Genomic DNA, 115,343 nt, shown 5'->3' on the forward strand with positions numbered 1-115,343 from the left:
CCATGATCTGCATCGCCACCCGGAACTGGCGTTCGAGGAACACCGCACCAGCGCCCGCGTGGCCGAACTGCTGCAGCACTGGGGCTATGCGGTGACCACCGGCGTGGGCGGCACCGGTGTGGTTGGTACGCTGCAGCGTGGCAACGGCACGCGCCGGCTGGGCCTGCGCGCGGACATGGATGCGTTGCCGATCGCCGAGGATTCCGGGCTGGCGTATGCCAGCCAGAACGAAGGCCTGATGCATGCCTGCGGCCACGATGGCCACACCGCCATCCTGCTGTCGGCGGCGCATTACCTGGCCCACCACGGCCGGTTCAGCGGCACCCTGCACCTGGTGTTCCAGCCGGCCGAAGAGACCGGTTCGGGCGCATCGAAGATGATCGACGACGGTCTGTTCGAGCGCTTTCCGGTGGATGCGATCTACGGGCTGCACAACTGGCCGGGCGTGCCGGTGGGGCATTTCGGTTTCGTGGATGGCCCGGCGATGGCATCGGTGGATTGGGCGCGGCTGAAGGTGATCGGCAAGGGCGGCCATGGCGCCGAGCCGCAGGGCAGCGTGGACCCGATCCTGGCCGCAGCGCATATCGTGACCGCGCTGCAGAGCGTGGTGTCGCGTAATGTCGACCCGCGGCAGATGGGCGTGGTGACGGTGGGCTCGATCCACGGTGGCCAGGCGGCCAACGTGATTCCCGATGCGGTGGAACTGACCCTGACCGTGCGCGCCTACCTGCCGGAGGTGCGTGACACCCTGCGGCGGCGGGTGATCGAGATTGCCGAGCAGACCGCTTCGGCATTTGGCGCGCGCGCGGAGATTTCCTTCCCACGTGGCTTCCCCAGCGTGATCAACCACGCCGAGCAGACCGCGCTGGTGCGTGATCTTGCGGTGCGGGCGTTTGGCCGCGAGCAGGTGGTGGCCGACTTCGCACCGCGCACGGCCAGTGAGGATTTCGCCTTCCTGCTGCAGGCGCGGCCGGGCAGCTTCGTCTTCGTCGGCAACGGTGACAGCGCTTCCCTGCACAGCCCGCGCTACGTCTTCAACGATGCAGCCATTGCGCCGGCCGCCAGCCTGTGGGCGCGGCTCGCCGAGCACTATCTGGTGGAGGAGGCGGCATGAGCACGGTCTACGAGAACGAGCGCTTCCTGTACACCGGCGTGGACGATCCGCTGGCACGGCCGCTGTTCGATGGGTTGGAACAGGAGTACGACAGCCGCTACGCCGATGTGCGGCGGCGCATTGGCGGCAGTGCCCGCGAGGAACTGCAGCGCTACCCCGCGCAGGCGTTTGCCGCGCCGGTGGGCGCCTTCGTGCTGCTGCTGCGCGATGGTGTGGCCATTTCCGGTGGCGCCTTCATGCCGCACCGCGATGCCGACACCGCCGAGTTCAAGCGCATCTGGACGCTGCCCGGGCTGCGCCGCCAGGGCATCGCGCGGCGGGTGCTGCAGGAGCTGGAAGAGCAGGCCGCACGCCAGGGCTACCGGCGCGTGTTCCTGACCACCGGCTTCCGCCAGCCCGAGGCCGTGGGTCTGTACCTGAGCCACGGTTACACGGCGCTGTTCGACCTGCACGCCGACCCGGAAACCATTGCGCATCTGCCGTTCGAAAAGTGGTTGCGCGCGCCGCAGCCAAGTGCAGGCGCGGTGGTTGCCGCCCGCCAGGAGGTGCATGCATGAGCACGCCTTCGACCGCGCTGGAAGGACTGGCCACCCGCCCTGCGGCCGCACCGGCATTGAAGATCGTGCCGGCGCGGCACCCGCTGCAGGTTGTGGGCACGCTGCTGGCGTTGGCGCTGATCCTGATCGGCCTGCAGTCTGTGCTGGGCAACCCGCGCTGGGGCTGGGGCACGTTCGCCGAATGGTTCTTCGCCAAGCCGGTGTTGGAAGGACTGGGGCGCACGCTGCTGCTGACCGCACTGGGCACCGGGTTGGGCTTTGCGCTGGGCACGCTGCTGGCGCTGGCGCGGGTATCCGGCTCGCCGCTGCTGGCAGCGGTGTCGTGGGGCTATGTGTGGCTGTTCCGCTCGATTCCGCTGCTGGTGCTGTTGCTGCTGCTGAACAACCTGGGTTACCTGTACAGCACCATTGAACTGGGGGTGCCGTTCACCGGCATCAGCCTGTTCTCGTACCCGACCACGCAGTTGATCGGGGTGTTCACCGCGGCGGTGCTGGGCCTGACCTTGAACCAGGCAGCGTTTTCGGCCGAGGTGATCCGTGGCGGCATTCTGTCGGTGGACCATGGCCAGTATGAAGCGGCGGCCGCACTGGGCCTGCCGCGCGGGCGCCAGGTGCGCCGCATCATCCTGCCGCAGGCAATGCGCTCGATCCTGCCGGCGGCCTTCAACGATGTGATCGGGCTGGCCAAGAGCACCTCGGTGGTGTACGTACTGGCGCTGCCCGAGCTGTTCTACACCGTGCAGGTGATCTATCGCCGCAACCTGGAAGTGGTGCCGCTGCTGATGGTGGCCACGGTCTGGTATCTGGTGATCCTGACCGTGCTGTCGTTGCTGCAGCGGCGGGTGGAGCAGCGCTTTGCGCGTGGCCAGTTGCAGCGCGAGCGCAGCATTTCGCGGGTGTCTTCGGTGCCGCGTGCGCGCGCTGCCGCGCCCGGCGGTAGTGATCGCCCACGCGTGGCCGTGCCGGTGGAAGCCGGGCAGGGCGCGGCAGTGACCCTGCACGGCGTGGGCAAGGTGTTCGACGAGCAGGTGGTGCTGGACGATGTGAGCCTGGACCTGCGCGCGGGCAGCGTGACGGTGCTGATCGGTCCCTCGGGTGCAGGCAAATCCACGTTGCTGCGGCTGATCAACCATCTGGAGCGCGCCGACAGCGGCTATGTGAGCGTGGCCGGGCAGCTGATCGGCTACCGCCGCGAGGGTGACACCTTGTACGAACTGCCCGAACGGGAGATCCGTCGCCGCCGCGCCGAGGTGGGCATGGTGTTCCAGGGCTTCAACCTGTTCCCGCACCTGACCGCGCTGGAGAACATCATGGAAGCGCCGATCGCGGTGCGCGGCGTGCCGCGCGTGCAGGCCGAGCAGCAGGCGCGTGCGCTGCTGCAGCGGGTGGGGCTGGCCGACAAGGCCGATGCATTCCCCCGGCAGTTGTCCGGCGGCCAGCAGCAGCGCATTGCGATTGCGCGCGCGCTGGCGCTGCAGCCGAAGGTGCTGCTGTTCGATGAACCGACTTCGGCGCTGGACCCGGAGCTGGTGGCCGAAGTGCTGAGCGTGATCGAAGAACTGGCGCGCTCGGGGACCACCCTGGTGATCGTGACCCATGAACTGGCCTTTGCCCGCCGCGTGGCCGACCACGTGGTGATGATGGACCAGGGCCGGGTGATCGAGCAGGGCACGCCCGAGGCACTTTTCGAGCGCCCGCGCCAGCAACGCACTGCCGATTTCCTGGCCAAGACCCTGTAACCCTTTCGAGTGAACCCATGAGCCCTGCATCACACCGTCGTCCTTCGCGCAGCACGCTGTTGGTTGTAGGTGTGCTGGTGATCGGCATTGCCGGCATTGTCTATTCGCGCGTGCGCCAGGCACCGGCGCCTGTGCCGGCCGCAAGCGTTACCTTGGCCGGTGCCGACGCGCCGGTGCTGCGCGGCACGCCGGACCCCAAGGCGCAGGCACTGCTGCCGCCCGGCTACCGTTTCGTGACCCCGGGCGTGCTGACCGTGGCCACCCACCCGGCGCAGCTGCCGTTGGCCGACTACGGTGCCGACAGCAAACGGGTGGTTGGCGTGGAGCCGGACATCGCACAGCTGATTGCCGACGGCCTGGGCCTGAAGCTGGTGCTGGTGCCGGTGGCGTGGGCCGACTGGCCGCTGGGGCTGGAATCGGGCAAGTACGATGCGGTGCTGTCGAACGTGACGGTGACCGAAGAGCGCAAGAAGAAGTTCGATTTTTCCAGCTACCGGTTTGATCTGTTGGGCATCTACACACGCATTGACGGGCCGATCCAGAAGATCGAGAAGCCTGCCGATGTGGCGGGGCTGAAAGTGGTAGTGGGCGCCAGCACCAACCAGGACCAGATTCTGCGGCACTGGGACCAGCAGAATATTGCCGCGGGTTTGAAGCCGGTGGAGTACCAGTACTTCGATGATGCGGTGGTGGGCCGGCTGGCGGTGATTACCGGGCGCGCCGATGTGTCGTTTGAACCGAATGCGACCGGTGCCTATTCGGCGCGCGATGGCAAGGTGCGGCGAGTAGGGCTGTTCCCCGGCGGCTGGCCGGATTCGGCGGCGATTTCAGCAACCACGCGCAAGGGCAGTGGGCTGGCCGATGCGATCACCCAGGCGTTGAATACGCAGATTGAAAGCGGCACGTATGCGCAGGCGCTGCGGCGCTGGAACCTGGCTGAGGAAGCCGTGCCGCAGTCGCAGACCAACCCGCCGGGGCTGCCCGGGTTCTGACGCAGGCGCGGTCTGTGCTTTGGTAGGCGTCGACCTTGGTCGGCGCAGTGCGCGAAAGCGAGGGGACTGTGCTTTGGTAGGCGTCGACCTTGGTCGACGCAGGACGTGCCAACCAAGGTTGGCACCTACCAAGGCGGGGCGTGCCAACCAAGGCTGGCACCCACCCGGGTCACGGCCAACGCGCCTCAAGCGTCTTGAAGGGTCTCGCCAGACGCACACCTTCGGCATTGAAGTCACTGACCGGCCGGCCGTCCACGCGCACTTCCTTTGGCGCGGTGCGGCTGGGCCACCACACGCGTACGGGCGTGCCCTTGCGCAGTCCTTTGCCCAGCGACACGGTCAGGTGGCCATCGCGCTGGCGGGCCTGCAGCTGCAGGGTGCCGTAGGCGGTGGGCAGGCGGTCCACGGCCAGGCCTTCACCCGCTACCCAGGAAGAGGGCGCCCCCGGCAGCAGCGACAACGCGTCGTCGTCTTCGCGCATCAGCATGCCGAACAGGGTGCGGCCGTATTCGGCGCCGATCCAGGTGTGCGGCATGTCGCCCAGGTAGCGTGGGAAGCGCAGCCGTGAATGCACCACTTCTGCCAGCACCTGCCACTGCAGCGGCCGGCGATCGTGCAGCAGGCCCTGCAGCAGTTCGTCGGCTGCTTCGGGTTGGCCCAGGTGGACGTAGCTCAGCACGTTGCGGATTTCGTACGGTGTATAGGCATACAGCGCGCCGGGCTGGTTGCGCTTGCGCACATCGTCCAGATAGCGGGCGAAGGTGGTGCGCAGGGCCTCGGCGGGCAGCACGCTCTGCGCGCCGGTGGGGTCCAGTGCGATCGACACACCGGTCGGGTCGCCGTCGCCAAGGTCTGCCGAGGACGGAATGAAGTCGATGCCCTTCCATGCCATGGTCGCGCGGATCGAGGCATGCAGGGCGTCATACAGCGCCTTGTATTGTTCGCGCGCCCACGTTGCGGTTTCGTGGTCGCCCAGCGATTCGGCCAACCACGCGCCGTCATGCCAGCCCTTCAGGCCCCAGTAGTCGTCCCAGTAGCTGTGGGTGGGTGAGGGGTAGCCTTCGTGGCTGATCGACGGGGCAAGAATGCCGGCGAAGCGCTCCGGCGACGGTTGGTTGGCCATGTAGCCCGGCACCAGCGTGCGTTCGCGCAGTTCCTGCAGGAAGCGCAGCGCGGCCTTTACCTTGGGCAGATAGGCGCGCACGCTTTCCGGCCCGCCATCCAGCCGTGCGACATCGGCCACCAGGGTGATGTACTGGCCCTGGCTGTCGTACTCGATGTCCGAGCCGAAGCCGGTGTTCACGCTGCCATCGTCGTTGAGGATGGGGGACACCAGGCCGTTGTCATGCACGCCGTGTTCGCTGTACCAGGCCAGGTAGTCGCGCGCGACCTTGGCTTCGCCCATGCGCAGCAGCACGGCCGAGGTCGCCATGCCATCGCGGATGAAGGAACGGTTGTAGTTGCGTGGGCCGGGCTGCATGGCCGGGCCTGTCTGGTTGATCAGCATGTAGGCGGCCTGTGCGCGCAGCATGTCCACCAGCGAAGGATCCGGCAGGCGCAGGCCCACCTGGCCCAGCCGTGCCTGCCAATCGGCGGAGGCGCGGGTGGCAAGCGTGTCGAAGGCCGTGTCGCCGTCGCGTGGCAGCGATGCCAGGTCCAGGGGCGCTGCCTGCGGCAGCACGCCATTGGCATCAGCGTTGGCGGTGCCCAGCGGGAAGGCCACCACGACGGCTTCGCTGGCACCGGGGGCCAGGCTGATGCGATAGCTCAGCGCCGCCGCGGCCAGGCCGTCGGCATCGCTGGCCTGTTTCGCTGCGGGCAGTTGTCCGCTGGCGATGGCTGCGGTGATCTCGGTGTCGCCCTCGTTGCCGAACGGTGCGCTGCCTGCAGCGTCGACTGCGGTGAGTGAGTGCAGCAAGGTGCGGCCGTTCACGTGTACGGCGTTGCCTGCAACGGCCACCTCGCGGATCGGCGACAGCCCGCCGTTCTGCCACGGCGGGTTCATCTGCATCGGTCGCACCGCGAGGGTCAGCGTGCCTTCGACCGCAGTGGTGCCAGTGTTGTGCAGGCGATGGCGCACGAAGGTGATTGGCTGACCGTCGCGCTCGATGGCGAAGGCCTCGCTGCGCAGTTCCAGCTCCGGCTGCGGCGACCAGGTGGCCGATGGCATTGGCTTCCAGCCATCGCGAAGGGCGTGCTGCACGGGGTGTCCGGCAGCACCGGCGGCGCGACCATCGGCGCTGCGCCAGATCGGTTGAACCAGCGGCGCGCCCTTGTAGGCCTCGATGTTGCCGTATTCGTCGAAGATGGATTTCTGCCGGCCCGCGTGCACGCCCACTGCCGTCCAGTACGTCTGCTGCATGTGCAGCGAGGCAGGGAACAATGCGCGCTGCGCGCCGCTGGCAGCGATCTGGTAGCGCTTCATCGGTGTCATCACGGCCTTCGGGCCGAGCAGGCGGATGCGTTTGATCTGCGGTGCATCACCTTGCACGGTCAGCCGCAGTGCCTGCAGGTCGAGCGGTGCATCGGCTGCCAGCCAACTCTGCTGCTGCGTGGCGGCCTGCGCATCGCGCGCCAGCTCGTGCCAACGACCTTGCGCGTCCTGTGCCTGCAGCCGTGCGCCGCCGTGCACGCTGGCCCAGTCCACCGCCAGCCCGGTGCTGGGCTGCGCGCGGGGCAGGATGATCTCGAGCGTGTGGCTGCCATCCTTGCCAGTGGGTAGGGCCACCGTGTCGCCGCCCTGCCACAGCGCAGCGGTCTGGGTGGCATTCAGACCGGCTACCCGTGCGCTGAGCGCGGTGTCGAGCGGTTCCATTTCGAAGATGGACACACCCCAGTCGGACGTGCGCTGCGGGCTGGCCAGGCGCAGGTAGCGGGCCTGGCGCGGCGCGAAGTACAGGGTCTCGATGCCGCCCAGCGAATCGGCCATGACGTAGGCCGTCTGCCACTGCGTGCCATCGAGCGAGGTCTGCAGCGAATAGGCTTCGGGGTTGGAGACATCCCAGGTGAGGCGCGCGCCTGCCAGCATTGCCGGTTTACCCAGATCGATCTGGAACCAATGGCCGGGGCTGAACGCTCCACCGGTCACCGTCTTCGGATCGTTGTCGATCAGGTGGCTGATCGCCATCGCTGGCACCTGCTGCGATGAAGCGCTGGCCTGCCAATGCGCGCGCGGTGGCAGGTTCTGTGCGCTGACCGCTGCCGCCAGTGCGAGGGTGGGCAGCAGCAGTGCCTGGGCGAGGCGCCGGGGCGGTGGGGGAGTGGTGCAGTGGTCGGCGCAGAGCGTCATTGCGAAGGCCTCACATGAGCACGGCCCGGGAACGGGCAGGGCTACGCTAGCAAGGGATGTAAGCGGTTACATGACGCATCGCAGTATGTGGGCGGGCATGGCGGGGGGAAGGCGTGCCAACCAAGGTTGGCACCTACCGGCGCGGGTTATCGGGGGGATTCCCACCAGCGGGTGCCGGGCGTGGGGGCCTGCATGTCCAGGACTTCGCCCATGATCGGGGTGGCGACGGGGACGTTGTTGGCGGCGGCCAGGGCGGTGATGCGTTCGAACGGTTGCTGCCAGTCGTGCAGGGCCAGGTCGAAGGTGCCGTTGTGGATCGGCAGCAGCCACTTGCCGCGCAGATCCAGGTGCGCCTGCAGGGTCTGTTCGGGCTGCATGTGTACGAAGGCCCAGCGTTCGTCGTAGGCGCCGGTTTCGATCATGGTCAGATCGAACGGGCCGTACTTTTCGCCAATGGCCTTGAAGCCATCGAAGTATCCGGTGTCGCCGCTGAAGAAGATGCGGAAGTCGTCATCCTGGATGACCCACGACGCCCACAGGCTGCGATCGCTGTCGCCCAGGCCACGACCGGAAAAGTGCTGGCCCGGGGTGGCGGTCAGGCGCAGGCCGCCAGCGCTGGTGCTCTGCCACCAGTCCAGTTGTTCCACCTTGGCCGCATCGATGCCCCAGGCGATCAGCTGGTCGCCCACGCCCAGCGGCGCGATGAAGCGCGTGGTCTTGCCGGCGAGCGCCAGCACTGCGGCATGGTCCAGGTGGTCGTAGTGGTTGTGCGACAGGATGACGCCGGCGATGGGCGGCAGTTCGTCGATGCTGATGGGCGGTGCGTGGAAGCGTGCCGGGCCCATCCACTGCACCGGCGAGGCGCGTTCGGAGAATACCGGGTCGGTCAGCCAGTACTGGCCGCGCAGCTTCAGCAGCAGGGTGGAGTGGCCCAGGCGGAACAGGCTGCGATCAGGCGCGCCGTCCAGCGTGGCGCGGTCCAGCGGCTGCACCGGAATGGGCTGCGTGGGCACGGTGCCCTTGGGCTTGTTGAACAGGAAGGTCCACCAGATTTCCAGACCGTCACGCAGGCCCATGGCCGGCTTCGGCAGGACATTACGGAACTTGCCGTCGCGGTACTGCGGCGAGTCGGGGAAGTCGGGCAGGGACCAGGATCTGCAGAACGTATAGGCGGTCACGGCAAGGGTTCCAAGCAGGAGGACAAGGAGCAGGCGCTTCATAGGGGACGTCCGCTGGGTACACTGCACAGTGTAGTTTCCGATGTCAGAAAAGTACACTGGCTGGTGTAAAATGGCGGCGTCCGTTCAGATTCCTGGTACTGCCATGCCCCGTGCCCCGCAACGCCTGACCGACCGCAAACGCGAAGCCATCGTGCGCGCGGCGGTGGAAGAATTCCGCGCGGCGGGCTACGAAGCGACCAGCATGGACGGCATCGCGGAGGTGGCCGGTGTTTCCAAGCGCACGGTCTACAACCATTTCCCCAGCAAGGAAGCGTTGTTCGCGCTCATCCTGGAGGAGCTGTGGGAAAGCAGCGTGGCCAGCGTGGACGTGCCCTACCGCGCCGACCAGCCGCTGCAGGCGCAGTTGCTGCAGTTGCTGGCGAAAAAGCTGGAGCTGCTGGGCGACCCCAACTTCATCGACCTGGCACGGGTGGCGATGGCCGAGATCATCCATTCGCCCGATCGCGCGCAGGCGATCGTCTGCCGCATGGGTGAAAAAGAGGGCGGGGTGAGTGCTTGGGTACGCGCTGCGGTGGCCGATGGTCGCTTGCGCGAGGTCGATCCGGAATTCGCCGACCAGCAGTTGCAGGGCCTGGTGAAGGGTTTTGCATTCTGGCCGCAGGTGACGCTGGGGCAGCCGCCGCTGGCCGCAGCCGAGCGCACGCGGGTGGCCGAATCGGCCGTGGCGATGTTCCTGGGGCACTACGCGACGTGACGTGACGCTGCGCTGTTTTGTCGCAGCTGGCCAAAGATGTGACCGGTCTGCCTGCGCGCTGTAAAGCGTGTCTGCGATAGTGGGTTTGCCCTCCACGCAGTCTGGTGTTCATGTCACTTGCAACGGCGCCGCAGATCGGGGAAGTCCTGCAGCAGTCCTATGGCATCACGCCCACGGCGGTGGTGTCGCGCGCGGTGGGCGCCGATGCCCATGCGGCGGTGTACCGCATTGATGCGCGCAACGCGCAGTGGTGGCTGAAGTGCCGCCGCTACCAGGTGAACCCGGCGGTGTGGGACAGCCTGCACTGGTTGCGTGGCACGCTGGGCATCGAGGAAATCGTGGCGCCGTGGCCGACCCTGGCCGGTGCCGCGTCGGCGCAGCGCTGGGGCCTGCAGTTCACGCTGTTTCCCTATATTGAAGGGCAATCGGGTTTCGAGGCGCCGCTGAGTTCGGCGCAGTGGCAGCAGCTGGGCCGCGTGCTGCGTTGCCTGCACCAGGCGCGGCTGCCGGAGGCGATGGCGAGCGCGCTGCCGCAGGTTGCGCTGGATACCGACGCGCTGCTGACGGTGGGGCAGTGGCTGCAGCAGCCCGGTGCGCTGCCAACCGCCACGGACCGTTGGGGGGAGGCGTTCCTGGCGCTGTGGCAGCAACAGCGTGCGCGCATTGCGCAGCTGCATGCACGCGCCGAGGAACTTCAGCAGGGCCTGCAGGACCAACGCGCAGAACTGCGGGTGTGCCATACCGATCTGCATGCCGGCAATCTGTTGATGGATACGGCGGGCCGGCTGCATCTGATCGACTGGGATGGGCTGGCGCTGGCCCCGCGCGAACGCGATCTGATGTTCGTGGGCGGCGCGGTGGGCGGGCGCTGGGGGCGTGAGCGCCCGCAGGGTTTCGTGGAAGGCTATGGGGAAGACCTGGGCGATGCGCGATGGATTGCCTGGTACCGACATGTGCGCGTGCTGCAGGATCTGATCGAGTTCCAGCAGATGCTGCTGGGGGCGCAGGCGCAGGGACGTGCGGTGCAGCAGCGGCGGCAGGCGCTGCATTTCCTGGGCGAGCAGTTCGCGCCGGGGAATGTAGTGGATGCGGCCGAGCGCGCGTACCGGGTGGCGTGCTGTGTTCTGTAGAGTCGAGCCATGCTCGACTGCGTTCGGCAATGCAGTCGAGCATGGCTCGACTCTACAAAGAGCAGTCGAGCATGGCTCGACTCTACGGGGCGGTGGTGCGCGCGCGGCGGGCCAGTACGGCTTCGCGGTGGGCGATGTAGGCGTTGGCGGCCAGGATGATGCCGGCGCCGATCAGGGTCCAGCGGTCGATGGTTTCGCCAAACAGCAGCCAGCCGAACAGGGTCACCAGCGGTAGCTGCAGGAAGCTGATCGGGGTCAGTGCGGAGACCTCGCCCAGGCGTAGCGCGCGGGTCCACAGCAGCTGGCCCACGGTGCCCATCACGCCGGTGGCCACCAGCCACACCCAGGCCATGCCAGTGGGCCACACCCAGACGAACAACGCCGGGACCAGCGAAAGCGGCACCCAGAACACGTAGGTGTAGAGCACCACCGTATCGGCGCTGTCCACGCGGGTGAGCTGCTTGATCTGGATCGCCACCAGCGAGCTGAGCAGTGCGGCGGCCACGGCCACCAGGCTGCCCGCGGAAAAGCCGGCGGTGCCGGGCCGCACGATCACCAGCACGCCGATGAAGCCGATCACCACTGCCGCCCAACGACGCACGCGCACGATCTCGCCCAGCCACAGCACCGCGGCAATGGTGACGAACAGCGGCGTGGAATAGGACAGCGATACTGCCTGCGCCAGCGGCAGATGGCCCAGCGCCCAGAACGCGCACAGCATCGAGGCCAGGCCGATGGCGCTGCGCACGAAGTAGCGCGGCAGCTGCTGGGTTTTCAGCGGCGCACGGCCCGGGCGCAGCAGCATGGGCAGCAGCGCCAGCAGGCCGAAGGCATTACGGAAGAAGGCTACTTCCTGGGTGGGCACGTAGCGGGTGGCGTAGCGGATTGCCACCGCCATCAGCCCGAACGCCAGGGTGCTGCCCAGCATCAGCAGTGCCGCCCGCAACGGGGCGGCGGCCGGGCCCTGCACGGCGGTGTTCACCACTGGGCGCCGAGCAGGCGCGGTTCCGGTTCAATGGGCACGCCGAACTTTTCCAGCACCGACGCGGAAATGCGCCGGGCCAGGGCCAGCAGTTCTGCACCGCTGGCATTGCCGTGGTTCACCAGCACCAGTGCATGGCTGGCGGCCACGCCGGCATCGCCTTCGCGGAAGCCCTTCCAGCCGCAGGCGTCGATCATCCACGCCGCCGACACCTTGCGCTGGTCCTCGCGCTCGGCCGGGAATACCGGAAGCTCGGGGAAGTGCTGCAGCAGTACCTCGGTCTGTTCCAGCGGCAGCACCGGGTTCTTGAAGAAGCTGCCGGCATTGCCCAGCACATCGGGGTCGGGCAGCTTGCGGCGGCGGATGGCGATGACCGCGTTGGCCACGTCCACTGCGCTGGGCAGTTCCACGCCCTGTGCCTGCAGTTCCTCGCGGATGCCGGCGTAATCCATGCGCAGGTCGTGCAGCAGCGGCAGCTTCAGTTCGATGGCGGTGATCAGGTAGCGGTCGGCCTGCTGCTTGAACACGCTGTCGCGGTAGCCGAAGCCACACTGTTCGTTGTCCAGCCGTACCCATGCCTGGTCCTGGCAATCCCAGGCTTCAACGGCCTGGATGAATTCGCCCACCTGCGCGCCGTAGGCGCCGATGTTCTGGATCGGCGCGGCACCTGCGGTGCCGGGAATCAGCGCCAGGTTTTCCAGCCCGGACAAGCCATTCTGCAGCGACCACATCACCAGGCCGTGCCAGGGCACACCGGCACCGGCGCGGATGACCGCGTGGTCTGCGCGGTGTTCCAGGAAGCTGATATCGCGGTTGCCGAACACCAGCACGGTGCCGGGCAGATTGTCGGCGATCAGCACGTTGCTGCCACTGCCCAGCACCAGCAGCGGGCCGGCGGCAACGCTGGGCAGGGCCAGCACGTCGGGCAGCAGGGCCGGGTCGTGCAGTTCCAGCAGCTGCGCTGCCGTGGCCTGCACATGGAAGGTGTTCAGCGCCTGCAGCGGCGCGTTTTCGGTCAGGGTCCAGCGCAAGGGGGCGGTGCTCACAGCGGTGCCACCGCGCCACGGCTGGGCGCCTCGCGGCGGCGACGGATCGCTTCCACGCAGTCGGCCACCAGGGCCGGGCCCTTGTAGATCAGGCCGCTGTAGCACTGCACCAGCGACGCACCGGCGGCCATCTTGGCCACCGCATCGGCGCCGGACAGGATGCCACCCACGCCGACCAGCGGAATGGATTCGGGCAGGCGCGCGCGCAGGCGGCGCAGCACCAGGGTGGACTGGTCCAGCACCGGCGCACCGGACAGGCCGCCAGCCTCGTTGGCCAGCGGATCGCCGGCCACGCGGCTGCGGTCGATGGTGGTGTTGGTGGCGATTACCCCGTCCACCTGCAGTTCGCCCAGCACGCGCGCGGCGGCATCGATATCGCGCTCGCTCAAGTCCGGCGCCACCTTCACCAGCATCGGCACGCGGCGGCCATGCTGCGCGGCCAGCGCTTCCTGGCGGTCGCGCAGCTGTGCCACCAGTTGGCGCAGCGCGGTTTCTTCCTGCAGCTCGCGCAGCCCGGCGGTGTTGGGCGAAGAAATGTTCACCGTGATGTAGTCGGCCAGCGGATACACCTTGTCCAGGCAGGCGATGTAATCGTCCACGGCCTGTTCGTTGGGAGTGTCCTTGTTCTTGCCGATGTTGATGCCGAGCAGGCCACGGCGGTCACGCGCGCGTTCCACGTTGCGCACCAGCGCATCCACGCCGGCATTGTTGAAGCCCATGCGGTTGATGATGGCGCTGTGCGCGGGCAGGCGGAACAGGCGCGGCTTCGGATTGCCTTCCTGCGGGCGCGGGGTGATGGTGCCGATTTCCACGAAACCAAAGCCGAGCGCGAACAGCGCATCGATGTGCTCGCCATTCTTGTCCAGGCCGGCGGCCAGGCCGACCGGATTGGGGAAGGTCAGCCCGAACACCGTGCTGGGCATCGGCGCGATGCGTGCGGCCAGCAGCGGCGTGGTGCCGGTGCGGTAGGCCAGGTCCAGGGCGGACAGGCCGAGGCCGTGGGCGCGCTCGGCGTCGAGCGAGAACAGGAAGGGGCGGGCAAGCGAATACATGCGGTGGTTTCAGTCCAGCGTGCCGAGGAAGGCTCGGGTTTGATATTCAAAGGCGACCTGGCCGTCCACGGCGTGGGCGGCGAACAGGTCCTGCAAGGCGGCCAGCATGGCATCGTGTCGCGGGTGCCCGGCCTGCGGAGCATACGAGGATGACAGCAGGCGGCCGCGCAGGGCGTCCAGGTCCAGGTGCTGCACGTTGGGCAACTGCACCCAGCCGCGCAGTCCAGGGCCGAACCAGGCCTGCATGGTGGCATCGTCCTGGTAGCGCTCGGCCACAGCGGTGTAGTCGGTGCCGAAGTCCAGCAGCAGTTGCTCGTAGCCGACCAGGAACGGGCTGGCGTCGAGCAGGCGCGAGTTCCAGTACACCAGGGCCAGGCCGCCGGGGCGCAGGATGCGCTGCCACTCGGCGCGCACGGCTACGGTGTCGAACCAGTGGAATGCCTGGGCGGCCGACACCAGATCCACGCTGGCATCGGCCAGGCCGGTGGCTTCGGCACGCCCATCGACGGCGCGGAAGTGCGGGTACTGCGGCGCCAGCCATTGTTCGGCGGCGGCGCGCATGGCGGCATTGGGTTCCACCGCAACCAGCGGATGGCCGGCGGCCAGGAACTGGCGGCTGGAGATGCCGGTGCCGGCGCCGATGTCGGCCACCAGGGCCGCGGTGGGCACGGCCATCGGGCCGTGCAGCCAGTCGATCAGGGCGGCGGGGTAGTCGGGCCGGTAGCGCACGTAGTCGGCCACCCGGCTGCTGAAGCGTTCGGTGCTGTCAGAAGCGCTCATGGCGGTCAGTTCGACATGGCGGCCAGCCAGGCCAGCCCGCCGAAGAAAGCGATGAAGGCCAGGATGCCCAGCAGCACCATGCCCACGCTCAACCAGCCCAGGATCAGCCCGGTCAGGGCCAGGCCATCGCCTTCCAGATCGGTGGGGCGGCGGCGGATTTCGGCGCGGGCCATGTGCCCGGTAATGATGGCCACGATGCTGGCCACGAACGGCAGTACGGTCCAGCCTGCAATGCCCAGCACCAGGCTGAGCACGGCCACGGTGCTGGTCTGTCGGGGTGCCACGCTCATCGGGGTCCTCCTTGGCAGTGTGCACATGATAGTGCCTGCGGGTGGCCAAGCCCAAGGGCGCGGGGGGAACGCTCTGGTAGGCGTCGACCTTGGTCGACGCGGATCGCCAACCAAGGTTGGCAGCTACCGGGGGCGGGGGAAAGCTCTGGTAGGCGTCGACCTTGGTCGACGCGGATCGCCAACCAAGGTTGGCAGCTACCGGGGGCCAGGACTGCCAACCAAGGTTGGCAGCTACCAGGGGCCAGGACTGCCAACCAAGGTTGGCAGCTACCAGGGCCAAGGTCAGCCCATCAACACCTGACCGCCATCGACGTTGAGCACGTGGCCGGTGATCCAGCGCGCCAGCGGCGAGCACAGGAACAGGGCGGCGTTGGCGATCTCCTGCGGCTGGCCGAAGCGGCCGAACGGGATCTTCGCCAGCGTGCCGTGGTACAGCGCGGGGTCTTCCACGCGGCGGCGATCCCACAGGCCGTCGGCGAATTCGATGGAACCGGGGGCGATGGCGTTCACGCGGATGCGGTGCGGGGCCAGCGCCAGGGCCTGCGAGGTGGTGTAGTGCGAAAGCGCGGCCTTGGCGGCGGCATACGGCGCGCCACCGGGGCGCGGTTGCTGCGCGGCGATGGACGACAGGTTCAGGATGCAGGCGTCTGCCGAGGCGCGCAGCCACGGTTGGGCCAGTCGCGAGGCACGCACCGCGGCCATCAGGTCGATCTGCAGGCTGGCTGCCCAGCCGTCTTCATCGTCGGCCATGCCGTAGCCGGTGGCGTTGTTCACCAGCACGTCGATGCCGCCGAGTGTCTCGGCGGCGCCGTGCAGCCAGGCGTCGATCTGATCCAGGATAGCCAGATCGACGGAGGCGGTGTGCAGCGGTGTGCCTTGGGCCTGGGCGTCGGCCTGCAACGCGTCCAGGGCGGTCTGGCCACGCGCGCAGACCGACACCTGGGCACCGGCGCCGGCAAAGGCCAGCGCCAGTTCACGGCCAATGCCCTTGCTGCCGCCAGCGATCAGTACACGGCGGCCGCTGAACTCGAGGGTCGGAGCCCCTGCGGGGATCCGACCCTGGGCCATGGCCGTGACGTCTGCCATCACAGATCGAACTTGATGCCCTGGGCCAGCGGCAGCGAATCGGAGTAGTTGATGGTGTTGGTCTGGCGGCGCATGTAGACCTTCCACGCATCCGAACCGGATTCGCGACCACCGCCGGTGTCCTTCTCGCCACCGAAGGCGCCGCCGATTTCCGCACCGGACGTGCCGATGTTGATGTTGGCGATGCCGCAGTCGCTGCCGGCGGCCGACAGGAACTTCTCGGCAGTCTTCAGGTTGGCGGTGAAGATGGACGAGGACAGGCCCTGCGGCACGCCGTTCTGCATGTCGATGGCTTCATCGATGTTGTCGTACGGCATGACATACAGGATGGGCGCGAAGGTTTCGTGCTGCACCACCGCGTCGCTGTTCTTCAGGCCCGATACGATGGCCGGCAGCACGAAGTTGCCGGCGCGGTCGATCCGGGTGCCACCGGTTTCGATGGTGCCGCCGGAGGCCTTGGCCTGGGCGATGGCATCCAGGAACTGTTGCACGGCGCCTTCGCTGTTCAGCGGGCCCATCAGGTTGGCGGCATCGGTCGGGTCGCCGATCTTGCCTTCCACCTGCTTGTAGGCCTTCACCAAGGTGGCCAGCACATCGGCGTAGATCGAGCGGTGCACGATCAGGCGGCGGGTGGTGGTGCAGCGCTGGCCGGCGGTACCGACCGCACCGAACACGATGCCCGGCACGGCCAGCTTCAGATCGGCGGTTTCGTCGAGGATGATGGCGTTGTTGCCGCCCAGTTCCAGCAGGCAGCGGCCGAGGCGGCGGGCCACCTTTTCATTCACGGTGCGGCCGACCTGGGTGGAGCCGGTGAAGCTGATCAGCGGCACGCGGCGGTCGTCCACCAGGGTTTCGGACAGGGCGGTGCCGGCGTCGTTGATCAGGAAGAAGATGTCCGGGAAACCGGCTTCGCGCAGCGCCTCATTGCAGATGCGCATGGAAGCGATGGCGGTGAGCGGGGTCTTGTTGGACGGCTTCCAGATGCAGATATCACCGCAGATGGCGGCCAGGAAGGCATTCCAGCTCCACACCGCCACCGGGAAGTTGAAGGCCGAGATGATGCCGACCAGGCCCAGCGGGTGGTACTGCTCGTACATGCGGTGGCCGGGGCGCTCGGAATGCATGGTGTAGCCGTACAGCATGCGGCTCTGGCCCACGGCGAAATCGGCGATGTCGATCATCTCCTGCACTTCGCCGTCGCCTTCGGGCTTGCTCTTGCCCATTTCCAGCGCAACCAGCGAACCCAGCGCGTCCTTGTGCTTGCGCAGCGCTTCGCCGCACAGGCGCACGGCCTCGCCACGGCGCGGGGCCGGGGTGGTGCGCCAGACCTTGAAGGCTTCCTGCGCACGGGCGATGACGATTTCGTACTCGGATTCGGTGGTGGCGCGTACCTGCGCGATGGCCTCGCCGGTGGTCGGGTTCACCGGGGTGATCAGCTCACCGCCATTGGCGTTGGACCATTCCCCGTTGCCCAGGTAGGTGCCGGCGTTGATCGCGTCCAGGCCAAGGGATTTGAGCAGCTCGGAAGACATGCAGACTCCTGTATTTCGTTACGTTGTAGGCGCCGCCGCGGGCAGGTGGGGGATGCAGCGGACTGAACCGCCGATGGTAGCAGAGCCGCCCGGATGCCCATGGTGCGGCGCGCCAGCGGGCTGCGAGCCGGGGAGGGGAAACATGAATGCTTGGAGGGCAGGGGGCTTGCCTGTAAACTTGGCGGCTGCATGGCCCCGTAGCTCAGCTGGATAGAGCGTCCCCCTCCTAAGGGGAAGGTCGCCCGTTCGAATCGGGCCGGGGTCACCAGATTCGAAGCACCTTGGCTGTTGCTGCATGGATTGTCTCTGCACAAGCACCTGACGACCGATGTAAGCGAGCAGAACGCGCAGGCCGTTGGGTTCTATCTGCGGATGGGGTTCATCGAGACCGGCCGTTCAGCGTGTGATTCGCAAGGTCGTCCGTATCCCTTGATCCACCTGCGGCACAACGGTTATTTCAGCAGACAGCCCGGGCGCCCGCCTCGTTGTGCAATGGCCCCGGACTGGTCGCCCGAACCGGCGGCATCCAGTTCCTGTTGAACAGTGTCATTGCGGATGCTGTCGATGGCGCGCTGCTGGCTCTCCAGCAATGTTTCACATCGCTGCAGCTCAGACCGCACCAGGTCGATTTTCCCATGTTCGGCCATGGCCGCCGCTCTGATGGCCGCGCCCTCCCGTAAAGGCGCAACCAGTGGCAACCACGTCTTGTAGCGGGCAGGCTTGGTCGCTGTCAGAGCATATGCCTGGCCATGCAGCCACAACGCCGCAGTCTGTGCGCCATTTCCCAGGTTCTTGAACTGCTCGGCGGACGCGGGTCGCCCGGCTTCCCGCTCGTGCGTGGCCAGGAAATCCCACCAGCCAGCGCAGTTGGCATAGATTCTGGCTGATTCAGCTGCTTCGGCAGCAGCGATGGCAATCTCATTCTGCGAAACGTCGGCGGTAGTCGGCGCAGCCGCGTCCTGGCCGAGCATCAATAGCAATCCAAGCAGATTCACGCCGCTCACGAATGTACCCTCGGGGGGACAGCTGAGCCTGAAAGCTATATGACTCGGTGCGGCCGTTCAATCCTACCTGTCCTGAAGCACCCAACCCGCCTGCACGCCCACTGCACACGGCGTCCAGCACGCTGCGGTCATCCCCTCCACGCAAGGATTTCCGCATGAATACCCCCGGTACGCCCAAGCCCTCCTGGAGACAGCGCCACGGCCTGTGGCTGGTGCTGGTCGTGGTGCTGATCATCTTCGGTGTCACCCTGTTCCTGCGCTGGTAACCGCGCCGCCCCACGGAGACGCCCGTGCAGTTGCCCACCCTGCTTGTCACCCTGGCCGGTGAACTGATCCTGGTGCCGGTCACCCTGCTGCCGATCATCAATCCGCTCAGCACGGCGTCGATCTTCGTTTCCACGGTGGGCAACCGCCGCGCCATGGCCAAGAAGCTGGCGCGGCAGATCGCGGTGAACAGTTTCGTGGTGATCGTGCTGGCGATGCTGGTCGGCACCTATGTGCTGTCGTTGTTCGGCATTTCCCTGCCAGTGGTGCGTATCGGTGGCGGCTTGCTGGTGGCTGCCGCCGGTTGGCGCATGCTGGGCGCGCGTACTGACGACCCGCCCAGCCCTGCGCAGGAGCAGGCCGGAGCGATTGCCGATGCGCAACTGGAAGGCAAGAGTTTCTTTCCGCTGACGTTCCCGCTGACCACGGGGCCGGGCACCATTGCCGCGTGCATCACCCTGGGTACGCACGTGGAATCGGTGACGCCGCTGCACCTGCTATCGGGGGTGATCGTGGCGGTGGGCGGGGCGCTGCTGGTGGTGGGCGTGATCTATCTGATCCTGCGCAATTCCATCTTTCTGGTTACGCGGCTTGGCCCGACCGGTGCGGTGGTGATGCAGCAGTTGGTGGCGTTCGTGCTGCTTTGTATCGGCATACAGCTGATGTGGACGGGGTGGGTCGACCTCAATCACCAGACGTTTGCCGGCGCGGCGTAGCGTCGAGGTTGCTCGACGGATGGGGCAGGAGCCAAGGCAGTCGAGCAAGCTCGACTCTACCGGGCCATTGCGGAATCAGTGCTGCTGCAGCAGCTCCACCAGCTGGCGCAGACGGTAGGGCTTGGGCAGGAATTCAACCTGGTCCGGCAGCGGCGGCAGCTGCGAGCGGGCGTAGCCGGAGGACAGGATCATGCGCGCGTGCGGCTGGTCGCGGGCTACGTGCTCGCTCAGTTCGATGCCCGACATGCCGTTGGGCATGCTGATATCGCTGAACACCACGTCAAAACGGGTGCCGCTCTGCAGCAGCGCCACCGCTTCGTGACCGTCGGCCGTGGTTTCCACGTCGATGCCGAAATCGCGCAGGGCCAGGCCGATCATTTCGCGCAGATCGGTCTGGTCCTCCACCATCAATACGCGGATCGGGTCATCGGTCATGGGGGGAATCCTCTATTGCAGGAAGCAGCAGGCTGACCGTCGTGCCAACACCGGGGGTGGTGGCCACGTCGACGAAACCGCCGCTCTGGGTGGTGAAACCGAACACCTGGCTCAGGCCCAGGCCGCTGCCTTTGCCGATGTCCTTGGTGGTGAAGAAGGGCTCGCTGGCGCGCTCGGCGATGTCCGGCGCCATGCCATGGCCCTCGTCGTGGACACGCAGGGTAACGTATGCGCGCTCCACGTGCCCGTCAGCATCGGGGTCCAGGCGCCGTTCCAGCGCGGTGGCCACACGCACCCGGCCTCCGGGTGGGGTGGCTTCGGCGGCGTTGGCCACCAGGTTGGCCAGCGCGGTTTCCAGTTGCCCCCGGTCCAGGCACAGCGGCGGCAGGTCCAGGGTCATGGACGTGTCCAAGCCGATGCCGGGCGGGCAGCTGCGCTGCAGGGCGTCCAATTGACTGCCGATCAAGGCATTGATGTCCACCCGGTCGCGCACCAGGGTCTGCCCGGAACTGAACGCCAGCAGCTGGCGGGTCAGCAGGGCGCCACGGTCGGTCGCCGCCTGGGCGCTGGCCAGCAGCTCCTGCGCGCGCAGGTCCTGGCCGACGCGCAGCGAGACCAGGTCGATGGCATTGCCGATGGTGGTCAACAGGTTGTTGAATTCATGCGACAGGCCGCGGCTGAGCCGGCCGACGGTCTCGAACTGCTGGGTCTGGCGCAGCGCGCGCTGGGCATCGCGCAGCAGGCGCTGGGCCTGCCAGCTTTCGGTGATGTCGCGGGTGATCTTGACGAAGCCCAGCAGTTGGCCCTGCTCGACCACCGGCTCGATCACGATGCTGGCTCGGAACGAGGAGCCGTCCTTGCGCAGCCGCCAGCCCTCGCTGGCATGGTGCCCATCGCGCGCAGCAAGCTGCAGCAGGCGCTGCGGTTCGCCGGCGTCGCGATCCTTGGCCAGGTAGAAGCGCCCGAAATGGGTGCCCACCACTTCCTCGGCCACGAACCCCTTGATGCGCTGCGCGCCCGGGTTCCAGCTGCAGATGATGCCATCGGGATCGAGCAGGTACAGCGCATGGTCATGCACGCTGTCAATCAGCAATCGCAATTGTCGTGAGGGATCCGTCAGTGCGGAATCCGTGAATGCGGCAGCGACCACGTCAATAGAAAAAGCCCCTGTAAGGGCGCAGACCCTAGGCAGCGCAGCGTGAAGGATATGTGCAGGCGCGGCGTGTGCCATTCGTCGTATGCGGCTGAATGCGACACGGGGTATCCTCATCCCCCTTTTACCGACTGGAAACCACCTGCATGCGTCCTGGTGCAACCGCGCGTGACCGCTGGGTCTGGACGGCTTCGGCCGTGCTGCTGGCGGCAACCGCCGCCATGGAACTGGTAGTGCCGCTGGGCTACGCGGTCTGGCTCGCCTACTTCATGGCCGTGGGTGTGACCGTGTTCCAGCGCAGCGCGCGGGTGCCGTTCATGGTGGCGGTGATCGCCTGCGGGTTGCTGGCCATCGGATACAACGTGGCGCCGGCCAGCAGCAATTCCGCGTTCTCGTTCGTGAACCGCAGCATTGGCGGCGTGGCCTTCCTGATGATCGCGCTGATCGTGTCGCGCGCCATCGAGGCCCGGCGCCAGGCCATGCGCGCGCTGTGGCTGCAGGAGGCCGAGAATGCGGTGGCCTTGAGCCTGCGCGGCGACCTGGGCCCGGAACAGATTGCCGAGGCGGCCATGTCCAGCCTGGCCGTGCAGCTGCAGGCCCAGGTGGGCGCGATGTATCGCCTTGAAGGCGGCCGCCTGCAGTTGACCGGCGGTGTGGCTTTGCCCACTGGCATTGCCGGTGCCGTGGGTCTGCAGGAAGGCCTGCTCGGCCAGGTGGCCCGCGATGGCCGGGTGCTGCACCTCAGTGGTGGCGATGCGCAGGCGCTGGAGCTGCAGTCCAGCCTGGGCCGCATTGCCGTGCGCGAGCGCATCCTGGCGCCGGTCAGCAGCGATGGCAGCCTGGTGGGCGTGATCGAACTGGGGCGCGCCAGCCCGGGCCAGCAGGCCGCGCTGGACACCGAACTGCTGCAGCGCTGTGGCGATACCATCGGCATGGCACTGCGCGCCTCGTTGCTGCGTGCGCAGCTGGTGGTGCTGCTGGAGGAATCGCAGCGCCAGGGCGAGGAACTGCAGGCGCAGCAGGAAGAACTGCGCGTGGCCAACGAAGAGCTGGAAGAGCAGAGCCGCAGCTTGATGCAGTCGCAGGGCCACCTGGAGCAGCAGCAGGCCGAGCTGGAACAGAGCAACGTGCAGCTGGAAGAGCGCACCCACGAACTGGAAGCGCAGAAGCAGGCGTTGCTGGTCGCCCAGGGGCAGCTGGTGCGCAACAGCAACGAGCTGGCCGCCACCTCGCGCTACAAGTCCGAGTTCCTGGCCAACATGTCGCACGAGCTGCGCACGCCGCTGAACAGCTCGCTGATCCTGGCCAAGCTGCTGGCCGACAACAAGGACGGCACGCTGACCGAGGAGCAGGTGAAGTACGCGCGCGCCATCCTGTCGTCCAACAACGATCTGCTGGCGCTGATCAACGACATCCTGGATCTGTCGCGCATCGAAGCCGGCCATGTCGAACTGGCCGATGAAGTGGTGGTGGTGGACAGCGTGCTGCAACGCCTGCGCGAAACCTTCGAACCAATGGCCCGGCAGAAGGGCCTGGCCCTGCAGATCGAAGCCGATGCGCTGGCACCGACCCAGCTGGTGGCCGACAGCCAGCGCCTGCAGCAGATCCTGAAGAATCTGCTGGCCAACGCGCTGAAGTTCACCGAGCACGGCAAGGTCAGCCTGCACGTACGCGCTGGCGGCAACGGCCGGGTGCGTTTCGAAGTGGCCGACAGTGGCATCGGCATTGCCCGCGACCAGCTGCAGGCCATCTTCGAGGCGTTCCGCCAGGCCGATGGCAGCACGCGCCGACGTTACGGTGGCACCGGCCTGGGCCTGTCGATCTCGCGCGACCTGGCCGAGCGCATGGGCGGCGATATCCAGGTGGACAGCGAACCGGGACGGGGCAGCTGCTTCATCCTGGAATTGCCGCTGCAGGGCGCCCCTGCGGTGGCCGAATCGGTACCGCACGCGCCTGCCGAAGTGGCACCCGTTGCCGCTGCGCCTGCCGCGGTGCATGCGCCCGCGCCGCAGCTGGGGGTTGCCCATGGCGCGGCCGCGCCGGTGCGCACCGTGGCCGATGATCGTGGCCAGCGCCGCCATGGCGGCCGCCTGATCCTGGCAGTGGAAGACGATGCCACCTTCGCTGAAGCGCTGGTGGTGCTGGCCCACGAACTGGACTTCGACTGCGTGGTGGCGACCACGGCCGAAGAAGCGCTGGCACTGGCCGTCGAACTGCGTCCCAATGGCATCCTGCTGGACATCGGTCTGCCCGATGTATCCGGCCTGAGCGTGCTGGAACGACTGAAGCGCAACCCCGATACCCGCCATATTCCGGTGCACGTAGTGTCGGCGATGGATCGCAGCCAGGTGGCGCGCGAACTGGGCGCGATCGGTTTTGCGATCAAGCCGACCACCCGCGAACGCCTGGTGGCGGCCATCGAGCAGCTGGAACAGACCAGCCAGCGCGACGTGCGCCGCCTGCTGATCGTGGAAGACGACAGCGACCTGCGCCACAACCTGGAACTGCTGCTGGGCCGCGACCAGCTGCAGATCGTGGCCGTGGGCACCCAGGCCGATGCCTTGCAGCAGCTGAGCACGGTCACCTTCGATTGCATGGTGATGGACCTGGCCCTGCCCGACGGCAGTGGCTACGACCTGCTGGAACACATGGCCGGCAACGATGACGTCGGCTTCCCGCCGGTGATCGTCTACACCGGCCGCGCGCTCAGCCGCGAAGACGAGCAGCGCCTGCGCCGCTATTCGAAGAGCATCATCATCAAGGGCGCGCGTTCGCCCGAGCGCCTGCTCGATGAAGTGACCCTGTTCCTGCACAGCGTGGAAGCCAGCCTGCCCAGCGACCAGCAGCGCCTGCTGCGTGAGGCACGCCGTCGCGACACTGTGCTGGACGGGCGCACCGTGCTGCTGGCCGAGGACGATGTGCGCAACATCTTCGCGTTGTCCAGCGTGCTGGAACCGCTGGGCGTGAGCCTGGAAATCGCGCGCAACGGCCAGGAAGCGGTGGACCGCCTGGCCCAGCGCGAGGTCGATCTGGTGCTGATGGACATCATGATGCCGGAAAAGGATGGCCTGACCGCCATGCGCGAAATCCGTGCGCAGCGGCACCTGCAGGACCTGCCGATCATCGCGCTGACCGCCAAGGCCATGCCCGATGACCGCGAGCGCTGCCTGCAGGCCGGCGCGAACGACTACATCGCCAAGCCCATCGACGTGGACAAGCTGGTATCGCTGTGCCGTGTGTGGTGCTCGCGGCAATGAACGAACAGGCACTGTTCGACCTGGAATTGAAGGTGCTGCTGGAAGCGTTGTACCAGCGCTACCACTACGACTTCCGCAGCTACGCCATCTCGTCGCTGCGGCGGCGGGTGCGCCAGGCCATGCAGCGCTACGAATGCGAGCGCCTGGTGGACCTGCAGCACCGCCTGCTGCACGAGCCGGAGCTGTTCGCCCAGGCCATGCAGTTCTTCACCGTGCAGGTTTCGGAGATGTTCCGTGACCCGGCCTATTTCCGCGAACTGCGCGAGCAGGTGGTGCCGGTGCTGCGCACCTGGCCGTCGGTGAAGCTTTGGGTGGCCGGCTGCAGTACGGGCGAGGAGGTGTGGTCGCTGGCCATCCTGCTGCACGAGGAAGGGCTGCTTGAGCGCAGCATCGTCTACGCCACCGATATCAACCCGGAGGCGTTGGCCACCGCCGAGGCCGGCGCCTATGGCATCGACCGCCTGGCGCAGTTCAGCCGCAATTACCTGGCCGCCGGTGGCACTGGTTCACTCTCTGATTACTACGCCACCGCCTACGATGGCGCGGTGTTCGATCGCCAGCTGCGCCGCAATGTGGTGTTTGCCGACCACAGCCTGGCCACTGACACGGTGTTTTCCGAAGTGCACCTGGTGTCCTGCCGCAACGTGCTGATCTACTTCAACCGCGATCTGCAGGACCGTGCGGTGGGGCTGTTCCGCGAAGCGCTGGTGCACCGGGGCTTCCTGGGCCTGGGCAGCAAGGAGTCGCTGCAGTTCGGCATCCACCACGGCGCGTTCGAAGTCTGCTCGCGCGAACACCGCCTGTACCGGAAGGTGGCCTGATGGCCGAGCCTCGTCCGGCGCTGGTGGTGGTGGGCGCTTCGGCGGGTGGCGTGGCGGCGTTGCAGCAGCTGCTGGGCGCGCTGCCGGCCAGCCTGCCGGTGCCGGTGCTGGTGGTGCTGCATCTGCCGCGGGACCGCAGCAGCCGCATTGCCGAGGTGCTGGCGCCGTACTGCGCCGTGGCCCTGCGCGAGGCCGAAGACAAGCAGCCGCTGCAGCCGGGCACGGTGACCTTTGCGCCGCCGGACTACCACCTGCTGGTGGAAGACACCCAGGCGGTGGCGCTGTCGATGGATGAGCCGGTGCTGTTTTCGCGGCCGGCCATCGATCCGCTGTTCGAATCTGCCGCGGCGGTGTTCGGTACGGGTGTGCTGGCGATACTGCTGACCGGGGCCAGCAGTGATGGAAGCGAAGGCGTGGCCGCGGTGCGCAACGCCGGTGGCCGCGCCTGGCTGCAATGCCCCGAGGAGGCCGAAGCATCGATGATGCCGGCCTCCGCCCTGCAGCACGCCGGCGCCGACGCCGTGCTGTCCCTTGAAACATTGTGCTGTCGCCTGAAGGAAGTTTTCGCATGAACCTGCTGCCGCCCGAGCCTGCCCCGACGCAGTCCCCGGTCAACCTGCTGATCGTCGATGACGTGCCGCAGAACCTGGTGGCCATGCAGGCGCTGCTGCGCCGCGACGGGGTGAACCTGCTGCTGGCCGGTTCCGGCGCACAGGCGCTGGAACTGCTGCTGGAGCACGAAGTGGCGCTGGCGCTGCTGGACGTGCACATGCCCGAGATCGACGGCTTCACCCTGGCCGAGCTGATGCGCGGTTCGCAGCGCAGCCGCGACGTGCCGATCATCTTCCTGACCGCCTCGCCCGACGACCCGGTGCGTGCGTTCAAGGGCTATGAAAGCGGCGCGGTGGATTTCCTGCACAAGCCGGTGGCGCCGCAGGTGATCCTGAGCAAGGTGAGTGTGTTCATCGAGCTCTACCAGCAACGCCAGTTGCTGAAGGCACGCAACGAGGCGCTGGAGCGGGCGCTGAAACTCAACGAGACCATGGCTGCGGTGTTGACTCACGACCTGCGCACGCCGTTGTCGGCCATCCTGCTGTGCGCGGACAAGTTGAGCCTGGAGCTGCCGGCCGACAACGCGTCTGCGCAGCAGACGCTGAAGCACCTGGAGGCCAGCACGGTACGCATGGCGCGCATGGTGGAACAGCTGCTGGACTTCTCGCGCATCCGCACCGGCGGCCTGCGCATGGAGGCAGCAGCGTGTGACCTGGCCGAGGTGACCCGTGCCGTGCTGGCCGAGGCCGGCAGCGCGCATGGCAGCGCCCGCCTGCAGTTCGAACAGGATGGCGACAGCGGCCTGCAGGGCGACCTGGATCGGCTGGGCCAGATCGCGGCGAACCTGGTCGGCAATGCGTTGACCCATGGCGGTGATTCGGCGGTGCAGGTGCAGGTCGATGGTCGCGATGCACATACGGTCACCCTGCGCGTGCGCAACGCGGGCCAGATCGATGCCGCGCTGCTGCCGCGCCTGTTCGAACCGTTCAAGGCCAGCTTCCATCCCAGCAAGGGCCTGGGGCTGGGCTTGTATATCGCCGATCAGTTCGTGCGCGCGCATCACGGGCGGCTGACCGCACGCAACGAGGCGGGCCAGGTGGTATTCGAAGCGATCCTGCCGCGTCGCGTGGATGGGCGTGCCATCGCCGTTTCCTGAATTCTTCAGCAAGTTCCGGCGGCGATTGAGACGCATCCGTCCGCAACTGCTACGGTGGGTGTCTCTCTGGTCAAGGACGCCCCATGCCACTGTGCGCCATCGCCTATGTCAGCCAGGCAAAGGCAGATCTTCCGGTTGAACGCATGCACGCGCTGGTGGACGACGCGGCACGCTTCAACAAGATGGCGGGGGTCACCGGCGTGTTGCTCAACGATGGCAAGCGCTTCCTGCAGTACATCGAAGGCCCGCCCGATGGCATCGATTCGGTGTACGAACGCATCCTGCGCGCGGGCAGTCACCACGATCTGATGGAGCTGGCGCGTGGGCATCTGGGCCAGCGGCAGTTTCCCTATTGGTCGATGCGCGTGCTGCCGGTGGAGGCCTCGCTGCTGCGGCAGTTGGCCGCCGGTGACTGGTCCGGTTTCGCGCGTACGCTGGCAGGGGATACTGGCGGCTCGACCGCCATCGATCTGCTGGCGCAGATCGTGCAGCCGTCGCTGTAACACCCGTCCCGGGCGCACCGCTTCACCCGCAGATCACAAGCGCCGCGCTTTCATCGGCCGATCCCCGGGGAATGGAGCACGACATGGCGCGCATGAAGTGGCAGGGCAGGGCGATGCTGGCAATGGCGCTGGCAGCGGCGGTTTCACCGGCACTGGCGTGTACGCGCGCGGTGTACCTGGGGGACAGCGGCGATGTGATCACCGCCCGCTCCATGGACTGGAAGGTGGACGTGGCCACCAACCTGTACGTGCTGCCACGGGGCATTGAAGCAACGGCCAGGCCGGGCCAAAGTCGATTGCCTGGAAGGCGCGCTACGGCAGCGTGGTGGCGACCGGCTACGATGTGTCCACCACCGATGGCATGAACGAAAAGGGCCTGGTGGCCAATCTGCTGTGGCTGGTGGAATCGGAATACCCCAAGAGCCGCGGCAACAAGCCGGGCCTGGCCATATCGCTGTGGGCGCAGTATGTGCTGGACAACTTCGCGACGGTGCAGGAGGCGGTGGCCGCGCTGGAACGCGAGCCGTATTCCATCGTGACAGACAAGGTGCCCGGCGAAGACCGCCAAGCCACGCTGCACCTGTCCCTGTCCGATGCCAGCGGTGACAGCGCCATCGTCGAGTACATCGGCGGACGCCAGGTGATCCACCACGACCGCCGCTACCAGGTGATGACCAACTCGCCCATCTTCGATGAGCAGTTGGCCCTGAACACCTACTGGCAGCAGATCGGCGGCACGGTGATGCTGCCCGGTACCAACCGTTCGGCCGACCGCTTCGCGCGTGCCTCGTTCTACATCAATGCCATTCCCAAGGCCGAAGACCCGGTGGTGGCGCTGGCCAGTGTGTTCAGCGTGATCCGCAATGCATCGGTGCCCTACGGCATCACCACGCCGGGCGAGCCGAACATTTCTTCCACCCGCTGGCGCACGGTGGCCGACCACAAGCGGCGCCTGTATTTCTTCGAGTCGGCGCTCACGCCCAATACGTTCTGGGTGGACCTGAACAAGATCGACTTCGCCGGGCCGGTACTGAAGCTGGACCTGGGCCCGGACCAGCGCAACACCTTTGCCGGCGATGCACTGTCCCATTTCCAGCCCAGCAAGCCGTTCGCGTTCCTGGGCACCGACGGCTAGGGCGCGGCCGGGCCTTTGCTGTCGCTCGGGTAGACGGCCAGGATATCGCAGCCCGGGCGCGCGAAGCGCGGGCCGTAGGAGCGGGCATCGTTCTCGATGCCCGACGGCTGCAGCACGATGCGATCGCGCGGATTGCCGCAGATCAGCCCGTTCTGGAACCCGGACTGGAAATCGACCTCGGTGGCGCCGGCCAGGATCGAGCAGCTGCTGGCCAGTTCAACCGTGTAATAGCGGTGCCCACCGTTGCGGCGTGGGTTGGTTTCCACCACCACGCCTTCGGGGGTTTCGCTCCAGCCGCGCACGTGGCGGGTGGCAAAGCAGACGGCCGATGAGGTCTGGAAGGTGTGTCGTCTGCGATCGTCGGTGCGGCGCGCCGCGCCCTTGGCTTCCACCATGACCGTAGGCAGGGTATCGGCGAACTGGCGGCTGCTTTCACGCGCGGTGAGGGCGAAGCTGCGGTTGTCGATGGGCGTGACCGCGCTCACCGCGCAACGGCGGCCATCGACCACCACCTGTTCGCCCGGTGTGCCGCAGGCCCAGCCCTGTGGTGCTTCCAGACGCAGTGCTTCGGCTTGGTTCACGCCGGTGCAGGCGGTGCTGAAGTCGATGCGAAAGGCGCGGTCGCGGCCATCGCGCACGGCAATGGATCCGGCAGCATCCTGTTCAACCTGCTGCACGCTGCGGGCATCCACGCAGTGCGCCGCGGGTGGCGTGCGCGCTTCCTGTGCGCGCAGGGAAGACGGCGGCGGGCTGGCCAGAAGCAGCGCCAGGGCGATCGGCAGCAGACGTTCCTTCATCGTGCGATCCCGGTGGGTGTGGATGGCGCCGACCATAGCATGGGCTGATGGCAGTATTGCCGCCGCCTGGCGGCACGCGCACACTGCGCCGATGGGCGCGATCTTCCACCTGCGGCACTACGGCCAGGCCACCGGTCTGGACCGGCACGACTACGCGCAGTGGGTGCTGCCGCTGCAGGGCGAACTGCAGTTCGAAATGGAAGGCCATGGCGGCCGGCTGGACCTGCTGCAGGGCGCCTTCGTGGCCGCCGGCGAGGCGCATGACCAGATGGCGCAAGGGCCGAACGGTTTCGTGATCGTCGATTGCGGCCCGGGCGTGTTGGACGATGCAACCCAGGAGCACCTGTGCCGGCAACGCTGGCTGCACCTGCCGCAGCGCCTGCGCCAGCGCCTGGCCCATGTGCAGGCGGGGCAGGCGGTGCCGGAACTGCTGCCGGACCTGTTGCATGCGTTCGCCCCGGCCGGCAGTGGTGCGCGGCTGCAGGGCCTGTGCGCGGCGGTGCAGCGCGAACCTGGCCAGCCGTGGCCGGTGGCGCGCATGGCGGGGTTTGTCGGGGTGAGTGAAAGTCGCCTGCATGCGCTGTTCCTGGGTGAATTCGGGGTCAGCCCGCAGGCTTGGCTGAGTGCCAACCGGTTGCGCTGGGCCAAGCACCAGCTGTTGACCAGTACCGCGCCGATCAGCCAGATCGCGCTGGCCGCCGGTTATTCGGAACAGAGCGCGCTGACCCGTGCGCTGCGCCGGGAAACCGGGATGACCCCGGCAGCGTGGCGGCGGGGCGAAACGCCCTGACCAGGGCGGTCAATCGCTTTGGTAGCGTCGAGCTTGCTCGACGGCCCTTGCTGGAACGCCGTCGAGCAAGCTCGACGCTACGAAGAGCGGGGGCAACAGCCGCCGGGCGGGGCAAGCGCGGTCGCGACGGGGTGGGGCAGTAGCCTCGGTCAAGACGCGCACCGCAGCGCCGCCTACACTGCGCGGCCTGTCCTTCCCCCGACGATGTGTTCATGCGCAACAACCCGATGGCCCTGGGCATCGCCAATGGCGTTGCTGCCGGCGCGCTGTGGGGCGTGGTCTTCCTCGCTCCGGCCGTGCTGCTTTCGTTCAATGCGCTGCAGCTGTCGGCCGGCCGCTATCTGGTCTACGGCCTGATTGCGCTGGTGCTGCTGCTGCCGCGCTGGAAGCGGCTGGCACCGAAACTGGGCCGCGCCGAATGGCGGGGCCTGCTGTGGCTCAGCCTGGCCGGCAACCTGGTGTACTTCCTGCTGCTGGCTACCGCCGTGCAGTGGGCCGGTGGTGCGGCGGCCTCGCTCATCGTCGGGCTGATCCCGGTGGTGGTGACCCTGGTGGGTGTGCGCGAGCAGGGTGCGGTGCCGCTGAAGCAGTTGTTGCCGGCGCTGGGGCTGTGCGTGCTCGGGGTCATCCTGGTGGGCTGGGAGGCGCTGATGTCCGAACACCTGGCCACGCCGTGGCGGCAGCGCGTGCTGGGCCTGGTATGTGCGTTTGGTGCGCTGTTCTCGTGGGCCGTGTATTCGGTGGGCAACAGCCGCTGGCTGGCGCGGCGGCCCGATCTTTCCAGCCATGACTGGTCCATGCTGACTGGTGTGACCACCGGCGGCCTGGCCCTGTTGCTGGTGCCGATGGCGTTCACTGGCCAGAGCGCGGCGCACAGCCCGGCGCAGTGGACGCTGTTCTGGAGCATCAGTGCCGGCGTGGCGGTGTTTGCTTCGCTGATCGGCAATGCCTTCTGGAACCGCGCCAGCCGTCTGCTGCCGCTCACCCTGACCGGGCAGATGATCGTGTTCGAAACGCTGTTCGCGCTGCTGTACGCGTTCGCCTGGCAATGGCGCTGGCCAACCCTGCTGGAGGCGCTGGCCATCGTCTGCCTGGTGGCCGGGGTGCTGCTGTGTGCACACGCACACCGGGCCCCGCGCGCGATCGCCGAACATGTCGGCTGATTGCGCGCCGTGCGCGACCTGATCGTCGCTTCGTCACAGATGCAACCAAATGGCGGCACGTTGGCAGATGATCGCTGCAGGAGAATTTTGCGCTGCAACACTTGACAGCGCCCCGGCGCACGGTGTTTTCTGTGCGCCATGGTTCTCGATGCCGCCCTCGCCAGCCTGATCGCCCCCGCTACTGCGGGCCGCTCGACTGCGCCGGTCGCCATTACCACCATTACCACCACCACCGTCACCACTGCCCTGGTGCGGCCCGTCGTCTCGTGTAACTCCCGAAAACCACGGCCCCGCACCATCCAGGTGGCGGGGAAACTCGACACCTGCATGCGACGGGGCCTCCCAATGAGGTCTGCATGTCCGCCAACGCCCCCGCCCATTCCGCTGCCCACCTCGATCTGGCCGCGCCGTCTACTGTCGTGCACAAGTTCGGCGGCACGTCGGTGGCCGATGCCGAGCGCTATCGCCACGTAGCCGGCCTGCTGCTGGCCCGCCCTGAAGCACTGCAGGTCACCGTGGTGTCGGCCATGAAGGGCGTGACCGATGCGCTGATCGAACTGGCCCAGCTGGCCGCGCGCGGCGACGCCGGCTGGCGCGATGCCTGGCATGCGGTGCGTGCGCGGCACCGCGGCGCGGCCGTGGCGCTGCTGGGCGAGCAGGTGGGCGAGACGGTGGAATGGATCGACGCGCGCTTTGACCAATTGGCCGATGTGCTGGCCGCACTGGCGGTGATCGGCGAACTGCCGCGCGAGGTGCTGGACCGCGTGCAGGGCCTGGGCGAAGTGTTTTCCGCGCAGCTGCTGGGCAGCCACCTGCGGGCGCTGGGCGAGGACTGCGCGGTGCTGGATGCGCGCGACGTGCTGGTGGTCGGGCACGGCGAACTGGGCGTGGACGTGGACTGGGAGGCCAGCGCCGACCGGCTGGCCAACTGGCGCCTGCAGCACCCGCAGGCGCGGGTGGTGGCCACCGGTTTCGTGGCACGTGACCGCCAGGATCGCATCACCACGCTGGGCCGCAACGGCAGCGACTATTCCGGCGCGATCTTCGCCGCCTTGTTCAACGCCGATGAGCTGCATATCTGGACCGATGTGGACGGCGTGCTGTCGGCCGACCCACGGCTGGTGCCCGAGGCGGTGCAGCTGGAAGCGCTGAGCTACGACGAAGCCTGCGAACTGGCTTACTTCGGCGCCAAGGTGGTGCACCCGCAGACGATGTCGCCGGCAATCCGCCTGGGCATGCCGATCATCATCCGCAACACCTTCCAGCCCCTGCATCCGGGCACGCGCATCAGTGCCGAGCGCTCGCCGCGTGGGCCGGTGAAGGGGCTGACGCTCAGCCCCGGCCTGGCCCTGTTGAACCTGGAAGGCACCGGCCTGATGGGCGTGCCGGGTACCGCCGAACGGGTGTTCTCTGCACTGCGCCAGGCCCATGTATCGGTGGTGATGATCTCGCAGGGGTCGTCGGAACATTCGATCTGCTGCGTGGTGCGCGGCGCCGAGGCCGCGCGTGGCCGCGAGGCGCTGCTGCAGGCGTTTGCCCACGAACTGTCGGTGGGGCAGGTGCAGCGGGTGCAGGTGAGCGACGAAGTGAGCGTGCTGGCCGCGGTGGGTGACGGCATGGCCGGCCAGCCGGGCGTGGCCGCGCGCCTGTTCGAAGCGCTGGGCCGCGCCCAGGTGAACATCCTGGCCATCGCCCAGGGCTCGTCCGAGCGCAATATCTCCGTGGCCGTGTCCAGCGCCGATGCGCCGCGTGCGTTGCGCGCTGCGCATGCAGGATTCTGGCTGTCGCCGCAGACCTTCGCGGTGGGCGTGATCGGTCCGGGTAACGTGGGTGCGGCCTTGCTGGACCAGCTGTTGGCCGCGCGGCCGCAGCTGCTGTCCAAGGCCAATGTCGATCTGCGCGTGCGTGCGCTGGCCTCACGCTCGCGCATGCGCCTGGAAGCGGAGGTGCTGCATGCCGACTGGCGTGCCGCGCTGAATGATAGCGGCCAGGCCAGTGATCTGGATGCCTTCACCGAACACCTGCTGGCCGCGCACCTGCCGCATGCCGTGGTGATCGACTGCAGCGGCAGTGCCGAGGTGGCCGAGCGCTATGCCGACTGGCTGGCTGCCGGCATCCACGTGGTGACCCCGAACAAACAGGCCGGCGCCGGGCCGCTGGCGCGCTACCAGCGCATCCGCGCGGCGGCCGCGGCCAGTGGTGCGCGCTTCCGCTATGAAGCCACGGTGGGCGCAGGCCTGCCGGTGATCACCACGCTGCGCGACCTGGTGGACACCGGCGATGAAGTGCTGGCGATCGAAGGCATCTTCTCCGGCACGCTGGCCTGGCTGTTCAACCGTTTCGACGGCAGCCAGCCGTTCTCGGAACTGGTGGCGCAGGCACGTGGGATGGGCTACACCGAACCGGACCCGCGCGATGACCTGTCCGGCGTGGACGTGGCGCGCAAGCTGGTGATCCTGGCCCGCGAGGCCGGGCATGCGCTCAGCCTGGAACAGGTGCAGGTGGAAAGCCTGGTGCCGACGGCACTGCGCGCGGGCAGCGTGGACGATTTCATGGCGCGCCTGGGCGACTCGGATGCAGAACTGCTGGCCCGCCTGCAGGCCGCGCGCCAGCGTGGTGCCGTGCTGCGCTATGTCGCGCGGCTGGGCGCCGATGGTGCGTCGGTGGGCCTGCAGGAGCTGCCGGCCGAGCACGCCTTTGCCAACCTGCGGCTGACCGATAACGTGGTGCAGTTCCGTACCCGCCGTTACTGCGACAACCCGCTGGTGGTGCAGGGCCCGGGCGCTGGCCCGGAAGTGACCGCCGCCGGCGTGTTTGCCGACCTGCTGCGGGTGGCCGCCGGTGAAGGAGCGCGGCTGTGATCGCACGTGCATTCGCGCCGGGCTCGGTGGCCAACGTGGCCGTGGGCTTCGACATCCTCGGCCACGCCATTGCCGGGGTGGGCGATACGGTAACCGTGCGTCGCATCGTCGACCCGCTGGTGCGCATCGATGCGATCCGCGGCAGCGAAGTTGCATTGCCGTTGGACGCAGCCGGCAACACCGCCGGTGCGGCGCTGATGTCGCTGCGTGAAGCGTTGGGCCTGGAGTTCGGCTTCGCCATCGAAATCGACAAGGGCATTCCGTTCGGCTCGGGCATGGGCGGTTCGGCGGCCTCGTGCGTGGCTGCATTGGTGGCGGCCAACGCGTTGCTGGATTCGCCGCTGCCACGCGCGGCGCTGTACCCGCATGCGCTGGATGGCGAAGCGGTGGCCAGTGGCGGCCGCCACGGCGACAACGTGGGCCCGCTGCTGCTGGGCGGGCTGGCGCTGTGCACCGCCGACCGGTTGGTGCCGGTGCCGGTGCCGGCCAGTTGGCACAGCCTGCTGGTGCACCCGCAGGCCGTGCTGGAAACGCGGCGTGCGCGGCAGGCGCTGCAGGGCAGCTATGCCCTGGGCGAGTTCGTTGCGCAGAGTGCCAACCTGGCACTGGTACTGAGCGGCTGCCATCGCAGTGATCCGGAGCTGGTGCGGGCCGGCCTGCGTGATGTGCTGGTGGAGCCGCGACGCGCCGGCCTGATTGCCGGCTTCGATGCCGCCAAGGAGGCGGCACTGGCGGCGGGGGCGATGGGCGCCGGCATTTCCGGTGCCGGCCCCAGCGTGTTCGCCTGGTTCGACGATGCCGACCGCGCGCGGGCCGCGGCGGCGCCGGTGCGTGCCGCGTTCGCGGCTGCCGGCCTGGACAGCGAGGCCTGGGTCTCGCCGCTCGATGCACCGGGAGCCCACCTGTGCTGAATCCTTCCCCCCTTCTGGAAACCGACGTGATGCATTTCGTATCGACCCGCGGCCAATCACCTGCCGTTGGCCTGAGTGCGGCCATTGCCGCCGGGCTGGCCCCCGATGGCGGCCTGTACGTGCCCGAGCGCCTGCCGTCGCCGCGTGTGCTGCAGGCCGGCGCAACCCTGGCCGACACCGCAGCGGATCTGCTGGCACCGTTCTTCGCCGGTGATGCGCTGGCCGATGCGCTGCCGGCAATCTGCCGGCAGGCTTTTGATTTCCCCGTGCCGCTGCGTGCGCTGGGCAATGGCGACCATGTGCTGGAGCTGTTCCATGGGCCCACGGCCGCGTTCAAGGACATCGGCGCGCGCTTCCTGGCCGGTGCGTTGTCGCGCCTGCAGGCCGGCAAGGACCGCGATCTGACCATCGTGGTGGCAACATCCGGCGACACCGGTGCGGCCGTGGCCGCGGCCTTCCATCAGCAGCCGGGCGTGCGCGTGGTGGTGCTGTATCCCGACGGCCGCGTCTCGCCGCGCCAGGCACACCAGCTGGGCTGCTTCAGTGACAACATCCAGGCGCTGCGGGTGGCCGGTTCGTTCGATGACTGCCAGGCCATGGCCAAGCAGGCGCTGGCCGACACCGCGCTGCAGGCGCACCTGCCGCTCAGTTCGGCCAACAGCATCAGCCTGGGCCGCCTGCTGCCGCAGATGAGCTACTACGCCCATGCCGCGCTGGTGCACCATGCGCAGAGCGGGCGCCGCCTGAACCTGGTGGTGCCGACCGGCAACCTGGGCAATGCGATGGCGGCCGTATTGGCGCGGGCGCTGGGTGTGCCGATCGGGCAGATGGTGCTGGCCACCAACGCCAATGCGGTGTTGCCGGCCTACTTCAACGGTGGCGATTACCAGCCGCAGGCCAGCGTGGCCACCGTGGCCAACGCCATGGATGTCGGCGCGCCCAGCAATTTCGAGCGCCTGCGCTGGCTGTACAACGAGGACGACGCCGAACTGCGTGCAGCGTTCCGTGCGTTCAGCGTGGATGATGTGACGATCCGCGCGACCATCGCCAGCGAACATGCCAGCCATGGCGAACTGTTCTGCCCGCACACGGCCACGGCAGTGAAGGTGCTGCGCGATCTGCGCGTGCGCGGTGCCAAGGGTGACTGGGCGGTGGTGGCCACGGCGCACCCGGCCAAGTTCGAGGCGGTCGTGGAGCCGTTGATCGGTGAAGCGGTGGCGGTGCCGCCGGCACTGGATGCGCTGCTGCAGCGCCCGGTGCATGCCGAGCCGTTGCCGGCCGATTACAACGCGTTGCGCGAGCGGTTGTTGCGTTGATCAAACGGCGCCGGGCCATGCCCGGCGGCCGCGGTCACATCAGCCCGTCACCGGCCAGCGCACGCAGGCCGTCTTCGTCCTGGATCTCCACCACGTTCAGATGGGGCAGGGCGATCAGGCCCTGCTGGCGCAGCTTGGTGAAGGTGCGGCTGACCGTTTCCATGGTCAGGCCCAGATGGTCGGCGATATCGCCGCGGCCCATCGGCAGCTGCACGCGCAGGCCGTCGCCGCCCAGACGGGCCTCGCGTGCGGCCAGGCGCAGCAGGAAATCGGCCAGTTTCTCTGACGGTTGCAGACGGGCCAGGGCCAACGCGGCGTCCTGAGCGGCGTCCAGTTCCTGGCAGGCGCGTTGCAGCAGTTTGCGCTCCAGGTGCGGGTAACGCCCGCGCAGGGCCCGCATCTGCGGCATCGCTACCCGGCACACGCGGCTGTCCGCAATGGCTTCGATATCGTAGCGGTGGTGGTCGCTGCCACTCAGGCCAAGGTAATCGCCGGGCAGCACGAAGCCGCTGATCTGACGGCGGCCATCGGCCAGGGTGCGCACCAGGCGCAGCGCACCGGCAGTCAATGTATAGACATGCAGGCGCTCTTCGCCGCTGCGGGCCAGCGTACTGCCCACGGCCACCTGCTGCGACACCGTAACCTGTTCCAGCGCCTGCACCTCGTCGGGCGACAGCGCCGAACACACCGCCAGATGCCGCACCGAGCAGTGCAGGCAGTCCAGCGTGGTGCAGGACGACGCAGCGGAGGAGGGATCAGCGGGCAGGGCGCCGTCGGGCCGGGACATGGTGCAGGGGCAGATCGCGGGCGGGGGAGGGCCTTATGATACTTCATGCGGCCAGACGGCCCCTGATCGGCGCCTGAGCGATGCGGGGCGCTAGAATGTCGCCCCCTCCCACGTTCCCGTTCCTGCAGGAGTTTGCCCCGTGATCAAGCCCCGTACCCCGCCCGGCACCCTTGAACTGTTGCCGCGCGAGCAGATTGCGTTCCAGCGCATGCTGGACGTCATCCGCCGCAACTACGAGCGCTTCGGGTTCCTGCCGGTGGAAACCCCGGTGTTCGAGCTGTCCGATGTGCTGCTGACCAAGTCCGGCGGCGAGACCGAGCGCCAGGTGTACTTCGTGCAGTCCACCGGTGCGCTGGCCAATGCGGCCGAGTCGGGCGACCGTTCGCTGCCGGAGATGGCGCTGCGTTTCGACCTGACCGTGCCGCTGGCCCGCTACGTGGCCGAGCACGAGCACGAGCTGACCTTCCCGTTCCGTCGCTACCAGATGCAGCGCGTGTACCGCGGCGAGCGTGCCCAGCGTGGCCGCTTCCGCGAGTTCTACCAGTGCGATATCGACGTGATTGGCAAGGACAGCCTGAGCGTGCGCTACGACGCCGAAGTGCTGGCCGTCATCCACGCCGTGTTCTCCGAGCTGCGCATCGGTGATTTCAGCATCCAGCTGAACAACCGCAAGCTGATGCGCGGTTTCTTCGAAAGCCTGGGCGTGGCCGAGGGCGAGCGCCAGCTGGCCGTGCTGCGCGAAGTGGACAAGCTGGACAAGCGCGGCGCCGATTACGTGCGCGACACGCTGGTGGGCGAGGGCTTCGGGATTCCGGCCGAACAGGTCGAGAAGATCCTGGCGTTCGTGGCTGTGCGGTCGCAGGGCCATGCCGATGCGCTGGCCCAGCTGGCTGCCCTGGAAGCCAATGCCGCATCGTCGGAAACCCTGCGCAACGGCGTGGCCGAGCTGCGCGAAGTGCTGCAGCTGGTGCAGGCGCTGGGCGTGCCGGAAAGCGCGTACTGCCTGAACTTCTCCATCGCCCGCGGCCTGGATTACTACACCGGTACCGTGTACGAAACCACGCTGACCGACCACCCGCAGATCGGCTCGATCTGCTCGGGCGGCCGTTACGAAGACCTGGCCAGCCACTACAGCAAGTCCAAGCTGCCGGGCGTGGGCATTTCCATCGGCCTGTCGCGCCTGTTCTGGCAGCTGCGCGAAGCCGGCCTGATCGACGGCATCGAGGCCAGCAGCGTGCAGGCGCTGGTGGCGCTGATGGACGAGCAGGGCATGGCGCAGTCGCTGGACATCGCCCGCCGCCTGCGCAGCGGTGGCATCAACACCGAAGTGCAGATGGAGCCGAAGAAGATCGGCAAGCAGTTCCAGTACGCGGCAAAGGCCGGCATCCGCTTCGTGGTGCTGGCAGGCGAGGACGAACTGGCGCGCGGCGTGGTGGCGGTGAAGGACCTGGTGCGCGAGCAGCAGTTCGAAGTCTCGCGCGACGAACTGGCCAGCACCCTGCAGGTCGAGCTGGAACAGTCGAAGGTGATGTGACTGCCCACGGCAGCACCGAGACGGTCCACGAAACGCCCACCACCCGGTGGGCGTTTTCGTTTCCAGGAAAAGCAGTCGAGCATGGCTCGACTCTACAAAAGCCTGTTCGGACCCCGGGCTCTTCCAACAGCTCGCAGGAAACTGTCGAAGGCGCGGTGGGTCCGGTTGAGGGGGCGTGTTTACGCCGTCCCCCTCAACCGGACCCACCCCCCAACCCTCAGTAACCCAGCTTTTGCCGTTGCTTCGGCTCTGGCTTCTGCTTTGGCAGGTGCAGGGCGCAGCCCTGCCACGACCAACCCACGATTTGACGCACTGCGCAAGAATGCGTTAATGTACTAGCGCGCTATTACATTGATGCAAGAAATCCTCCCCGTGAAAGCCCGCCCCGACATCGCCGCCAAAGACCCGCAGGCCGACCTCGACTCCCTGGCCCAGGCCTTTGCCGCCCTGCGCGAACCCGACCAGGTGCTCGCCTTCCTGCGCGACCTCTGCACCCCGGCCGAACTGGAAGCCATGGCCGACCGCTGGAAGGTCGTCCCCCTGCTGCAGCAGGGCGTGCCCTACCGCGAGATCCACGAGCGCACCGGGGTCAGCGTGACCACCACCGGACGGGTGGCGCGCACGCTCGAGCATGGCCATCGAGGTTATGCCGCCGCCATCGACCGCCTTGCTTCGCGCTGATCCGCGCCCCGTTCCGAACTTCGAGACTTCCCCCATGAGTGCAACCCAGGCAGCGCCGGCACGTGACCGGCTGCGCATCGCCATTCAGAAAAGCGGCCGTCTGGCCGAACCCGCCCGCAACCTGCTCAGCGCCTGCGGCCTGAGCTGGCGCGAGAGCCGCGACAAGCTGTTCTGCTACGGCGAATCGCTGCCGGTGGACCTGCTGCTGGTGCGCGACGACGACATTCCCGGCCTGATCGCCGACGGCGTGTGCGACCTGGGCATCGTCGGCCGCAACGAGCTGGACGAACAGGCCGCCGCGCGCCGCCAGATCGGCCTGCCCGACGCCTACCAGGCCCTGCGCGGGCTGGGCTTCGGCCAGTGCCGGCTGATGCTGGCGGTGCCCGAAGAGTGGGAATGGAGCGGGCCGGCGCAGCTGGCCGGCACCCGCATCGCCACCAGCTACCCGGCCATCCTCAAGCAGTGGCTGGGCGAGCAGGGCGTGGATGCGCAGGTGGTGGAACTGTCCGGTTCGGTGGAAATCGCCCCGCGCCTGGGCACCGCCGACCTGATCTGCGACCTGGTCTCCAGCGGCGCCACGCTGCGCGCCAACCAGCTCACGCCCGTGCACAACCTGCTGGACAGCGAGGCCGTGCTGGCTGGTGCCGTGCGCGTGCCCGACGATGCCCGCGCCGGCCTGCGCAGCATGCTGCTGCGCCGCCTGGATGGCGTGGTGCAGAAGCAGGACCGCAAGCTGCTGATGTTCCGCGCCAGCGAAGACCGGGTGGATGCACTGGCCCAGCTGCTGGCCGATGCCGAGCCGCTGGTGCGTTTGCCTGCCGATGGAGGCGCGCTGCGCCTGCAGACCATGTGCCCCGGTCCGCTGACCTGGCAGCGCATGGAAGAACTGGAGCGCGCCGGCGCCCAGGGCCTGATGGTGTTGAGCGTGGAGCGGTCGCTGGCATGAATCGTCTGATCTGGTCGCAACTTGATGAAGCCGCACGCAGCGAGGCGCTGACCCGTCCGGTGCAGACCGTGGCCCAACAGACCCGCGATGCGGTGGCTGCGTTGATCGCGCAGGTGCGCGCCGACGGCGATGCCGCCCTGCGCGCCATCACCGCCCGTTTCGACGGCGTGGAACTGCCATCATTCGAAGTATCCCAGGAGGAATTCGCCGCCGCCGAAGCGGCCGTGCCGGCGGAGCTGCGCCAGGCCATGGTCGAGGCCGCCGAGCGCATTGGCCGCTTCCACGAGGCCGGCATGGGCCAGGGCTATGCGGTGGAAACCGCGCCGGGCGTGGTCTGCGAGCGCATGCTGCGACCGATCGGCCGCGTTGGATTGTACGTGCCCGCCGGCAGCGCACCGCTGCCGTCCACCGCGCTCATGCTGGGCGTACCCGCGCAACTGGCAGGCTGCCCGCAGGTGGTGCTGTGCACGCCGCCGCGCGCCGACGGCAGTGCCGATCCGGCCGTGCTGGTGGCCGCGCGCCTGACCGGCGTGCAGCGCGTGTTCAAGCTGGGCGGGGCGCAGGCCATCGCCGCGATGGCCTATGGCACGGCCAGCATTCCGGCCTGCGACAAGCTGTTCGGGCCGGGCAACAGTTTCGTTACCGAGGCCAAGCAGCAGGTGGCGCAGGACGGTGCGGCTGCCATCGACATGCCGGCCGGCCCGTCGGAAGTGCTGGTGATTGCCGATGCCGGTGCCAATCCGGCGTTCGTGGCAGCGGACCTGCTGTCGCAGGCCGAGCACGGCCCCGATTCGCAGGTGCTGCTGCTGACCGACGATGCAGCGATGCTGGCGGCCGTTGAAATCGAAGTGGAGCGCCAGGTCGCGCTGCTGCCGCGGCAGCAGATCGCGCGGCAGGCGCTGTCTGCTTCGCGCCTGATCCAGGTCGAGGCGCTGGCCGAGGCCTTTGCCATCAGCAACCGCTACGCACCCGAGCACCTGATCCTGGCGCTGCGTGAACCGCGCGATTGGTTGCCGCAGGTGCAGGCCGCCGGCTCCGTGTTCCTGGGCGACTACACCCCGGAAGCGCTGGGCGATTACTGCAGTGGCACCAACCACGTGCTGCCCACCGCAGGTGCCGCGCGTGCCTACAGCGGTGTCAGCGTGGCCAGCTTCCAGAACCTGATCAGCGTGCAAAGCGCCAGCGCGGCCGGCCTGGCGGCGGTTGGCGGCTGCGCGCGCATCATCGCCAGTGCCGAGGGCCTGGACGCGCACGAGCGTGCCGTGGCTCTGCGCATGGAGGCCGCCGCATGAGCGCTGCCATCGATGACGTGCTGGCGCTGGTGCGCCCGGACCTGCAGGCGTTCGCGGGCTACAGCTCGGCGCGCAGCGCGGCCGTGCAGGGCGATGTCTGGCTGAACGCCAACGAGTCGGCCTGGGCCAATCCTGCCGATACCGCCGGCAGCAGCCGCCGCTATCCCGAACCGCAACCGCTGGCACTGCGCGAGGGTCTGGCCGCGCTGTACGGCGTGCAGCCGCAGCAGCTGCTGGTCGGCCGTGGCAGTGATGAAGCCATCGACCTGCTGGTGCGCGCCCTGTGCGTGCCCGGCCGCGACGGTGTGCTGGTGACCTCGCCGGTGTTCGGCATGTATGCGGTCTGCGCGCGGCTGCAGGGTGCGCCGCTGATCGACGTGCCGCTGGTGGACGGCGAAGTCGGCCTGCGCGCCGATCTCGACGCGATCATCGACACGGCACAGGCGCAGGGCGCCAAGCTGGTCTTCCTGTGTGCGCCGTCCAACCCGGCCGGCAGCGATATCGATCTGGCCGATATAGAACGCGTGGCCACCGCGCTGCGCGGGCAGGCCCTGGTGGTGGTCGACGAGGCCTACGTCGAGTACGCGCAGCGCGCGTCGGCGACCACGCTGCTGGCCGCGCACGCCAACCTCGCCGTGCTGCGCACGCTGTCCAAGGCGCACGCGCTGGCGGCCGCGCGCATCGGCACCCTGATCGCCGCGCCGGAACTGATTGCCGTGCTGCGTCGCTGCCAGGCCCCGTACCCGGTGCCGACTCCCTGTGCCGAGTTGGCCGTGCAGGCCCTGCAGCCGGCCGCACTGGGGCGTACCGCCGAGCGCGTGGCCACCGTCATTGCCGAACGCGAACGTTTGTTCGCGGCATTGCCGGACCTGCCCGGCGTGCGCCGCGTGTACCCCTCGGCTGGCAACTACCTGCTGGTACGCTTTGGCGATGCGCAGTCCGCATTCGATGCCCTGCTGGCGGCCGGTGTGGTGGTGCGTGACCAGCGCGCCGCGCCGCAGCTGGGCGATGCACTGCGCATCAGCATCGGCACGCGCGAAGAGAACGACCGCGTGCTCGCGGCCCTGTCGGCTCGGAGGGCCGCTGCATGACCCCCATTCTGTTCATCGACCGCGACGGCACCCTCATCGAGGAGCCGGCGGACTTCCAGATCGACGCGTACGAGAAGCTGCGCTTCGTGCCGCAGGTCATTCCGGCGCTGCTGAAGCTGCGCGATGCCGGCTACCAGTTCGTCATCGTCACCAACCAGGATGGCCTGGGCACCGAGGCGTACCCCCGCGCCAGCTTCGATGGCCCCAACGACCTGATGCTGCAGATCTTTGAAAGCCAGGGCATCGTGTTCCGTGACGTGCTGATCGACTGCAGCTGGCCGCAGGACAATGCGCCCACGCGCAAGCCGGCCATCGGGCTGATGACCGCCTACCTGCAGGACCGCAGCATCGACTGGTCGCGCTCGGCCATGGTCGGTGATCGCATCACCGACGTGCAGTTCGCCGACAACCTCAACATCCGCGGGTTCCAGTTGCGCACCGAACAGTTCGGGGGCGAGTGGGACTGGCCGGGTATCGCCCACGTGCTGGCCGATGCGCCGCGTACCGCCGTGGTCCAGCGCAACACCAGGGAAACGAAGATCCGCGTCGAACTGGACCTGGACCGTGCCGGGGATGCGCACATCGCCACCGGCCTGCCGTTCTTCGACCACATGCTGGAGCAGATCGGCAAGCACGGCGGCTTCGCCCTGGATATCCAGGCTGAAGGTGACCTGCACATCGACGAGCACCACACCATCGAGGACACCGGCCTGGCGCTGGGCCAAGCGCTGCGCGAGGCACTGGGCGACAAGCGCGGCATCGGCCGCTATGGCTTCACCCTGCCAATGGACGAGACCCTGGCCAGCGCCGCGCTGGACTTCAGCGGCCGCCCGTACTTCGTGTTCGAAGGCGAGTTCAAGCGCGAGCGCGTGGGCGACATGCCGACCGAACTGGTGCCGCACTTCTTCCGTTCGCTGTGCGATGCCAGTGGTTTGAACCTGAACCTGCAGGTGCGCGGTGACAACGACCACCACAAGGTCGAGGCGTGCTTCAAGGCGCTGGCCCGCGCGCTGCGCCCGGCGCTGGCCCGCCAGGGCACGGCGTTGCCCAGCACCAAGGGGGCGCTGTGAGCGAGGTCGCGCTGATCGATGCCGGCGGTGCCAACCTGGGCTCGGTGCGCTACGCACTGGAACGCCTGGGCGCGCGGGTGCGGCTGGTGCGTGATGCTGAAGGCCTTGCCGGTGCGCAGCGGGTGATCCTGCCCGGCGTGGGTGCGGCCGCACCGGGCATGCAGCGCCTGCACGCGCAGGGCCTGGTGGAACCATTGCGGCGCCTGGAAGTGCCGTTGATGGGCATCTGCCTGGGCATGCAGCTGCTGTTTGATCGTTCGGAAGAGGCGGGCGTGGACACCCTGGGGCTGATTCCCGGCGTGGTCCGCAAGCTGGTGCCGGCGTGCGGGATCCGCGTGCCGCACATGGGCTGGAACCGGCTGCTGCCGCTGCGCGAATCGACCCTGCTGCAGGGCGTGCCCGAGCGTGCCAGCGCGTACTTCGTGCACAGCTACGCCGCGCCACTGAACACCCACACCGTGGCCGCCTGCGATCACGGCGGCCTGTTCACCGCCGTGGTGGAGCAGGGCCGCTACTTCGGCGCCCAGTTCCATCCCGAGCGTTCCGGCGAGACCGGATCGCAGATGTTGCGCAATTTCCTCGAGGGCACCGCTGCATGAGCTTCACCGTCTACCCCGCGCTGGATATCCGTGATGGCCGCGTGGTGCGGCTGCGTCAGGGCGACTATGCGCAGGAAACCCATTACGGCGACGATCCGCTGCCGCGCGCGCAGGCCTTTGCCGGGCAGGGCGCGCAGTGGATGCACCTGGTCGATCTGGATGCCGCGCGAGCGGGCGGTTACACCCTGGCGCCCCTGCTGGCGGTGATCCGCGCACAGACGTCGCTGCAGGTGCAGACCGGCGGCGGCGTGCGCGGCCGCGACGATGTGGCGCGCATCCTCGACGCAGGCGCCGGCCGCGTGGTGGTGGGTTCGCTGGCCGTGCGCGAGCCGGACACCGTGATCGCTTGGCTGGCTGAGTTCGGTCCGCAGCGCCTGACCATCGCCCTGGATGCGCGCCAGGACGCGCAGGGCCAGTGGCAGCTGCCGGTGCATGGCTGGACCGAGAACGCCGGGGTCACCCTGGATGCGTTGGCGCAGCGCTACGCGCAGGCCGGCATGGCCCACCTGCTGTGCACCGACATTGCCCGCGATGGCATGCTGGCCGGCCCGAACATCAGCCTGTATGCGCACCTTGCCGCGCTGTTGCCGGGCGTGGCCGTGCAGGCTTCCGGTGGCATCCGCAGCGTGGCCGACGTGGCCGAGGCGCGCGCGGCCGGCTGTGGCGGCGCGATCCTGGGCAAGGCGCTGCTGGAACAGCGCATGGACCTGGGCGAGGCACTGGCATGTTGAGTCGCCGCATCATTCCCTGCCTGGACGTGCGCGATGGCCGCGTGGTCAAGGGCGTGCGCTTCCGCGACCACGTGGACATGGGCGATATCGCCGAACTGGCCCAGCGCTACCGCGACCAGGGCGCCGATGAGCTGGTGTTCTATGACATCGGCGCCAGCCCGGAAGCACGTTCGGTGGACGTGGGCTGGATCGAGCGCATCGCCCGCCTGATCGACATTCCGTTCTGCGTGGCCGGTGGCATCGACAGCGTGGAAACCGCGCGCCGTGTGCTGTTTGCCGGTGCCGACAAGATTTCGATCAACTCGCCGGCGCTGGGCCGCCCCGAGCTGATCACCGAACTGGCCGACGAATTCGGCGTGCAGTGCGTGGTGGTCGGCGTGGATTCGGTGCGCGAGCCCGATGGCGAGTGGCGCGTGCGCCGCTTCAGCGGTGACCCCAGCAAGACCCAGGCGGTGCCGTTGCGCACCCTGGACTGGATCGTGGACGCGCAGCGCCGCGGTGCCGGCGAAATCGTGCTGAACTGCATGGACAGCGACGGCGTGCGCCGTGGCTACGACGTGGCGCAGCTGCGCCAGGCGCGTGCAGTCTGCAACGTGCCGCTGATTGCCTCCGGCGGTGCCGGCGCGATGCAACACTTCGCCCAGGCCTTCGACCAGGCCGACGTGGACGGTGCACTGGCCGCCAGTGTGTTCCACAGTGGCGCCATTGCCATTGCGGATTTGAAGCGCTACCTGCGCGAGCAACAGATCGAGGTTCGAGATGTCTATTGAAGTACGCCCGTCGCCGCAGGCGCTGGAAACCCTGGACTGGGCCAAGGGCGATGGCCTGCTGCCGGCCGTGGTGCAGGATGCCGACACGCTGCAGGTGCTGATGCTGGGCTATGTGAATGCCGAGTCGCTGCACATCACCCAGGTGACCGGGCACATGACCTTCTACAGCCGCAGCAAGCAGCGCCTGTGGACCAAGGGCGAGCAGTCCGGCCACGTGCTGGCGGTGCAGTCGATCAGCGTGGACTGCGATGCAGATACCGTGCTGGTGCTGGCGCGCCCGGCAGGCCCGACCTGCCACACCGGCGCGGAGAGCTGTTTCGACGGCGCGCCGAAGGATTTCCTGGGCGGGCTGGGCCAGCTGGTGGCCGTGCGCGATGCGCAGCGACCGGCGGGAAGCTACACCACCTCGCTGTTCGAAGGCGGCATCCGCCGCATCGCGCAGAAGGTGGGCGAGGAGGGCGTGGAGACCGCGCTGGCCGCCGTGGCGCAGGACGATGACGCATTGCTGGGGGAATCGGCCGACCTGCTGTACCACCTGCTGGTGCTGCTGCGCGCGCGGGGCCTGTCGCTGCAGGACGCCCGCGATGTGCTGGAAATGCGCCACCGTTGATGGGGGCGTGCGGACCAACGGTCCGTACCTGCCGGGCGACACTGCGTGCGCGATGTCATCAACGGAATCTACAATGGGCGGTCTTTCTTTCCCGGACCGCCCCCCATGAAACTGCCCGCCGCCTGGCTGTGCTGCCTGTTGTTTACTTCGCCGGCATGGGCCGCCGACACCGTGGTGAGTGGCAAGGTCTACCTTGAGCGCGACGGAAAGCCCGGGCGCGGTGCCACCGATCCCGGCCTGGCCGGCGTGCAGGTGTCCAACGGCGAAACCATCGTCAAGACCGCCGCCGATGGCAGCTACAGCCTGCCGGTGCGCGACGGCCAGACGGTGTTCGTGATCAAGCCCGATGCCTATTCCTTCCCGAAGGCGGCCGATGGCCTGCCTTCGTTCTGGCGCCACTACCGTCCCAACGGCTCGCCGGCGCTGAAGTACGGTGGCATCGCCGCCACCGGTGACGCTGCCCGCAGTTGGGATTTCGCCCTGCAGGCCGATCGCCACGATAACCGGCGCGGCTTCCAGATGCTGGTGTTCACCGATTCGCAGACCGCCACCACGCAGGACATCGGCTACTACCAGCAGTCGATCGTCGAACCACTGGTGGGGCAGACCAAGGCGCGTCTGGGCACCACCCTGGGCGACATCGTCAATGACGACCTGACCCTGTACCCGGCCATCAACAAGGTGACCACCGAACTGGGCGTGCCGTGGTTCCATGTGCCCGGCAACCACGACCTGGATTTCGACGCCGCCAACGATGACCACTCGCTGGACAGCTGGCGCAACATCTACGGCCCGGACACCTATGCGGTGGAAGAGGGCGGTGCCAGCTTCGTGTTCCTGGACGATGTGGTGTACGACCCCAACGCCAAGCCGAAGTACGTGGGCGGCCTGCGCGAGGACCAGTTCGCCTTCCTGGCCGCGTACCTGAAGGGCCTGCACAAGGACCGCCTGCTGGTGCTGGGCATGCATATTCCGCTGTTCGATGCCGCACCGGGGCGCGAGACCTTCCGCCACGCCGATCGCCAGCGCCTGTTCGATCTGCTCAAGCCCTTCCGCAACGTGCTGGTGCTGAGCGGGCACAGCCACACCCAGCAGCACGTCTACCACGGCAGGGCCGAAGGCTGGCAGGGCGACAAGCCGCTGCACGAATACAACGTGGGCGCCAACTGCGGCGCGTTCTGGTCCGGGGTGAAGAATGCCGCCGGCGTGCCGGACAGCACCATGAGCGATGGCACGCCCAAGGGCTATGCGCTGCTGGATGTGGCCGGCAACGGCAGCTACCGCCTGCAGTACCGCGTGGCCGGCGCCCCGGCCAGCGAGCAGATCGGCCTGCACGCGCCCAAGGTGCTGCGCCAGGGTGCCTACCCGGCATGGGGCGTCTACGCCAACGTGTACATGGGCGAGGACGCGAGCGTGGTGGAGTACCGCGTGGATGGTGGCCCGTGGCAGCGGATGAAGCAGGTCAGCCAGCCCGACCCGCGCCTGCTGGTGGAAAACGTGGCCGATGATCTGGCCACCACCCTGCGCGGCTATGATCGTTCGCCGGAAGCCACCGCCTCGCCGCACCTGTGGCGTGGCGCGCTGCCCACCGGGCTGGCGGTCGGCAGCCACAAGGTGGAGGTGCGCTCCACCCAGCCTGACGGTGCGGTGTTCACCGCCACCACCAGTTACAGCCTGCAGACCGCCCAGCCCTGACCGGGCGGGCGGTTGCCACGACGAAAGGACGCGCCATGGAAATCCGCTTCATGGCCGGCACCACGCCGGTCACCCTCAGCCGCCACTGGTTCAGTGGCGCCATGCAGCTGCGCAGTGCCAGCGAGACGGTCTGGGTGCAACACCCGTTGCACCCGGGCACGCATTTTTCGTTCTCGCTGGTGCAGTCCTGGCTGCGCCATATCGCCGGCCACCAGGTGCTGGTGGAACGCACCCGGCCGCTGCTGTTCGCCGGGTTCCGTCCGCAGCGCCTGCGCGTGCTGGTGGACGGGGTGCAGGTGGCCGAGCAGGAAGGCATGTAAGCGGCTGCCGGGCGAGGCATTGCCGCAGCGTTGGCAAAGCGGCGGCGATGGCCGAGAATCGACGCCGATCCGTCGATTCAAGCAGGCCCGTGTGAACGTCGCAGCAGTAGACCCGTCTTCCTCCGACGCCAGCGGCGCCGGCGTTTCGCACAGCGTGGTAGTGGCCGATGTGGGCGGCACCTTCGCCCGTGTAGCGTTGGCCCACCTGGTGCCTGGCCAGACCCCGCGCCTGGGCGGCTATCGCACCTATGCCTGCGCCGACCACGCCAGCCTGGCAGCGATCCTGGCCGACTTCAGTGCCAGCCTGGGCCAGCCCGCGCACAGCGCGGTGGTGGCCATTGCCGGCGTGCTCGATGGCGACGTGCTGATCAACGCCAACCTGCCGTGGACTGTTTCGCTGTCGGCCACCCGCGCGCAGTCCGGCCTGGGCGAACTGCAGCTGATCAACGATTTCGAGGCGGTGGCCCTGGCCGTGCCCTACCTGCAGCCGGAAACGCTGGTGCCGCTGAACGGCCCGGGCGACCCCGCGCAGGCATTCCCGGCGCTGGTGCTGGGCGCGGGTACCGGACTGGGCGCAGCGCTGCGCTTTGCCGATGGCGACCGCCCGGTGCTGGCCAGCGAACTGGGCCACGCCGCGCTGGGGGCCGGCACCGCGCTGGAACTGCAGGTGCTGGCCAAGCTGCTGCAGCGCTGGCCGCACGTGGACAACGAACGGGTGCTGTCCGGCAGCGGGCTGCTGAATCTGTACCCGTGCCTGTGCGAACTGCGCGGGGTTGCACCGCAATGGTCCACCACCGAAGCGCTGATCGGCGCCGCGCGCAGCGGCGAGGATGCGGTGGCGGTGGAAACCCTGCAGGTGTTCTGCGCGTGGCTGGGCAGCCTGGCGGGCGATGCGGCCATTGCCGTAGGCGCGCGTTCGGTATACCTGGCCGGCGGCATTTCCGCCCACGTACAGGATTTCCTGGCCGACGGCCGCTTCCGCGAGCGCTTCCTCAACAAGGGCGTGCTGGCCGATGTGCTGCGCCAGGTGCCGGTGTGGCGGGTGGAACATGGCCAGCTGGGCGTGCTCGGCGCGGCCGTCTGGCACGCGGCGCGGCTGCCGCGCGGGGGCTGAAACACGCAGCCGGCCCGCGGCCGGCATCGCTTTCTGCAAGGGGAGGGCAACATGGTGGATCGCAGGCAGTTCCTGCAGGCCGGTGCACTGGCCGCAGGCATGGCGGCCTTGCCGGGCGCGCAGGCGCGCACGCAGGGCGGGGTGAAGGTGGTTTCAACGTGGGACTTCGGCGTGCCGGCCAACCAGGCCGCGTGGAAGGTGCTGGGCCAGGGTGGCAGCGCGCTGGATGCGGTGGAAGCCGGCGCACGCTGGGCTGAAAGCGAGCTGTGCAATCCTACCGTGGGCCATTGTGGCAACCCCGATCGCGACGGTGTGTTGAGCCTGGACGCCAGCATCATGGATGGCGATGGCCGCTGCGGCGCAGTGGCTGCACTGGTGGACATCGCGCACCCGGTGTCGGTGGCGCGCAGGGTGATGGAAAACAGCCCGCATGTACTGCTGGTGGGCGACGGTGCCCAGCAGTTCGCGGTGCAGCAGGGCTTCGAGCGGAAGCGATTGATCACCCCGCAGGCTGAGGCGGCCTGGCGCGAATGGCTGAAGACCGAGCAGTACCAGCCGCAGATCAACGCCGAGCGCCGTGGCATCCCCGGCAACAGCGACAACCACGACACCATCGGCATGCTGGCGCTGGATGCCAAGGGGCATCTTGCCGGCGCCTGCACCACCAGCGGCATGGCCTGGAAGCTGCACGGGCGGGTCGGCGACAGCCCGATCATCGGTGCCGGCCTGTACGTGGACAACGAGGTGGGCGCCGCCACCGCCTCGGGCGTGGGCGAGGAGATGATCCGCAACGCCGCCTCGTTCCTGGTGGTGGAGTTGATGCGGCAGGGCCGCACGCCCGCGCAGGCGTGCCGTGAGGCGATCGACCGGGTGGTGCGCAAGCGCCCCGAGGCCAGTCGCACGCTGCAGGTGTGCTTCCTGGCGATGAACAAGCAGGGCGAGGTGGGCGCGTACGCGCTGCATCGTGGCTTCGTCTATGCCGTGTGCGATGGCCAGCGCCAGGATGACCTGCGCGATTCGCCGTCGATCTACACGAGCAGCCAGGCGTGAGCGTGCGCCTGGGATTGGAGATCGCCAGCAATTCGGTGGCCTCCGCGCTTGCCGCGCAGGCCGGTGGTGCCGACCGCATCGAACTGTTCGACAACCTCGCCGAGGGCGGCACCACGCCGTCCTTCGCCAGCATCGCCATTGCCCGCGAGCGGCTGACCATTCCGCTGTTCGTGCTGGTGCGCCCGCGTGCCGGCGATTTCCACTACGACGCACTGGAAACCGAGCTGATGCTGCGCGACATCGCACACTGCCGTGCGCTGGGTTGCGATGGCGTGGTGATCGGCGCGCTGGATGTGCACGGTGACATCGACCTGCCGCTGTGCCGCGAACTGGCGCAGGCCGCCGGGCCGCTGCAGGTCACATTCCATCGCGCCTTCGACGCAACCCGCGATCTGTCCGCGGCGCTGGAGCAGGTGATCGACCTCGGCTGCCAGCGCGTGCTGACGTCGGGCGGGCAGGTCAGTGCGGAGGCCGGCAGCAAGGTGCTGGCCACGCTGGTCACCCAGGCGGCCGGGCGCATCAGCGTAATGCCCGGTGCCGGCCTGGGGCCGGCCAACATCGCCGCGGTGGCCCGGCACACCGGCTGCAGCGAGCTGCACGCCTCCGCCAAGGGCCTGCGGCGCTCGGCCATGCAGTTCCAGAACCCGGTGCTGCGCGGTCTCGACCCGGATTGGCACCAGACCAGCGCCGCCACGGTGGCGGCACTGCGCAAGGCGTTGGACGACGGTGCGCACAAAAACGGCAGCCACCTGTAAAAGCGTGGCTGCCGTGGAGGACCGTTGAACGGGGTCGGATCCCTTCGCAGAAGGGCTCCGACCCTGAGGGCAGGTCAGAACTTGTAGGTCGCGCCGAAGTAGATCTGTCGGCCCGAATACAGGTTGGAGATCAGGCGCGACTGGGTGTCGTTGCCCAGGTAGATGCGCTGTTCCGACTTGGTGGCGTTCAGTACCGAGGCGGTGAAGGTCAGTGCTTCGGTGAAGTTGTAGGCCACGTTCAGATCCAGCTGGTCGTACGGCTCGGTGTACTGGGTCATGCCGTTGACCAGGCCGCCGACCACTTCACCGCGACGGTTGTACGAGGCGCGGGCCAGGAACCGGTCGGTTTCGTAGAACACCGTCAGGTTGGCCTGGTTCTTGGCGCTGCCCACCAGCGGCGATGCACCCAGGTTCTCGCCATTGAGCTCGATCGAGGCCAGGTTGGTGTCGTTGTAGGTGTAGTTGGCCTGCACGCCCAGGCCGAAGTCGAAGGTGTACTGGCCGTACAGCTCCACGCCCTGCGACACCGCATCGCGGCCGTTGGCCTGGGTGCTGTAGTTCTGCACCGTCACCATTTCGCCACCGACTTCCATCTGCACGTCACGCACGATCGGCACGGTGAAGTTGCTGATGTCCTTGCGGAACAGGCCGACGCCGGCGACCGCGCCCGGCATGAAGTACCACTCCACGCCCAGGTCGTACTGGGTCGCTTCGAAGGCTTCCAGGTTCTTGTTGCTGCCATTGCCGGCCCAGCCTTCTGTCGGCGCACCGCCGGCAACGCGGCGGTCATTGACGTACTCGGGGCTGTAGTAGCTCAGGCTGCCCGGTGCGGCGATGCTGGTGTAGCTCGGCCGTGCCACCACCTTCGACGCGGCGCCACGCAGCACCAGGTTGTCGGTGATGTCCCAGGCAATGTTGAAGCTGGGCAGCACGTCGGTGTAGGTGCGGTCCGAGCCGATCAGCTCGTAGCTCTTCTCGCGTGCCAGGGCATCGGGAAGGCGCACGAAGCCACTCTCGCAGCCGTAGGTGGGGAAGGCGGCCGCCGCCGGATCGTCGCAGGACATCGGCGCGCCGGAGGCGTTGTCCAGGAAGTAATCGTTGAAGCGTTCGATCGAGTCGCTGGACTGGGCGAACTGCTTGGTGCGCACCACGCGCACACCGACGTTGCCGCGCAGGCGCTCGGTACGGAAGTTGGCCTGGAAGTAGCCGGAGTAGATCTTCTCGTTGACGTTGTAGACGAAGTCGTCCTCAACGCGGTTGTGCGACGAACCGTAGGTGGAGTTCAGGTAGTCGATGTAGGACGGGAAGTTGATGCCCGGGAATACATTCGCGTTGAAGCCACCGGCGATGCCGCTGATCGGATTGGACAGGAAGAAACCGGGCTGGGCGATGCCGGCGGTGTTATCACAGCCGGCCTGGTAGCGGCTGTCATAGTCGGCGGGGTCGGCGCCCTGGCACACCCAGTAGGTGTTGCCGGTGTTGCGGTGGACCTTGCCGTCACGGTACTTGGCGCCGAACTGGATCGAGTCCAGCCAGCCGCTTTCGAACATCTTGGTGACATCGGCCTGGAAGTGGTTCTGCTCGACCTCGGTCTGCATCCACGACGAATCGGTCGAACCGGTGTCGACCTCGGCGATGCCATTCATCAGCACCTCCTGCAGGTTCGGCGAGACGGTCAGCGACGGCGTGCCGGTCAGGTCCCACGCGGTGTACTGGTTGCCCGATTCCCACACGCCGTTGACGCGGCGGCGCGGCTTGGCCGACATACGGAAGTTCATCGACGGACCACCCTCGGACCAGGTACGGCCGCCGCTGAAGGAGGCCTTCCACAGCGGGCTGATGTCCCAGTCGATGGTCAGGTCGGCGGTCTGCGAGAGCGCCTTTTCGCGGCTGTAGCCACCGGTCAGCTGCGGGGTGGGAATGGTGCAGTCGTCCGGGCCCCAGCCACCCGGGGCCAGGCCGGCGGCAGCGGCTTCGTCCTCGCTGCAGTAGTAGGTCTTGCCGGCCAGTTTCTCGAACTGTGCGCCGGTAACCACGGTGCCACTGGGGTCGAAGCTCAGGCCGTTGAGCAGGCGGCCGCCAGCCCAGTTGCCGTCACCGTTGTAGCGCGCCATGTTCCACTCGGGCACCTTCAGCATGTTCTGCGTGTAGTCGCCGTCCAGCTGGAAGCGGAAGTAGTTGGCGGTCAGGGTCAGGTTGTCGACCGGCTTGAACTGGAACGTCAGCTGGCCGCCCTTGCGCTCGCGCTTCTCTTCCTTCACCGCGAAGTTCACCGAGGTGGGCATGAAGAAGTCGGTGTAGTTGCGCCCGAACTGATCGTTGAAGCCGGAGTTGCCCCACCAGTAGTTGATGCCGCCCTGGGTGAGGGCGTTGCCGTTGACATCACGGGCGTCGACGTCGGTGCCGTACCACTGGTAGTTCTCGGTGGTCACTTCCATGGTGCGGCTGGTGCGCTTCTGCTGGGTCACGCCGACCAGCACACCGAAGCGCTCGTCCTTGCTGTGCCACGAGTACAGCGCCGACGCCTGCGGGTCGACATCCTGGTGGGTGTCGGAGGAGACGCCTTCCAGTGTCACGTAGCCGGAGTTGGATTCCATTTCCAGCGGGCGGCGGGTGTGCAGGATGACCGTGCCGCCGATGCCGCCTTCGTCGATACGGGCTTCCGGCGATTTGAACAGCTCGGCGCTGGACAGCATGTTCGACGGCAGCAGGGTGTAGTTGAACGAACGGCTGGCCTCGTCATTGGTTTCGGAGGTGGCGATGTAGTTGCCGTTCAACTGGGTCAGGGTCAGGTCGGGATCGAGGCCGCGCACGCTGACGCTCTTGCCTTCGCCGCCGTCACGGGTGATGACCACGCCGGGCACGCGCTGCAGCGAGTCGGCCACGTTCTTGTCGGGGAACTTGCCGACGTCCTCGGCGGTGATCACTTCGACCACGGCGTTGGCGTCGCGCTTCTGCTGCAGGCTCTTCTCGATCGCATAGCGGTAGCCGGTGACCTGCACGCTGTCCAGCGTGGTGGCATCGGCGCTGCCGGTGGTCGGTTGTGCGCTGGCCTGCTGGGCAGCGGCGCCGGTCGGCGCGACGGCTGCGGCCAGGGCCAGTGCAACGGCGAACGACAAGGCGTCGCGGCCGTGCGTACGAGTTGAATGCTTGATTGCCATCTCTCCCTCTCTCATGGATTGATCCGGTGACTGACGCGGAAACTTGAATCGATCTAATCTGCGGTGCCGATTTTGCTGATGCCGCGCGGCTGCCTGGGCGGCGCGCTGTTGTTCGGGTACGTCCTGTGCCGGTCCCCAACGCCGGGCCATCCCATGGGATCCGCTTGGATCGATCTAAGCGATGGCGGGGCGATTTTTAGCATGGCCGGAGGGTCTGCGCATGCTGCTGCGCAATATTGCAGCGACGTGTCGGCCGAATGATGATTCGCTGAAATGCGCTGGAATCGTTTACATGCGCAAAGGGGAGGGGGTGTTCGGCAGGGCTTGCAGCCCTGCACCTGCCTGGAGCAACGGCAACGTCAACTTCAAAAGCGGGGCTCCGTGGACTGGCGGGGCGGTGTCGGATTGCGGGGACGCCGCAAGTACGTCCCTGTAGGCTTGGCAGCCGCATCCATGCGGCTGACACCCCGCAATCCGACACCGCCCCACCTTCGACAGGTTCACGCGGCTGTTGGTAACGGCGCTTGGTGTTCCGCGCGGCTGTTGGTAGGTGTCGACCTTGGTCGACACATCTGTCGGCTATCGATTGGGTTCATCCAGTTGGCCGGCGGCCAGTAGATCCACGCCATGCGTGGATGAATCTGTCAGACATCGAAATCAATCTGGGGTCGGAGCCCGTTGCGCGGCAACGGGATCCGACCCCGTGCTTTCCCGACAGATCGCGGAAATCTGTCGAAGGCGGGGTGGGTCCGGTTGAGGGGGCGTGAGCCGCATGGATGCGGCGACCGACCTTACATGGGTGAGGGCGCTTTGCTTGCGAAGCACTGCTTCGCAAGCGCCCGAACGCACAGCCGCCAGCGGCTGGGCCGGGCCCCGGAGGGGGACTTGCAGCGTCCCCCTCAACCGGACCCACCCCGCCATCCCACGGAATGCCAGCCTTTGACGTTGACGTTGACGTTGACGTTGACGTGGCTCCCAGCAGGTGCAGGGCTGCAAGCCCTGCAAAAGAACCCCCCTCTTTTGCTGCGGCGCAGAATGCATGGGCGCGCGCTCCCTGTTCTACTTCAATCGATCTAAATCCGCCGGGGTGCGGATTTGTACCGATGGAAACGGGGAGTTCGGCCGCAGCGGCCGCCCCCCGCTGCCGCCCTGCCGCCAAGGAGTCCTGTCCGTGACCAGGTTGTCCCGCCGTCGTTCCCTCCTGCGCCTGCCGGCGCTGTCCCCGCGGCCGCTGGCCCGCGCCACCTGCCTGCTGGCCCTGGCCATCACGCCCTGGCTGCAGGCCGCACCTGCCGCGCTCGAACGCGAGGTCAACACCTTCATCGGCAGCAAGGATGACGGCAACACCTTCCCCGGCGCGTCCGCACCGTTCGGCCTGATCCAGGTCAGTCCGATCGGCAGCCACTATTCCGGCTGGCGCTACGACGATGAAAAGATCCGCGGTTTCGGCCATTCCTTCCTGTCCGGCGCCGGTTGCTGGGAACAGGGCGGCCAGGTCTCCATCCTGCCCGTGACCGGCAGCATCGGCCCGGGCGGCGATTTCGATACCGCCAACCCCAAGCAGTTCGACCACAAGGCCTACGCCGCCAACTACACCCACGACGGTGAAGTGGGCCAGGCTGGCTACTACAAGGTGCGCCTGACCAGCTACGGCGGCATCGATGCCGAAGCCACCGCGCGCACCCGTGCCGCGGCCGAGCGCTACACCTTCAGCCAGCGCAGCGGCGACGGCCATGTGCTTGTGAACGTGGGCCAGGCCAACGAGCGGCATTCGGTGATCGGCAGCGTGGTCGACGTGGTGGGCGACCGGGTCGTGGAAGGCAAGCTGGTCACCAAGAGCTTCTGCGGCGGCCACCAGTACACGACCTGGTTCCGCGTTGAATTCGATCGTCCGTTCAAGGCACACGGCACCTGGGGCGAGGCCGGTGGCCTGCCCAACGCGCGGCACAGCATGGAGGGCGAGCAGAAGCCGAACGGCGCCTGGCTGACCTTCGATCTGGCCAAGGGCCAGTCGGTCACCGCGGTCAGCGCGATCTCGCATGTGGATGCCGAGGGCGCACGTACCAATCTGCGCGCCGAGGGCATGCAGGGAGGCGCACTGATCGGTTTCGACCGCATGCGCGCGCTTTCGCAGAAGGACTGGCGCGAGCAGCTGGCGCGCGTGCGCGTGCAGGGTGGCACGGGCGATGACCGCACCGTGTTCTACAGCGCGCTGTACCACGCGCTGCTGCAGCCGCTCACCGGCAGCGATGCCGATGGCCGCTACCGTGGCTATGACGATGGCATCCACCGCGCCGATGGCTGGACCTACTACGAGTATTTCTCGCTGTGGGATACCTATCGCGCGCAGAACCAGTGGCTGGCGCTGACCCGTCCGGACGTGGCGCGTGACATCGGCCGCACCCTGCTGGCCATCGACGAGCAGGGTGGCTGGCTGCCGCGCTGGGGCTATGCGAATTTCGAAACCAACATCATGACCGGCGATCCGGTCACCCCGTTCATGGTCGACCTGTGGCGCTTCGGTGCGCTGAAGGGGCGTGAATCGCAGGCCTGGGATGCGCTGCGCCGCAATGCGTTCGGTACGCCGCCGCTGAATTCGCGGATGGCCGGCCGCTCGGGCAACCCGACCTACCTGGACAAGGGCTATGTGGTCTACGACCGCGCGTTCCCGTCCAAGGGCATGGACGTGGACCCGCACCACGGCGGCTCGGCCACGCTGGAATACGCACTGGCCGACTGCGCGCTTTCGCAGATGGCCGATGGCCTGGGCCATGCGCAGGATTCGGCCACGCTGCGTGAGCGCGGCCGCAACTGGCGCAAGGTGTGGGACCCGCAGGTGCGCGACGCCGAAACCGGCTTCACCGGCTTCCCGCGCCCGCGCACCGAAGACGGCCAGTGGTACACACCCGCCGACGGCCATTACAGCCCGCGTTCGCACCATGGCTTCCATGAAGGTACCGCCTGGCAGTACCAGTGGCTGGCGCAGCAGGACGTGCCGGGCCTGGTGGACGCGATGGACGGCCGCGAGCAGGCCGGCCGCCGCCTGGATGCCTTCTTCGCGATGGATGCGCTGCAGGCCGATCCGCTCACCGCCGCCCGCAAGGAATGGGTGGTGGGGCCGTACAGCTACTACAACCAGTTCCGCTACAACCCCAACAACGAACCGGACCTGCACGCGCCGTGGCTGTACACGCTGATCGGCCAGCCGTGGAAGACCGCCAACGTGCTGCGCGCGGCGCAGCAGCTGTTCACCAACGCGCCCAACGGCGTCACCGGCAATGATGACCTGGGCACGATGTCGGCCTGGTACCTGTTCAGTGCCATCGGCGTGTACCCGGCGGTGCCGGGCAGCGGCCAGTTCCTGCTGCACACGCCGCGCTTTGCCAAGGTGGAAGTGGACATGGGTAATGGCCGCACGCTGCGCATTGATGCGCCCGGTGCCGATGGCCGCCGCCTGCAGTACGTGCAGGGCGTGCAGCTGGATGGGCGCGCGCATGCCCCGGTGTGGCTGGACTGGAACCAGCTGCAGCAGGGCCCGCGCCTGCAGTTCGCGCTGGATGCACAGGCGCCGACCCAGGGCTGGGGTACTGCAGTGAAGGATCTGCCGGTCTCATGGTGCGCTGCACCAGGCAGCGTGCTGCGCTGAGCCACCGTCGTGCCGTTCGCGGCCAACCAGCGAACGGCACGGCACGAATGGCCTCCGATCCATTAGGCTTGACCCTCCCGAGGAGCCCGGTACAGCGATGAACGACAACGACGGCACTTCCAGCAAGCGTTCCGGCAAGGCGGTGACGGTGACCGACATCGCCCGCGCGATCGGCGTGTCGCGCGCCACCGTCTCGCTGGTGCTGCGTGGCAGTCCGCTGGTCAATGTCGATACCCGGGCCAAGGTGGAAGCCGAACTGCGCCGCCAGCGCTACGTCTACAACCGCGCGGCGGCCAACCTGCGCCGGCGAACCTCCAGCAGCATCGCGCTGGTCATCAACGATCTGTCCAACCCGTTCTTCGCTGAATTTGCCTCTGGCGTGGACGAGGCGTTGGGCGGGCGAGGGTATGTCACCCTGCTGGGCAGCACCGGCGAATCGCCGCAGCGCCAGCAGGCGGTGCTGTCCACGCTGATGGAACACACACCGGCGGGCCTGATCCTGTCGCCGGCCGAAGGCAGCGATGCCACGCTGCTGCGCCAGGCGCTGGGTGCCAACGCCAACGTGCTCCTGTTCAACCGCGAACTGGAAGGGGCCGACTGGGACTTCCTGACCCTGGACAACCAGCACGGCGCCTATCTGGCCACCCGCCACCTGATCGAGCGCGGCCACCAGCAGATCGCCTTCTTCGGCGGCCATGCCGATTCCAGTTCCTGCCACCAGCGCCGCGCCGGCTTCCAGCAGGCCCTGGCCGAGGCGGGCCTGGCGCTGCCGCCGGGCTGGATGATCGAATCGGCGCCCAATCGCCTGGAAGCGGCCGCGCGCACCGATGAACTGTTCGCCGACGGCCATCGACCCAGTGCCGCGGTCTGCTACAACGACACCGTCGCGCTGGGCCTGATGCTGGGCCTGAACTCCCGCGGCATCCGCCCCGGCGGTGATTTCGCAGTAACCGGTTTCGATGATATTTCCGAGGCCTCGGTGGCCGTGCCGCCGCTGACCACCCTGACCGCCGACCCGCGCGAGCGTGGCCGCCAGGCCGCCGCGCTGCTGCTGCAACGCCTGGATGATCCCGATGCACCGCCGCGGCGCACCGTCGCCCCGGTGCAGCTGCGCGTGCGCGAGAGCAGTGCCGCGCGGCCGAGCTGATTTAGCAAGACCTTTTCCCTTCCACGTACCAACGACCTACACGCGCATCGAGGCGCGAAACGCATGCCGATTTCCGCAACGCCCCGTCCATCGGGATCCAACAGCAGCCAGGCGCCGGTGATGAATGCCCGCGCGGCCCTGTGGGTGGCCACCACCATCTTCTTCATGTGGGGCTTCCTGACCAGCCTCAACGATGTGCTGATCCCGCACCTGAAGGCCGTGTTCGAGCTGAACTACACCCGCGCCATGCTGGTGCAGTTCACCTTCTTCGGGGCGTACTTCCTGATGTCGGTGCCGGCCGGTCGGCTGGTGGCGCGGTTGGGTTACAAGCAGGGCATCATCGCCGGCCTGCTGATTGCCGGTGTGGGCGCGCTGGGCTTCTGGCCGTCGGCCGCGCTGCGTACCTATGACGCCTTCCTGGCCTCGCTGTTCGTGCTGGCCACCGGCATCACCGTGCTGCAGGTGGCGGCCAACCCGTACGTGGCCCTGCTGGGCCCGGAAAAAACCGCCTCCAGCCGCCTGACCCTGGCGCAGGCGCTGAACTCGCTGGGTACCACGCTGGCGCCGCTGTTCGGCGGCTTCCTGATCCTGAGCACCGCGGTGAAGAGCGGTGACGAGATCAAGGCGATGCCGATGGCCGAGCAGCTGGCCTACCGCACTGCCGAAGCGCAGTCGGTGCAGGGCCCTTATGTAGGCCTGGCGATCGCGCTGGTGCTGCTGGCGGTGTTCGTCTACCTGTTCCGCCTGCCCAGCTTGACCGAAACCACCGAGCAGGCCGACAGCAGCCACCACACCCTGCTGGATGCGCTGAAGCAGCCGCACGTGCTGTTCGGCGTACTGGCGATCTTCTTCTACGTGGGCGCCGAGGTGTCCATCGGCAGCCTGATGGTGAACTACCTGGCGCTGCCGGAAATCGGCGGCATGAGTGAACAACAGGCCACGCATTACGTGTCGGCCTACTGGGGTTGCGCCATGGTTGGCCGCTTCGCCGGCGCCTGGCTGCTGGCCAAGTTCTCGCCGCGCCGCCTGCTGGCCGGCTTCGCGCTGGCCAACGTGGTGCTGCTGGCGGTCACCCTGGGCTCGGGCGGCAAGGTGGCGCTGTACGGCATCGTGGCTACCGGCCTGTTCAATTCCATCATGTTCCCGACCATCTTCTCGCTGGCCATCGAACGCCTGGGTCCGCTGACCAACAAGGCCTCCAGCCTGCTGATCATGGCCATCGTCGGTGGCGCGATCATTCCGCTGCTGCAGGGCATGCTGGCCGATCGCATCGGCCTGCACCTGAGCTTCGTGCTGCCGGTGGTCTGCTACGTCTACATCATCTTCTACGGTCTGGTGGGCTCGCGCCCGCCGGCCGTCGGCCCGCAGGGAGGCTGAGTCCGAAATGGGTGCGATCGTCTGCTTCGGCGAAATTTTGATCGATCTACTAGCGCAGCCGCCGGCCTCGGCCGACACCCCGCGTGCGTTCCTGCAGTACGCCGGTGGTGCGCCGGCCAACGTTGCCGTGGCTGCTGCCCGGCTGGGTGCGCGCACCCAGTTCGTGGGCATGCTCGGCCGGGACATGTTTGGTGACTTCCTGGCCGACAGCCTGGCCGAGCACCGCGTGGGCACCGACTACATCGTGCGCACCGATGCGGCCAAGACCGCGCTGGCGTTCGTGGCGCTGGACGCGCACGGCGAGCGCAGTTTCAGCTTCTACCGGCCGCCGGCGGCCGACCTGCTGTTCCGTGACAGCGATTTCCAGGGCGCCTGCTTCGACAGTGCCGCCTGTTTCCATGTGTGTTCCAACAGCCTGACCGAAGCGGACATTGCCGCGGCAACCTTCGCCGGCATGGAGCGTGCGCGCGCGGCCGGTGCGGTGGTCAGCCTTGACCTGAACCTGCGCCCGGCGCTGTGGCCGGCCGACACCGATCCCAGCCCGCGCCTGTGGCAGGCGCTGGAGCGTGCCGATCTGGTGAAGCTCTCGCGCGAAGAGCTGGACTACCTGGCCGCGCCGCACGGCGCCGACGGTGACCAGGTCGTGCTGCAGCGTCTGCTGGCCGCACAGGCGCGCTGGGTGATCGTGACCGACGGTGCCGCCACGCTGCGCTGGTACACCCGCGGGCAGCAGGGCCAGGTCACCAGTTTCCGCGTGGCCACGGTGGACACCACCGCCGCCGGCGATGCCTTCGTGGGCGGCGTGCTGGTGGGCCTGCTGGAGCGCGGCGGTGCCGGCGCCGGCTTCGCTGCCTTCTGCCAGGACCCGCAGGCGATCACCGAAACGCTGCGCTTCGGCGCGGCCGTGGGTGCGCTGGCGGTCACCCGCAAGGGCGCCTTCGCGGCCATGCCCTCGCTTGATGAAGTGCAGCAGCTGCTGCAGACCCAGGAACTTTCCGCATGACCCAGACCGCCTCCCGCTTCGCTCCGCAGTTCCGCTCGGCCGAGTTCCTGCGCGCGCACATCGCCGACACGATGGCGTTCTACCACCCGCGCTGCATCGACCCCAACGGCGGCTTCTTCCACTACTTCCTGGACGATGGCACGGTGTATGACGCCGGCCACCGCCACCTGGTCAGCAGCACCCGCTTCGTCTTCAACTACGCCATGGCCTACCGCGAATTCGGCAACGCCGAGTACCGCGATGCCGTTGAACATGGCGTGCGCTACCTGCGCGAGGTGCACCGCAACCCAGCCACCGGCGGCTATGCCTGGACCCTGCGCGATGGCCAAGTCGAAGACGATATGAACCACTGCTACGGCGTGGCGTTCGTGCTGCTGGCCTACAGCTGCGCGCTGAAGGCCGGCGTCGAACAGGCCCGGGCGTGGATGGACGAAACCTGGCAGCTGCTGGAAGCGCGCTTCTGGGAAGCCGGGCACGGCCTGTACAAGGATGAAGCCGACGGCCAGTGGAACTTCACCGGCTACCGCGGGCAGAACGCCAACATGCACATGTGCGAGGCGATGCTGGCCGCGTTCGAGGCCAGTGGCGAGCAGCGCTATGTGCAGCGCGCACTGCAGCTGGCCGACAACATGACCCGGCGCCAGGCCGCCAAGGCCGGCGGGCTGGTGTGGGAGCACTACGACACCAACTGGGAGATCGACTGGAACTACAACCTGGACGATCCCAAGCACCTGTTCCGCCCGTGGGGGTTCCAGCCCGGCCACCAGACCGAATGGGCCAAGCTGCTGCTGATCCTGGACCGCCACGTGCAGGCCGATTGGCTGGTGCCCACCGCCCAGCACCTGTTCGACGTGGCCGTCGAGCGCAGCTGGGATGAAGCGCGTGGCGGCCTGTACTACGGCTTCGCGCCGGAATCGCGGCGCCAGCCGGGCATGGACGGTGCGCCGATTGGCGGCGACAGCTTCGTCTGCGACGACGACAAGTACTTCTGGGTGCAGGCCGAAACCCTCGCCACGGCCGCCCTGATGGCCCAGCGCACCGGCGATGACCGCTATTGGCAGTGGTACGACCGGCTGTGGGCGTATTCGTGGGAGCACTTCGTCGACCACCAGTATGGCGCCTGGTTCCGCATCCTGGATGCGGATAACCGCAAGTACAGCAACGAGAAGAGCCCGGCCGGCAAGGTGGATTACCACACCATGGGCGCGTGCTACGAAGTGCTGAACGTCGTCCGCTGAGGTCTGCCGCGCCGCGCGCTCGCCGGCCATGCCCGGCGCACACAACAGGAGTTTCACACGTGCACCGTCTTCCCCTCGCTGTCCGTCTGCTCCTGCTGCTGTTCGCGCTTGGCAGCTTCCCTGCGCTGGCCGCGCCGCTGCCGGCGCAGTGGGAATTCCGCATGCTGCCCGGCGATGCGCAGGGCGCTGCGCACCCCGGCCTGCAACAGTGGCGCACGGCGCGCGTACCCGGCAGCGTGCACACCGACCTGCTGGCCCATGGCCTGATCCGCGACCCCTACGTGGGCGCGCCGGAGGCCGAGCTGCAATGGATCGGCCTGGCAGCGTGGGAATACCGCGCGCGCTTCGATGTAGACGCGGCGACCCTGGCCAAGGCGCATGCCGAACTGCGTTTCGACGGCCTGGACACCTATGCGGAGGTGCGCTTGAACGGCAAGCCGCTGCTGCGTGCCGACAACGCGCACCGCACCTGGCGCGCGCGTGTGGAAGGACGCCTGCGGCCCAGCGGCAATGAACTGCAGATCGTGTTCCGTTCGCCCATCCGCACCCTGCTTCCGGGCGTGCAGGCGATGCCGCACAAGATTGCCGGCAACTATCCCTCGCCCTACGGCGATGAGCCCAAGGACGCGATGGTCGGCAACTTCGCACGCAAGCCGGCCTACCATTTCGGCTGGGACTGGGGCCCGCGTTACGTGACCGCCGGTGTCTGGCGTGGGGTCGATCTGCAGGCCTGGGACACGCACCGCTTGACCGATCTGGCCGTGCGTACCGATGCCTTGGACGCGCAGCAGGCGCGGCTGGCCGTGCTGCTGCAGGTGGAGCAGGGCAGTGCAGCCGGCTCGGCGAGGGTGGGTGTGGAGGTGCGTGATCCCGAAGGCCGCGTAGTGGCCACGGTGCAGCGCCCGGTGCTGTTGCAGCCCGGCCAGAACAGCGTGGAGATTCCGGTTGAGCTGGCTGATCCGCGGCGCTGGTGGCCGGTGGGGCAGGGCGCGCAGGACCGCTACTCGGTGCGCGCGCAGCTGGGCGCTGGCGGCGACCCGACACTCCAGCGCGAGCAGCGCATCGGCCTGCGCACGGTGGAACTGCGCCGCGAGAACGACGAGAAGGGAGGGCAGGGCTTCGCCTTCGTCATCAATGGCGTGGAGATTTTCGCCAAGGGCGCCAACGTCATTCCCTTCGATGCGTTCCCGGCGCGCGTGGACGTGGCGCGCCTGCGCCAGGTGCTGACCGCCGCGCGCGACGCCAACATGAACATGCTGCGCAACTGGGGTGGCGGTTACTACGAGGACGACGCGTTCTTTGATATTGCCGACGAGCTGGGTCTACTGGTCTGGCAGGATTTCATGTTCGGCGGTGGCATGCAGCCGGGCTACGATCCGGTGTTCCGCGCCAGCGTGGTGGCCGAAGCGCGCGACAACGTGCGGCGCCTGCGCCATCACCCCAGCATCGTGCTGTGGTGTGGCAACAACGAAGAAGAGACCGCGTGGAAGGATTGGGGCCATGGCCGCGACCTGAAGGCTGCCGACCCGGCGTTTGCCGCGCGGGTCTGGCAGGGCTATGTCGATCTGTTCGGCAACGACCTGCGCCAGGTGGTGTCTGAGGACGGGTTGGGCGTGCCATATTGGTCCAGTTCGCCCAGCAACGATCTGGACCAAAAAGCCAACGATTCCACCCGCGGCGACAAGCACTACTGGCAGGTCTGGGGCAATCCGGCACTGCCGGTGCAGGCGTACCTGCACGAGACGCCGCGCTTCATGTCCGAATACGGCCTGCAGGCCTGGCCGTCGCTGGCAACGGTGGACCAGGTCGCCACGCGCGCCGAGCAGCGCGTCGACAGTCCGGTGATCCGTGCCCACCAGAAGTTCATGGCCGGCGAAGGGAACAGCCGCCTGCTGCAGTATATCGAGCGCGGTTATGGTGCGCCGAAGGACTTTGAGGACTTCGTCTACCTGAGCCAGGTGATGCAGGCCGATGGCATTGCACTGGCCGCACTGCATCATCGCGCTTCGCGGCCGTACACCATGGGGACGCTGTACTGGCAGCTCAACGATGTGTGGCCGGGTGCATCGTGGTCCAGCGTGGACTACTTCGGGCGCTGGAAGGCACTGCATTTCGCTGCGCGTCGTTTCTTCGCGCCGGTCACCCTGGCGGCCCTGCGTGACGAAGGCAGCACCCGCGTACGCCTGATCAATGATGGCGCTGCAGTGGACGCGCGTTGGCGGCTGCGGGTGATGGATGTGGACGGCAAGGTGCTGCGCCGTCGCGAGGCGGCAGTGACCCTGGCCGCCGCCGGGGTCACGTCTGTGGGTGACTTCGGCGATGCCGAACTACTGTCCGGTGCCGACCCGACGCGCACCGTGGCGGTGTTCGAACTGTTGCAGGATGGCAAGGTCAGTGCGCGGCAGGTGGTGGGCTTCGTTGAAGCCAAGGAACAGGCACTACCGCCGCAGGCGCTGCGGGCCACGCTGGAGATCGCGGGCGATCACTACCGCCTGCGACTGCAGAGCAAGGCGTATGTGCGCGCCGCGTGGATCGACGTTGGTGCGTTGGATGCGCAGGTGGAGGACAACCTGCTGGATCTGTTGCCGGGCGAGACGCGCGACATCGCCGTGCGCGGCCCGGTGGATCTGGGCGCATTGCGTGCCGCCTTGCAGGTGAAAACCCTCAACGACCGTTGAGAGTGGAACACCCCGCTGTGGTAGGTGCCAACCTTGGTTGGCACGCCAGGACAATCGCGCAGGCGTACCCCGCTCTGGTAGGTGCCAACCTTGGTTGGCACGCCAGGAGCATGCCAACCAAGGTTGGCATCTACCGCGATCTTTGGGCGTACGCCAACCAAGGTTGGCATCTACCGCGATCTTTGGGCGTACGCCAACCAAGGTTGGCATCTACTCTCTGCAGTTACAGCCGGATCTGCTGGAAATTCTCGACCCGCTCGTGGCCGTTGGCGGCCTGGCCGGTACGCGGCAGCGGGTAGTCATCCAAGCGGTCGATCAGGCGCGTCTGCAGCCCAGCCTCGCGCGCGGCGTCCAGCTCTTCCACCACATCGGACAGGAACAGGATCTCGCCGGCCGGCACGCCAATGGCCTGCACGATGCGGCGGTAGCTGTCAGCCTCACGCTTGCCGCCCACTTCGGTATCGAACCAGCCCGACACCAGCGGGCTCAGGTCGCCAGCATCGCTGAAGCCGAAGAACAGCTTCTGCGCGGGCACCGAGCCAGACGAATACACGTACAGCGGCAGGCCCGAGGCGTGCCAGCCCTTCAACACCGGCGCCACTTCGGGGTAGAAGTGCGCGGTGTAGTCGCCACGGCGGTAGCCGGTATCCCAGATCACGCCCTGCAGCGCCTTCAGCGCGGTGTGCTTGCGGTCCTGGTCGATCCAGCCTTGCAGGGTTTCCACCACCAGGCTGTCCTGGCAGGCGCCGCCGATCTCGGTGGCCACCGCATCCAGCCAGCGGCGGATCTCCGGTTGCTGGCCGTGTTCGGCCACGAACGCCGGCAGGGCCTGGCGGGCGTAGGGGAACAGCACGTTCTTGACGAACGAAATGCTGCTGGTGGTGCCTTCGATATCGGTCAGGATGACGCGGGGCTGCATGGATCAGGACGCCTGGGTAGGAATGTAACGCGGGAATTTCTGCGCGATGTCGGTGCCGGTGAAATGACCGACCCAGCCATCCGGCTCGGTGAAGAAACGGATCGCCACGAAGCTGGGCTCATCGCCCATGTCGAACCAGTGCGTGGTGCCATCGGGCACGGCGATCAGGTCGTCCTTCACGCATTCGATCTCGTACACCTTGTCGCCCACGTGCAGGGTGAACAGGCCAGAGCCGGCGACGAAGAAGCGCACCTCGTCTTCCTTGTGGAAGTGCTCGTCGAGGAACTTCCTGCGCAGTTCTGCACGGTTCGGGTTGTCCGGGGCGATCGAGGCCACGTCCACGCTCTTGAAGCCGCGCTCGGCCACCAGGCGATCGATGTCGGCGCGGTAGGCGGCGAACACCTCCTCCTGGCTGGCGCCGGGGGCAACCGGCGCGGCGGCCTGCCAGCGCTCGAAGGTAACGCCGATCTTCTGCAGTTCGGCAGCGATGACCGCGCCGTCCTGGGTATCCAGCAGCGGCGAGTCGGGGCGGGTGTCGTCGTAGATGCGCAGTCGGCTCATGGCGGCAGCTTGAACATTCCGGGGGAAGGACAGGGTAGCAGGGTGCAGGCGGCGGCCAGATGGCCAATGGGCATGTGCCTGTGCGCGATGGTTCAGCCGCGCAGCTTGCGCAGTTCCAGTTCGCAGTGCAGCAGGAACTCGAAGGCTTCCATGTGGCGGCGCGCTTCGGCCATGTCGCGGCCCCAGGCGTACAGGCCGTGGCCGTCGATCAGGTAGCCCCACAGCGGCTGGCGGTCCAGCAGGTCATCGACCTGGGCCGAGAGCACGTTCATGTCCTGGGTATTGGCGAACACCGGGATGTCGATGGCCATTTCGTGGGTGCTGTTGCCGGCGAAGGCCTTCAGCAGTTCGTAGCCTTCCACCCGGATGTGGCCCTGCGCGGCGTACAGGCGCGAGGCGATGGTCTGCACCGGGGAGTGAGTGTGCAGCACGCAGCCCACCTCGGGGAAGCGGCGGTACAGCTGGGTGTGCAGCAGGGTTTCGGCGGACGGGCGCAGCGGGCGGCCGACGGCCTGGCCGTCGAAATCCACCACCATGATGTCGTCCTCGATCAGGCGGCCCTTGTCCTTGCCCGAGACGGTGATCGCGGCGTGGCGGTCGTCCAGGCGGTGGGAGAAGTTGCTGCTGGTGGCCGGGGTCCAGCCGGCCTGGGCCAGTTCGCGGACGTTGTCGATCAGCAGCTGGGCCAGTTCGCTCAGGCGCGCGGTGTCGTAGGGGAAGGTGGGGGCGTTCATGCGGGTGATTTTACTGGATTCGGCCAACGGCTGAGCCCCTCGTGGCTCGGTCGCCGTTCTGATTCCCTGGGTTGGCCGGGCGGGGTGGGCTGGCGGGACACGCCGTAAATCCATCCATGGAGGCTCGTAGGCGCCTTGCTCGCGCGCGCAATCCTGCGCGCCCGGCAAGACCGGGGTTGGGCGTCCTGCCCAACCCGCCCGAGGCATGCCTCGGGCCCATGGCGCCTGCGGTCCCGCCAGCCCACCCCGCCCGGCCACGGACAGGTTCCGTGCGCGCCAGCCACGGAGTGAAGAAGGAAGAGCGGAAAGCGGGTCGCGGCGCTGCGCTTGCTCGCAGCCGAGCATGGCTCGGCTCTACAGGAGCATCGTTCGCCGGACAGAGTTCATCCACGCATGGCGTGGATCTACCACCGAAGCATCTCCCAGACAGAGTCCATCCACGCATGTCGTGAATCATCCGGACGCACCGGGAGACTTTCACGGGTGGGGTGGGTTGGGTTCGCGGGGGTATCCGCGCCATGGATGGCGCGGCTAAGCCTCCAGGGACGGATTCACGGCGTCCCCCGCGAACCCAACCCGCCCCGCCAAACCAGCACACCCGCTCTAGCCGTTGCTCTTGCGGGTGCAGGGCCGCAGGCCCTGCAACCCCCCCCCCTTTACTTGCCCCGCAGGCGGCTGTGCCTGAAGCCGTAGCCGAAATAGATCACGAAGCCAACGATGGTCCATACGCCCATCAGCATCCAGTTGTGCAGCGTCATCGCCGACAGCAGTGCCAGGCAGCTGATCACGCCCAGGCTGCAGACCAGCCAGGCCGCCGGAATGCGGAACGGGCGCGGCAGGTCGGGCTGGGTGCGGCGCAGGATCAGCACGCCAGCACACACCGCTGCGAAGGCGATCAGCGTACCCATCGAGGTCAGCTCGCCCAGGATATCCAGCGGGAACAGCGCCGCCAGCAAGGCAATGCCGATGCCGGTGATGACCGTATTGATGTGCGGGGTGCGGTACTTCGGGTGGATCTTGGTGAACACCGGCGGCAGCAGGCCGTCGCGGCCCATGATCATGAAGATGCGCGGCTGCCCGATCACCATCACCAGCACCACCGAGGCCAGGCCGATCAGGGCGCCCACTTCCACCACCCAGCGCAGCCAGCCCAGCTGCGGATGCGCGGCCACGGCGGTCACCACCGGTTCGTCGGTGCCCAGCAGCTGGAACGGCACCAGGCCGGTCATCACGGCGGCCATGGCGATGTACAGCACGGTGCAGATCACCAGCGACAGCATCATGCCGATCGGCATGTCACGCTGCGGACGGTGCGATTCCTGCGCCGCCACCGACACCGCCTCGAAGCCGATGTAGGCGAAGAACACCATGGCCGCGCCACGCAGCACGCCTTCCATGCCGTACTTGCCGGGGCCTTCATTGGCCGGGATGAACGGGGTCCAGTTGCTGGTGTCCACATACTTCCAGCCGACCACGATCACCAGCACGATCAGGCCGGTCTTGAGGATAACCATGGCCATGTTCATCGCCGAAGACTTGCTGATGCCCACGTAGCACAGCCAGGTGAGCAGCAGCACCAGGATGGCGGCGGGAATGTTGGCGATCGCACCGGTCGGGCGCAGCTGTGCGTCCAGTGGGGCGCTGACCAGGGCCGCCGGCAGATGGATATCGAACTGGCTGAGGAAACTGAGGAAGTAGCCGGTCCAGCTGACTGCCACCGCCGAGGCCGACACGCCGTATTCCAGCACCAGCATCCAGCCGATGAACCAGGCCGACAGTTCGCCGAAGGTGGCGTAGGTGTAGGTGTAGGCGCTGCCGGACACCGGCACCATGGCGGCGAACTCAGCATAGGCCAGCGCGCAGAACGCGCAGCAGATCGCGGCCAGCACGAACGACAGCATGATGGCCGGACCGGCGTGGTTGGCCGCGGCCTGGCCGGTGATGACGAAGATGCCGCCGCCGATCACCGCGCCGATGCCCAGCGCGGTCAGGCCCCAGGGGCCCAGGTGGCGGCGCAGGCTCAGCCCGTTGGCGTCTTCATGGGCGGCATGCGGATGCTTGGTGGCCCACAGTTGCTTGAACATGTGTGTCGGTCTTGTCGAAGCGCCGTTCGAGGCGGCGCGGGGAAAACGGACGGGCCGGCGCAGGGCCGGCCCGTAGGGGGATCAGGGCGACTTGGCCAGCTTGCTGTTGCGCATGCCGTAACCCAGGTAGATCAGCATGCCCAGCACGGTCCAGCCGACGAACAGGTGCCAATGCACCACGAACGCCTGCCAGAACAGGAACAGGCAGGTGGCCGCACCCAGCGGGCAGATGATCCACACCGCCGGCACGCGGAACGGGCGGTGCAGTTCCGGGCGGCTGTAACGCAGCACCAGCACGCCGATGCAGACGGTGGCGAAGGCCAGCAGGGTGCCCATCGACACCAGTTCGCCCAGCACGTTCAGCGGCACCAGGCCGGCCAGCGCAGCGGCGATGACGCCGACCACGATCGTGGCCCAGTAGGGCGTGCGGAAGCGGGCATGCACCTTGCCGAAGAACTTCGGCAGCAGGCCGTCGCGCGAGATCGTGTAGGCGATGCGGGTCTGGCCCATCATCATCACCAGCACCACCGAGGACAGGCCGGCGATGGCGCCGATCTCGACGAAGGTCTTCAGCCAGGCCAGGGTGGGGTAGGGCTCCAGCGCGGTAGCCACCGGCTTGTCGGTGCCCAGCAGGTGGTAGGGCATCATGCCGGTCAGCACCGCACAGACGATGATGTAGACCACGGTGCACACCGCCAGCGAACCGAGCAGGCCGATCGGCATGTTGCGCTGGGGGTCCTTGGTTTCGCCGGCGGCGGTGGAGACTGCATCGAAGCCGATGTAGGCGAAGAACACGATCGTGGCCGCGCGGAAGATGCCACTCCAGCCGAATTCACCCGGCACGCCGGTGTTTTCCGGGATGAACGGCTGCCAGTTGGCCGGGTCGACATGGGCCGCGCCGATGCCGATGAACAGGCAGATGACGGTGACCTTGATCGCCACGATGATCGCGTTGACGAACGCGGACTGGGTCACGCCCACGTACAGCAGGCCCGACACGGCCGCCACGATCAGCACCGCCGGCAGGTTGAACAGCTTGCCCGACGATACGAATTCGCTGCCGGTCCAGGCGATGGGCGCGGCGCTGAGCAGGTCCGGGAACGGCATGTGCAGGGTGGTGGTGATGAAGCTGATCAGGTACGCCGACCAGCCCACGGCCACCGAGGCCGAGGCGAACAGGTATTCCAGCACCAGGCACCAGCCGATGAACCAGGCCATGCCTTCGCCCAGGGTGGCGTAGGAATACGAATAGGCGCTGCCGGACACCGGCATCATCGCGGCGAATTCGGCGTAGCACAGGCCCGCCAGGGCACAGGCGAAGCCGGCCAGCACGAACGACAGCATCACCGCCGGGCCGGCGTGGTTGGCCGCGGCCTGGCCGGTGAGCACGAAGATACCTGCGCCGATCACCGCACCTACGCCGAGCAGGATGAGGTGTTTAGCCGTGAGGGTCCGTTTCAACGTGGCTTCGCCGTCCAGGCTGCCTTCGATGGGTTCGCCAGCATCGACGTGCCCGGCCGGTTGTACCGGCTTGACCCTCAACAGAGCTTTCAGCATGCAGAACTTTCCTGATGATCGGATTGGGAGGGCCACCGATACGTTGCCGGCGGCCTGGAATGGTGAAGGCCGTGCGAACGGCCCGCTGTACCTTAGCCAAAGCTGAAGCCACCGCACAAGCGCAATCGCAACAATGAACGGCGATAATGGCCGATGTTTTCCAGATCGCCCCGCATTCATGAACGAATCCGTCCAATCCCTTGCCGTGCTTGATGATCGGCTGCGCAGCCTGCTGCAGGATTACGCCAGCCGGGAGCCGTCCCACGGCGAGCTGGCTGCCGAATTCGGCACACTACTGGACGATCCGGAAGATCCGTTCCGTCGCGAGCGCCTGGCCGGGCATTTCACCGCCAGCTGCTGGCTGGTCAGCGCCGATGGCCAGCGCGTGCTGCTGACCCACCACCGCAAGCTGCAGCGCTGGCTGCAGCTGGGCGGGCATGCCGATGGCGACCGCGACCTGGCCCACGTGGCGCTGAAGGAAGGCGAGGAAGAGTCGGGCCTGACCGGCCTGGTGCTGGAAGACCCGGCCATCTTCGACCTGGACAAGCACTGGATTCCCGAACGCAAGGACGTGCCGGGGCATTGGCACTACGACGTGCGTTTCGTGATCCGTGCGCTGGGCGGCGAAGCCTTCGTGCTGAGCGAGGAATCGCTGGCGCTGGCTTGGCGGCCGGTGGCCGAGGTCGCGGCAGATCCGCAATCGGACGAATCAATGCAGCGCATGGCGCGCCGGTGGTTGGCGCGTTGATGCATTCCGCCGGGCATGGCCCGGCGCTACCGGTAGATCCACGCCATGCGTGGATGGCGCTGTGCCGGGGTTAATACAGAATGCGCGTCCGCAAGGTGCCCGCGATCGCCGCCAGCTCGTCGCGCACCGCGCTGGCCTGTTCCTCGCTGGCGGTGATGTCGATCACCACGTAACCCACCTTCGGGTCGGTACGCAGGAACTGGCCGTCGATGTTCACGTTGTGGCGCGAGAAAATCTCGTTCACCTTGGACAGCACGCCCGGCACGTTCTGGTGGATGTGCAGCAGGCGCAGGCTGTCGGCATGCTCGGGCAGGGTCACTTCCGGGAAGTTGACCGCCGACAGGGTGCTGCCGTTATCGCTGTAGCGCACCAGCTTGGCCGCCACTTCCACGCCGATGTTGTCCTGCGCTTCCAGGGTGCTGCCGCCCACGTGCGGGGTCAGGATCACGTTGTCGTGGCGGGTGAGCGGCGATTCGAAGATATCGCCGTTGCCCTTGGGCTCGACCGGGAACACGTCCAGCGCTGCGCCCCCAATGTGGCCGCTGGCCAGGGCGGCATCCAGCGCATCGATATCGACCACGGTGCCGCGTGCGGCGTTGATCACGTGTGCACCCTTGCGCATCTTCGCCAGCTCGGTGCTGCCGATCATCCACTGCGTGGACGCGGTTTCCGGCACGTGCAGGGTGATGATGTCGGCGCGCGCCAGCAGGTCATCCAGGCTGGCCGCGGCGCGTGCATTGCCCAGTGCCAGCTTGGTTTCCACGTCGTGGAAGATCACCTGCATGCCCAGCGATTCGGCCAGCACGCCCACCTGGGTGCCGATATGGCCGTAGCCGACGATGCCCAGGGTCTTGCCGCGCACCTCGTGGCTGCCGCTGGCCGACTTCGACCAGCCGCCGCGATGGCACTCTGCGTTCTTCTGCGGAATGCCACGGGTCAGCATGATCGCCTCGGCAATCACCAGTTCGGCCACACTGCGGGTATTGGAATAGGGGGCGTTGAACACCGGAATGCCGGCCAGCTCGGCCGCATCCAGGTCCACCTGGTTGGTGCCGATGCAGAAGCAGCCCACCGCGATCAGGCGCTTGGCGTCGGCCAGCACCTCGGCACTGAGCTGGCTGCGCGACCGGATGCCGACGATGTGTGCCTCGGCGATGCGCGCCTTCAGCTCGTCTTCGGGCAGGGCCTTGCTGTGGGCCTCGATCTGGCTGTAGCCGGCGGCGGTGAACACCTCCACGGCGGTCTGGCTGACCCCCTCCAGCAACAGTACGCGGATATCCTGCTTGGGGAACGAGGTCTTCTTCGGCGACATGGGACGGCACGGCCAGTGGGACAGGGGCCGCTCACTATGCCAGATCACCGCCGCCATGGTGCAGTGCGGAAATGGTTGCATTCGAACCTATCCCCGCGTGCCGACAGGACTGGACGCCCGCCCGCGCCGCTGGCACGCTTGCCCGTTCTTCACGCACCGCGCTGGACCGTCATGACCGATTCCCGCATCGCCTCGCTGCAGCAGGCCTGTCCCGGCCTGAAGCTGAAGACCGAGCCCGCCGACCTGGAACACTACGGCCGCGACTGGACCCGGCGCTGGACCCCGGCACCGCTGGTCATCGCGCTGCCCGCCACGGTGGACGAGGTGCAGGCGGTGATGCGCTGGTGCGCGGCCGAAGGCGTGGCCGTGGTGCCTTCCGGTGGCCGCACGGGCTTGTCCGGCGGTGCGGTGGCGGCCAACGGCGAGCTGGTGCTCAGCCTGGAGCGGATGAACAAGGCGCTGGCCTACGATGCCGTCGACCGCACCCTGGTGGTGCAGGCCGGCATGCCGCTGGAGGCGCTGCACAATGCCGCGCTGGAACACGGCCTGATCTACCCGGTGGATTTCGCCGCGCGCGGTTCCTGCTCGATCGGCGGCAACATCGCCACCAATGCCGGTGGCATCCGCGTGATCCGTTACGGCAACACCCGCGAGTGGATCGCCGGCCTGAAGGTGGTAACCGCCAGCGGCGAGCTGCTGGAGCTCAACAAGGGCCTGATCAAGAACTCCAGCGGTTACGATTTCCGCCAGTTGCTGATCGGTTCGGAAGGCACGCTGGGCGTGATCGTGGAAGCCACCGTGAAGTTGACCGACCCGCCGCCGGCCAGCAACGTGATGCTGCTGGCGGTGCCCAGCTTCGACGTGCTGATGCAGGTGTTCGCCGCGTTCCGCGCGCGCCTGCAGCTGCAGGCGTTTGAATTCTTCACCGACCGCGCGCTGGAGCACGTGCTGGCGCATGGGGCGCAGGCACCGTTCGACGAAGTCCACCCGTACTACGTGGTGACCGAGTTCGCGGCCAACGACGAGGCGCAGGAAGCCGCGGCGATGGCGGCTTTCGAAGACTGCATGGGCAATGGCTGGGTCAGCGACGGCGTGATCAGCGCCAGCGATGCCCAGGCGGCCCAGCTGTGGCGACTGCGCGAGGGCATCACCGAAGCACTGGCCCGCTACAAGCCCTACAAGAACGATGTGTCGGTGCGTATCTCGGCCATGCCGGCGTTCCTGGCCGAAACCCAGGGGCTGATCGGCCGGGCCTACCCGCAGTTTGACGTGGTCTGGTTCGGCCATATCGGCGATGGCAACCTGCATATCAACGTGCTCAAGCCCGATGACACCAGCGATGCCGATTTCGTAACGCAGTGCGAGCACGTGACCAAGCTGCTGGCGCAGGTGCTGGCGCGCTTCGATGGCAGCATTTCTGCCGAGCACGGCATTGGCCTGGTCAAGAAGGGCTACCTGGACAGCACCCGTGGCCCGGCCGAGATCGCGTTGATGAAAGCGGTCAAGCGCGCCTTCGATCCGGAAGCACGGCTGAATCCCGGCAAGCTGTTCGACGTTTGAGTCGCGCATCTTCTTCACGATGCCGTTACGCTTCACCCATTCCCACTGCGAACCGCACCCCATGATCCGATCCGCGCTGATGCTTGCCCTGCTGTCCCTGCCGCTGGTCGGCTTCGCTTCCAGCTTCGCCGGTACCTCGGCCGGTTCGGCCACTGGCGCCTCGTCCGGTTCGTCCGGCAGCAGCTCCGGTGATGACAAGGTGGTGCTGGCCGCGCGCGATGATGCGGCGGCCTTCGTGGCCACCGATGGCCAGATCCGTGGTGCGCGCCTGCAGGCGGCGCTGGTGCACCTGCGCGAGCAGGATGCCGGCGCGCAGCAGCGGAGCGATCTGGAACTGGCACGGGCGCTGCTGGCCCGTTGATGCGGGCGCAATGAGCTCGGCCACCACCGTCGCCGGGCATGGCCCGGCGCTACCGTGGCGCGCTGCGGTGGCGGTCGGGATTGCCGTGATGGCGTGGCTGGTGGCGCCGGCCGCGCAGGCCGCCGACCGCCTGCAACTCGACCCGGCCGGACTGACCGCCGCGCAACAGCACACCGCGCAGCAGACTCTGGACGATGTGCAGGCCCTGCTGCCTGCCGGCCTGCTGCAGGCACTGCCAGAGCAGGTGCGGGTGGGCTGGCGTACCGACCTGCCGTCGGACGTGCATGGCCGTGCATTTGCCGGCGGCATCGCGCTGCGCCGCGCGCTGCTGGATGACGGTGCGCCGGGCGCACGTCGCGCGCGGCGCAGCGCGCTGGTGCACGAGCTGGTGCACCTGGCTGATCGCGCGGACGGGCAATGGTCACGCAGCGCGCGTTGGCGTGACCTGGCCGGCTGGCAGCGGCGCCCCTGGCACCTGGGGCGGGGTGACAACGCGTTCACCGATCGCAGCCCGGATGCCTACGAGCGCCACAGCGCGGCCGAGTACCTGGCGGTGAACGCCGAATACTTCGTACTGGACGCAGACTTCGGCTGCCGCCGCCCGGCGCTGGCGCAGTGGTATCGAGCCCACTTCGGTGTGCCACCGTCGCTGCCCGCACCGCAGTGCCCAGTGCAGCTGCCACTGCTGCAGGCCGACGATGAAGAGGGAGCGGCCTCGTTGCTGCGCCTGGACCCGGCGCGGGTGTACGCGGTGGACTATCTGTTTGCCGAGGGCAGTGCGCAGCCGATGAGCCGCTGGGGCCACAGCATGCTGCGGTTGGTGATCTGTCGCCCGGGCCGCGCGCCTGGCCCCGATTGCCGTCTGGATCTGGCCTACCACCGCGTGCTGTCGTTCCGCGCGTTCGTGGGCGATGTGCAGATTTCCAACTGGCGCGGGCTGACCGGCGGCTACCCCTCGCGCCTGTTCGTGCTGCCGTTGCAGCAGGTAGTGGACGAGTACACCAAGGTGGAGCTGCGCGGCCTGCAGTCACTGCCGCTGCAGCTGGACCGCGGCGAGATCGCCAGTCTGCTGGAACGGACCGCGCAGGTGCACTGGAGCTACGACGGCCGCTATTTCTTCGTCAGCAACAACTGCGCGGTGGAAACCGCCAAGCTGCTGCAGGCGGGCGTGCCACGCCTGGGCCAGGCTGGCCTGGCGCAGCTGACGCCGCGCGGCCTGCGCAAGCGCCTGGTGCGTTTGCAGGCGCTGGATGAAACAGTACTGGCCGACCGCGCATCGGCACAGGCGCAGGGCTATTACTTTGCATCCGCACGCGATCATTACCAGCAGTTGTTCACGGTAGCGGCCACGCAGCTTGATCTGCCGGCGGACACGGTGTCGGGCTGGTTGAAGCTGGCGCCGGAACAGCGCGGGCGATGGCTGCAGCGCGGCGATATGCGCGCCACCGCCGCCCTGCTGTTGCTGGAACAAGCGGCACAGCGCCGGGCCGAACTCCGCGCGCGCGACGTGCTGAAGCGGCGGTTGCTGGCGGCACCTGACAGTGCGGCCACCGCGGATCTGCGCAGCCTGCTGCAGCAGAGCGGGCAGTGGCTGCGTCCGGGTGCGCTGCTGCCGGGGCAGGGCTACGGCCTACCGCTTGGCGACGAACAGGCCGCGCTGGCACGCGAGGTCGCGCAGGCCAGTGCGCAATCGGTGCCGGCCTGGCAGGCGCTGCGCCTGCAGTTGCGCGCGCAGCTGCCGCCGAAGCAGCGCGAGCAGATGGATGCGATCGATCGCAACCTGGCCGTGCTGTCCACGCGTCTGCGCGAGCAGGCCGCATCTGCGGGCGACCCTGCCTGAACCGTGCGTCAGTGCGCAGGCCCCGGTTTCAGTGCCCGTTTACAGCGCGATGGTACGGTCAGGGTTCCTGTAGTTGCGACAAGGAGTCACGCCATGCGTGCAGTTTCCGCCTTGATGGCCGTCTCCCTCGCCGCTGTGCTGGCCGCGTGCCAGCCCGCGCGCCCCACCTCCAGTGCATCCCCGGAAGCGCCCGCATCGGGCACGACTGCGGGCAGCGAGCCTGCTTTCCGCGCGACCGGCAATGAGCCGGGCTGGTTGGCCGTTGTCGGCGGACCGGCGCCGGGTCTGCAGGTTGAAGTGGACTACGGCCAGCGCCGTTTCCACGTGCCGGCGCCTACCGAAGGCGCCGATGGCTGGGTGGGCAAGGCCGCCGACGGCACCGATATCAAGCTCAGCTTCCAGCGCACGCCCTGCCAGGACGACATGAGCGGGCAGGATTTCGAGGCCACCGCGATGCTGACCGTGGGCACCCGCCAGTATCACGGCTGCGGCCGCTTCGCCGCGCCCGCCCCGTAGCGTCGAGCAAGCTCGACGGCCTTGCCCGAACGCGCGTGGTCGGCGCCAACCCTGGTTGCCCGCGCCCGTTCCTGGTGGGTGCCAACCTTGGTTGGTTCGCTCGTTCCTGGTAGGTGCCAACCTTGGTTGGCACGCTTGGCGCAGTCGAGCAAGCGCGACTCTACGAATCTACAAACAGCAGCAGCGCCGGGCCATGCCCGGCGCAGTGCGCTCAGTCGGCGCGGCCGGCGAATTCGCCGGTGGTGGTGTTCACCAGCACGCGCTCACCGTTGCTGATGTATTCCGGCACCATGATTTCCAGGCCGGTGTTCAGCTTGGCCGGCTTCGGGCGCTTGGTGGCGGTGCCGCCCTTTAGTTCCGGTGGGGTTTCCACCACTTCCAGGGTCACGTTCTGCGGCAGCTGGATCGCCACCGGCAGTTCGTCAATCACCTGCACGTAGATGCCGTTCAGGCCGTCGGTGATGTAGCCGGCATCGTCGCCGATCACATCGGCATCCAGGGTGTACGGGGTGTAATCCTCGTCATCCAGGAACACGAAGGCATCGCCATCCTTGTACGAGTAGGTGGACTGGCGGCGCAGCAGTTCCACTTCGACCAGGTTGTCATCGGCATCGAAGCTGGCATCGAGCTTGTTGCCGCCCGGCACGCTGTACATGATGAAGCGGAAGCGCACGTTGCCGCCGCGGCCCTGCGGCGAGCTGCGTTCGATGTCGCGGATCTGGTACACGCCGTTGTTGTACTCGACGACGTTGCCCTTCTTGATGTCGTTGGCTTTCATGGTGTTCTAGGTCGGTTGGGGGAGGGCGCCATCCCGGCGCCCGGGGGAATCACTTCGGAGCGAGGCGGGTAGCGCCGTCCAGGCGGATGGTCTCGCCGTTGAGGTAGGTGTTGCCGATGATGTGGCCGACCAGGCTGGCGAAGTCTTCCGGCTTGCCCAGGCGCGAGGGGAACGGGATCGAGGCGGCCAGCGACTGCTGCACGGCCTCGGGCATGCCGTCCACCATGGGCGTCCAGAACACGCCCGGGGCAATGGTGTTCACCCGGATGCCGAAGCGCGACAGTTCGCGGGCCATCGGCAGGGTCATGGCGACCACGCCGCCCTTGCTGGCCGAGTAGGCGGCCTGGCCGATCTGGCCTTCGTAGGCGGCCACGCTGGCGGTGTTGATGATCAGGCCGCGTTCGCCGTCATCGCCGGCCGGGTTGTGCTGCATGCGGTTGGCGGCGGCCTTGGCCACGTTGAAGCTGCCCACCAGGTTGACCATCACCGTGCCCTGGAAGTTGGCCAGCGGCATCGGTGCTTCTTTGCCCAGTACGCGGCCGGCACCGAGGATGCCGGCGCAGTTCATGGCCAGGTTCAGCCCGCCCAGGAAGTCGTGTGCCTGGTCGATGGCGGTGGCCACGGCGGATTCGTCGCTGACATTGACGTTGAAGTAGCGGGCCTTGTCGGCGCCCAGCGCCGCGACTGCGGCTGCACCCTTGTCGTCGTTCAGATCGAACAGGGCGACCTTGCCACCGTGGGCCACCAGGTGTTCGGCCACGGCCAGGCCCAGGCCGGAAACGCCGCCAGTGATCACGGCACGTACGGAAGACAGCTGCATTGCACGGTCCTGCAGGTTCAAGAACCGCCGATTCTAACGGAAGGTTCGGCGTGCGCTGTTGTGCGGTGCTGCAAAGGCGGGTGGGGTAGGTGGTTTACGTAGAGTCGCGCTTGCTCGACTGTTCCAGCAGTGCCAACCAAGGTTGGCACCTACCGGGCGGGAAATCGTGCCAACCAAGGTTGGCACCTACCGGGCGGGAAATCGTGCCAACCAAGGTTGGCACCTACCGGGGCGGGGTCAGCGGCTGCGGGCCAGGTGGCGCTCGAACTCGGCTGGCTCCAGCCCGTGGGCGAACAGGAAGCCCTGGCCGACGGTCACCCCCAGGTCGAGCAGACACTGCCGCTGGGCCTCGTTTTCCACGCCTTCGGCCACCACGCCCAGGCCCAGGCTGCGGGCGATCGCGCAGACCGCCTCGCACACTGCCACGTCCGAGCGGTTGCGTGGAATGCCTTCCACGAACAGCTGGCTGAGCTTGAGGCCATGGATCGGCAGCCGGCGCAGGTAGTTCAGTGCGCTGTAGCCTTCGCCGAAATCGTCGATGGTCAGCATTACCCCCATCTCGCGCAGGCGGGCGAAGGTGCGCAGGGTATCGGGCGCGTCCTCGATCAGCACCCGCTCGGTGAATTCCAGCTCCAGCGCGGTTCCGGGCAGTTCGAATTCGTCCAGCAGGCTGCGCACGTTGCGCGCCAGGTCGTCGCCGGTGAACTGGCGGTAGGACACGTTCACCGCCACCCGCAACACGCCCAGGCCGTCGTCGCGCCACTGCCGCACCTGGCGGCAGGCCTCGCGCAGGGCCCAGTGGCCGATGCGCACGATGTCGCCGGTGTGTTCGGCATGGCGGATGAACAGGTCCGGGCGCATTTCCCCCAGCTGACTGTTCTGCCAGCGCATCAGCGCCTCGCAGCCGATGGTGGCGCCGGTGCGCAGGTTCACCTGGGGCTGGTAGACCAGGCGGAACTCATCGCCGTCCAAGGCCTTGTGCAGGCGGCTTTCGATCTGCAGGCGGTCGTTCTGGCGCTCGGCCAGTTCCTGCGAAAACACCTGCCAGCCGTTGCGGGTGCGGCGCTTGCACTCGTACATGGCGGTGTCGGCATTCTGGATGAGCTGCTGCGGCCGGTCGCCATCCTGCGGGGCGCAGGCGATGCCGATGCTGGCCGTCACCGGGAATTCGTCGCTGCCCAGCTGGAAAGGCGGCACGAAGGCGGTGATGATGCGCTCGGCCAGTTGTTCGGCCTGGTCGGGCTGGTCGCGCAGATCGCAGATGACCAGGAATTCGTCGCCACCAAACCGTGCCAGCAGGCCTTCGGTGCCGATCGCGCGGGCGATGCGCTGGGTGGCTTCGATCAGCAGCTCGTCGCCGGCGTTGTGGCCCAGCAGGTCGTTGACCACCTTGAAACGGTCCAGGTCGATGTACAGCACCGCTACCCGGTCGTGGCCGGGGCTGGCCATGCGCACCTCCAGGTCGCTCAGCACCGCATCGCGGTTCATGATGCCGGTCAGCGGATCGGTGCGCGCCTGCACGCGCAGGGTTTCCTCGGCCTGCTTGCGCTCGGTGATGTCCTGCAGGGTGCCGGCGATGCGCGCGGCATCGACATCCCCCGTGGACACTTCGCCGATCATGCGGATCCAGAACGAATGGCCATCGCGGCGCTGCCCCTGCAGTTCCAGGCCGAAGCTGCTGCGGTGCTCGATGGTGTCGGCCAGGGCCTGCTGCAGGGCCGCACGGTCATCGCTGCGCAGGCAGTCCAGCAGGTCGGGCATGTCCTGCACGTCGTTGGGCTGGCCGACGATGTGGCGGGCTTCGTCGGTCAGGTACAGGCGCTGCAGGCCGCGGTCCCATTCCCAGCCGCCGATATGGGCCAGCGACTGCGCGCGCGAGAACAGCAGGCTGTTGCGCTTCAGTTCGGTGATGTCGCTGAACATCGCATACACATGCCCGGCCTCGTCGCAGCCACTGCTGAACACCGGCACGTTGGTGCACGACAGCCAGAGCATGCGCCCGCGCGGTCGGTGGTACAGACCGATCACCGTGCTGCGGATCACCCGCCCGGCCTGGAAGCAGCGGTTGGTCGGCCACATGGCGGTCGGCAGTGGTTGGCCGTGTTCGTCCACAACAATCCAGGCTTCGGGGTCCAGCAGCGAATGCAGGCCGGTGCCATCGCCGGCCAGGCCCAGGATGCGGTGCGCGGCCGGGTTGGCCGACAGGGCGTTGAGGTTGCGATCAAACAGGATCACGCCCTTGTCGATCGATTCCATCAGCAGCCGGTAGCGCGATTCGGCGCGCCAGCGGCCACTGAGGTCGCGCGCCACCGCCACGATGCAGCGCTCGCCACGGTCACTGAAGCCGGCCGAGTGCACTTCCACCGGGAAGCGGCTGCCGTCACCGCGCATGTTGGTCACTTCAATGACGTAGGTATCGCCGCGGTTCAGTGCTTCCCAGACCGGTTCCAGATGGTCGCTGGGCAGGTCCGGGTTCAGCAGTTCGATGGGCTGGCCGACGATGGCGTCGCGCGGACGGTCATAGGCCTGGATGCCGGCCCGGTTCACATCCAGCACCACGCCTTCGGCACTGAGGATGCTGACCGGGTCGGGCACGGCGTCGAACAGGGCGGTGTAGCGTGATTGATGGTCCTGGGCGCGCTGGCGCTCGTCCAGCAAGGCCTGGCGGGCCTGTTTCAGCAGTGCGGCCTGCGCGGGCGGCGGGGTGGCGGCCAGCGCGCTGTCCAGTGCGGCCAGGGCGACGTCGGTTGCGGCGGAAGGTTCGCCGAGGGCCGGACGGTCGCGCGGGCCGCGGGCGGTCATGTGGCCGCCAATGCCTGGCCGGTGCGGCTGGCGGTGGTGCGGCCCAGCAGCCCGGCCAGCCAGCGGCCGGTGGCGGCCAGGGCATCCAGATCCACCCCGCTTTCCAGGCCCAGGCCGCGCAGCAGGTAGACCACGTCTTCGCTGGCCACGTTGCCGCTGGCACCCTTGGCATAGGGGCAGCCGCCGGCGCCGGACACCGCGCTGTCGACCACGCGCACGCCTTCTTCCAGGCAGGTGGCGATGTTGGCGATGGCCTGGCCATAGGTATCGTGGAAGTGCACGGCCAGCGCGGACATGGGAATTTCGGCGGCCACCGCCTGCAGCATGGCGCGGGCCTTGTGCGGGGTGCCGACGCCGATGGTGTCGCCCAGCGAGATTTCGTAGCAGCCCATGCGGTGCAGCGCGCGGGCCACCCACACCACGTCGGCCAGCGGTACTTCGCCCTGGTAGGGGCAGCCGAGCACGGTGGACACGTAGCCGCGCACGCGCACGCCGTCTACCAGGGCGCGGCGCAGGATCGGCTGGAAGCGGGCCAGCGATTCGTCAATGCCGGCATTGGTGTTCTTGCGATTGAAGGTTTCCGATGCGGCGGTGAACACCGCCACTTCCTGCGCACCCGCCGCCACGGCGCGGTCATAGCCCTGCTCGTTGGGCACCAGTACCGGGTAGGCCACGCCGGGGCGGCGGCTGATGCCGGTGAAGACCTCTGTCGCATCGGCCAGCTGCGGTACCCAGCGCGGGCTGACGAAGCTGGTGGCCTCGATGGTGCGCAGGCCGGTGGCCGACAGGCGATCGATCAAGGCGATCTTGTCGGCAGTGGACACGGCCTGCTGTTCGTTCTGCAGCCCGTCGCGCGGGCCGACTTCGACGATGCGTACGAAATCGTTCATGCGCGTGCCCCGGCAGTGCCCAGCGCAGGGCAGGTGTCATCGGCAGCAGCGGGGCAGGGCAGCGGGAATCGGATCACGTCGGGTCCTGGGGAAACGGGGCGGCCGGTTGTTCCGGCTGCCAGAGGGGATACGCAGGCCGCCCATATGACCGGCCACGCGGTGTGGGTAGCGTGCAGGAAACAGCTCAGGCTTCGGTGACCCAGTGTGGCGCACGTTTGTCCAGGAAGGCGCCCAAGCCCTCCTGGCCTTCGGCCGATACCCGCAGGCGGGCGATCAGGCTGGCATTGTCATGGTCCAGGCGGTCGCGGTCGCGGCTCTCGCAGACCTGGCGGACCAGCTGCTTGGCCGACGCCGCTGCGATCGGGCCGGCCTTGTCCAGCAGGGCCAGCTGGCGGTGCAGGGCGTCGTCCAGGCGGTCAGGTTCCACCAACTGGTGGACCAGGCCGATGCGCAACGCGGTATCGGCGTCGAAATGCTCGCCGGTGGCGAACCAGCGCCGCGCCTGGCGGGCGCCGATGGCCTGGATCACGTAGGGCGAAATGACCGCCGGCAGCAGTCCCAGGCGGCTTTCGGTCAGACCGAAGCGGGCGCTGGTGCTGGCGATGGCGATATCGCAGCAGGCCACCAGGCCCACCCCGCCACCGAAGGCGGCGCCGTGCACCCGCGCCAGGGTCGGCTTGGGCAGCTCGTCCAGGGTGCGCATCAGCCGTGCCAGGGCCAGGGCGTCGTCGCGGTTTTCCGCTTCGCTGGCCGCGGCCATGCCACGCATCCACTGCAGATCGGCGCCGGCCGAGAACGAAGCGCCGTGGCCGGCCAGCACCACCACCCGCACGCTGTCGTCGCGGCCGGCCTCGTCCAGCACCGTGGTCAGCTGGGCGATCAGCCCGGCATCGAAGGCGTTGTGCAGGGTCGGTCGGTTCAGCCAGAGGGTCAGGGTGGCGCCAGTGCGCTCGATCTGCAAAGCATCGTTCATGGGAATCCAGGGTCACTTCATACCTGTATGGATCATAGCGGGCCATTGGTCATGGGCCATGACGCGACGCGGGAATGTTAGAATCGAGAACCATTTACATCCAGCAGAGAACGCGCTAGATGACGCTGTCCGAACTGCCCCTGCACACCCCGGCCGTGGTCGATTCCGTGCAGGACCTGCACGCCAACGATGCCATTGCCCGCCGCCTGCGCGAGCTGGGCTTCGTCAAGGGCGAGGAGGTGCGTCTGGTGGCCAAGGGCCCGGTGGGGGGCGAGCCGCTGCTGGTGCAGGTCGGCTTCACCCGTTTCGCCCTGCGTATCTCTGAAGCCAAGCGCGTCGTGATCGATGCCGCCCGCCAGGAAAGCCGTGCATGACCAGCAACGCCTCCGCCACCCCGCTGCGCATCGCGCTGGTCGGTAATCCCAACAGCGGCAAGACCGCGCTGTTCAACCAGCTGACCGGCAGCCGGCAGAAGGTGGCCAACTACACCGGCGTCACCGTCGAGCGCAAGGAAGGCCGCCTGCGCGCACCGTCGGGGCGCGAATTCGCCGTGCTCGACCTGCCCGGCGCCTACAGCCTGCACCCGGCCAGCCTGGACGAAGCGATCACCCGCGATCTGTGCCGGGGTTTCTACCCGGGCGAGGCGCCGCCGGACGTGCTGCTGTGCGTGATCGACGCCACCAACCTGCGCCTGCACCTGCGCTTCGCGCTGGAACTGCGCGAGCTGGGCAAGCCGATGGTGATCGCGCTGAACATGGTCGATGCGGCGCAGCGCCGTGGCATCCAGATCGATGTGGCCGCACTGGAGCGCGAGATCGGCGTGCCGGTGGTGGAAACCGTGGCGGTGCGCAAGCAGGGCGCGCGCGCCCTGGTCGAGCGGCTGGATGCCATGGTGCCGCACCTGGATGCGCCGCTGGCCGGCGTTGAGGGCGGCATCGATTACCACGGCAAGGTGCGCGACATCCTGTCGGCGGCCGTGCGCATGCCCGCACGCACTGCGAAGATCGATGACACCCTGGACCGTTGGCTGCTGCACCCGGTGTTCGGCCTGGCCACCTTGGTGGTGGTGATGTTCCTGATCTTCCAGGCGGTGTTTGCCTGGGCCACGCCGCTGATGGATGGCATCGAAGCCGGCTTCGCCTGGCTGGGCGAGCTGGCTGCCGGCGCGCTGCCGGCCGGGCCGCTGACCAGCCTGCTGACCGACGGCATCATTGCCGGCGTGGGCGGGGTGGTGGTGTTCCTGCCGCAGATCCTGATCCTGTTCGCCTTCATCCTGGCCCTGGAAGAGTCGGGCTACCTGCCGCGCGCGGCGTTCCTGCTGGACCGCATGATGGCCGCCGCCGGCCTGTCGGGGCGCTCGTTCATCCCGCTGCTGTCCAGCTTCGCCTGCGCCGTGCCGGGCATCATGGCCACCCGCAGCATCCAGGACCCGCGTGACCGCCTGGCCACCATCCTGGTGGCGCCGTTGATGACCTGCTCGGCGCGCCTGCCGGTGTACGCGCTGCTGATCGGCGCCTTCATCCCCGAGGGCAAGGTCGGCATCTTCAACCAGCAGGGCCTGGTGCTGTTTGGCCTGTACGTGGCCGGCATCCTCAGTGCGCTGGTGATGTCGTGGGTGATGAAGAAGTGGCGCCGCGACAAGAGCGAGCACCCGCTGCTGCTGGAACTGCCGTCCTACCGCATTCCGCACCCGCGCGACCTGGCCGTGGGCCTGTACGAGCGCGGCATGATCTTCCTCAAGCGCGTGGGCGGCATCATCCTGGCGCTGACCGTGCTGCTGTGGTTCCTGCTGTCGTTCCCCGGCGCGCCGGAAGGGGCGACCATGCCGGCCATCGACTACAGCTTCGCCGGGCAGATCGGGCACGCGATGACCGCCATCTTCTCGCCGCTGGGCTTCAACTGGCAGATCTGCATCGCGCTGATCCCGGGCATGGCCGCGCGCGAAGTGGCGGTGTCTTCGCTGGCCACCGTGTATGCGCTGTCGGCCGCCGATGACGATGCCGCGGCGCAGGCGCTGACCCCGCTGCTGAGCGATGGCTGGTCGCTGGCCACCGGTCTGTCGCTGCTGGTGTGGTTCATCTATGCGCCCATGTGCATTTCCACCCTGGCCACGATCAAGCGCGAAACCAATTCGTGGAAGCAGATGGGCTTTGCCACCGTGTACCTGTTCGCTGCGGCCTACGTAGCGGCGCTGATCACCTACCAGGTGACCGTGGCGCTGGGGGGCGGCTGATGACCGCCGGGCTGCTGATCCAGTACCTCATCATCGCGCTGGCCGTGCTGGTCAGTGCGTGGGTGGTGCTGAAGAAGCAGTTCCCGGGCGCCGCGCGCAAGCTGCGCGGCAGCGTGGCGCTGGCGCTGCTGAAGCAGGGACGCCCGGGCTGGATGCGGGCGCTGGGGCGGAAGATCGCGCCGCCGGCCAGCGGCGGCGGTGGTGCCTGCGGTGGCTGCGACAGCTGCGGGCCGACCAAGCGGTAAAGTCGAGCTTGCTCGACTGTTTTCTGCGGGGCGCGCATCCACGCATGGCGTGGATCTACTGGACGGGTCGGGGCGCTGCCGCTAGCCTTCCTGCATGAACCAGACCCCCCTGCGATTGCTCATCCATGGCGCTTCCGGGCGCATGGGCCAGGCCTTGTTGCGCCTGGCTGCCGAACACCCCGACACCCTGCAGATCGTTGCCGCCGTTACCGGCCGGGCGCCGGCCCAGCGGGTGGTGGACGGCGTGCCGTTCTTCGCCGCCAGTGAGCTGGCCGGTGCGCCGACCTTCGACGTGGCCATCGATTTCAGCCTGCCGGAGGGCTTCGACGCCATGCTGGCGCTGTGCGTACAGCGCGGGGCCGGGCTGGTGTCGGGCACCACCGGCATTTCCAGCGCGCAGCGGCAGGCGCTTGAGGCTGCGGCCACGCAGATTCCGCTGGTCTGGGCCTCCAACTTCAGCCTGGGCGTAGCGGTGCTGGACGAGCTGGTGGAGCGGGCAGGGCAGGCGCTGATCGGCTGGGACTGCGACATCGTCGAATCCCACCACACGCAGAAGAAGGACGCACCCTCGGGCACGGCGCTGACCCTGGGCGCGGCCGCGCAGCGGGGCGGGGCGCAGCCGCATTACGCCAGCCTGCGTGCCGGTGACATCGTCGGCGAGCACCTGGTGCAGTTCACCGGCCTGGGTGAGCGGATCGAACTGGTGCACCGTGCCACCAACCGCGACATCTTCGCCCGCGGCGCGCTGTTCGCCGCCCGCCAGCTGCAGGGCCGGGCGCCGGGCAGCTACCGCGTGCGCGATCTGCTGGACGCCTCACGGACCTGAACCGCGCGGGGTCGGATCCCTTTCCAACGGAAAGGGCTCTGACCCGCTCATCTTCGGGCGCCTGGGGTCAGAGCCTTTCCCGTACGGGAAAGGATCCGACCCCGTCTCCGGCCCACATACGCCGCCGGATTGAAATGAATACGCAATCGCCTGTTCATAAAGCGATATAAGCGCTGGCGCCAGCGCCCCGGCGGCGCTACAATTCGCACTCGCCGAATCACGAAAGCCGGACCGGTCCCAGACCGTACGTCCGCGCTTTTTTGCAACCGGATTTCCGTGAAGCGCAGGCGTGACTTCGGCCCCCCTTCGGTAGCCAAAGTGAGAATTCCGTGACCCAAGCCGCAATCCTCGTCCTCGAAGACGGCACCGTATTCGAGGGCGAATCCGTAGGCGCGCCCGGCCTGTCCGTCGGTGAAGTGGTGTTCAACACCGCCATGACCGGCTATCAGGAAGTGCTGACCGATCCGTCCTACGCCCGGCAGATGGTCACGTTGACCTATCCGCATATCGGTAACACCGGCATGACCGACCAGGACAATGAAGCGTCCAAGGTGTGGTCGGCCGGCCTGATCGTGCGCGATGTGCCGCGCCGTCCCAGCAACTGGCGCAGCCAGGTGTCGCTGCAGGACTGGCTGATCCAGCGCGGCGTGGTCGCCATCGCCGGCATCGACACCCGCAAGCTGACCCGCATCCTGCGCGAGAAGGGCGCACAGAACGGTGCGCTGATGGCCGGTGACATCGACGTGGAAAAGGCACTGGAAGCCGCCCGCAAGTTCCCGGGTCTGAAGGGCATGGACCTGGCCAAGGTGGTCACCACCGAAAAGACCTACACCTGGACCGAAGGCCAGCTGGACCTGGACGCCAACGCGTTCGTCAGCGTGCCGGCCAGGTTCAAGGTCGTGGCCTACGACTTCGGCGTGAAGACCAACATCCTGCGCATGCTGGCCGAGCGCGGCTGCGAAGTGACCGTGGTGCCGGCGCAGACCCCGGCGGCCGAGGTACTGGCGCTGAAGCCGGACGGCGTGTTCCTGTCCAACGGCCCGGGTGACCCGGAACCTTGCGACTACGCCATCGAAGCGATCAAGACCTTCATCGACGTGAAGATCCCGACCTTCGGCATCTGCCTGGGCCACCAGCTGCTGGGCCTGGCCTCGGGCGCCAAGACCATGAAGATGGGCCATGGCCACCACGGCGCCAACCACCCGGTGCAGGACCTGGACAACGGCCGGGTGATGATCACCTCGCAGAACCACGGGTTCGCCATCGATGAGGCGACCCTGCCGGCCACCCTGCGGGTGACCCACCGTTCGCTGTTCGACGGCACCAACCAGGGCGTGGCCCGCACCGACGTGCCGGCGTTCTCGTTCCAGGGCCATCCGGAAGCCTCGCCGGGCCCGACCGACGTGGGCCCGCTGTTCGACCGTTTCGTGGCCCTGATGGAACAGAGCAAGGCGTGAGCAGTGCGCCGCCGGCCCGCCGGTGGCGTCGCGATGGACCGTAAGCCCCCGCATCGCTGCTGCCCCTGGCGCGGCGCTGCGGATCAAGATTCCTGATCGACAGCGTGCGATCACTCCCCCTTGTCACGCTGTACTGACTTAGAGAAGAAAATGCCCAAGCGCACTGACCTCAAGACCATTCTCATCATCGGTGCTGGCCCGATCGTCATCGGCCAGGCCTGTGAGTTCGACTATTCCGGCGCCCAGGCCTGCAAGGCCCTGCGTGACGAGGGTTACCGCGTGGTGCTGGTCAACAGCAACCCGGCCACCATCATGACCGACCCGGAGATGGCCGACGCCGTCTATATCGAGCCGATCAACTGGCAGACGGTCGAGAAGATCATCGCCAAGGAAAAGCCCGATGCACTGCTGCCGACCATGGGTGGCCAGACCGCGCTGAACTGCGCGCTGGACCTGGCCGACAACGGCGTGCTGGAGAAGTACAACGTCGAACTGATCGGCGCCAAGCGCGAAGCGATCCGCATGGCCGAAGACCGCGAGCTGTTCCGCGTGGCCATGGGTGAGATCGGCCTGGAGTGCCCGACCGCCGCCGTCGCCCATACCCTGGACGAAGCGCTGGAGATCCAGACCCGCGTCGGTTACCCGACCATCATCCGCCCCAGCTTCACCCTGGGCGGCAGCGGTGGCGGCATTGCCTACAACCGCGAAGAGCTGGTCGAGATCGTCAGCCGCGGCCTGGAACTGTCGCCGACCACCGAAGTGCTGGTGGAAGAGTCGGTGCTGGGCTGGAAAGAATTCGAAATGGAAGTGGTCCGCGATACCGCGGACAACTGCATCATCGTCTGCTCGATCGAAAACCTGGACCCGATGGGCGTGCACACCGGTGACTCGATCACCGTGGCCCCGGCACAGACCCTGACCGACAAGGAATACCAGCGCCTGCGCGATGCCTCCATCGCCGTGCTGCGCAAGATCGGCGTGGACACCGGTGGCTCGAACGTGCAGTTCGGCATCAACCCGAAGACCGGCCGCGTGGTCGTGATCGAGATGAACCCGCGCGTGTCGCGCTCCTCGGCGCTGGCCTCCAAGGCCACCGGCTTCCCGATCGCCAAGGTCGCCGCCAAGCTGGCCGTGGGTTACACCCTGGACGAACTGAAGAACGAAATCACCGGCGGCCTGACCCCGGCCTCGTTCGAGCCGTCCATCGACTACGTGGTCACCAAGATTCCGCGCTTTGCCTTCGAGAAGTTCCCGGCGGCCGATGCGCGCCTGACCACCCAGATGAAGTCGGTCGGTGAAGTGATGGCCATGGGCCGCACCTTCCAGGAATCGGTGCAGAAGGCCCTGCGTGGCCTGGAAACCGGCAAGGTCGGCTTCGACCCGACCGGCCTGGACCTGACCAGCGAAGACGACCTGCAGACCCTGCGCCGTGAGCTGAAGGCGCCGGGCCCGGAGCGTCTGTTCTACGTGGCCGATGCGTTCCGCGCCGGCATGAGCGTGGAAGACATCTACGCGCTGTCCTTCATCGACCATTGGTTCCTGGACCAGATCGAAGAGATCATTGCCGCCGAAGGCGAAGTGGCTGCCGGTGGCATCGACGCGCTGGACGCCGCGCGCCTGCGCAAGCTGAAGCGCGCTGGTTTCTCCGACGCCCGCCTGGCCCAGCTGACCGGTACCAACGATGCGGCCATCCGCGCGCTGCGTCGCGCGCACAAGGTGCGCCCGGTCTACAAGCGCGTGGACTCCTGTGCCGGTGAATTTTCCACGGGCACCGCCTACCTGTACTCCACCTACGAGGACGAGTGCGAGGCCGCGCCGACCAACCGCGACAAGATCATGATCCTGGGCGGTGGCCCGAACCGCATCGGCCAGGGCATCGAGTTCGACTACTGCTGCGTGCACGCGGCACTGGCGCTGCGCGAGGATGGCTATGAAACCATCATGGTCAACTGCAACCCGGAAACCGTGTCGACCGACTACGACACCTCCGACCGCCTGTATTTCGAGCCGCTGACCCTGGAAGACGTGCTGGAAATCGTCGAGCTGGAACAGCCCAAGGGCGTGATCGTGCAGTACGGCGGCCAGACCCCGCTGAAGCTGGCGCGCGCGCTGGAAGCCAACGGCGTGCCGGTGATCGGCACCAGCCCGGACTCGATCGACCTGGCCGAAGACCGTGAGCGCTTCCAGCAGCTGGTGGACAAGCTGGGCCTGAAGCAGCCGCCGAACCGCATCGCCCGCAACGACCAGGAAGCCCTGCTGCTGGCCCGCGAGATCGGCTACCCGCTGGTCGTTCGCCCGAGCTACGTGCTGGGCGGCCGCGCGATGGAAATCGTCTACGGCGAATCCGACCTGGCCCGCTACGTGCGCGACGCGGTGAAGGTGTCCAACGATTCGCCGGTGCTGCTGGACCGCTTCCTGGACAACGCCGTGGAATGCGACGTGGACATCATTGCCGACAAGGATGGCAACGTCCTGATTGGCGGCGTGATGGAGCACATCGAAGAAGCCGGCGTGCACTCCGGTGACTCGTCCTGCTCGCTGCCGCCGTACTCGCTGTCGGCCAAGACCCAGGCCGAACTGCGCCGCCAGGTGGTGGAACTGGCCAAGGCCCTGAACGTGGTCGGCCTGATGAACACCCAGTTCGCGATCCAGACCAACGACGATGGCGATGACACCATCTACCTGCTGGAAGTGAACCCGCGTGCCTCCCGTACCGTGCCGTTCGTGTCCAAGGCCACCGGCATGGCACTGGCCAAGATCGCCGCGCGCTGCATGGCCGGCAAGACCCTGGAAGAGCAGGGCGCCACCAAGGAAATCGTGCCGGACTACTACTCGGTGAAGGAAGCGATCTTCCCGTTCGCCAAGTTCCAGGGCGTCGACCCGATCCTCGGGCCGGAAATGCGTTCCACCGGTGAAGTGATGGGCGTGGGCCGCACCTTCAACGCCGCCTTTGCGCGTGCGCAGGAAGCGGGCAGCATCAAGGCCCCGCCGATCGGCAAGGCCTTCGTTTCGGTGCGCGACCCGGACAAGAAGCGCGTGCTGCCGGTGGCCAAGGCCCTGCTGGCCCGTGGCTACAGCCTGGTGGCCACCCGTGGCACCGCCGCGTGGCTGCAGCAGCACGGCATGGACTGCGAAATCATCAACAAGGTGGTGGAAGGTCGTCCGCACATCGTCGATTCGATCAAGAACGGCGAGATCGTCTACATCGTCAACACGACCGAAGGCCGTGCGGCGATCAACGACTCGTTCTCGATCCGTCGCGAGGCGCTGCAGCACCGCGTCACCTACTCGACCACCATCGCCGGCGCCAAGGCGCTGGTGGATTCACTGGAATTCCGTGGCACCGGCCCCGTCTGGTCGCTGCAGGAACTGCACAAGGAGTTGAATGCATGAGAGCCCCCATCACCATGAAGGGCGCGCAGAAGCTGCGCGACGAACTGGACCACCTGAAGTCGGTCAAGCGGCCGAAGGTCATCGCCGCCATCGCCGAGGCGCGTGAGCACGGTGACCTGAAGGAAAACGCCGAGTACCACGCTGCGCGCGAGGAGCAGGGTTTCATCGAAGGCCGCATCAAGCAGCTGGAAGGTGAGCTGTCGCACGCCGAGATCATCGACGTGAGCAAGCTCAACGCCGGCTCGAAGGTGGTGTTCGGTGCCAGCGTGACCCTGGCCGACGTGGAAACCGACGAAGAGAAGAAGTACCAGATCGTTGGCGACCTGGAAGCGGACATCAAGCTGGGCCTGATCGCCATTTCCTCGCCGGTGGCCCGCGCGATGATCGGCAAGCTGGAAGGCGATTCGATCGTGATCGACGCCCCGGCCGGCCAGCGCGAGTACGAAATCGTCAGCGTCAGCTATCTGGACTGACCGGGTGGCAACGGCGACCCTGTTGTTGCCGGCGCGCAGCCGCTTTGCGGCGGCTGCATTGCCTGACGAGGTGGCGCGCGCCCTGGGCCGCGCTACCACGGTGCAGCTGGATGCGGGCGAACGCGCCCAGCTGCAACGCCATTTCAGCGTGGCCGCGCCGCACTGGCCGGTGGCCGCACTGACCCGCCAGCGCGATGTGGGCGATGCTGCCGGTGCGTGCTGGCTGCGGGCCGATCCGGCCTGCATGGTGCCGGACATGCACGGTGCACGCATGATGGGGCACGGCGAAACGCTGCGGCCCACGCTGGCCGACAGCCTGGCCTTGCTGCCGGTACTGCAGCCGCTGTTTGCCGACGCCGGTTTCGTGCTGGATGCGCCGGACCCGGCGCGCTGGTATCTGCGCCTGCCCATCGACATCGAGCTGCCCGATTTCGACAGCCCCGACGATGTGCTGGGCGATGATCTGTTCTCGCACCTGCCCGAAGGCCAGGCCGGACGCCGCTGGCGGGCGCTGATGACCGAGGCGCAGGTGCTGCTGCACAACCATTCGTGGAACCAGCAGCGTGCCGCGCAGGGTCAGCAGCCGATCAATTCGCTGTGGTTCTGGGGCGGCGGCGTCATGCCGGTATCGGTGACCACCGCGCATGCGCAGGTGCGCAGCCGCGACGCCCTGCTGCAGGGCCTGGCCCAGGCCGCTGGGGTCGCCGTGGATGGCGAACAGGCCGTGGATGCCCTGGTGGACCTGCGGCAACTGCGTTCGCTGCAGCAACTGGGCAACGAAGCGATTGTTCCGCTGCTGGCGGCACTGCGTCGCGGCGAACTGCAGCAGCTGGTGCTGGATTTCGAAGACGGCCTGCAGTTCCGCCTCGATCGCGGCCAGCGCTGGCAGTTCTGGAAAAAACCCCGCCAGCTGCACGACTGAGCGGGGTCGGAGCGCGGCGGCACGTTTTTCCCGGTACGTGCCACCCTCGGTTGGCACGCTCCGCTTCGGTAGGTGCCAACCTTGGTTGGCACGCTCCGCCTCGGTAGGTGCCAACCTTGGTTGGCACGCTCCGCTTCGTTAGGTGCCAACCTTGGTTGGCACGCTCCGCTTCGGTAGGTGCCAACCTTGGTTGGCACGCTCTGCTTCGGTAGGTGCCAACCTTGGTTGGCACGCTCTGCTTCGGTAGGTGCCAACCTTGGTTGGCACGCTCTGCTTCGGTAGGTGCCAACCTTGGTTGGCACGTTGGGATCAGTCGAGCATGGCTCGACTCTACAGGGGGGCGGGCGGGCAGGGCGCAGCCCTGCCTACCTTACTTCACCGTGCTGACGATCGTCGGCAGCGTCCAATGCCCGCCGACCACGCCACGGCACTGGCCCGTGGTGAACGCGCTGGTCTTCACGAAGCGCTGGCCGTCCCAGACCCAATCGTGGCCCGAGAAGCAATCGCCGATGCCGCGGCCACGGAATCGCCCGCGCAGCGTCATGTCATCGGTTTCGAAATCCTCCGCATCGGAGGTGACGAAGTGCGCCTGGTACGGCGCCTTGTCCTGCACCACCCAGTAGCCACTGCTGAAGTTGTAGGCGCCCATGAAGCAACTGGTGCTGGCCAGCACGTGCGAGGCGTCCAGGCGCACGATGTCGATCTCGTCCTTCTCGCCTTCGCTCAGGCGCCGACATTCGTCAGCGTTCGGCAGGCTGGCCAGCAGCGCCTTGCGCAGGGCCGGTACATCGGCCAGGGCGGCATCGGTGCTGCGCGCCGCCGCCAGTTTGCCGTGCACGACCACCGGTACCGGCAACGCGGCCGGCACGCTCGCCTCGGCCTTGTCACCGCGACGCACCAGCGCGCCAGGCGTGCCCAGTCGCCCCTGCGCCTCGTCCATCTTCAGCAGCACGGCCGTGGCGCCGCTGTCAGAAATCGGCCAGGCCTTGCCCTTGCCATCGATGATCTCGATGCGCGCCTGGCGGGGCAGGGCGGCGACCAGTGCATCGGTCTGTGCCTGCTGCAGCAGCACCTTCTCGCCCTCGCCGGTGTCGCGCACCGGGCCCAGGTCCTTGCCGTTCAGGCGCAGGCGCAGCGCTCCGGTCGGCGCCGGGTCGTCGCCCTCGCCATTGCGCAGCCGCGCGACCACCTGCGTGCCGGGGCCACCCGCACGCTCCAGCATCAGGCTGAGCAGGTTGCCGGGTTCTTCCGGGCTGTAGCCGGCCGCGCGGCAGGTGCGGGTGTTGTCGCAGGCCAGCGACCAGTCGTTGTGGGTGAACTCGACGCCGGCCTTCGGCTCGGGCGTTGCGGCTTGGGCGGCGGGAGCCAGAGCGGCGGCCAACAGGGAGGGCAACAGGATGCGCAGCATGCAGTGAATTCCATTTCGGGGGTGGCAAGCATGAAAGATCTGGCGGGGAATGCCAAATGCTGGCGATGGGGTTCCGACTGGGTCAGAGCCCTCTGCGGGCAGAGGGGTCTGACCGCGTCTGCGGCCCCGCGTTATCATGGCCCTGTCTTCCGCAACCCGGCGATGCCGATGTCCCTTGCCGCCGATGCTGCGCTGCCTGTGTCCGATACCCCGCTCATCCGCCGCCGTGAGCCGGTGCAGCCAGGTGCCTGGCCGGACGACACCCTGCCGCTGCTGGCGCGCCTGTACGCCAATCGCGGCGCACTGACGCCCGAGCTGGCGCTGCCGCGGCTGGGCAACCTGCATGCGCCTGAATTGCTGACCGGGATCGATGCAGCGGTCGGCCTGCTGGTCGATGCCATCGCCAACGACAAGCGCATCCTGGTCGTCGGCGATTTCGACTGCGATGGTGCCACCGCCTGCGCCGTGGGTGTACGCGGCCTGCGCATGCTGGGTGCACGGCACGTCTTCCACGCGGTGCCCAACCGCATGGTGCATGGCTACGGCTTGTCCCCGTCGCTGGTGGACGAGCTGGCGGCCCTGCAGCCGGACCTGCTGGTCACGGTGGACCACGGCATTGCCTGCCATGCAGGTGTCAACGCCGCCAAGGCGCGCGGCTGGCAGGTGCTGGTCACCGACCACCATCTGCCCGGGCCGCAGCTGCCGCCGGCCGATGTCATCGTCGATCCGAACCTGCAGGGCGATGATTTCCCCAGCAAATCGCTGGCCGGTGTCGGCGTCATCTTCTATGTGCTGATGGCCCTGCGCCGCTGCATGCGCGAGGCCGGCGTGTTCGCCGATGGCAAGGGCCCGGACCTGACCACGCTGCTGGACCTGGTGGCCGTGGGTACCGTCGCCGACCTGGTCGCGCTGGATGCCAACAACCGTGCGCTGGTCAGCGCTGGCCTGCGCCGGTTGCGTGCCGGGCAGGGCTGCGTGGGCCTGAAGGCATTGATCGAAGCCAGCGGGCGCGACGCCGCACGCCTGACCTCCACCGATATCGGCTTCGCGTTGGGCCCGCGCCTCAATGCGGCCGGTCGCCTGGAAGACATGGCGCTGGGCATCGAACTGCTGCTCACCGAAGATCCGCGGCAGGCGCGCGACATTGCCCAGACCCTGGAACAGATCAATGCCGAGCGGCGCGCGGTGCAGCAGTCGATGACCGATGACGCCGAGCAGGCGCTTTCGCGCGTGGTGCTGCACGAGCAGGGCCAGCGCCCGGTCGCGGCATGCCTGTTCGACGCCGAGTGGCACCCCGGCGTGGTCGGTCTGGTGGCATCGAAAATGAAGGACCGCCTGCATCGGCCGGTGATTGCATTTGCACCGGCCGAACCTGGCGCCGACACCCTGCGCGGTTCGGCGCGCTCCATTCCCGGCCTGCATATCCGTGACGCGCTGGCACTGGTCGATGCACGCCACCCCGAGCTGGTGGAGCGCTTCGGTGGCCACGCCATGGCCGCTGGCCTGAGTATGCGCCTGCAGCACCTGCCCGCGTTCGAGGCGGCCTTCGTGGCCATCGTGCAGGAACTGCTGGATCCGGCCGCGCTGCAGCAGCAGGTGCTCAGCGATGGCGAGTTGTCCGCAGACGAACTCGATCACCGCCATGCCGATGCGCTGCGCCTGGCCGGCCCCTGGGGGCAGGGCTTCCCCGAGCCGCTGTTCGACGGCCACTTCGAAGTGGCCAACTGGCGCGTGCTGAAAGAGCGGCATCTGAAGCTGGAACTGCGCCTGCCCGGCCTGCCGGGCACGGTCAACGCCATCCACTTCGGCGGCTGGCACGGCAATGCACCCAGCCGCCACGTACACCTGGCCTACCGCCTGGCCTGTGATGATTACCGTGGCGGCAACGCGATCCAGCTGATCGTGGAGCACTGCCTGCCCGCCTGAGCGGCGGGGCACCGCGCTTCGCGTTCGCCGGGCATGGCCCGGTGCTGCCAGGGGCCCCGCACGCTGCGGTAGCACCGGGCCATGCCCGGCGGGCGCGATAGCGTAGTTGCAGCATGCATGGAAATTGGCCCGCCTCGAGCGGGACTTTTCCTCTCATGCTCTTGCGCGGTGGTAATTCATGAAACGGTATCGCGTATGGCTCATCGGCATCGAAAAGCTTCCACGCCATCAATCACGTGCTTGTCCAACGACTCAAAGGACGTAGGTAGTTCTTTTCCAGAAAAGAACGAATACGTGATTCCATAGTCCTTTCCGTGAATCACACGACTGCAGGCCATGGCGCCCTTTTCCTCGCAGGTTGCCATCAGCTCACTATCAGCGGGTGGGGTTGTCGCAACCGGTTCGCTGGCACGCCATAGGTAAACCGTGGTCGGGTCCAGACGGTCAGGAATGGCCAGAACTCCGCGCCCGAGATGTCGCGCTTGGCCCCATTCCTCTGTAGCTACTTGAAGTAGCGGTGAGGTTGGGTGGAGATCATCAAGTCGCCGACCAGGGAAGTATGGTTTAGCGACCACCGCCACCGAAATGAGATTCTTTGGCCCAATGCACGTGCTTCCGGCCGGGGAGTAGCAGCCATCGAGTGTGAATCCACCGGTGATAGTTTCCCCCTCTTGAAAACGGGGTGGGGTCACATCGATATCATTTGGCACACAGAAGTTAGTCTCTGCTCCGTCCAGATGATATGTGGTCGCCTTGCTCCCACATCCACAGAGAAGCAGGGCGCAGACCAGTCCAAGTACCTTAATTTCCACAGCTGGGGGCTGGGCAGTAGTCATAAATGTCTCGAGTCGTTCCACCAAAAAGGTTAGCTGCGCGCTCTGCGGCGTCCGTTTTGTAGCCCCCAAAGGCCTTCGGGTCGGCACCGTTTTTTTCAAAAACTCTCTCGTGGACATCGCCAATTACGCCTCTATCCAGCATGACAGGGTTGTCAGGCCTGGCGCCTGCAGCATCCAGGGCTTGAACGTGAGCCTTTGCCAGATCAACCCGTATCGATTCCATCTTGAAGGCTACGGCGATGCGCTGGCTGCTGGTCATTGCCTGGGGATTGGCGCCCATGTTCAAGGCGATGCTGTCTGCCAGGATCTTGTTCGTAATAGCCGAAAGTCGTGCATTCAATAGCGTGGCACCTGTGTTTCCAGCAACTTCACCTGCGCGTTGAGCGTATCTGTCGCCTCCGGATCCCGCCAGGCGTTTGTCACGCTGTAGGCATAGTCTTCGCCAGTGATTATCGGTACGTTATTGCAGGTCGCCGGGCCCGAGTCGGAAAACTCCATTTTTTCACTGGTGGCCTGAAGTCGGCCCGTGGACTGATAGGTCCACGCACTACCGTCCGGACGTGAAACGGCGGCGAGCATCCCATTTCCGCTGTAGGCGTACGACCACCGGCCGCGGGCAGAATCGATGTACGCGACTCGGTTCCCGGTGTAGCCTACGTTGATCCAACGTCCATCATTGGAATCAATGCGTGTTACGTTGTTTCCATTGAAAGTGAAGTTGACCCAGTTGCCGAACCTGTCCTCGATTCTGGTGGCGATGAAATAGACCATGGAGCGCGCCATGGGGTTCGTTTGAGGCACCAACGGAGAGCGGCTGGCGGCATAGGTGACTGAGGTGGTGGCTGTTTTGGTTACCACCCAATCCATGTAGTAGCGAAGGCCGTCTGGCGATTCGACCAGGAAGCCTTCCCCGGGATAACCATTCTTTGTGGAGGGGAGGCAGGACACCATCCAAAGATCTTTGGTGCCTAGCGTATAGGTGCGTCCCGTCTGAGGCTTGGTCAGGCCTGCCGTATCGCGCACGTCCAGCAATGTCTTGTTGGCATTGCCGGGAACATTGAGACGGTATCCGTTCCAGAAGTCGGCTGCTTTCTGCGTGGTCGTCGAGCTTTTCGGAAGCGCAGGTATAGAGCATCGGGCGTACGGATTGGTGTCAGTCGTCTGCCAGCCCAGGCTTTGGGCGAACTGACCGTAGATCATCGGGAGGTCCAGGTTCCAATCGTCAAGCCCGCCGAACTCGTCGGACATTCGGGCGTCCCCGGGATGCCAGAAGCGACGCTCGCGGATCACCGTGGAGCGGCGAAATTCGACAGGTATCTGACTGTTGCCTTCCCAAGAGACGTCCGCCACGCTGAAGGAGACGGTTCCGTTGTAGGGAGCCCAGACCTCGCCAAATGCTCCATCGATCTTGACGGCCTGCAGTTCCATCGCGCTTCTGACGCGCTCTATGCCTCGCTCTTCGGCGCCGTAAGCTTGTGCCGACGCCGCATGTGGAAGCAACGAGCCGATCATCAGCAGGACGGCACTGACTTGGTGAAACCCTTTCCCCATCTCCGAAGCCTCCATTCATGGAATTACGGAACTGATCTGACCTGAGTGTCTATCGATGAGGTCGGACGGCGGATGCCGCGATACAGTTCGAAATGGAACGGTGAATCTACTGGCGTGGTACGAGAGCTCGCACTGGCGAAGGAGCGGAATACATCCCGCGCGCCCTCGGGTTTCTTCGGTGCAGAGGCAGCCATCCTTTGGAGTCACTATCGTGATCTAGCAAGATCCAAGATTGATGAGGGCCGTAGAGGCTGGGCGCAGGAGAAATGCCTGCGCCGCCGGGCGAGCTGCTGTGTCACACAGGAAGCTCCCTCGCTGTCGGCTTGATTGCACCCCACTTCCAAAGGATCGAGCAGCTACGCAAAGCGTGCGATTCCCCATCGCGGCCCCCCCGTAATGGCGTCTATGCATAACTGCATCGAGCCAATGGAGTCAACATGGCGGCGTTTGTGTCGGCCGTGCTGCGGGCGGGGGGTGTGTCCCTTTGGCCGTGATTTCTGCTGCCTTCTGGCCTTTCCAGCGCAATGAGGAAGAGAGGATTGGGTGCGACGCCGAGCCTCTGATTTCGGGACGTTCATGCGTCCATTGCGCAAATTTTCATGCGCTGGCGCCGATGGTGAGAATTGCTTGTTCCTTTGTGTATCAGTCCAGATACATTGATCTATGGCGTTGCGTTGGCCGCTGGAACGCCGAATCGCTGTCGCGCCCCTTTGTGCAGTGGTTTCCCTGTGGCCTGTAAATGCTGTTGCGCGAGGTGGGGCAGGGCGATTACGAAGGCAGGCGTGCTGCGCCTACGCCGGCCTTGTCGCCAACGGAGCGCTGCTGATCGCATCGGCCGCCAGGGCGCCGGTGATGGTAGTAGATCATTCGCCATGTCCGGGACGTTCGTTGAGGGCTGTTCCAGATTCTTTGGCGCACATCCTAGTCATCGCTTGCGGAGCTGGGGTAGGAGCCTGCCGACTTTCTTGACGCCAGCAAGAGGCGAGTGACACGGATATTGAACGCGGGGAGTAGGAGTGTGTGAACGGAGGGAGACGTTGGGAGGGAAGTCATGGGCGGGCGTGGGTTGGGGGCACCCGGTCGTTGCGGCTTGGTTTGTTCCGCTAAGATGGGCTTTGCTGGATGTGGCTCCGATGGGGAGATAGGGCGCCGCTGTGGGGAAAATGCTTGACGCGGCCATGTAACGCTTGCTGGATCAAGCGCTTTGCGCTATCCTGAGCAGTCATCTTTTGAATGCATAACCGCCGACATGATCGAACTGAATCCTGTCCGCCAGCGCATCGCCGATCTGACCGATCGTGTGGTGTCGCTCAGGGGGTATCTTTGACTACGACGCCAAGAAAGAGCGTCTTGAAGAAGTAACGCGGGAGCTGGAAAGCCCCGACGTCTGGAACAACGCCGAGTACGCGCAGAACCTGGGCCGCGAGCGCTCCAGCCTGGAAAAGACCGTGGGCGGCATCGCCTCGGTGCTGGACGGCCTGACCGACGCGACCGAACTGCTGGAACTGGCTGAATCCGAACAGGACGAAGATACCGCCCTGGCCGTGGTCGCCGATCTGGACAAGCACCAGGCGCACGTGGAAAAGCTGGAATTCCAGCGCATGTTCTCCGGTGAGATGGACAATGCCGCTGCGTTCGTCGACATCCAGGCCGGTGCCGGCGGTACCGAAGCCCAGGACTGGGCCGAAATCCTGCTGCGCATGTACCTGCGCTGGTGTGAATCGCGCGGTTGGAAGACCGAGCTGATGGAAGTGTCCGGCGGCGACGTCGCGGGTATCAAGTCGGCCACCCTGCGCGTGGAAGGCGATTACGCCTATGGTTGGCTGAAAACCGAGACCGGCGTGCACCGCCTGGTGCGCAAGTCGCCGTTCGACTCGGACAACCGCCGCCACACCAGCTTCACCTCGGTGTTCGTGTCGCCGGAAATCGATGACAACATCGATATCACCATCAACCCGGCCGATCTGCGTACCGACGTGTACCGCTCGTCCGGTGCCGGTGGCCAGCACGTGAACAAGACCGAGTCGGCGGTGCGTATCACCCACATCCCGACCAACATCGTTGTGGCCTGCCAGACCGGCCGCAGCCAGCACCAGAACCGCGACAACGCGATGAAGATGCTGGCCGCCAAGCTGTACGAACTGGAGATCCAGAAGCGCAACGCGGAAAAGGATGCGGTGGAAGCCACCAAGTCCGACATCGGTTGGGGCAGCCAGATCCGCAACTACGTGCTCGACCAGAGCCGTATCAAGGACCTGCGCACCGGCATTGAACGTTCGGACACGCAGAAGGTGCTGGACGGCGACCTGGACGAGTTCGTCGAGGCCAGCCTGAAGGCCGGCCTGGCCGTGGGTTCCAAGCGCATCGATGCCTGATCGGCGCGCCTGCGCGGATATCATCACCCTCGTGCGCAACGCCGAGGGTGCCTGCGCCGTTTTTCTGTAGAGCCGAGCCATGCTCGGCTGCTTTTCGCAGGCTGGAAGATCCGTCGAGCATGGCTCGACGCTACAACACGTGCGGCGGGGGCGATGATGCGCAGCGAAAGTGAACGCAGGGAACTGGGCGGCTTCCTGAAAGCCTGCCGCGCCCGTGTCGACCCCGCCACGCTCGGCCTGCCGGCCGGGCGCCGGCGCACCCCGGGCCTGAAACGCGAGGAAGTGGCGCTGGCCATCGGCGTCAGCGTGAGCTGGTACACCTGGATCGAGCAGGGCCGCGAAGTGCGGGCCTCGCCGGAAGTGCTGGAGCGCCTGGCCAAGGTGCTGCGCCTGAGCGATGACGAGCGCGCCTATGCCTTTGCGCTGTCCGGTTACGGCGTGCCACTGGAATCGCCGGACGAAAGCGTGACCGACGGCCTGCGCCAGTTGGTGCAGGCGATGCAGCCGATTCCCGCCTACGTGCGCAATACCCGCTTCGACATATTGGCCTGGAACCCGGCCATTGCTGAGCTGTTCGTGGATTACAGCCAGTTTCCACCGCACGAGCGCAACACGTTGCGGCTGATGTTCCTGTACCCGCCGTACCGCACGTTGATTCTCAACTGGGAAGAGATGACCCGTGGCCTGCTGGCCGGGTTCCGCGCGGCGATGGCGCAGGCGCCGGACAAGGCGCCGTTCCTGGCACTGGTCGAGGACCTTGCTGCACACAGCGAGGAGTTCCGGCTGTGGTGGCCGGAACACGATGTACGTCGTTTCGACGAGGGTGCGAAGAAGCTGCATCACCCCGTGCGTGGGTTGCTGGACCTGCAGTACGTGGCGCTGGTGCCGGAGAGCCGGCACGACCTCTCGCTGGTGACCTACCTGCCCCGGAAGTAGGGGCGGGTGTCTGGGCAGGTACGTCCTTGCAGGCTTGGCAGCCGCATCCATGCGGCTGACACCCCAATCTACTGGCAATAGCGGCTTTTGGTAGGTGTCGACCTTGGTCGACACGATCTTTCCATCAGATATCGAATGAATTCATCCGTGTCGACCAAGGTCGACACCTACCAGCGCAGAACGCCGTTGCGACAGACCGCGGGAAATTGTCGAAGGCGGGGTGGGTCCGGTTGCGGGGGCGTATTTACGGCGTCCCCCGCAACCGGACCCACCCCGCCAATCCACGGATAGCCAGCTTTTGACCTTGACGTTGCCGTTGCTCCAGGCAGGTGCAGGGCTGCAAGCCCTGCCATAGCCCCGCCCTATACAGGTAAGTGCAGGTCACAGGATAAGCAGACGCCTTGTTGCTGCCCTCGAACAGGTCCACATTCCTGTGCAGGACACGGGCTGCCCGCCCGCTGTCGAGACAACAGGAGACCTGCATGTCCGCTGCCCCCACCACCGCCACCTCCCGCGATCCGGCCACCGGCCAGGTGATCGCCGAGCACCCCTTTGCCAGCGCCGCAGAACTGGAAACGATCCTGCAGCGCGGCCAGGCCGGCTTCGCCGCCTGGAGCGGCTACACCCTGGAACAGCGGGCGGGCATCCTGCGCGCCATGGCCACGGTGCTGCGCCGTGATCGCGAACCGCTGGCCGCGCTGGCCACCGCCGAAATGGGCAAGGTGCAGGCCGAGGCCTTGGCCGAGATCGAGAAGTGCGCCGTGCTGTGCGACTGGTACGCCGACCATGGCGCGCCGTTCCTGCGCGATGAACCGACCCAGGTGCCGGGCGACCAGGCCTATGTGTCCTACCTGCCGCTGGGCGTGGTGCTGGGCATCATGCCGTGGAATTTCCCGTACTGGCAGGTGATGCGCGCGGCGGTGCCGATCCTGATGGGCGGCAATGGCTTCCTGCTGAAGCCGGCGGAGAACATCGTCGGTACCGCGCTGCTGCTCGACGCCGCCTGGCGCGAGGCCGGACTGCCCGAGGGCACGTTCATCGCTGCCAACATCAGCCGCGAGGGGACCAGTGCCGCGATTGCCGACGACCGGATTGCCGCCGTCACCCTCACCGGCAGCGTGGCCGCCGGCCGCAGCATCGCCGCCCAGGCCGGGCAGGCGCTGAAGAAGGTGGTGCTGGAACTGGGCGGCTCGGACCCGTTCATCGTGCTGGCCGATGCCGATCTGGACGCTGCAGTGGATGCGGCCGTGGCCTCCCGCTTCCAGAACACCGGGCAGGTCTGCATCGCCGGCAAGCGCATCATCGTCGAAGAGGCGGTCTACGACCGGTTCGTGGCGCAGTTCTGCCAGAAGGTGCAGGCGCTGACCATCGGTGATGGGCGCGAGCCGGGCAACCGCATCGGCCCGATGGCCCGCCAGGACCTGCTGGACCAGCTGCATGCGCAGGTGCGGGCGTCGGTGGATGCCGGTGCCCAGCTGCGGGTGGGTGGCCATCAGCTGGATCGCCCCGGTGCCTTCTATGCCCCGACGGTGCTGGTGGACGTCGAGCCCGGCATGCAGGCCTTCGATACCGAGACCTTCGGCCCAGTGGCGTCGATCAGCCGTGCCCGCGATGCCGACCATGCGGTGGAACTGGCCAACCAGAGCGAGTTCGGCCTGAGCGGCAACCTGTGGAGCGGCGACCGCGCGCGGGCCATGCAGCTGGCACGCCGGCTGCAGACCGGTGGCGTGTTCGTCAACGGGTTCTCGGCGTCCGACCCGCGCGTGCCGATTGGCGGGGTGAAGAAGAGTGGCTTCGGCCGCGAGCTCTCGCACTTTGGCATCCGTGAATTCGTCAACGCGCAGACGGTCTGGTTCGACAAGCGTTGACATCCGGCTCTCACCCTACCTGCAACCATTCCCCCACAGTCCAGCGAAAGGACGGCATTCCGATGTCCAAGGGTTCAGATCTGCTTGTCGCCGCACTTGAGAACGAAGGCGTCGAGCGTATTTTCGGTATTCCCGGCGAAGAAAACCTCGACGTGGTCGAGTCGCTGCGCCATTCCAGCATCGAGCTGGTCATCACCCGCCACGAACAGGCGGCGGTGTTCATGGCCGCCACCTACGGCCGGCTGACCGGCAAGCCGGGCGTGTGCCTGGCCACGCTGGGGCCGGGCGCTTTGAACTTCACCACCGGCGCCGCCTACGCGCTGTTGGGCGCATGGCCGGTGATCATGATCACCGGGCAGAAGGGCATCGTGGCCAGCAAGCAGGCGCGGTTCCAGATCGTGGATATCGTCAGCACCATGAAGCCGCTGACCAAGCTGGCGCGGCAGATCGTGTCGGCGCGTACGATCCCGACCATCGTGCGCGAGGCGTTCCGGGTGGCCCAGGAAGAGCGCCCCGGCCCGGTGCTGCTGGAGCTGCCCGAGGACATCGCCGCCACCGAGGTGGAAGGGGTGTCGCTCATTCCCACGCATGCGGTGGATCGGCCCATTGCCAGCCCGGAAGCGCTGGACCGGGCGGCGCAGCTCATCCGCGCGGCGAAGCGGCCGCTGCTGATGATCGCCTCGGCGGCCTCGCGGCCGCAGTCCAGCGAGGCGCTGTCGGCCTTCGTGCTGCGCGCGGGCATTCCGTTCTTCACCACGCAGATGGGCAAGGGCGCGGTGGCCGGCGGTTCGGGCCTGTACATGGGCACGGCCGCGCTGACCGAGCGCGACTACGTGCACATGGCCATCGACCAGGCCGATGTGATCGTGACCATCGGCCACGAGGTGACCGAGAAGCCGCCGTTCGTGATGCGTCCCGGTGGCCCCACGGTCATTCATATAGGCTATTCGCAGGCGGCGGTGGAGCAGGTGTACTTCCCCCAGGTGGAAGTGATCGGCGACATCGGCCGCTCGCTGACCCAGCTGGCCGATCGCATCGAGGGCCAGGTGCCGCATGCCGATGCGCTGCTGCCGCTGCGGGCGACCATCCTGGACCACCTGGCCGACCGCGCCGAGGAGCCGGGCTTCACCCCGCAGCGGCTGGTGCATGACGTGCGCCAGGTGATGCCGCCGGACGGCATCGTGGCGCTGGACAACGGCATGTACAAGATCTGGTTTGCGCGCAATTACCGCACCCAGGTGGCCAACACGCTGCTGCTGGACAACGCGCTGGCGACCATGGGCGCGGGCCTGCCGTCGGCGATCATGGCTTCGATCCTGTACCCGCAGCGCCGGGTGCTGGCGGTGTGTGGCGATGGCGGCTTCATGATGAACAGCCAGGAGCTGGAGACCGCCCGACGGCTGGGCCTGAATCTGGTGGTGCTGATCCTCAATGATGGGGCCTACGGCATGATCCGCTGGAAGCAGGCGGTGGATGGTTTCACCGACTACGGTATGACCTTCAGCAACCCCGATTTCGTGAAGTACGCGCAGGCCTATGGCTGCAGGGGCCATGAGGTAACGGCCATCGAGCAGTTCATTCCTACCCTGGAAGCGGCCTTCAACGAGGGCGGGGTGCATCTGGTATCAGTGCCTGTGGATTACTCGGAAAACCAGCGGGTGCTGGTGGACGAGCTGCGGCAGGCGTTCCCGGGGAACGGCTGAGGCTTGCCCCGCGCGCTCTCTGGTAGGTGTCGACCTTGGTCGACACACGGGGCGCCAACCAAGGTTGGCGACTACCAGGGCGGGGCGCCAACCGCGGGGCGCCAACCAAGGTTGGCGACTACCGTGGCGGGGGCGCTGCCGGGGCCGGGGCAGGGCGGTTTTGGTATGCTGTGCAACCGGCTGTGCCGGCGCAGCATCCCCCCTCACTAGACGATTCCCGCAGATCCATGAGCGAAGCTACCGATACCCCCCCCGTCGACGAAAACAAGTTGATTGCCGAGCGCCGTGAGAAACTCAAAGCGCTGCGTGGGCAGGGCATCGCGTACCCGAACGATTTCCGTCGCCAGGAGTTCGCCGGCCGCCTGCAGGATGAGTTCGCCGATGCCGAACAGTGGACCGCCGAGGCGCTGGAAGCCACCGGTCGCACCGTGAAGATGGCTGGCCGCCTGATGGCCAAGCGCATCATGGGCAAGGCCAGCTTCGCCCAGATCCAGGACGAATCCGGCCGCATCCAGCTGTTCCTGCAGGGCGCGGTGCTGGGCGATGCCTACACCGCCTTCAAGGGCTGGGACGTGGGCGACATCATCGCCGTGGAAGGCGGCCTGACCCGCACCAAGACCGGCGAACTGTCGGTCAAGGCCGAATCGATCCGCCTGTTGACCAAGTCGCTGCGCCCGCTGCCGGACAAGTGGCACGGCCTTTCCGACGTCGAACAGCGCTACCGCCAGCGCTACGTCGACCTGATCGTGACCCCGGAATCGCGCGCGGTGTTCATCAAGCGCTCGAAGATCATCCGCGCCATGCGTGCGTGGCTGGACAACCGCGACTTCCTGGAAGTCGAAACGCCGATGATGCATTACATCCCCGGCGGCGCGGCGGCCAAGCCGTTCACCACCCACCACAACGCGCTGGACCTAGACCTGTACCTGCGCGTGGCGCCGGAGCTGTACCTCAAGCGCCTGACCGTGGGCGGCCTGGAGCGGGTGTACGAGATCAACCGCAACTTCCGCAACGAAGGCGTCAGCACCCGCCACAACCCGGAATTCACCATGATGGAGCTGTACGAGGCCTATGCCACGTACAACGAGATCATGGACCTGACCGAGGGCGTGATCCGCGATGTGGCGCAGACCGTCAACGGCGGCACCACGGTGGAATGGGACGGCGCCAACATCGACCTGGGCCCGGCGTTCCGCCGCTGGCGCATGGACGAGGCGGTGCGCCACCACAACCCGGAAATTTCCGCGGCCGACTGCACCGACCGCGACGCGCTGCTGCGCCATTGCGAGCGCTTGAAGATCCGCGTCAAGCCGTCTTACGGCTGGGGCAAGCTGCTGCTGGAAATCTTCGAGGCCACCGTCGAGCACACCCTGATCCAGCCGACCTTCATCACCGACCACCCGGTGGAGGTTTCGCCGCTGGCCCGCGCCAACGACAACGACCCGGGCTACACCGACCGCTTCGAGCTGTTCATCAACGGCAAGGAGCTGGCCAACGGCTTCTCCGAGTTGAACGACCCGGAAGACCAGGCGCAGCGCTTCCAGGCCCAGGTGGCCGCCAAGGAAGGTGGCGACGACGAGGCCATGCACTACGACGCCGACTACATCCGTGCGCTGGAGTACGGTATGGCCCCGACCGGTGGCCTGGGTATCGGCGTGGACCGTCTGGTGATGCTGCTGACCGGCAGCAGTTCGATCCGTGACGTTCTGCTGTTCCCTTACATGCGTCCGGAGCACTAAGCTCGGGTTCGCACTCTGCATGTGCGCGCCGTCCCGGAATGGGATGGCGCGATTGACGCTTTCCGCACACGGCGTATGGTGATTGCACCGCCTTGACATCCCCTGTGGCAAACAGGGGCTGGGGTGGAGGCAATGCGAAGGACCGGCTTCACATTGTGATGACGATCATGAACCGGCGACATCGTGACGGGAGTGGGGCCGATGCAGGGTGCCAGTGTGCACAGCGGCGGAGTATCCTCGCCGGCTGAGTTTCCAGCGTGGTCGAAAAGGAAGGCAGAGAGCGCGTTGAATATCGTCATTGTCGACGACCAGACTTCTGCACGGACGATGTTGCGGCATGTCATTGAAGACATCGCACCGGAACTGTCCGTGTACGACTTTGGCGATCCGCTTACGGCCCTGGCCTGGTGCGAAGCGCATCCGGTCGATCTGTTGCTGCTGGACTACCGCATGCCGGAAATGGACGGGCTGGAATTCGCCCGCCGCTTCCGCCGCCTGCCCAAGCACCGCGACATTCCGGTGATCCTGATCACCGTGGTGGGCGATGAACCGATCCGCCAGGCCGCGCTGGAAGCCGGGGTGATCGATTTCCTGGTCAAGCCGATCCGCCCGCGTGAACTGCGCGCGCGCTGCTACAACCTGCTGCAGCTGCGCCAGCAGAGCGAGAACGTGAAGCAACGCGCCTTGTCGCTGGAGCAGCGCCTGCTGGCCAGCATGCACGAGGTGGAAGAGCGCGAGCGCGAAACCCTTTCGCGACTGGCACGGGCGATCGAGTTCCGTGATGCCGGCACCAGTGCGTATCTGGAGCGCATGGCGCGTGTGGCCGGGCTGATTGCCGAGCAGCTGGGCCTGCCCGAAGACGAAGTGAAGCTGATCGAGATGGCAGCGCCCCTGCACGACATGGGCAAGATCGCCATTCCCGATGCGGTGCTGCTCAAGCAGGGCAAGCTGACCGATGACGAGCTGGCGATCATGCGCCGGCACCCGCGTATCGGCCACGAACTGCTGAGCGGCAGCCAGAACCGCTTCATCCAGGTCGGTGCGCTGATCGCGCTTCGCCACCACGAGCGTTACGACGGCAGTGGCTACCCCGACGGTCTGGTGGGCGACGCGATTCCGCTGGAGGCGCGCATCGTGGCCGTTGCCGATGTGTTCGACGCACTGATTTCGCCGCGTCCGTACAAAGAAGCGTGGACCTTCGAAGCGACCCTGGCCTATCTGTACGCCCAGCGCGGGCGCCTGTTCGACCCGCGCTGCGTGGATGCCCTGCTGCGTGGGCGCAACCAGCTGGAACAGATCTGCGCCGAGCATTCCACCGCCTCGGCGCGGCCGGGGATGGGCGCGTGAAACGGTTGCTGTCGCGGCTGCGCCAGCGCCTGTCGAACCGGCAGGACAGCGAGCATGGGCAGCAGATCGTCCGCATTGTGCTGATCAGCCTGATCCTGGGCTACGTGCTGCTGCCCAGCGTGCGTTTCGACCTGCCACACGACCAGTACGTGGGCGTGCTGGCCATCGTGCTGACCGGCTTGAGCCTGTCCCTGCTGGCATTCGGCTGGCTGCTGTGGCGGCCCGGCCGCTCCGACCCGCGCCGCGTGCTGGGCATGCTGGCCGACTATGGGTTGATCGCCGCCGGCATGATCCAGATGGGCGAGCCGCTGTCGTGGGTCTACATCGTGGTGATGTGGGTGACCGTCGGCAACGGCATGCGCTTTGGCAACACCTATCTTTACGTGGCCGTGGCGATGGCCATGGTCAGCTTCGGCGCCACTGCGCTGCTGACCCCGTACTGGCAGCAGAACCTGCGCTTGGCCATCGGCCTGTGGCTGGGCCTGGCGGCCGTACCGCTGTACTTCTCGACGCTGCTGCGTCAGTTGACCCATGCAATGGCCGAAGCGCGCCGGGCCAGTGAGGCCAAGAGCCGCTTCCTGGCCAACATGAGTCACGAATTCCGCACCCCACTCAATGGATTGAATGGCATGACCGAAGTGTTGGCGACCACGCGCCTGGATGAAGAACAGCGCGAGTGTCTGAATACCATCCAGGCCTCTTCCCGCAGCCTGCTGGCGCTGGTGGAGGAAGTACTGGACATCTCGGCCATCGAGGCCGGCAAGCTGCGCGTGGTGGCCGAGGATTTCGTGCTGTCCGACGTGATCCAGGCCATCGGCCTGATCCTGTTGCCGCAGGCCAAGGCCAAGCGGTTGGATTACCGGGTGAAGGTGGCCGCGACGGTGCCGCAGACCCTGCGCGGCGACGTGGGCCACCTGCGGCAGATCCTGCTGAACCTGGCCGGCAACGCGGTGAAGTTCACCGACCAGGGCCGGGTGGAAATCCGGGTGAACGTGGTGCACGCCGACACCCACGGTGCGGTGCGCCTGCGCTTTGACATCATCGATACCGGCATTGGCGTGCCGGTGGCCATGCGCCCACGCTTGTTCGAGGCCTTCGAGCAGGCCGATGTGAGCATGGCCCGTCGCCACGAAGGCACCGGCCTGGGCACCACCATCGCCAAGGGCCTGGTCGAGGCCATGGACGGGCAGATCGGCTACCTGGACAACCCCCCGCAGGGCAGCCACTTCTGGGTGGAACTGCCGTTCGCGCCGCCGCAACCGGTCGAGCCGGGCCTGGTACCCAGCGTGGCTGCGGGCGAGGACGTCGGCCCGGGTGGCAACGTGATCGCCTTTGCCGATCCGTTCCTGCGCCACCGTGCGCGCGTGCGCAGCATGCAGATCCTGGTGGCCGACGACCACGAAGCCAACCGCATGGTGCTGCAGCGCCTGCTGCAGAAAGCCGGCCACCGGGTGATGTGCGTGGACGGCGGCGAAGCGGTGCTGGATGCGCTGGCCGAGAGCGAGTTCGATGCGGCCATCGTCGACCTGCACATGCCCGGCATGAGTGGCCTGGACATGCTGAAGGAACTGCGGGTGATGCAGTCCGGCGGCGGTCCGCGCACGCCGGTGATGGTGCTCAGCGCCGATGTCACCCCCGAAGCGATCCAGCGCTGCACGCAGGCCGGCGCGCATGCCTTCCTGGCCAAACCGGTGGTGGCCGTGCGCCTGCTGGACACGCTGGCGGAGATCGCCAACAACGCGAACCTGAAAAATGCCGCGCCGCTGGTGGTGCGTGCGCCGGTACAGCTGGATGGCGTGCTCGATACCGGCGTGCTGGACGAACTGGCATCGCTGGGCATGGGCGATGGCTTCGAGCGTGAGTTCATCCGCCAGTGCCTGGAAGATGCCGAGGCCTGCCTGCGCAAGGCAGAGGCCGATGGCGAAGCCGGGCGCTGGGGCCAGTTCCGCGAGCAGTCGCATGCGATCAAGGGTGTGTCCGGTAACCTGGGGCTGGTGCGTGCGGCCAACCGTGCCGGTGAGCTGATGCGCATGGCCGACTGGCAGTTGAAGGCCGAATGGCAGGCGCGCCTGGCGGTGCTGCAGGGCGCGATCAAGGAAGGCCGGCAGGCGCTGGATGCACGCGCCGAACGCAAGGCCCGCGGAGCGGCCGACGACGCGCCGTAGAGTCGAGCTTGCTCGACTGCCGTCGATAGTCGAGCAAGCTCGACTCTACGTTTTGGGGGCCGCGCGAAAAAAAGCCCGGTGGCCAGCCGGGCTCCAAGCCAGCAGGGGGAGGGCTGGAATCAGGCCGCATCCATCGACGCACGACGCGTCTGTGCCTTGATCAATCGATCCATGGTGCGCAGCGAGCGGTCACCCAGTGCCAAGGCCGAATCCACCCAGACCTTGGTGATTTCCAGCAGCTCGTCGTAGCTCACGGCCTGGGCCAGGTTGCGTGCGGCGTTCATGGCCAGGTACGACTGCGGCAGGCGCTGCTGGTGACGGATCATCTCCTGCACGGCGACACGGCCTTCGCCCTTCTTCACCAGCACGTCCACCACCCCCAGCGCATGCATTTCCTCGGCACTGTAGATGCGGCCGTCCAGGATGATCTTCTCGGCCAGCTGCGGGGCCACGCGGCGGCACAGGAACGAGTACGCGCCCATGCCCGGGAACAGCCCGAACAGCACTTCCGGCAGGCCCATGCCGCTGCCTTCTTCGGCCACGATGGTGTGGCAGGCCAAGGCCATTTCCAGGCCGCCGCCCAGGGCATCACCCTGGATCAGGGCGATCGAGCGCACGTCGCCGCCAAAACCAGTGTGCAGGTGGTGCACGCCTTCCACGCAGCGTTGGGCATAGGTCAGCAGCAGGTCGCGGTTGCCTTCGCGGATCAGGCGGGTGAACAGGTCCAAGTCACCGCCCAGGTTGTAGGCGATGGCGTCGGAGGCCAGCACGAAGTGCCGCAACTGGCCGCTGTGGCGCTGGGCCGGGCCGCGGGTGATGGCGTTCATGTAGCTCCACATTTCGTCCAGCATGTCCTTGCGGCAGCACGGGCGGATACCCGTGGGCGCATCGGCATGCATGAACAGCCAGTGGGCAGCGCCGTCGTCGCTGTCTTCGGTACGGATGGTGGCAAACGGTGAACCGCTGGTCGGCAGTTTTTCGATGGTGCTCATGGAAGGGTCCTCGGCAGGCGGCCCGCGTGAAAACGTGGTGGCCGGCGGGCCGAACGGTCCACACACGACGCGATGCTACAACGGGTGCAGCTTTTCACATGCGAAAAGGCCCGGGGCGTTTCCGACCCGGGCCTGACGGCGTTGAAACCTGTGGAAACCCTTACGTGGCGGGCGTATCGCGCAGCTCGCGACGCAGGATCTTGCCCACGTTGGTCTTCGGCAGCTCTTTTCGGAATTCTACGATCCTGGGGTGCTTGTAGCCGGTCAGGTTGGCCCGGGCATGTTCCTTGACCATTTCGGCGGTCAGGTTCGGGTCCTTCTTCACGATCACGACCTTCACCACTTCGCCGGACTTTTCGTCCGGAACGCCCACCGCGGCCACTTCCAGCACGCCCGGCATCATCGCGATCACGTCTTCCACTTCGTTGGGGTACACGTTGAAGCCGGACACCAGGATCATGTCCTTCTTGCGGTCGACGATGTAGAAGAAGCCCTGCTCATCCATGCGCGCCATGTCGCCGGTGTGCAGCCAGCCGTCGGCGTCGATGGCCTGGCGGGTTTCGTCCGGGCGCTGCCAGTAGCCCTTCATCACCTGCGGGCCCTTGATGCACAGCTCGCCCACGTCGCCCAGCGGCAGGGTGTTGCCATTGTCGTCCTTGATGCAGGCATCGGTGGACGGAATCGGCAGGCCGATGGCGCCGTTGTATTCCTTCAGGTCCAGCGGGTTGATGCAGGCGGCCGGGGAGGTTTCGGTCAGGCCGTAGGCCTCCACCAGGGTCACCCCGGTCACCTTCTTCCAGCGCTCGGCCACCGCACGCTGCACGGCCATGCCGCCGCCCAGGGTGACCTTCAGCGAGGAGAAATCCACGGTGTCGAAGCCGGGGGTGTTCAGCAGGCCGTTGAACAGCGTGTTGACGCCGGTAATGGCGGTGAAGCGCACCGACTTGAGCTCCTTCACGAAGCCCTTCATGTCGCGCGGATTGGTGATCAGGTGGTTGCAGCCACCGAACTTCATGAAGACCAGGCCGTTCGCGGTCAATGCGAAGATGTGGTACAGCGGCAGGGCGGTGATGATCCACTCCTTGCCCGGCTCGATGCCCGATGCGCCGATCCAGGCCGAGGCCTGCTGCATGTTGGCGATCAGGTTGCGGTTGGTCAGCATGGCGCCCTTGGCCACGCCAGTGGTGCCGCCGGTGTACTGCAGGAACGCCACGTCATCGTGGTCGATCTCGACCTTGGGCAGGGTGTGGCGGCTGCCGAGCTTGAGCGCCTGCTTGAAGCGGATGGCGCCCTTCAGATGGTAGTTGGGCACCATCTTCTTGACGTACTTCAGCACGAAATTGACGATCGCACCCTTGGCGCCGAGCAGGTCGCCCAGGCCGGTGGTGATGACCTGCCTGACCTGGGTTTCGGCGATGACCTGCTGCACGGTGTCGCCGAAGTTGTCCACGACCACCAGCGCGGTGACACCGGCATCGACCAGCTGATGCTTCAGCTCGCGGGCGGTGTACAGCGGGTTGACGTTGACCACGGTGAGGCCGGCGCGCAGCACGCCGAAGGTCGCGATGGGGTACTGCAGGCAGTTGGGCATCATCAGGGCAACGCGGTCGCCCTTTTTCAGCTTCAGTTCGCCCAGCAGGTACGCCGCGAACTGCTCGACCAGGGCATCGGTTTCACCATAGGTGAGCACCTTGCCGAAACTGGAGTAGGCGGGGCGGTCGCAGAACTTCGCCACGGAGGCGTCGAAGACCGAAGCTACCGAATGGAACTCGTTGACGTCGATTTCGGCGGGAACGCCTTTCGGATAGCTCTGCAGCCAGGGACGATCCAGACTCATATTCCCCCTCCAGGAATCGTTGTGATGGGTGCGGCGCGGACAGTATCCGCCAGAACCGCTCGCAGCAGCATACCGTTCCGTAGGGAAAACGCGAAGAGGGCGTAGCGGTCAGCGCGGCCGGTTGTTGGTAGCTGCCGACCTTGGTCGGCAGTGCGGGTGGCGCGTGCCCACCAAGGTGGGCACCTACCGGGCGTGTGGACGCGCGCGTGGGGATATGCGGACCGGTTGTTGGTAGCTGCCGACCTTGGTCGGCAGTGCCGGTGGCGCGTGCCCACCAAGGTGGGCACCTACCGGGCGTGTGGACGCGAGCGTGGGGATATGCGGGCCGGTTGTTGGTAGCTGCCGACCTTGGTCGGCAGTGCGGGTGGCGCGTGCCCACCAAGGTGGGCACCTACCGGGCGTGTGGACGCGTGCGTGGGGATATGCGGGCCGGCCGGGCGTGTGGGCGTGGCATTCGCGTCAGCGTGGGCGGCGTACCGGGGCGCCGTTGGCCTGGTAATACGGGGCGGTGCTGCGGGCCAGCGCGGGGCGCCCGCGGATCACGTCGGCCAGCTTCTCGGCCATCATGATGGTCGGCGCGTTGAGGTTGCCGGTCACCACCTGCGGCATGATCGAGGCATCGACGATGCGCAGGCCGTCCAGCCCGTGCACGCGGCCCTGGCCATCGACCACCGCCATCGGATCGTCGGCGTGGCCCATCTTGTTGGTGCACGAGGGGTGGTAGGCGGTCTCGGCGTGCTCGCGCACGAAGCCATCGATCTGCGCATCGGTCTGCAGCTCGCGGCCCGGCGAAATCTCGCGGCCGCTGTAGGGGGCCAGCGCCGGCTGCGCGAAGATCTCGCGGGTGATGCGGATGGCGGCGCGGAACTCGCGCCAGTCCTGTTCGTGCGACATGTAGTTGAACAAGATGCTGGGATGTTCGCGCGGGTCCTTGGAGCGCACGTGGATGCGGCCGCGGCTGGGCGAACGCATCGACCCCACGTGCATCTGGAAGCTGTGCGCC

Annotated in this window: 91 protein-coding genes, 1 tRNA gene and 3 pseudogenes (2 of these 95 cut by a window edge); 62 read left to right on the forward strand and 33 right to left on the reverse strand. The window is 67.2% G+C overall.

Translation table 11 applies throughout. The features are described from left to right. The 4 genes in view from C1922_RS08980 to C1922_RS08995 are tightly spaced (at most 17 nt apart) and all read left to right on the forward strand, a layout consistent with a single transcriptional unit that may run on beyond the window. Positions 1-1,114, forward strand: the 3' portion of a protein-coding gene (locus C1922_RS08980) for a M20 aminoacylase family protein (protein WP_108749431.1). It extends 107 nt beyond the left edge of the window; only the last 1,114 of its 1,221 coding nucleotides appear in the window; the start codon falls outside the window, past its left edge; the stop codon is at positions 1,112-1,114. Further along, positions 1,111-1,671: a GNAT family N-acetyltransferase gene (locus C1922_RS08985; RefSeq protein WP_108749432.1), complete on the forward strand. Its 561-nt coding sequence runs from the start codon at positions 1,111-1,113 to the stop codon at positions 1,669-1,671. The genes C1922_RS08980 and C1922_RS08985 overlap by 4 nt, the downstream gene beginning before the upstream one ends. Further along, entirely contained in the window at positions 1,668-3,410 is a 1,743-nt protein-coding gene (locus C1922_RS20805; RefSeq protein ID WP_108749433.1) for an amino acid ABC transporter permease/ATP-binding protein, read from the forward strand. The genes C1922_RS08985 and C1922_RS20805 overlap by 4 nt, the downstream gene beginning before the upstream one ends. A 17-nt stretch (positions 3,411-3,427) precedes the next feature. After that, positions 3,428-4,402: an ABC transporter substrate-binding protein gene (locus C1922_RS08995; protein ID WP_108749434.1), complete on the forward strand. Its 975-nt coding sequence runs from the start codon at positions 3,428-3,430 to the stop codon at positions 4,400-4,402. 169 nt (positions 4,403-4,571) lie between these two features. Here C1922_RS08995 and C1922_RS09000 read toward each other — a convergent pair whose 3' ends face one another. Beyond that, a complete protein-coding gene (locus C1922_RS09000) occupies positions 4,572-7,691 on the reverse strand; it encodes a discoidin domain-containing protein (RefSeq protein ID WP_108749435.1) in 3,120 nt (1,039 codons plus the stop codon). A gap of 146 nt (positions 7,692-7,837) precedes the next feature. After that, entirely contained in the window at positions 7,838-8,911 is a 1,074-nt protein-coding gene (locus C1922_RS09005) for an MBL fold metallo-hydrolase (protein WP_108749436.1), read from the reverse strand. Between the two features lie 103 nt (positions 8,912-9,014). On the opposite strand from C1922_RS09005, the gene C1922_RS09010 reads away from it, so the two are divergent. Together C1922_RS09010 and C1922_RS09015 are read left to right on the forward strand one after the other, a co-directional pair. Then, the gene (locus C1922_RS09010; protein WP_108749437.1) at positions 9,015-9,626 is read left to right on the forward strand and encodes a TetR/AcrR family transcriptional regulator; all 612 of its coding nucleotides are present in this window, start codon (positions 9,015-9,017) and stop codon (positions 9,624-9,626) included. A gap of 110 nt (positions 9,627-9,736) precedes the next feature. Next, positions 9,737-10,756 carry an aminoglycoside phosphotransferase family protein gene (locus C1922_RS09015; RefSeq protein WP_108751542.1) on the forward strand — a complete coding sequence of 340 codons (1,020 nt, stop codon included), beginning with the start codon at positions 9,737-9,739 and terminating at the stop codon, positions 10,754-10,756. Positions 10,757-10,838: 82 nt separating this feature from the next. Here C1922_RS09015 and C1922_RS09020 read toward each other — a convergent pair whose 3' ends face one another. The 7 genes from C1922_RS09020 to C1922_RS09050 form a co-directional block, all read right to left on the reverse strand. Continuing rightward, the gene (locus tag C1922_RS09020) at positions 10,839-11,702 is read right to left on the reverse strand and encodes a DMT family transporter (protein ID WP_108751543.1); all 864 of its coding nucleotides are present in this window, start codon (positions 11,700-11,702) and stop codon (positions 10,839-10,841) included. Between the two features lie 32 nt (positions 11,703-11,734). Then, positions 11,735-12,784, reverse strand: a complete 1,050-nt coding sequence (murB, locus tag C1922_RS09025; protein WP_108749438.1) for a UDP-N-acetylmuramate dehydrogenase — start codon at positions 12,782-12,784, stop codon at positions 11,735-11,737. Further along, positions 12,781-13,836 (reverse strand): quinone-dependent dihydroorotate dehydrogenase, encoded by a 1,056-nt coding sequence (locus C1922_RS09030; RefSeq protein WP_108749439.1) that lies wholly within the window; start codon positions 13,834-13,836, stop codon positions 12,781-12,783. Before C1922_RS09030 ends, murB begins: the two co-directional genes overlap by 4 nt. Positions 13,837-13,845: 9 nt before the next feature. Continuing rightward, positions 13,846-14,616, reverse strand: a complete 771-nt coding sequence (locus C1922_RS09035) for a class I SAM-dependent methyltransferase (protein ID WP_108749440.1) — start codon at positions 14,614-14,616, stop codon at positions 13,846-13,848. Positions 14,617-14,621: 5 nt separating this feature from the next. Continuing rightward, a complete protein-coding gene (locus C1922_RS09040) occupies positions 14,622-14,906 on the reverse strand; it encodes a DUF4190 domain-containing protein (protein ID WP_108749441.1) in 285 nt (94 codons plus the stop codon). Between the two features lie 282 nt (positions 14,907-15,188). Then, a complete protein-coding gene (locus C1922_RS09045; protein ID WP_234413509.1) occupies positions 15,189-15,974 on the reverse strand; it encodes an SDR family oxidoreductase in 786 nt (261 codons plus the stop codon). Between the two features lie 17 nt (positions 15,975-15,991). Further along, entirely contained in the window at positions 15,992-17,524 is a 1,533-nt protein-coding gene (locus tag C1922_RS09050; RefSeq protein ID WP_108749443.1) for an aldehyde dehydrogenase family protein, read from the reverse strand. 191 nt (positions 17,525-17,715) lie between these two features. Here C1922_RS09050 and C1922_RS09055 point away from each other — a divergent pair. Next, positions 17,716-17,792, forward strand: a tRNA-Arg gene (locus tag C1922_RS09055). Between the two features lie 17 nt (positions 17,793-17,809). Further along, positions 17,810-17,977 (forward strand): annotated as a pseudogene (locus C1922_RS20655) (GNAT family N-acetyltransferase); the annotation flags it as partial. On the opposite strand, the gene C1922_RS20370 reads toward C1922_RS20655, so the two are convergent. Next, positions 17,977-18,528, reverse strand: a complete 552-nt coding sequence (locus C1922_RS20370) for a hypothetical protein (protein WP_159091906.1) — start codon at positions 18,526-18,528, stop codon at positions 17,977-17,979. The pseudogene C1922_RS20655 and the gene C1922_RS20370 sit on opposite strands and share 1 nt — an antisense overlap. A 290-nt stretch (positions 18,529-18,818) precedes the next feature. On the opposite strand from C1922_RS20370, the gene C1922_RS09065 reads away from it, so the two are divergent. Beyond that, positions 18,819-19,508: a MarC family protein gene (locus tag C1922_RS09065; RefSeq protein WP_108749444.1), complete on the forward strand. Its 690-nt coding sequence runs from the start codon at positions 18,819-18,821 to the stop codon at positions 19,506-19,508. A 75-nt stretch (positions 19,509-19,583) separates the two neighbouring features. Here C1922_RS09065 and C1922_RS09070 read toward each other — a convergent pair whose 3' ends face one another. Beyond that, on the reverse strand, positions 19,584-19,943 hold the full coding sequence (locus C1922_RS09070; protein ID WP_108749445.1) for a response regulator: 360 nt from the start codon (positions 19,941-19,943) through the stop codon (positions 19,584-19,586). Continuing rightward, entirely contained in the window at positions 19,933-21,093 is a 1,161-nt protein-coding gene (locus tag C1922_RS09075; protein WP_234413487.1) for an ATP-binding protein, read from the reverse strand. Before C1922_RS09075 ends, C1922_RS09070 begins: the two co-directional genes overlap by 11 nt. Before the next feature lie 149 nt (positions 21,094-21,242). Between C1922_RS09075 and C1922_RS09080 the strand changes: the two genes are divergently transcribed. From C1922_RS09080 to C1922_RS09100, 5 genes are all read left to right on the forward strand, one after another. Continuing rightward, the gene (locus C1922_RS09080) at positions 21,243-24,353 is read left to right on the forward strand and encodes a response regulator (protein WP_108749447.1); all 3,111 of its coding nucleotides are present in this window, start codon (positions 21,243-21,245) and stop codon (positions 24,351-24,353) included. Then, a complete protein-coding gene (locus tag C1922_RS09085) occupies positions 24,350-25,174 on the forward strand; it encodes a CheR family methyltransferase (RefSeq protein ID WP_108749448.1) in 825 nt (274 codons plus the stop codon). The genes C1922_RS09080 and C1922_RS09085 overlap by 4 nt, the downstream gene beginning before the upstream one ends. Further along, positions 25,174-25,746 carry a chemotaxis protein CheB gene (locus C1922_RS09090; protein WP_108749449.1) on the forward strand — a complete coding sequence of 191 codons (573 nt, stop codon included), beginning with the start codon at positions 25,174-25,176 and terminating at the stop codon, positions 25,744-25,746. Before C1922_RS09085 ends, C1922_RS09090 begins: the two co-directional genes overlap by 1 nt. After that, complete coding sequence (locus C1922_RS09095) at positions 25,743-26,882, forward strand: hybrid sensor histidine kinase/response regulator (protein ID WP_108749450.1); 1,140 nt, start codon at positions 25,743-25,745, stop codon at positions 26,880-26,882. Before C1922_RS09090 ends, C1922_RS09095 begins: the two co-directional genes overlap by 4 nt. An 83-nt stretch (positions 26,883-26,965) precedes the next feature. Continuing rightward, on the forward strand, positions 26,966-27,385 hold the full coding sequence (locus tag C1922_RS09100) for a BLUF domain-containing protein (RefSeq protein WP_108749451.1): 420 nt from the start codon (positions 26,966-26,968) through the stop codon (positions 27,383-27,385). 22 nt (positions 27,386-27,407) lie between these two features. Here the strand turns inward: C1922_RS09100 and C1922_RS20660 are convergent, their stop codons facing one another. Beyond that, positions 27,408-27,587 carry a hypothetical protein gene (locus tag C1922_RS20660; RefSeq protein ID WP_234413488.1) on the reverse strand — a complete coding sequence of 60 codons (180 nt, stop codon included), beginning with the start codon at positions 27,585-27,587 and terminating at the stop codon, positions 27,408-27,410. Between C1922_RS20660 and C1922_RS09105 the strand changes: the two are divergent. After that, positions 27,508-28,520, forward strand: a pseudogene (locus C1922_RS09105) (linear amide C-N hydrolase). The gene C1922_RS20660 and the pseudogene C1922_RS09105 sit on opposite strands and share 80 nt — an antisense overlap. Here C1922_RS09105 and C1922_RS09110 read toward each other — a convergent pair. Next, positions 28,517-29,317, reverse strand: a complete 801-nt coding sequence (locus C1922_RS09110) for a DUF6491 family protein (protein ID WP_108751544.1) — start codon at positions 29,315-29,317, stop codon at positions 28,517-28,519. The pseudogene C1922_RS09105 and the gene C1922_RS09110 sit on opposite strands and share 4 nt — an antisense overlap. 91 nt (positions 29,318-29,408) lie before the next feature. On the opposite strand from C1922_RS09110, the gene C1922_RS09115 reads away from it, so the two are divergent. The 5 genes from C1922_RS09115 to thrC all read left to right on the forward strand — a co-directional run bounded on the left by C1922_RS09115 (position 29,409) and on the right by thrC (position 36,358). Continuing rightward, complete coding sequence (locus C1922_RS09115) at positions 29,409-30,107, forward strand: AraC family transcriptional regulator (RefSeq protein ID WP_108749452.1); 699 nt, start codon at positions 29,409-29,411, stop codon at positions 30,105-30,107. Positions 30,108-30,319: 212 nt separating this feature from the next. Next, entirely contained in the window at positions 30,320-31,270 is a 951-nt protein-coding gene (locus tag C1922_RS09120; RefSeq protein ID WP_108751545.1) for a DMT family transporter, read from the forward strand. A gap of 356 nt (positions 31,271-31,626) precedes the next feature. Beyond that, complete coding sequence (gene thrA, locus C1922_RS09125) at positions 31,627-34,131, forward strand: bifunctional aspartate kinase/homoserine dehydrogenase I (protein ID WP_108749453.1); 2,505 nt, start codon at positions 31,627-31,629, stop codon at positions 34,129-34,131. Beyond that, complete coding sequence (locus tag C1922_RS09130; protein ID WP_108749454.1) at positions 34,128-35,042, forward strand: homoserine kinase; 915 nt, start codon at positions 34,128-34,130, stop codon at positions 35,040-35,042. Before thrA ends, C1922_RS09130 begins: the two co-directional genes overlap by 4 nt. Before the next feature lie 29 nt (positions 35,043-35,071). Continuing rightward, positions 35,072-36,358, forward strand: a complete 1,287-nt coding sequence (thrC, locus tag C1922_RS09135) for a threonine synthase (protein ID WP_108749455.1) — start codon at positions 35,072-35,074, stop codon at positions 36,356-36,358. A gap of 34 nt (positions 36,359-36,392) precedes the next feature. Here thrC and C1922_RS09140 read toward each other — a convergent pair whose 3' ends face one another. Continuing rightward, positions 36,393-37,145 (reverse strand): helix-turn-helix domain-containing protein, encoded by a 753-nt coding sequence (locus C1922_RS09140; protein WP_108749456.1) that lies wholly within the window; start codon positions 37,143-37,145, stop codon positions 36,393-36,395. Between the two features lie 139 nt (positions 37,146-37,284). Here C1922_RS09140 and hisS point away from each other — a divergent pair, with 139 nt between their 5' ends. The 15 genes from hisS to C1922_RS09215 all read left to right on the forward strand — a co-directional run bounded on the left by hisS (position 37,285) and on the right by C1922_RS09215 (position 51,403). After that, positions 37,285-38,679, forward strand: a complete 1,395-nt coding sequence (gene hisS, locus C1922_RS09145) for a histidine--tRNA ligase (RefSeq protein WP_108749457.1) — start codon at positions 37,285-37,287, stop codon at positions 38,677-38,679. A 372-nt stretch (positions 38,680-39,051) separates the two neighbouring features. Continuing rightward, a complete protein-coding gene (locus tag C1922_RS09150) occupies positions 39,052-39,360 on the forward strand; it encodes a YerC/YecD family TrpR-related protein (RefSeq protein ID WP_108749458.1) in 309 nt (102 codons plus the stop codon). Between the two features lie 34 nt (positions 39,361-39,394). Further along, on the forward strand, positions 39,395-40,306 hold the full coding sequence (hisG, locus tag C1922_RS09155; protein WP_108749459.1) for an ATP phosphoribosyltransferase: 912 nt from the start codon (positions 39,395-39,397) through the stop codon (positions 40,304-40,306). Further along, entirely contained in the window at positions 40,303-41,598 is a 1,296-nt protein-coding gene (gene hisD / locus C1922_RS09160; protein ID WP_108749460.1) for a histidinol dehydrogenase, read from the forward strand. The genes hisG and hisD overlap by 4 nt, the downstream gene beginning before the upstream one ends. Beyond that, positions 41,595-42,689, forward strand: coding sequence for a histidinol-phosphate transaminase (gene hisC, locus C1922_RS09165; RefSeq protein WP_108749461.1), 1,095 nt, complete (start codon positions 41,595-41,597; stop codon positions 42,687-42,689). Before hisD ends, hisC begins: the two co-directional genes overlap by 4 nt. Then, positions 42,686-43,759: a bifunctional histidinol-phosphatase/imidazoleglycerol-phosphate dehydratase HisB gene (gene hisB, locus C1922_RS09170; RefSeq protein ID WP_108749462.1), complete on the forward strand. Its 1,074-nt coding sequence runs from the start codon at positions 42,686-42,688 to the stop codon at positions 43,757-43,759. Before hisC ends, hisB begins: the two co-directional genes overlap by 4 nt. Continuing rightward, positions 43,756-44,358 carry an imidazole glycerol phosphate synthase subunit HisH gene (gene hisH / locus C1922_RS09175; RefSeq protein ID WP_108749463.1) on the forward strand — a complete coding sequence of 201 codons (603 nt, stop codon included), beginning with the start codon at positions 43,756-43,758 and terminating at the stop codon, positions 44,356-44,358. Before hisB ends, hisH begins: the two co-directional genes overlap by 4 nt. Then, complete coding sequence (hisA, locus tag C1922_RS09180; RefSeq protein ID WP_108749464.1) at positions 44,355-45,089, forward strand: 1-(5-phosphoribosyl)-5-[(5-phosphoribosylamino)methylideneamino]imidazole-4-carboxamide isomerase; 735 nt, start codon at positions 44,355-44,357, stop codon at positions 45,087-45,089. The genes hisH and hisA overlap by 4 nt, the downstream gene beginning before the upstream one ends. After that, positions 45,083-45,859 carry an imidazole glycerol phosphate synthase subunit HisF gene (gene hisF / locus C1922_RS09185; protein WP_108749465.1) on the forward strand — a complete coding sequence of 259 codons (777 nt, stop codon included), beginning with the start codon at positions 45,083-45,085 and terminating at the stop codon, positions 45,857-45,859. Before hisA ends, hisF begins: the two co-directional genes overlap by 7 nt. Then, entirely contained in the window at positions 45,849-46,469 is a 621-nt protein-coding gene (gene hisIE, locus C1922_RS09190; RefSeq protein WP_108749466.1) for a bifunctional phosphoribosyl-AMP cyclohydrolase/phosphoribosyl-ATP diphosphatase HisIE, read from the forward strand. The genes hisF and hisIE overlap by 11 nt, the downstream gene beginning before the upstream one ends. Positions 46,470-46,574: 105 nt before the next feature. Continuing rightward, complete coding sequence (locus C1922_RS09195; protein WP_108749467.1) at positions 46,575-48,164, forward strand: calcineurin-like phosphoesterase family protein; 1,590 nt, start codon at positions 46,575-46,577, stop codon at positions 48,162-48,164. A gap of 35 nt (positions 48,165-48,199) precedes the next feature. After that, positions 48,200-48,484, forward strand: a complete 285-nt coding sequence (locus C1922_RS09200; protein ID WP_108749468.1) for a hypothetical protein — start codon at positions 48,200-48,202, stop codon at positions 48,482-48,484. Positions 48,485-48,575: 91 nt separating this feature from the next. Further along, positions 48,576-49,598 (forward strand): glucokinase, encoded by a 1,023-nt coding sequence (locus C1922_RS09205; RefSeq protein WP_108751546.1) that lies wholly within the window; start codon positions 48,576-48,578, stop codon positions 49,596-49,598. Between the two features lie 51 nt (positions 49,599-49,649). Continuing rightward, a complete protein-coding gene (locus tag C1922_RS09210) occupies positions 49,650-50,648 on the forward strand; it encodes a N(4)-(beta-N-acetylglucosaminyl)-L-asparaginase (RefSeq protein ID WP_108749469.1) in 999 nt (332 codons plus the stop codon). Next, complete coding sequence (locus tag C1922_RS09215) at positions 50,645-51,403, forward strand: copper homeostasis protein CutC (RefSeq protein WP_108749470.1); 759 nt, start codon at positions 50,645-50,647, stop codon at positions 51,401-51,403. The genes C1922_RS09210 and C1922_RS09215 overlap by 4 nt, the downstream gene beginning before the upstream one ends. 74 nt (positions 51,404-51,477) lie before the next feature. Here the strand turns inward: C1922_RS09215 and C1922_RS09220 are convergent, their stop codons facing one another. After that, complete coding sequence (locus C1922_RS09220; RefSeq protein ID WP_108749471.1) at positions 51,478-54,564, reverse strand: TonB-dependent receptor; 3,087 nt, start codon at positions 54,562-54,564, stop codon at positions 51,478-51,480. A 1,201-nt stretch (positions 54,565-55,765) separates the two neighbouring features. Here C1922_RS09220 and C1922_RS09225 point away from each other — a divergent pair. The 6 genes from C1922_RS09225 to C1922_RS09250 all read left to right on the forward strand — a co-directional run bounded on the left by C1922_RS09225 (position 55,766) and on the right by C1922_RS09250 (position 65,653). Continuing rightward, entirely contained in the window at positions 55,766-58,210 is a 2,445-nt protein-coding gene (locus C1922_RS09225) for a GH92 family glycosyl hydrolase (RefSeq protein WP_108751547.1), read from the forward strand. Between the two features lie 97 nt (positions 58,211-58,307). After that, the gene (locus C1922_RS09230) at positions 58,308-59,357 is read left to right on the forward strand and encodes a LacI family DNA-binding transcriptional regulator (RefSeq protein ID WP_108749472.1); all 1,050 of its coding nucleotides are present in this window, start codon (positions 58,308-58,310) and stop codon (positions 59,355-59,357) included. Between the two features lie 63 nt (positions 59,358-59,420). Further along, complete coding sequence (gene fucP / locus C1922_RS09235) at positions 59,421-60,734, forward strand: L-fucose:H+ symporter permease (protein WP_108749473.1); 1,314 nt, start codon at positions 59,421-59,423, stop codon at positions 60,732-60,734. 7 nt (positions 60,735-60,741) lie between these two features. Next, positions 60,742-61,737, forward strand: a complete 996-nt coding sequence (locus C1922_RS09240) for a carbohydrate kinase (RefSeq protein WP_108749474.1) — start codon at positions 60,742-60,744, stop codon at positions 61,735-61,737. Further along, on the forward strand, positions 61,734-62,975 hold the full coding sequence (locus C1922_RS09245) for an AGE family epimerase/isomerase (protein ID WP_108749475.1): 1,242 nt from the start codon (positions 61,734-61,736) through the stop codon (positions 62,973-62,975). The genes C1922_RS09240 and C1922_RS09245 overlap by 4 nt, the downstream gene beginning before the upstream one ends. A gap of 59 nt (positions 62,976-63,034) precedes the next feature. Next, the gene (locus C1922_RS09250; protein ID WP_108749476.1) at positions 63,035-65,653 is read left to right on the forward strand and encodes a glycoside hydrolase family 2 protein; all 2,619 of its coding nucleotides are present in this window, start codon (positions 63,035-63,037) and stop codon (positions 65,651-65,653) included. Positions 65,654-65,876: 223 nt separating this feature from the next. On the opposite strand, the gene mtnC is transcribed toward C1922_RS09250, so the two are convergent. The 5 genes from mtnC to C1922_RS09275 form a co-directional block, all read right to left on the reverse strand. Next, entirely contained in the window at positions 65,877-66,572 is a 696-nt protein-coding gene (gene mtnC, locus C1922_RS09255) for an acireductone synthase (RefSeq protein WP_108749477.1), read from the reverse strand. Between the two features lie 3 nt (positions 66,573-66,575). Then, a complete protein-coding gene (locus tag C1922_RS09260; RefSeq protein WP_108749478.1) occupies positions 66,576-67,133 on the reverse strand; it encodes an acireductone dioxygenase in 558 nt (185 codons plus the stop codon). A gap of 92 nt (positions 67,134-67,225) precedes the next feature. Further along, positions 67,226-67,867, reverse strand: coding sequence for a methylthioribulose 1-phosphate dehydratase (locus tag C1922_RS09265; RefSeq protein ID WP_108749479.1), 642 nt, complete (start codon positions 67,865-67,867; stop codon positions 67,226-67,228). Positions 67,868-68,523: 656 nt separating this feature from the next. After that, positions 68,524-69,951 carry an amino acid permease gene (locus C1922_RS09270; protein WP_108749480.1) on the reverse strand — a complete coding sequence of 476 codons (1,428 nt, stop codon included), beginning with the start codon at positions 69,949-69,951 and terminating at the stop codon, positions 68,524-68,526. An 81-nt stretch (positions 69,952-70,032) separates the two neighbouring features. After that, positions 70,033-71,508 carry an amino acid permease gene (locus tag C1922_RS09275; RefSeq protein ID WP_108749481.1) on the reverse strand — a complete coding sequence of 492 codons (1,476 nt, stop codon included), beginning with the start codon at positions 71,506-71,508 and terminating at the stop codon, positions 70,033-70,035. A gap of 133 nt (positions 71,509-71,641) precedes the next feature. Between C1922_RS09275 and C1922_RS09280 the strand changes: the two genes are divergently transcribed. Further along, positions 71,642-72,256 (forward strand): NUDIX hydrolase, encoded by a 615-nt coding sequence (locus C1922_RS09280; protein ID WP_108749482.1) that lies wholly within the window; start codon positions 71,642-71,644, stop codon positions 72,254-72,256. Positions 72,257-72,326: 70 nt separating this feature from the next. On the opposite strand, the gene serA is transcribed toward C1922_RS09280, so the two are convergent. Continuing rightward, positions 72,327-73,568 carry a phosphoglycerate dehydrogenase gene (serA, locus tag C1922_RS09285; RefSeq protein ID WP_108749483.1) on the reverse strand — a complete coding sequence of 414 codons (1,242 nt, stop codon included), beginning with the start codon at positions 73,566-73,568 and terminating at the stop codon, positions 72,327-72,329. A gap of 171 nt (positions 73,569-73,739) precedes the next feature. Here serA and C1922_RS09290 point away from each other — a divergent pair, with 171 nt between their 5' ends. The 4 genes and pseudogenes from C1922_RS09290 to C1922_RS09305 form a co-directional block, all read left to right on the forward strand. After that, the gene (locus C1922_RS09290; RefSeq protein ID WP_108749484.1) at positions 73,740-75,128 is read left to right on the forward strand and encodes an FAD-binding oxidoreductase; all 1,389 of its coding nucleotides are present in this window, start codon (positions 73,740-73,742) and stop codon (positions 75,126-75,128) included. Positions 75,129-75,189: 61 nt separating this feature from the next. Continuing rightward, positions 75,190-75,489, forward strand: a complete 300-nt coding sequence (locus C1922_RS09295) for a DUF2388 domain-containing protein (protein WP_108749485.1) — start codon at positions 75,190-75,192, stop codon at positions 75,487-75,489. Between the two features lie 10 nt (positions 75,490-75,499). Then, the gene (locus tag C1922_RS09300; protein WP_108749486.1) at positions 75,500-77,329 is read left to right on the forward strand and encodes a DUF4105 domain-containing protein; all 1,830 of its coding nucleotides are present in this window, start codon (positions 75,500-75,502) and stop codon (positions 77,327-77,329) included. Positions 77,330-77,551: 222 nt separating this feature from the next. After that, positions 77,552-77,845, forward strand: a pseudogene (locus tag C1922_RS09305) (hypothetical protein); the annotation flags it as partial. 211 nt (positions 77,846-78,056) lie between these two features. Here the strand turns inward: C1922_RS09305 and yeiP are convergent. From yeiP to C1922_RS09330, 5 genes are all read right to left on the reverse strand, one after another. After that, positions 78,057-78,623: an elongation factor P-like protein YeiP gene (gene yeiP / locus C1922_RS09310; RefSeq protein ID WP_108749488.1), complete on the reverse strand. Its 567-nt coding sequence runs from the start codon at positions 78,621-78,623 to the stop codon at positions 78,057-78,059. 49 nt (positions 78,624-78,672) lie between these two features. After that, positions 78,673-79,443 carry an SDR family NAD(P)-dependent oxidoreductase gene (locus tag C1922_RS09315; RefSeq protein WP_108749489.1) on the reverse strand — a complete coding sequence of 257 codons (771 nt, stop codon included), beginning with the start codon at positions 79,441-79,443 and terminating at the stop codon, positions 78,673-78,675. Positions 79,444-79,680: 237 nt separating this feature from the next. Further along, positions 79,681-82,245, reverse strand: coding sequence for an EAL domain-containing protein (locus tag C1922_RS09320; protein WP_108749490.1), 2,565 nt, complete (start codon positions 82,243-82,245; stop codon positions 79,681-79,683). Next, positions 82,242-83,135: a hydroxymethylglutaryl-CoA lyase gene (locus tag C1922_RS09325; protein ID WP_108749491.1), complete on the reverse strand. Its 894-nt coding sequence runs from the start codon at positions 83,133-83,135 to the stop codon at positions 82,242-82,244. The genes C1922_RS09320 and C1922_RS09325 overlap by 4 nt, the downstream gene beginning before the upstream one ends. A 184-nt stretch (positions 83,136-83,319) precedes the next feature. Continuing rightward, a complete protein-coding gene (locus tag C1922_RS09330) occupies positions 83,320-84,108 on the reverse strand; it encodes an enoyl-CoA hydratase/isomerase family protein (RefSeq protein ID WP_108749492.1) in 789 nt (262 codons plus the stop codon). A 119-nt stretch (positions 84,109-84,227) separates the two neighbouring features. Here C1922_RS09330 and C1922_RS09335 point away from each other — a divergent pair, with 119 nt between their 5' ends. The 8 genes from C1922_RS09335 to C1922_RS09370 all read left to right on the forward strand — a co-directional run bounded on the left by C1922_RS09335 (position 84,228) and on the right by C1922_RS09370 (position 93,657). Then, the gene (locus C1922_RS09335; protein WP_108749493.1) at positions 84,228-84,482 is read left to right on the forward strand and encodes a FeoA family protein; all 255 of its coding nucleotides are present in this window, start codon (positions 84,228-84,230) and stop codon (positions 84,480-84,482) included. Then, a complete protein-coding gene (gene feoB / locus C1922_RS09340; protein ID WP_108749494.1) occupies positions 84,479-86,341 on the forward strand; it encodes a ferrous iron transport protein B in 1,863 nt (620 codons plus the stop codon). Before C1922_RS09335 ends, feoB begins: the two co-directional genes overlap by 4 nt. Next, positions 86,341-86,586 (forward strand): DUF6587 family protein, encoded by a 246-nt coding sequence (locus C1922_RS09345; protein ID WP_108749495.1) that lies wholly within the window; start codon positions 86,341-86,343, stop codon positions 86,584-86,586. Before feoB ends, C1922_RS09345 begins: the two co-directional genes overlap by 1 nt. A 94-nt stretch (positions 86,587-86,680) precedes the next feature. Next, on the forward strand, positions 86,681-87,412 hold the full coding sequence (gene dapB, locus C1922_RS09350) for a 4-hydroxy-tetrahydrodipicolinate reductase (RefSeq protein WP_108749496.1): 732 nt from the start codon (positions 86,681-86,683) through the stop codon (positions 87,410-87,412). Between the two features lie 329 nt (positions 87,413-87,741). Next, positions 87,742-88,869 (forward strand): glutamine-hydrolyzing carbamoyl-phosphate synthase small subunit, encoded by a 1,128-nt coding sequence (gene carA, locus C1922_RS09355; RefSeq protein ID WP_108749497.1) that lies wholly within the window; start codon positions 87,742-87,744, stop codon positions 88,867-88,869. A gap of 150 nt (positions 88,870-89,019) precedes the next feature. Then, entirely contained in the window at positions 89,020-92,262 is a 3,243-nt protein-coding gene (gene carB / locus C1922_RS09360; RefSeq protein WP_108749498.1) for a carbamoyl-phosphate synthase large subunit, read from the forward strand. A gap of 8 nt (positions 92,263-92,270) precedes the next feature. Then, positions 92,271-92,735 carry a transcription elongation factor GreA gene (gene greA / locus C1922_RS09365; protein WP_188489793.1) on the forward strand — a complete coding sequence of 155 codons (465 nt, stop codon included), beginning with the start codon at positions 92,271-92,273 and terminating at the stop codon, positions 92,733-92,735. A 4-nt stretch (positions 92,736-92,739) separates the two neighbouring features. Further along, positions 92,740-93,657, forward strand: coding sequence for a phosphoglycerate mutase (locus C1922_RS09370; protein WP_108749499.1), 918 nt, complete (start codon positions 92,740-92,742; stop codon positions 93,655-93,657). Between the two features lie 370 nt (positions 93,658-94,027). Here C1922_RS09370 and C1922_RS09375 read toward each other — a convergent pair whose 3' ends face one another. Then, on the reverse strand, positions 94,028-95,065 hold the full coding sequence (locus C1922_RS09375) for a DUF1176 domain-containing protein (RefSeq protein WP_108749500.1): 1,038 nt from the start codon (positions 95,063-95,065) through the stop codon (positions 94,028-94,030). A gap of 168 nt (positions 95,066-95,233) precedes the next feature. Here C1922_RS09375 and recJ point away from each other — a divergent pair, with 168 nt between their 5' ends. Continuing rightward, complete coding sequence (gene recJ / locus C1922_RS09380; protein WP_108751548.1) at positions 95,234-96,991, forward strand: single-stranded-DNA-specific exonuclease RecJ; 1,758 nt, start codon at positions 95,234-95,236, stop codon at positions 96,989-96,991. Between the two features lie 801 nt (positions 96,992-97,792). Here the strand turns inward: recJ and C1922_RS20380 are convergent. Together C1922_RS20380 and C1922_RS09385 are read right to left on the reverse strand one after the other, a co-directional pair. Further along, a complete protein-coding gene (locus C1922_RS20380; protein ID WP_159091910.1) occupies positions 97,793-98,167 on the reverse strand; it encodes a hypothetical protein in 375 nt (124 codons plus the stop codon). After that, positions 98,164-99,378: a hypothetical protein gene (locus tag C1922_RS09385; RefSeq protein WP_108749501.1), complete on the reverse strand. Its 1,215-nt coding sequence runs from the start codon at positions 99,376-99,378 to the stop codon at positions 98,164-98,166. Before C1922_RS09385 ends, C1922_RS20380 begins: the two co-directional genes overlap by 4 nt. Before the next feature lie 1,249 nt (positions 99,379-100,627). On the opposite strand from C1922_RS09385, the gene prfB reads away from it, so the two are divergent. The 7 genes from prfB to C1922_RS09420 all read left to right on the forward strand — a co-directional run bounded on the left by prfB (position 100,628) and on the right by C1922_RS09420 (position 111,511). Beyond that, positions 100,628-101,753 (forward strand): peptide chain release factor 2 gene (gene prfB, locus C1922_RS09390; RefSeq protein ID WP_108749502.1). Its coding sequence is split into 2 segments (ribosomal slippage): positions 100,628-100,702 and positions 100,704-101,753, totalling 1,125 coding nucleotides; the frame shifts between segments, so codons are not numbered across the junction. 153 nt (positions 101,754-101,906) lie between these two features. Continuing rightward, positions 101,907-102,689 carry a helix-turn-helix transcriptional regulator gene (locus C1922_RS09395; RefSeq protein ID WP_108749503.1) on the forward strand — a complete coding sequence of 261 codons (783 nt, stop codon included), beginning with the start codon at positions 101,907-101,909 and terminating at the stop codon, positions 102,687-102,689. Positions 102,690-103,171: 482 nt separating this feature from the next. Further along, the gene (locus tag C1922_RS09400; protein WP_108749504.1) at positions 103,172-104,557 is read left to right on the forward strand and encodes an NAD-dependent succinate-semialdehyde dehydrogenase; all 1,386 of its coding nucleotides are present in this window, start codon (positions 103,172-103,174) and stop codon (positions 104,555-104,557) included. Positions 104,558-104,619: 62 nt separating this feature from the next. Then, positions 104,620-106,260, forward strand: a complete 1,641-nt coding sequence (locus tag C1922_RS09405; RefSeq protein WP_108749505.1) for an acetolactate synthase large subunit — start codon at positions 104,620-104,622, stop codon at positions 106,258-106,260. A gap of 227 nt (positions 106,261-106,487) precedes the next feature. Further along, complete coding sequence (lysS, locus tag C1922_RS09410; protein WP_108749506.1) at positions 106,488-107,999, forward strand: lysine--tRNA ligase; 1,512 nt, start codon at positions 106,488-106,490, stop codon at positions 107,997-107,999. A gap of 201 nt (positions 108,000-108,200) precedes the next feature. Beyond that, on the forward strand, positions 108,201-109,346 hold the full coding sequence (locus C1922_RS09415) for a two-component system response regulator (RefSeq protein WP_108749507.1): 1,146 nt from the start codon (positions 108,201-108,203) through the stop codon (positions 109,344-109,346). After that, positions 109,343-111,511: a response regulator gene (locus C1922_RS09420; protein ID WP_108749508.1), complete on the forward strand. Its 2,169-nt coding sequence runs from the start codon at positions 109,343-109,345 to the stop codon at positions 111,509-111,511. The genes C1922_RS09415 and C1922_RS09420 overlap by 4 nt, the downstream gene beginning before the upstream one ends. A gap of 119 nt (positions 111,512-111,630) precedes the next feature. On the opposite strand, the gene C1922_RS09425 is transcribed toward C1922_RS09420, so the two are convergent. The 3 genes from C1922_RS09425 to betA all read right to left on the reverse strand — a co-directional run. Next, positions 111,631-112,503 carry a crotonase/enoyl-CoA hydratase family protein gene (locus C1922_RS09425; RefSeq protein ID WP_108749509.1) on the reverse strand — a complete coding sequence of 291 codons (873 nt, stop codon included), beginning with the start codon at positions 112,501-112,503 and terminating at the stop codon, positions 111,631-111,633. Between the two features lie 160 nt (positions 112,504-112,663). After that, positions 112,664-114,340, reverse strand: coding sequence for a long-chain fatty acid--CoA ligase (locus C1922_RS09430; protein ID WP_108749510.1), 1,677 nt, complete (start codon positions 114,338-114,340; stop codon positions 112,664-112,666). A gap of 459 nt (positions 114,341-114,799) precedes the next feature. Beyond that, positions 114,800-115,343 carry the 3' end of a choline dehydrogenase gene (gene betA, locus C1922_RS09435; protein ID WP_108749511.1) on the reverse strand. The gene runs 1,139 nt beyond the window's last position, so the window shows 544 of its 1,683 coding nt (coding positions 1,140-1,683); its start codon lies beyond the right edge, outside the window; its stop codon occupies positions 114,800-114,802.

Source organism: Stenotrophomonas sp. ZAC14D2_NAIMI4_7 (assembly GCF_003086675.1).
GTDB lineage: Bacteria > Pseudomonadota > Gammaproteobacteria > Xanthomonadales > Xanthomonadaceae > Stenotrophomonas.

Bases quoted from the DNA above. Each gene is read 5' to 3' on its own strand.
- C1922_RS08985 (WP_108749432.1), top strand. From the start codon at position 1,111: ATGAGCACGGTCTACGAGAACGAGCGCTTCCTGTACACCGGCGTGGAC.
- C1922_RS20805 (WP_108749433.1), top strand. From the start codon at position 1,668: ATGAGCACGCCTTCGACCGCGCTGGAAGGACTGGCCACCCGCCCTGCG.
- C1922_RS08995 (WP_108749434.1), top strand. From the start codon at position 3,428: ATGAGCCCTGCATCACACCGTCGTCCTTCGCGCAGCACGCTGTTGGTT.
- C1922_RS09000 (WP_108749435.1), bottom strand. From the start codon at position 7,691: ATGACGCTCTGCGCCGACCACTGCACCACTCCCCCACCGCCCCGGCGC.
- C1922_RS09005 (WP_108749436.1), bottom strand. From the start codon at position 8,911: ATGAAGCGCCTGCTCCTTGTCCTCCTGCTTGGAACCCTTGCCGTGACC.
- C1922_RS09010 (WP_108749437.1), top strand. From the start codon at position 9,015: ATGCCCCGTGCCCCGCAACGCCTGACCGACCGCAAACGCGAAGCCATC.
- C1922_RS09015 (WP_108751542.1), top strand. From the start codon at position 9,737: ATGTCACTTGCAACGGCGCCGCAGATCGGGGAAGTCCTGCAGCAGTCC.
- C1922_RS09030 (WP_108749439.1), bottom strand. From the start codon at position 13,836: ATGTATTCGCTTGCCCGCCCCTTCCTGTTCTCGCTCGACGCCGAGCGC.
- C1922_RS09035 (WP_108749440.1), bottom strand. From the start codon at position 14,616: ATGAGCGCTTCTGACAGCACCGAACGCTTCAGCAGCCGGGTGGCCGAC.
- C1922_RS09040 (WP_108749441.1), bottom strand. From the start codon at position 14,906: ATGAGCGTGGCACCCCGACAGACCAGCACCGTGGCCGTGCTCAGCCTG.
- C1922_RS09045 (WP_234413509.1), bottom strand. From the start codon at position 15,974: ATGGCCCAGGGTCGGATCCCCGCAGGGGCTCCGACCCTCGAGTTCAGC.
- C1922_RS09050 (WP_108749443.1), bottom strand. From the start codon at position 17,524: ATGTCTTCCGAGCTGCTCAAATCCCTTGGCCTGGACGCGATCAACGCC.
- C1922_RS09070 (WP_108749445.1), bottom strand. From the start codon at position 19,943: ATGACCGATGACCCGATCCGCGTATTGATGGTGGAGGACCAGACCGAT.
- C1922_RS09080 (WP_108749447.1), top strand. From the start codon at position 21,243: ATGCGTCCTGGTGCAACCGCGCGTGACCGCTGGGTCTGGACGGCTTCG.
- C1922_RS09085 (WP_108749448.1), top strand. From the start codon at position 24,350: ATGAACGAACAGGCACTGTTCGACCTGGAATTGAAGGTGCTGCTGGAA.
- C1922_RS09090 (WP_108749449.1), top strand. From the start codon at position 25,174: ATGGCCGAGCCTCGTCCGGCGCTGGTGGTGGTGGGCGCTTCGGCGGGT.
- C1922_RS09095 (WP_108749450.1), top strand. From the start codon at position 25,743: ATGAACCTGCTGCCGCCCGAGCCTGCCCCGACGCAGTCCCCGGTCAAC.
- C1922_RS09100 (WP_108749451.1), top strand. From the start codon at position 26,966: ATGCCACTGTGCGCCATCGCCTATGTCAGCCAGGCAAAGGCAGATCTT.
- C1922_RS09110 (WP_108751544.1), bottom strand. From the start codon at position 29,317: ATGAAGGAACGTCTGCTGCCGATCGCCCTGGCGCTGCTTCTGGCCAGC.
- C1922_RS09115 (WP_108749452.1), top strand. From the start codon at position 29,409: ATGGGCGCGATCTTCCACCTGCGGCACTACGGCCAGGCCACCGGTCTG.
- C1922_RS09120 (WP_108751545.1), top strand. From the start codon at position 30,320: ATGCGCAACAACCCGATGGCCCTGGGCATCGCCAATGGCGTTGCTGCC.
- thrA (WP_108749453.1), top strand. From the start codon at position 31,627: ATGTCCGCCAACGCCCCCGCCCATTCCGCTGCCCACCTCGATCTGGCC.
- thrC (WP_108749455.1), top strand. From the start codon at position 35,072: ATGCATTTCGTATCGACCCGCGGCCAATCACCTGCCGTTGGCCTGAGT.
- C1922_RS09140 (WP_108749456.1), bottom strand. From the start codon at position 37,145: ATGTCCCGGCCCGACGGCGCCCTGCCCGCTGATCCCTCCTCCGCTGCG.
- hisG (WP_108749459.1), top strand. From the start codon at position 39,395: ATGAGTGCAACCCAGGCAGCGCCGGCACGTGACCGGCTGCGCATCGCC.
- hisD (WP_108749460.1), top strand. From the start codon at position 40,303: ATGAATCGTCTGATCTGGTCGCAACTTGATGAAGCCGCACGCAGCGAG.
- hisC (WP_108749461.1), top strand. From the start codon at position 41,595: ATGAGCGCTGCCATCGATGACGTGCTGGCGCTGGTGCGCCCGGACCTG.
- hisB (WP_108749462.1), top strand. From the start codon at position 42,686: ATGACCCCCATTCTGTTCATCGACCGCGACGGCACCCTCATCGAGGAG.
- hisA (WP_108749464.1), top strand. From the start codon at position 44,355: ATGAGCTTCACCGTCTACCCCGCGCTGGATATCCGTGATGGCCGCGTG.
- hisF (WP_108749465.1), top strand. From the start codon at position 45,083: ATGTTGAGTCGCCGCATCATTCCCTGCCTGGACGTGCGCGATGGCCGC.
- hisIE (WP_108749466.1), top strand. From the start codon at position 45,849: ATGTCTATTGAAGTACGCCCGTCGCCGCAGGCGCTGGAAACCCTGGAC.
- C1922_RS09195 (WP_108749467.1), top strand. From the start codon at position 46,575: ATGAAACTGCCCGCCGCCTGGCTGTGCTGCCTGTTGTTTACTTCGCCG.
- C1922_RS09200 (WP_108749468.1), top strand. From the start codon at position 48,200: ATGGAAATCCGCTTCATGGCCGGCACCACGCCGGTCACCCTCAGCCGC.
- C1922_RS09210 (WP_108749469.1), top strand. From the start codon at position 49,650: ATGGTGGATCGCAGGCAGTTCCTGCAGGCCGGTGCACTGGCCGCAGGC.
- C1922_RS09220 (WP_108749471.1), bottom strand. From the start codon at position 54,564: ATGGCAATCAAGCATTCAACTCGTACGCACGGCCGCGACGCCTTGTCG.
- C1922_RS09230 (WP_108749472.1), top strand. From the start codon at position 58,308: ATGAACGACAACGACGGCACTTCCAGCAAGCGTTCCGGCAAGGCGGTG.
- fucP (WP_108749473.1), top strand. From the start codon at position 59,421: ATGCCGATTTCCGCAACGCCCCGTCCATCGGGATCCAACAGCAGCCAG.
- C1922_RS09240 (WP_108749474.1), top strand. From the start codon at position 60,742: ATGGGTGCGATCGTCTGCTTCGGCGAAATTTTGATCGATCTACTAGCG.
- C1922_RS09245 (WP_108749475.1), top strand. From the start codon at position 61,734: ATGACCCAGACCGCCTCCCGCTTCGCTCCGCAGTTCCGCTCGGCCGAG.
- mtnC (WP_108749477.1), bottom strand. From the start codon at position 66,572: ATGCAGCCCCGCGTCATCCTGACCGATATCGAAGGCACCACCAGCAGC.
- C1922_RS09260 (WP_108749478.1), bottom strand. From the start codon at position 67,133: ATGAGCCGACTGCGCATCTACGACGACACCCGCCCCGACTCGCCGCTG.
- C1922_RS09265 (WP_108749479.1), bottom strand. From the start codon at position 67,867: ATGAACGCCCCCACCTTCCCCTACGACACCGCGCGCCTGAGCGAACTG.
- C1922_RS09270 (WP_108749480.1), bottom strand. From the start codon at position 69,951: ATGTTCAAGCAACTGTGGGCCACCAAGCATCCGCATGCCGCCCATGAA.
- C1922_RS09275 (WP_108749481.1), bottom strand. From the start codon at position 71,508: ATGCTGAAAGCTCTGTTGAGGGTCAAGCCGGTACAACCGGCCGGGCAC.
- C1922_RS09280 (WP_108749482.1), top strand. From the start codon at position 71,642: ATGAACGGCGATAATGGCCGATGTTTTCCAGATCGCCCCGCATTCATG.
- serA (WP_108749483.1), bottom strand. From the start codon at position 73,568: ATGTCGCCGAAGAAGACCTCGTTCCCCAAGCAGGATATCCGCGTACTG.
- C1922_RS09290 (WP_108749484.1), top strand. From the start codon at position 73,740: ATGACCGATTCCCGCATCGCCTCGCTGCAGCAGGCCTGTCCCGGCCTG.
- C1922_RS09295 (WP_108749485.1), top strand. From the start codon at position 75,190: ATGATCCGATCCGCGCTGATGCTTGCCCTGCTGTCCCTGCCGCTGGTC.
- C1922_RS09300 (WP_108749486.1), top strand. From the start codon at position 75,500: ATGAGCTCGGCCACCACCGTCGCCGGGCATGGCCCGGCGCTACCGTGG.
- yeiP (WP_108749488.1), bottom strand. From the start codon at position 78,623: ATGAAAGCCAACGACATCAAGAAGGGCAACGTCGTCGAGTACAACAAC.
- C1922_RS09315 (WP_108749489.1), bottom strand. From the start codon at position 79,443: ATGCAGCTGTCTTCCGTACGTGCCGTGATCACTGGCGGCGTTTCCGGC.
- C1922_RS09320 (WP_108749490.1), bottom strand. From the start codon at position 82,245: ATGACCGCCCGCGGCCCGCGCGACCGTCCGGCCCTCGGCGAACCTTCC.
- C1922_RS09325 (WP_108749491.1), bottom strand. From the start codon at position 83,135: ATGAACGATTTCGTACGCATCGTCGAAGTCGGCCCGCGCGACGGGCTG.
- C1922_RS09330 (WP_108749492.1), bottom strand. From the start codon at position 84,108: ATGAACGATGCTTTGCAGATCGAGCGCACTGGCGCCACCCTGACCCTC.
- C1922_RS09335 (WP_108749493.1), top strand. From the start codon at position 84,228: ATGACGCTGTCCGAACTGCCCCTGCACACCCCGGCCGTGGTCGATTCC.
- feoB (WP_108749494.1), top strand. From the start codon at position 84,479: ATGACCAGCAACGCCTCCGCCACCCCGCTGCGCATCGCGCTGGTCGGT.
- C1922_RS09345 (WP_108749495.1), top strand. From the start codon at position 86,341: ATGACCGCCGGGCTGCTGATCCAGTACCTCATCATCGCGCTGGCCGTG.
- dapB (WP_108749496.1), top strand. From the start codon at position 86,681: ATGAACCAGACCCCCCTGCGATTGCTCATCCATGGCGCTTCCGGGCGC.
- carB (WP_108749498.1), top strand. From the start codon at position 89,020: ATGCCCAAGCGCACTGACCTCAAGACCATTCTCATCATCGGTGCTGGC.
- C1922_RS09375 (WP_108749500.1), bottom strand. From the start codon at position 95,065: ATGCTGCGCATCCTGTTGCCCTCCCTGTTGGCCGCCGCTCTGGCTCCC.
- recJ (WP_108751548.1), top strand. From the start codon at position 95,234: ATGTCCCTTGCCGCCGATGCTGCGCTGCCTGTGTCCGATACCCCGCTC.
- C1922_RS09385 (WP_108749501.1), bottom strand. From the start codon at position 99,378: ATGGGGAAAGGGTTTCACCAAGTCAGTGCCGTCCTGCTGATGATCGGC.
- C1922_RS09395 (WP_108749503.1), top strand. From the start codon at position 101,907: ATGATGCGCAGCGAAAGTGAACGCAGGGAACTGGGCGGCTTCCTGAAA.
- C1922_RS09400 (WP_108749504.1), top strand. From the start codon at position 103,172: ATGTCCGCTGCCCCCACCACCGCCACCTCCCGCGATCCGGCCACCGGC.
- C1922_RS09405 (WP_108749505.1), top strand. From the start codon at position 104,620: ATGTCCAAGGGTTCAGATCTGCTTGTCGCCGCACTTGAGAACGAAGGC.
- lysS (WP_108749506.1), top strand. From the start codon at position 106,488: ATGAGCGAAGCTACCGATACCCCCCCCGTCGACGAAAACAAGTTGATT.
- C1922_RS09415 (WP_108749507.1), top strand. From the start codon at position 108,201: ATGCAGGGTGCCAGTGTGCACAGCGGCGGAGTATCCTCGCCGGCTGAG.
- C1922_RS09425 (WP_108749509.1), bottom strand. From the start codon at position 112,503: ATGAGCACCATCGAAAAACTGCCGACCAGCGGTTCACCGTTTGCCACC.
- C1922_RS09430 (WP_108749510.1), bottom strand. From the start codon at position 114,340: ATGAGTCTGGATCGTCCCTGGCTGCAGAGCTATCCGAAAGGCGTTCCC.